Here is a 113,352-nt window from a genome sequence, read left to right as displayed (position 1 = left end):
GCCCCGGCTCCAGCGGGTGCGCCTGCCGGTGCGCGGCCACCAGCCCCGGCACCCGGCGGGCCAGCTCGCCGACCAGCCCCGGCGCCAGCAGCCACGGCCCGGCGCGGACGGCGTCGCCCGGCACCGGCCAGCCCATCGCGGTGAAGTCGTCGGCGCGCACCACCCGGCGGCGGGCGAGGTCGGCGGCGGCCCCGGCCGGCCCGGGCTGCTGGCGGCCCAGCTCGCCGGCCCGCTGCCGGGCCGCGCCGCGGCGGCGCAGCTCCGGCGGGGCGACGTCGCGGACGTCGGCGCCGAGCACCCGCCGGGCGCCGGGGTCGCGCAGCAGCACCCGGTCGCCGACCCGCAGCGGCAGCGGGGCGGCCAGCCGCAGCCGCACCGCCCGCCCGTCCAGCGGGCGCAGCCGCACCGGCACCGCCGCCGACCCGACGTGCAGCACCGCCTCGGCCGGCAGCCGGCCCTCGGGGGCGCGGGCCAGGACGACGTCGGCCTCCGCGGTCGACCGGAACGCGCCGGGGGTGAGCAGCGCATCGCCACGGGCGAGGTCCTCGACGGCGACCCCGCGCAGGTTCAGCGCCACCCGCGCCGTCGCCGTCGCCCGCTCCACCGGACGTCCCAGCGACTGCACCCCGCGCACGCCCACCTCGCGGTCGCCGAGCCGCAGCCGGTCGCCGGGCGCCACGGAGCCCGCGGCCAGGGTGCCGGTGACGACGGTGCCCGCGCCGCGGATGGGGAACGCGCGGTCGATCCACAGCCGCACCGGCGCCTCGGCGTCCGGTGCGGGCAGCCCGGCCAGCAGCGCCTCCAGCGCGGCGGTCAGCTCGGGGACGCCCCGGCCGGCCGTCGCGCTGACCGCCACCCCCGGCACGGCGCCCATCGACGTCGCGGCCAGCCGCTCGGTGGCGTCGGCGAGCACGGGCGCGGGGTCGGCCAGGTCGGCCTTGGTGACGGCGAGCAGCGCGTGCCGCACGCCGAGCGCGTCGAGGACGGCGACGTGCTCGGCGGTCTGCGCCGACCAGCCGTCGTCGGCGGCGACCACGACCAGCGCGGCCGGCACCGACCCGACGCCGGCGAGCATGTTGCCGACGAACCGCTCGTGGCCGGGCACGTCGACGACGGCCAGCACCCGGCCCGAGGGCAGCGTCGTCCACGCGAAGCCGAGGTCGATCGTCAGGCCGCGGCGGCGCTCCTCCTCCCACCGGTCGGGCTCCATGCCGGTGAGCGCGCGGACCAGCGTCGACTTGCCGTGGTCGACGTGCCCGGCGGTGGCGATCACCTGCACGACAGGGCCACCTCCAGCACCGCCGCGGCGAGGTCGTCGTCGGCCGACGGCGGGACGCTGCGCAGGTCGAGCAGGGTGCGACCGTCGGCCACGTACCCGACGACCGGGCGGGCGCCGCGCCGCAGCGGCTCGGCGAACGGCTCGGGCAGCGAGACCGCGGCGCTGGGCAGCGGGTGCTCGGGCGCCCCTCCCCCACCGACCCGGGCGGCGGAGTCCACCGCGTGCGCGTCGACCCCGGCGCCGGCCAGCCGCCCGGCCAGCGCCCGCGCCCGGGCCCGCAGCCCGGCGACGTCGGCGGCGAGCATCTGCTGCACCGGCGGCTGCGGACCGCGGAGCGTGGCCTCCAGCGCGGCCAGTGTCGTCTTGTCGACCCGCAGCGCCCGGTACAGCGGGTGCCGGCGCAGCCGCTGCACCAGGTCGGCGCGGCCGAGCACCAGGCCGGCCTGCGGGCCGCCGAGCAGCTTGTCGCCGCTGGCGAGCACCAGGTCGGCGCCGTCGGCCAGCGTCGTCTGCAGGTCCGGCTCGTCGGGCAGCGCCGGGTGCGGCCGCAGCAGCCCCGACCCGACGTCGGCCACCAGCGGCACGCCGCTGTTCGCCAGCGCCTCGGCCAGCTCGTGCACCGGCACGGCCCGCGTGAAGCCGCGGACGACGAAGTTCGACGGGTGCACCTTGAGCACCGCGCCGGTGTCCTCGTGCAGGGCGTCGCGGTAGTCGTCGAGGGTCACCCGGTTCGTCGTCCCCACCTCGCGCAGCCGGGCGCCGGTGGACTCGAGCAGGGCGGGGATGCGGAAGCCGTCGCCGATCTCGACCAGCTCGCCGCGGGCGATCACCAGCTCGCCGCCCAGCGCCGTGGCCACCAGCGCCAGCGCGGCCGCGCAGTTGTTCACCACGAGCGCGGCCTGCGCTGCGGGGACGGCGGTCAGCAGCGCGGCGATCGCCGCCTCGCCGCGCGGCCCGCGGCGGCCGGTGGTCAGGTCCAGCTCGACGTCGGTGGTGCCGCTGGCCGCGACCACCGCCTCGACGGCCGCGGCCGACAGCGGCGCCCGGCCGAGGTTGGTGTGCACGAGGACGCCGGTGGCGTTGAGCACCGGGCGCAGGGCGGCCGCGGTCGAGGGCAGGCCGGCGAGGACGGCGGCGACCGCGTCCTCGGGCGCGAGCTCGCCCGCGCGGATGCGGGACTGCACGGCGCGGACGGCGTCCTTCACCAGCTCCCGGCCCAGCCGCGACGCGGCGTCGGCCAGCGCCGGGTCGGCCAGCAGCGTGTCGGTGCGGGGCACTGCCCGCCGCGGGTCGGCGCTCATCGCTGCGGAGCGTATGCGCGCCGGCCCGCGGAGAGGCTGGCGGAGGCGGACGGGAATCGAACCCGCCTGACCGAGCTGCTCGGCCACGTCGGCTTTAGAGGCCGCGGGGGCCACCAGGCGCCCTGACGCCTCCGCCGGCCAGCCTACGGTGGGGCCGTGACCAGCGCGCCCGCACGGATCCGGCTCACCACGTACGCGCACGGCGGGGGCTGCGCCTGCAAGATCCCGCCCGGCGAGCTCGAGGCCGTCGTCGCGGGGCTCACGCACACCGGCCCGGCCGATGCGGCCGCCGAGCTGGTCGTCGGCCTCGACGACGGCGACGACGCGGCCGTCGTCCGGATCGCCGGCGGGCAGGGGCTGGTGCTCACCACCGACTTCTTCACCCCGGTCGTCGACGACGCGTACACCTTCGGCCGGATCGCCGCGGCCAACGCGCTGTCCGACGTCTACGCGATGGGCGGCACCCCGGTGGTCGCGGTCAACCTGCTCGGCTGGCCGCGCGACGTGCTGCCCGCCGAGCTCGCCGCCGAGGTGCTGCGCGGCGGGCTCGAGGCGGCGCAGGAGGCCGGCTGCCACGTCGGCGGCGGGCACTCGATCGACGACCCCGAGCCCAAGTACGGCATGGCCGTCACCGGCGTCCTCGACCTCGACCGGGTCATCCGCAACGACGCCGCCGTCGCCGGGACGCCGCTGTCGCTGACCAAGCCGCTCGGCGTCGGCGTGCTCAACAACCGGATGAAGGCCACCGGCGAGGTCAGCGAGGAGGCGGTGGCGTCGATGACCGCGCTCAACCGGGACGCCTCGCGCGCCGCGCTGGCCGCCGGCATCCGCGCGGGCACCGACGTCACCGGCTTCGGCCTGCTCGGCCACCTCTACAAGATGGCCCGCGCCAGCGGGGTGACCGCGGTCGTCGACGCCGCCGCCGTCCCCTACCTGGCCGGGGCGCGCGAGGCGCTGGCCGCCGGGTTCGTCTCCGGCGGCACCCGGCGCAACCTCGACTGGGTGCGCCCGCACACCGACCTGTCCGCCGGCGGTGAGGACGAGGCGCTGCTGCTGGCCGACGCGCAGACCTCCGGCGGGCTGCTGCTGGCCGGCGAGGTGCCCGGCGCCCCGGTGATCGGCGAGTTCGTCCCGCGCGGCGAGCACGTCGTCGTCGTCCGCTAGGCCCTTCCGCCGCCCGGCGGCGGCTGCCATCCTCCGCGCCCGGCAGCGGCGGAGGAGGACGGCGTGCGGTGGATCGCGGGCGGGGTGGCGCTGCTGCTGGCCGGGTGCGGCGGGCAGGCGACGGCGGTCCCGCGGGCCGCCCCGACGACCCCGGCCGCGCCGGACGACGGCGGCACCGGGTACGCCAGCGCGTTCCTCGGCGCCGGCGGCGACAGCGGCAGCGACGACCTCTTCGTGCACGTCACCGTCTTCGACCCGCCGGACGCGGACGCCTTCGGCAACGGCGAGTTCTTCGTCCTCGGCTGGGACTGCCTGACCGAGCAGCGGGTCCCCGCCACCGTCGCCGGGCTGGACTCGGCCACCGCCCGCGGCGAGCTGGCGCTGACCTGCGGGTCGCACACCCAGCCGGGCGAGGTCACCGGAACGGCCGTGGTGGACCTGACCTGGACCGCGGAGGGCCCCGGCCACGAGTACACCCTCGACAGCCCCGACGGCGCCTGCCGCGAGCTGCTCACCGACCGGCACGCCGTGGTGACCGGGCAGGTGCGCGTCGTCGTGCCGGAGCTCGGCTACGACGGCGTGGCGCTCAGCCTGGCCGACGACGACGACTCGCTCGCCCGGGGCGTCCCGGCCTGCCCGTGACCGGCGTCGCCGCAGGCCCGCGCCTCGGCTAGCGTCGCGGCCGTGCGCGCCGTCTTCGTCTCCACGCCCTCGCCCGACGACCCGCTCTCCGTCCTGGAGGTCGGCGACCGGCCGGAGCCGGAGGCGCCCGACGGCTGGACGACGGTGCAGGTCAAGGCCGTCTCGCTCAACCACCACGACCTGTTCAGCCTGCGCGGCATCGGCCTGCCGCAGGAGCGGATGCCGATGATCCTGGGCACCGACGCGGCCGGGCTCGACGAGGACGGCAACGAGGTCGTCGTGCACGGCGTCGTCGCCAGCCCCGGCTGGACCGGCGACGAGACGCTCGACCCCAAGCGCACGCTCTTCTCCGAGCTGCACCAGGGCACGATGGCCGAGCGGGTCGCCGTCCCCCGGCGCAACGTGCTGCCCAAGCCCGCCGAGCTGTCCTTCGCCGAGGCCGCCTGCCTGCCCACCGCCTGGCTCACCGCCTACCGGATGCTGTTCGTCCGCTCCGGCCTGCGGCCCGGGCAGACCGTCCTGGTCCAGGGCGCGAGCGGCGGCGTCGCCACCGCGCTGGTCGTGCTGGGGCGGGCGGCCGGCTACCGAATGTGGGTGACCGGCCGCAGCGAGGAGAAGCGGGCCGCCGCGCTCGAGCTCGGTGCCGACCAGGCGTTCGAGACCGGCGCCCGGCTGCCCGAGCGGGTCGACGGCGTCATGGAGACCGTCGGCAAGGCGACCTGGAGCCACAGCGTCAAGTCGCTCAGGCCCGGCGGCGTCATCGTCACCTCCGGCGCCACCACCGGCTTCGACCCGAGTGCCGAGCTCAACCGGGTGTACTTCACCCAGCTGTCGGTGGTCGGCTCCACCATGGGCACCCGCGAGGAGCTGGAGTCGCTGGTCCGGATGTGCGCGGTGACCGGGGTCCGCCCGGTGATCGACGTCGAGCTGCCGCTGGAGGAGGCCCGCGAGGGCTTCGGCCGCATGCTCGAGGGGCGCACCGCCGGGAAGATCGTCTTCACGCTCTGACGAGGAGGCCGGCCGTGGCCAGGACAGCGCGGGTGTGGCGGGGCTGGGTCCGCAGCGGGGACGCCGACGCCTACGCCGCCTACGTCGAGGAGACCGGGGTCGGCGAGTACCGGCGGACGCCGGGCAACGAGGGCGCCTGGGTGCTGACCCGGGACCTCGGCGACGGCCGCACCGAGGTCGTCGCGCTGAGCCTGTGGGAGTCGCTGGAGGCGGTCCGCGGGTTCGCCGGCGACGACCTCGAGGCCGCCGTCTACTACCCCGAGGACGACCGGTACCTCGTGCAGCGCGAGGACACCGTCACGCACTACGAGGTGCGCGAGCCCGGCTGACGTCCCGCAGCAGCACGAGCGCCGCGACCGCCGCCAGCGCGGCCGCGACCGCGGCGCCGGCGAAGACGGTGTGCAGCTGGGTGAGGACGGCCTGGTCGACGGCCGCCTCGTAGGCGGGGCAGTCGGCCGGGGTGTCCGGGCAGACGGTCAGCGGCGAGCCGATCGCCGCCACCTCGGCGGTGAACCGGCGCAGCGCCACCGCGGTGAGCAGCGACAGCCCGACCAGCATGCCCACGGTCCGGGCGACGACGGCGAGCGCGCTGGCGCTGCCGTGCACGGCCGGCCCGGTGACCGCCAGCAGCACCGCGTTGACCGGCGCGATCGCCAGGCCGAACCCGAGCCCGGCGGCCAGCAGCACGACCGTGGACCACCACCGGTCCAGCGACGTCTCGCCCCAGCCGGTCATCGCCCACAGCGCCAGCGCGGCCGGCACCATGCCGCCGGCCGCGACCACCCGCGGGGGCACCACCCGGCACAGCCAGCCCCCGGCGACCGCGCCCACCGGGACCGCGACCAGCAGCCGCACCAGCACGAGCGCGGCGCCGAGCTGGTCACCCGGCGTCGTCGTCGCGCGGGCGAACAGCGGGACGTCGACCAGCGCGGCCACCAGCGCCACCCCGACCAGCAGGTTGACCAGCAGCGCCCCCCACGCGCCGGGCGGCCGCAGCGCGCCCAGCGGCAGCACCGGGTCGGGCGCGCGGCGCTCGTGCAGCCAGAAGCCGACGGCGGCCAGCGCGGCGACCGGCAGCAGCACCGGGCCGTACGCGACGACCTCGGTGGCCGGGTCGGCCGCGGCGAAGGACCAGACCAGCGCCCCGAGCGCGACGACGGCGAGCAGCGAGCCCACGACGTCGACCTCGCGGACCAGCCGCGGCACCCCGCGCAGCGGCAGCACCGCGCCGGCCGGGTGCGCGAGGCTGCGCGCCACCAGCGCCAGCCCGGCGGCGACCGCGACGAGGACCAGCGGCGTCGAGGCGGCCGCGCCGTCGGCGAGCGGCACCCAGGCCAGCCCGAGCGTCACGTCCTCGGCCAGCGCGGCCGGCTCGGCCAGCTGCAGGCCCGCGGCGGCGCCGGTGAGCAGCAGCAGGACCAGCCCGACGGGGTCTGGCCGCCGGCCGCCGCCGGTGAGCACGACCCCCGCGGCGAGCACCAGCCCGAGCAGCAGGTTGAGCCAGAAGACCGCCCGCCAGTCGCTGACCGCGAGCACCGCGGCGCCGGCCAGCGGGCCGAGCACCGCGCCGGCCTCCTGCACCGCGCCGACCACGCCCAGCGGCACCGCCCGCCGCTCGGGCGGCCACCGGTCGGCGACCAGCGCCAGCGTGGCGGGGACCAGCCCGCCGGCGCCCACGCCCTGCAGGCCGCGGCCGGCGACGGCCAGGCCCAGGTCGGTCGCCGTCGCGGTCAGCAGCGAGCCCAGCGCGAACAGCAGCAGGCAGCCGGCCAGCACCGGCACCCGGCCGCGCAGGTCGGCCAGCCGGCCCAGCAGCGGCAGCGTGGCGGTGTAGCCGAGCAGGAAGCCGCCGACGATCGGCGTCGCCCGCTGCAGCTCGTCGATGCCGACGCCGACCCCGGAGAGGATGTCCGGCAGCGCCAGGACGACGACGTAGGTGTCGGCCGCGGTGACCAGCACCGCCAGGGTGGCGAGGACGACCAGCGGCAGCCCCGGGACCGCGGGCGCCCGGGACTCAGCCGACAGGCGGTGCGGTGATCTCGACATCGTCGCCGGGGTCGGAGAGCTCGAGGGTGAAGGTGGCGTCCTGGTCGGCGGCGTAGAACGGGCCGGTCAGCTCGGCGCGGCGCAGCTCACCCGACTCCGGGGCCACGGAGAAGCGGGCCTCCACCGGCTGGCTCGGGTCCTCGCTGGTGAGCACCTGCTCGACCAGGTCGCCCGGGATCTCCGCGGTCACCTCGCGCACCACCTCGCCGTCGACGCGGCGCTCCTCCCCCAGCTCGGCGGCGTCGGCCTGGGCGAGCAGCTGCGAGATGCCGGTGTCGGGGTCCAGCAGCGCGCCGGGGTCGCCGAAGCCGAACTGCGCGGGGTCGACGACGCTGTAGCCGCTGGTGAACGGCAGCTGTGCGTAGACGGTGCCGTCGACCGAGACGACGGCGAGGTCGAGCGCCGAGCCGACGGCCAGCACCTGCAGCGTGCCCTCGAACGAGGCCGGGCGGAGGACGTCGCCCTCGCCGCCGACCAGGGCGGTGCCAGTGGTGGGCGCGCCCTCGCTGGTCAGCACGAAGTGCAGGGACTCCGTCTCGTCGAGCGTGGTCTTCGCGCGGGCGAGCAGGTCGAACGCGGACTCCTCCGGCTCGCTCCCGCCGCAGCCGGCCAGCGCGGACACCGCGACCACCAGCCCGGCCGCCGTCGCGGCAGCACGGCGCAGCACCATCGTCGTCCTCCCCGTCCGTGCCGGTCGGCTCCCGGCGCGGGCACGGTAGCGCGCGCCGCGGGTCAGACCGCGGCGCCGGTCCGGGCGGCGATCCGCGCGGCCAGCTTCGGCCGGTCCTTGACCGGGAACGACGCCAGCGCGGGCTCGAGCTGCGCGATCCGGTACCGCTGGGTGGTGAGCGCGCGGAAGGCCAGGCCGGCGGTGACCCCGTGGTCCGGCCGGTCGACGACGGTGACCTCGTCCCCCGCGCCGACGTCGCCGGTCTCGAGCACCCGCAGGTAGGCGCCGGTGGCGCCGTGCGCGGTGAACCCCTTGACCAGGTCCGGGACGTCCCAGAAGCGGGCGAAGTTGGCGCACGGGATGCGCGGCGCGGTCACCTCGAGCAGCGCCGTCCCCACCCGCCAGCGCTCGCCGATGACCGCCTCGGTGAGGTCCACACCCGCGGTCCGCAGGTTCTCGCCGAAGCGGCCCGGCGGCAGGTCGCGGCCGAGGCCGGCGGCCCACCGGTCGGCGTCCTCCTGGGCGTAGGCGTAGACCGCCTGCCCCTCCCCGCCGTGGTACTTCCGGTTGACCTGCACGTCGCCGTCCAGGCCCAGCTCGCCGACGGCGACGCGGCCGGGCCGCGGCCGCTTGTCGATGCCGCTGCGGTCGGGCCGGCGCCCGGGGAGCGGGAGCAGGTCGGAGCCGGAGACGCAGACGGCGAGGAGCCGGCCGCTCACTTCTTCGCGGCCGAGGGCTCGTTGGTGGAGAGCGCGGCGACGAACGCCTCCTGGGGGACCTCGACGCGGCCGACCATCTTCATCCGCTTCTTGCCCTCCTTCTGCTTCTCCAGCAGCTTCCGCTTGCGGGTGATGTCACCGCCGTAGCACTTGGCGAGGACGTCCTTGCGGATGGCGCGGACGGTCTCGCGGGCGATCACCCGGGAGCCGACGGCGGCCTGGATGGGCACCTCGAACTGCTGCCGCGGGATGAGCTCGCGCAGCTTGCCGGCCATCATCACGCCGTAGCCGTACGCCTTGTCCTTGTGCACGATCGCGCTGAACGCGTCGACGGCCTCGCCCTGCAGCAGGATGTCCACCTTGACCAGCGAGGACTCCTGCTCGCCGGCCTCGGAGTAGTCGAGGCTGGCGTAGCCGCGGGTGCGCGACTTCAGCGCGTCGAAGAAGTCGAAGATGATCTCGCCGAGCGGCAGCGTGTAGCGCAGCTCGACGCGGGACTCGCTGAGGTAGTCCATGCCGCCGAGCTGGCCGCGCCGGCTCTGGCACAGCTCCATGATCGCGCCGGTGTAGTCGCTGGGCGCGATGATCGTGGCGTTGACGACCGGCTCGTAGACGCGGTCGATCTTGCCCTCGGGCCAGTCGCTGGGGTTGGTGACGGTGTGCTCGGTGCCGTCCTCCATGACCACCCGGTAGACGACGTTGGGCGCGGTGGAGATGAGGCTGATGCCGGCCTCGCGCTCGAGCCGCTCGCGGACGATCTCCAGGTGCAGCAGGCCGAGGAAGCCGACGCGGAAGCCGAACCCGAGTGCCGCGGAGGTCTCCGGCTCGTAGGTCAGCGCCGCGTCGTTGAGCAGCAGCTTGTCCAGCGCCTCGCGCAGCAGCGGGTACTCGCTGCCGTCGATCGGGTACAGGCCGGAGTAGACCATCGGCTTGGGGTCGCTGTAGCCGCCGATCGGCTCGGCGGCCGGGCGGTGCTGCAGCGTGACGGTGTCGCCGACGCGGGACTGGCGGACGTCCTTCACCCCGGTGATGAAGTAGCCGACCTCGCCGACGCCGAGGCCGTCGACCGGCTTGGGCTCGGGCGAGATGACGCCGATCTCGAGCAGCTCGTGGGTGGCGCCGGTCGACATCATCCGGATGCGCTCGCGGCTGGAGATCCGCCCGTCGACGACGCGGACGTAGGTGATGACGCCGCGGTAGATGTCGTAGACCGAGTCGAAGATCATCGCGCGGGCCGGGGCCTCGGCGTCGCCCTCCGGCGCGGGGATCTGCGCGACGATCGCGTCCAGCAGCTCGGGCACGCCCTCGCCGGTCTTGCCGCTGACCTTGAGCACGTCCTCGGGCTCGCAGCCGATGATGTGCGCGATCTCGGCGGCGTACCGCTCCGGCTGCGCGGCCGGCAGGTCGATCTTGTTGAGGACCGGGATGATCGTGAGGTCGTTCTCCAGGGCCAGGTAGAGGTTGGCCAGGGTCTGCGCCTCGATGCCCTGCGCGGCGTCGACCAGCAGGACCGCGCCCTCACAGGCGGCCAGCGACCGGGACACCTCGTAGGTGAAGTCGACGTGGCCCGGGGTGTCGATCATGTCGAGGACGTACTCGGTGTCCCCCACCTTCCAGGGCAGGCGCACGTTCTGCGCCTTGATGGTGATGCCGCGCTCGCGCTCGATGTCCATCCGGTCGAGGTACTGCGCGCGCATCTGCCGCGCCTCGATGATCCCGGTCACCTCGAGCATCCGGTCGGCCAGCGTCGACTTGCCGTGGTCGATGTGGGCGATGATGCAGAAGTTCCGGATCCGGGTGGGATCGGTGGCAGCGGGAGTCGTCACAGTGCCGCCATCGTCCCACGACCGGGCACCGCGGTGGAGCACCGTGCCGGGGAGGCCCCTCCGCGGCCGGGTTGGGACGGCGCGCCGCACGCTGGTAACCTGGCAGGCCGGTCCGCTGACGCATGCCGTCCGGACGCACCGACAGACCCTTTCCCTCCTGCGAGACACCGAGGCTCACGCGTGGCGAACATCAAGTCCCAGATCAAGCGGAACAAGACGAACGAGAAGGCGCGTCAGCGCAACGTCGCCGTCAAGTCCGCCCTGAAGACGGCCGTCCGCCGCTTCCGCGCGGCCGCCGCCACCGGCGACACCGAGGCCGCGACCACGGCGCTGCAGAAGGCCAGCAAGGCCCTCGACAAGGCCGCCAGCAAGGGCATCATCCACAAGAACCAGGCCGCCAACCGCAAGTCGGGCATGGCCAAGCAGCTGACCAGCCTCTGAGCTGCGTCCCAGCGCTCCCGGGCCCCCGTCCTCCGCACCGGAGGACGGGGGCCCGTCGCTTTCCGGGGCGCGGCCCTGCCGGGACGGGCGCTCAGTAGCCGGCGCGGGCCCGGCCGCGGCCGGTGGTGGCGCGGATGTCGACGATCCGGCGGATGGCCCGCTCGAGCGCGTAGTCGGCGCTCGCGGCCACGCCCTTGACGTCGGCGTTGAGCTCGGCGGCCACCCCGATCGCCTGCTGCAGGCCCTCGATGCTCCAGCCGCGCGCCTGGGTCTGCGCCTTCTTCACCTTCCACGGCGGCAACTTGAGCGCGCGGGCGAGGTCACCGGTGTTGGTGGTGTTCAGCGAGGTGACCCGGGCCGCGGTGCGGATGCCGTCGGCGATCGCGTCGGCGATGAGCACGTGCGCGACGCCGCGGTCCAGCGCCCAGCGGAGCGCCTCCAGCGAGCCCTGGCGGTCCCCCACCAGCACCTTCTCGGCGACGGTGAAGCCGGTGACCTCGGCCTGCCCGCGGTGGAACCGGGCGACGGCGTCGGCGTCGATGGTCCCGCCGAAGTCGGCGACCAGCTGGGTGGCCGCGGACGACAGCGCCCGCAGGTCCGCGCCGACCGCGTCGACCAGAGCGGCCACCGCGTCGGGGGTGATCCGGCCACCGGCCGCGCGCACCTCGTTGCGGACGAACGCCGCCCGGTCGCCGGGCGAGGAGATCTTGGGGCACTCGTCGAGCGCCGCCCCGGCCGCGGTGAACGCCTTCACCAGCGCCTCGTTGCGCTTGCCGCCGTGGTGGACGACGACCAGCGTGAGCTCCGGGTCGGGGTCCTTGCAGTAGCCGGTCAGGGCGTCGACGAGGGCGCTGGCGGCCTCGTGCACGCCGCTGACGACGACGAGGCGGTGCTCGCCGAACAGCGACGGGGCCAGCACGTCGGCGAGCTGGCCGACCGGCAGGCCCGCGGCGACCAGCTCGTGCACCTCCGCGGCGGGGTGGCGCTCGAGGACGGCGGCGCGCACGGCGGCCACGGCACGGGACCGCAGCAGCTCCTCCTCCCCGACGACTGCCCGCAGGCGGGAGGTCGGTGCCGGGGGTGCCGCTGCCACGCCCCGATGGTGTCACGGCCCGCCGACGGTCCCGCCGCACCGCGGGTCCGCCCGGCACGCCCTCGTCGCCGGGGTGCACCGCCCCGGCCTGTGCTCCCGGGGCGCCGCGGGCGGCGACGCCCCACTCCCCCGCTGAGCCGACGACGGCCAGGTCCCCCTCCCGGTCGGTGCGGTACACCCGCATGCCGTCCCGGGCCAGCAGCGACAGCAGCCGCGGGGCCGGGTGCCCGTAGGTGTTGTCCGCGCCGACGCTGACCAGCGCCACCCGGGCGCCGGTCGCGGCGAGGAAGGCCGGGTCGGCGTCGGCGCTGCCGTGGTGCGGGACCTTGAGCACGTCGGCGCGCAGGTCCACGCCCCGGTGGAGGACCCGCGCCTCGGCGGCGGCGCTCAGGTCGCCGGTGAGCAGCACCCGCACGCCGCGCACGGTGACCCGCACGACCAGGGAGAGGTCGTTGGGCTCGGCCGCGGCGGTGGCGATCTCCGGCGGCGGCGCCAGCACCTCGACCCGGGCGCCGCCGACGTCACGGCGGTCGCCGGGGACGAGGACCTCGCGGCGCGCGCCGGCCCGGGCGGCGGCGCGGGCCAGGTCGCCGGCCCGCTCGTCGGCCGGGGACAGCGTGCCGGTGGCGAGGACGCCGACCTCCCGCCCGTCCAGCGCGCCGGCCAGCCCGCCGACGTGGTCGGCGTCGAGGTGCGACAGCAGCACCAGGGGCAGCCGGTCGACGCCCAGCCGGTCCAGGCAGCGGTCGACCGGGCCCACCTCCGGGCCGGCGTCGACGAGCACGGCCTCGCCCGGGCCGGTCGGGAGGACCAGCGCGTCGCCCTGCCCGACGTCGCAGGCCACCAGCACGCTCTCCGGCGGCGGCCAGCCGTCGGCGGCCTGGCGCAGCGGCCAGCCGAGCAGCACCAGCCCGAGCAGCGCGGCCAGCCCCAGCGGGCGCAGCCGCCGGTACCGCCACAGCGCCAGCCCGGCGGCGAGCAGCAGGACGGTCAGCAGCAGCGCGCCGCCGGTGCCGGCCGGCCAGCCGGTCGCGCCGTCGGGCAGGGCGGCCGCGGTGCGCGCCACGGCGACCAGCCACCGCACCGGCCAGCCCGCCAGCCACACGAGGCCGTCCCCGGCGACCGGCACGACCGGACCCACGACGGCCGCCAGCAGGCCGAGCACCGTCGCCGGTGCCACCGCGGGCGCGGCGAGCAGGTTGGCCGGCAGCGACACCGGGCTGACCAGCCCGGACAGGCCCGCCACCAACGGCGCGGTGGCCAGCCCGGCGGCCGCCGCGACCGCCACCGCGTCGGCGGGGGTGCGCGGCCAGCCCCGCCGCTGCAGCCGGCGCGACCAGCGGGGCGCCAGCAGCACGATCGCCGCCGTCGCCGCGACCGACAGGGCGAAGCCGGCGTCGCGGGCCAGGCGCGGGTCGAGCAGCAGGAGCACCGACACCGACGCGGCCAGCGCGGGGACCGCCGCCCGCGCCCGGCCGGAGGCCAGCGCCAGGAGGGTGACCGCGCCCATGGCCGCCGCCCGGAGCACGCTGGCGTCGGGCCGGACCAGCACCACGAAGCCGGCGAGGACCACGAGGGCCACGACCGCCTGCACCCGGCGGTCGGCCGCCCGCCGGCGCAGCGGCGCGAGCACCCCGGTGAGGACGATCGCCACGTTGGCGCCGGAGACCGCGGTGAGGTGGGACAGGCCGGCGCGGCGGAAGTCCTCCTCCAGCACCGGGTCCAGACCACGGGTGTCACCGACGACCAGGCCGGGCAGCAGCCCGTCCGCGGGTCCGGGGAGCACGCGCCGGGCGGAGGCGGCCAGCCCGTCGCGGACGGCACCGGCGGCGCGCTGCAGCCGGGAGGGCCCCTCGACCGGTTCCGGCGGGGCGCGGGCCGACAGCCGCGCGACGACGCCGTCGGTGGCGGGCGCGGACGCCACCGCCACCCGGGCGCGCACCACCTGCCCGGGCAGCACGCCGGTCCAGTCCTGCGCCGGCGCGAACAGCATGGCGCCGGCGGTCAGCGACACCGAGGCCGCCCGGTCCGTCACCGCGGTGACCGTGACGTCGAGGACCAGCCGGGGCGGGCCGGCGCCGGTGACGCGCCGCGGGTCGCCGTCGACCTCCAGGACCACGTCGACCGTGCGGCCGGCCGCGACGTCGGCGAGCGGGGAGGCGGCGCGGGCGGCGCCTCGGACGGCGGCGACGGTCGCGGTCGTGGCCACCGCGGCGAGCACGGCGAGGACCACGAGGACGCCGGCCCGTCCCCGGCGCCGGACGAGCAGCACCGCCCCGAGCGAGGCGGCGCCGGCCAGGACGAGCAGGACCGGAGGTGAGAGCAGGCCGGCGGCGAGGGTGACCGCCCACACCGCGGCGGCGGCCGGGACCAGGCGCAGGTCCAGCCACGACCAGCGCCGGTCCGGGAGGGCGCTCACACCCGGACCAGGTCGGCCAGCTCGCCGTAGACGGCCGGGCCGATGCCCGGGACGTCGTCGAGCTGCTCGACGCTGGTGAACCGGCCGTGCTGCCCGCGGTGGTCGACGATGCGCTGGGCGAGCACCGGGCCGATGCCGGGCAGGGCGTCGAGGTCGGCGACCGTGGCGGCGTTGAGGTCCAGCGGCCCGGCCGGGGCGGCTCCCCCGCCGGCCGGCGCGGCGGCTCCGCCGGGGACGCCGACGGCGACCTGCTGCCCGTCGCTCACGACCGCGGCCAGGTTGATCGAGGCGGGGTCGGCCTCGGGCAGGAGGCCGCCGGCCGCGGCCACCGCGTCGGCGACGCGGGCGCCTTCGGGCAGCGTCACCAGGCCGGGCGTGACGACCAGGCCGACGACCGAGACCACGACGGTCGTGCGGGCCTCGGCCGCCTCCGCGGGCGCGGGCTCCGCGTCGACGGCCGGGACGGGCTCGGGCGCCGGCTCCACCTCCGGCCGCTGCAGCCAGGTCCACCCGGCGAGCAGCAGCGCCGCCACCAGGCCGGTGAGCCACAGCGCCGCGCTGCCGCGCCGGCCGGGGTCCACCCGCACCGCCCGCCCGGGTGCCCGGTGCCGGCCGAGCCCGCCCGGCAGCCGCCCGTACGCGGCGTCCGCCGGTTCGTCGCCCGGGTCGTCGTCGAGGCCGTCGTCGCGCTCGTCGAGGTCGTCGTCGAGGTCGTCGGTCCGGTCCCCACGGGGCTCCGGGCGGCGGAGGAGGGCGACGCCGGTGAGCGGCGGGGACTCGAGCGGGTCGTCGTCGGGCAGCCAGCCCGAGCGCCGGCCCTCGTCGAGCAGCACCCGGAGGCGGGCACGGATGACGTCGGCGGTGGGGTCGCGGCGGGAGGTCAGGCGCACGCGGCGGACGCTAGGCAGGCCGCCCGCCCGGGAGGACCGGTCCGCGAGGAGCTGTGGACGGCGGTGCGGGCTGTGGACGGGCGCGGGCCGTCCGGCGGCAGCCGGGTGCAGGCTGCGCCCCGTGTCCGCCCCTCGCTCAGTCCCCGTCCGCCGGGGTCACCACGACGCCGACCGCGCCCGGCCCGACGTGGGCACCGACCGCCGCCCCCAGCTCGCTGAGGTGCAACTCCCGCACGCCGGGCACGGCGCGCTGCAGCTCGGCGGCCAGGCGCTGCGCGCGCTCGGGTGCGGCCAGGTGGTGGACGGCGAGGGAGGCGCCCGGACCTCCGGCGGCCTCCTCCGCGCGCTTCACCAGCCGGGCGAGGGCGCGGGCGGAGGTGCGCACCCGCTCCAGCGGCACGACCCGCCCGTCGGCCACGTGCAGCACCGGCTTGACCGCCAGCGCGGTGCCCAGCAGCGAGGCGGCCGAGCCGATGCGGCCGCCGCGGCGCAGGTGCTCGAGGGTGTCGACGACGAAGAGCGTGCGGGTCCGGGCGGCGGTCCGTGCGGCCACGGCGGCGACCTCCGCAGCTGCGGCGCCGTCGGCTGCGGCGCGGGCGGCGGCGAGGACGGGGAAGCCGGTGCCCATCGCCGTCGACCGCGAGTCGACGACGGTGACCAGGTGCTCCCCGACCTGGGCGGCGGCCATCCGGGCGGCGTCCCAGGTGCTCGACAGCTCGGCGGACAGGTGGACCGACACCACCCGGTCGGCGCCCTCGGCGAGCCGGCGGCGGTAGGCGGCGACGAAGTCACCGGGGGTGGGTCGCGATGTCGAGACGTGCTGGCCGCGGGAGGTCAGTGCCCGGGCGACGTCCTCCGGGGTGATCTCGGTGCCCTCCCGGCCGGAGTGCCCGGCGAGGACGACGTAGAGCGGGACCACCTCGATGCCGTACCGCGCGACGAGGTCGGGCGGCAGGTAGGCCGTGGAGTCGGTGACCACGGCGACGGACACCAGGGGAGGCTAGCCCGACGCCGACCGGGGGCCGACGCGCAGGCGGACGGCCGGTGGCCGGCGGGGATCCTCAGGCGACCGCGTCGGCGTCCTGGGCCGGCGGGGGCGCCGCGCCCTCCGGGGTGGCCGCGGCGTCGGCCGGGACGCCGGTGGCCGGTCCCTCGGCCCGGCCCGGCAGGGCGGCCACGACGGCGTTGTGCCGCATCAGCCGCCACCGGTCCCCCTGGCGGGCCAGCTCGCTCCAGCCGCAGTTGGCCAGCGGCCCGAACACCCGCCGGTGCTGGGGGCCGAGCTCGAGCAGGGCCTCGACGAGCCGGCCGGCGGTCCCGCCGTGGGTGACGACGACGGCCACCTCGGCCGGCGGCAGGTCGCGCAGGGCGGCCAGCGCGCGGCGGGCGACGTCGGCGGCCTCCTCGCCGCCGCGGCCCTGTACCGGCCGACCCGCGAGCCAGTCGGCGTACTGCTCGGGGTGGCGCTCGGCGACCTCGGCGCGGGTGAGCCCCTCCCAGCAGCCCAGCCCGTGCTCGCGCAGCCGCTCGTCCAGTATCAGCGGCACGCCGAGCAGGCCGGTCAGCGCGGTGGCGGTGTCGGAGGCGCGGACCAGGTCGCTGGCGACGACGACGGTCGTCCCCGCCGTCAGTCCGGCGGCCACCAGGTGCGGCGCGGTGCGGGCGGCCTGGGCGCGGCCCTCGGCGTCCAGCGGCGGGTCCAGCTGGCCCTGGAAGCGCCCGGTGGCGTTCCACTCGGTCCGCCCGTGCCGCCAGACGACCAGCTGGGGCACCGGCAGGTCGAGGGCGGCGCGAGCCGTCACCGGCCGGTCGTCCCCGCGTCCCCGTCGGCGGTGCCGCCGACGGCGTCCTCCTGGAGCGGGTCGCCCTCGAGGGCGTCCTCGTCGGTGAGCTGGTCGTCGGTGAGGTCGTCCTCGGTGAGGTCCTCGGTCGGGTCGGGCGCCAGCGGGACCGGGTCGGGGCTGCCCGGCCCGGTGTCACCGGGGGACGGCGTGCCGGCCGCACCGTCGGCGGCCTGCGGGGCCGCGCGGTCGACGAACGGGATCGTCGGGCAGTCCTTCCACAGCCGCTCGAGGGCGTAGTAGGCGCGCTCCTCGGCGTGCTGGACGTGCACCACGACGTCGACGAAGTCCAGCAGCACCCAGCGGGCCTCGGCGACGCCCTCGCGGCGGACCGGCTTCACGCCGTGCCGGCGCAGGCGCTCCTCGACCTCGTCGACGATCGCCTGCACCTGGCGCTCGTTGGGCGCCGCGGCGAGCACGAACGCGTCGGTGATGGCCAGGCGGTCGCTGACGTCGACGATCGAGACGTCGGTGGCGAGCTTGTCCGCGGCGGCCTGGGCGGCGAGCAGCGCGGTCTCCCGGGCCTCGGCGGAGGCGGTCATCGGGGCACCTCCCGGAGGTGGGCAGACGGTGGGTCGGTGGGGTCGGGGTCGGCCGGGTCCGCGTGCGCGGGGGCGGCCGGGGGGCGGTCGTCGGTGGGCCGGTCGCCGCGCAGGCCCGGCGAGCGCCGGCCACCTACCCGGTACAGGCCCCGCTTCTCGATGTACTGCACCACGCCGTCGGGCACGAGGTACCAGACCGGCATGCCGCGGGCCACGCGGTCGCGGCAGTCGGTGGAGCTGATCGCCAGGGCCGGGACCTCGACCAGGCTGACCGCGCCCTCGGGCAGGTGCCCGTCGGCGAGGGCGAACCCGGGACGGGTCACCCCGATGAAGTGGGCCAGCCGGAGGAACCGGTCGCTGTCGCGCCAGCTGAGGATCTGCGCCAGCGCGTCGGCGCCGGTGATGAAGAACAGCTCCGCGTCGGGGCGCTGGGCGTGCAGGTCGGTGAGGGTGTCGATCGTGTAGGTCGGGCCCTCCCGGTCGACGTCGACGCGGCTGACCGAGAACCGCGGGTTGGAGGCCGTGGCGATGACGGTCATGAGGTAGCGGTCCTCGGCGGGGCTGACCTCGCGCTCGGTCTTCTGCCACGGCTGGCCGGTGGGGACGAAGACCACCTCGTCCAGACCGAACAGCCCGGCCACCTCGCTGGCGGCGACCAGGTGACCGTGGTGGATGGGGTCGAACGTCCCACCCATCACGCCGATCCGGGTACCAGCCACCGATCGAGCCTATCCGGGCACCGCACGGGCGGCCCGGCTGCACCCGGCGGATCCGGTCCCGGACGGCCGGGCGCGGGGCGCCTCCGCACCCGGCCGTCGGGACGGGACCGTCCCGGTCGCGACCGGCACCCCCGTGCGGTCGGTCGCGCCGCCTGCGCTCCCGACCGCGACGACGGGAGCACGGACCGGACACCGTGTCGCGTGTCGGTGCCCGCGCTGACCAACGGCCCACGGGGCCACCGGTTACGACGGGTCTCGGAAGGGGGTCCCCCGGGCGTGTCGCCGTGACCGGATGGTGTCAGAGCGTGGTGACGAACTCCGCCAGCTGGGTGGCGTTGCGGCACTCGACCATGTCGATGACATCGCCGTAGCGGTCGGCGGCGGAGTCGCCGCTCCCCCACAGCCGCCGCGGCTCGGGGTTGAGCCAGTGCGCCGAGCGGGCGCGGCGGACCAGGTCGGCGAGCACCGGCAGGCCGGGCTGGCGGTAGTTGGTCCGCCCGTCACCGAGCACGAGCAGCGAGGTCTTCGGCCCGACGGCGGTGGGCCAGCGGTCGGCGAACACCTCGAGGGCGTTGCCGTAGTCGCTGTGCCCGTCGAAGGCGACGACGTCGGCCTCGCGGCCGATCCGCGCGACCGCGCCGGCCACGTCCGCGCCGGGCCGGAAGAACCGGGTCACCTCGTCGGTGGAGTCGACGAAGGCGAACGCGCGGACGCCGGAGAAGTGCTCGCGCAGCGCCTGGGTGAGCATCAGCGTGAAGTGGCTGAACCCGGCCACCGAGCCGCTGACGTCGCAGAGCACGACCAGCTCGGGCTTGTGCACCTTGCGCGGCCGGTGGTGGGTGACCACGGGCACCCCGCCGGTGCCGAGCGAGGCGCGCACCGTCTTGCGGAAGTCCAGCCGGCCCTGGCGGCCCATCCGCCGCCGCGCCGACAGCCGCACCGCGAGCCGGCGGGCCAGCGGCGCCACCGCCCGCCGCAGCTCGGCGAGGTCGGACTGCTGGGCGCGCAGGAAGTCGACCTGCTCGGCCAGCGGCCGCACCGCGCTCTTGGCCACCCGGTCGCGCCCGCGGTCGGCCGCGGCCCGGCGGCGCACCTCGGCGTCGACGGCGGTGCGGAAGGCGGTCAGCCGCTCGCGGACGGTCTGCCGGGCCACCTGCTCGGCCAGCCCGCCGCGGCCGCCGTCGCCGAGCAGCCCGGCCAGCAGCTGCGTGACCAGGGTGTCCGGCGACAGCGCGCGCATCACCCGGTAGCCGAAGTAGGACTGCCCCGACGGCGACGCCGGCGCCCGCCCGAGCTGCTCGACCGCCTGGCGGGCGAACCGGCGCAGCGCCTCGTCGTCGCCCTCGAGCAGCAGCCGGGCCAGCTGCTCGCGCATCCGCTGGGCGAGGTCGCGCTCGTCGCCGTCGCCGTGCCCGTCGGGCAGGTCCAGGGTCGAGCCGTCGCCGGCCTCCGGCTCGCCGTCGGCGGGGTCCGCGTCGTCGCCGGCGGAGCCGGGGGCGGGCCGGTCCGACAGCGGCCACCACAGGTCGAACAGCACGTCGTAGGCCGGGCGCTGCGAGGCGCGCTGCAGCAGCACCGCCGCCAGGCCGTGCCGCAGCTGCTCGCGGTCGAGCAGGTCGACGACGGTGAGGATCTCCGCGGCGTCGACGGCCTGGCTGATCCCGACCGGGATGCCGGCCTCCCGCACCGCCCGCACGAAGCCGTCGAGGTGACCGGCCAGCCCCCCGGGGGACACCGACGGCGCGGACATCAGTTGAGCCGCAGCTCGGCGGCGGCGCGGTCCTGGTCGCTGGCGTGCTTGAGCACCACGCCGAGCGTCGAGCGCACCGTCGTCTCGTCGAGGGTGTCCAGGCCGAGCTCGAGCAGCGTCTGCGCCCAGTCGAGGGTCTCGGAGATCGACGGCGACTTCTTCAGCTCCATCGCCCGCAGCGCCCGGATGGTGCGCACCAGCTGCTCGGCCAGCCCCGGCGCGAGGTCGGGCACCCGGGAGAGCACGATCTCCCGCTCCCGCTCGGCGGAGGGGTAGTCCAGCGAGAGGTACAGGCAGCGCCGCTTGAGCGCCTCGGACAGCTCGCGGGTGGCGTTGGAGGTGAGGACGACGGTCGGCCGGCGGGTCGCGGTCACCGTGCCGAGCTCGGGGATCGTCACCTGGAAGTCGCTGAGCACCTCCAGCAGCAGGCCCTCGACCTCGACGTCGGCCTTGTCGGTCTCGTCGATGAGCAGCACGGTCGGCTCCGTGCGCCGGATCGCGGTCAGCAGCGGCCGGGAGAGCAGGAACTCCTCGCCGAAGATGTCGTCGTGGACGGTGTCCCAGTCCGCGCCGTCCCCGCCCTGCGCCGCCTGGATCCGCAGCAGCTGCTTCTTGTAGTTCCACTCGTACAGCGCCCGCGCCTCGTCCAGGCCCTCGTAGCACTGCAGCCGGATCAGCTCCGAGCCGGTGGCCGCGGCCAGCGCCTTGGCCAGCTCGGTCTTGCCGGTGCCCGCCGGGCCCTCGACCAGCAGCGGCTTGCCCAGCCGGTCGGCGAGGAAGACCGTCGTCGCGATCTGCGCGTCGGGCAGGTACCCGGCGGTGGACAGCCGCTTGCTCACGTCGGCCACCGAGGAGAACTGCGGCGACTGGGTCGGCGGGCGGGGCATGCGGCTCCTCGGGTCCGGGGCCGGGATCAGCGGGTGTGGCCGTTCCCGGTGACGACGTAGGTGGTGCTGGTCAGCTCGGGCAGGCCCAGCGGCCCGCGCGCGTGCAGCTTCTGCGTGGAGATGCCGATCTCGGCGCCGAAGCCGAACTCGCCGCCGTCGGTGAACCGGGTCGAGGCGTTGACCAGGACGGCGGCGGCGTCGACCCCGGCGGTGAACGCGGCGATGGCCGCCGCGGAGTCGGCGACGATCGCCTCGCTGTGCCCGCTCCCCCAGCGCGCGACGTGCTCCAGCGCCTGGGGCAGGTCGTCGACGACGCGCACCGCCATGTCCATCGACAGGTACTCGGTGGCCCAGTCCTCGTCGGTGGCCGGGACGACGGCGTCGTGGGCGGCGCGGGCGGCGTCGTCGCCGTGCAGGGTCACGCCGGCGTCGGCGAGGGCGGCGAGCAGGCGCGGGAGGAACGGCACGTCGCGGTGCACGAGCAGCGTCTCCGCGGAGTTGCAGACGCTCACCCGGTGGGTCTTGGAGTTGAGCACGATCGCCTCGGCCATCGCCGGGTCGGCGGAGGCGTCGACGTAGACGTGGCAGTTGCCGACGCCGGTCTCGATCACCGGGACCTGCGCCTCGCGGACCACCCGCTGGATGAGCGAGGCGCCGCCGCGCGGGATGACGAGGTCGACGTGCCCGCGCGCGGACAGCAGCTCACCCACCGAGGCGCGGTCGGCCGGCAGCAGCTCGACCGAGCCCTCGGGCAGCCCGGCCTTCTGCCCGGCCTCCATGAGCACGGTGACCAGCGCGAGGTTGGTGCGGTACGCCGAGGCCGACCCGCGCAGCAGCGCCGCGTTGCCGCTCTTGAGGCACAGGCCGGCGGCGTCGACGGTCACGTTCGGGCGGGCCTCGTAGACGATGCCGACCACGCCGAAGGGCACCCGGACCTGCCGCAGCTCCAGCCCGTTGGGCAGCCGCGAGCCGCGGACGACGTCGCCGACCGGGTCGGGCAGGGCGACCAGCTCGCGCAGGGCGGCGGCCACGCCGGCCACCCGCCCGGCGTCCAGCCGCAGCCGGTCGAGCACCGACGCCGGCGTGCCGTCGGCCTCGGCGGCCGCGACGTCCTGGGCGTTGGCGGCCAGCACCTCGTCGGTCCGCTCGACCAGCGCCTCGGCCATCGCGGTGAGCGCGGCGTCCTTGACGTCGGTCGGGAGGATGCGCAGGTCGCGGGACGCGGTGCGGGCGCGCAGCGCGGCGGCCCCGATCAACGGCAGGTCGGCGGCGTCGGACACGCCCCGCAGGGTACGCGCCGCCTCCTCCGGTCAGGCACCTCCGCCGCTGTGTGAGAATGGTTCTCATGACCACGACGACGCGCGTCCTCGCCGCGACCACCGCCGCCGCCACCGCCCTGCTGCTCGCCGCGTGCGGCTCCGCCGGGGACGACGCGGCCGCGGCCGCGGACGGCGTCTCGGTCGAGGCCGCCTTCTACCCCCTGCAGTGGGCGGCCGAGCGGGTCGGCGGCGACCGCGTCGACGTCGAGTCGCTCACCCCGCCGGGCGCCGAGCCGCACGACCTGGAGCTCACCCCGCAGGACGTCGCGTCACTGACGGAGGCCGACCTCGTCGTCTACCTCGCCGGCTTCCAGCCCGGCCTCGACGAGGCCGTCGGCGAGGCCGGGGACGCCGCCTGGGACGCCGGCGAGGCCGCCGACCTGTCGCTGACCGCCGAGGAGCACGACCACGGGGGCGAGAGCGAGGGGGAGCACGCCGAGCACGGAGGCGAGGCCGTCGACCCGCACTTCTGGCTCGACCCCACCCGGCTGGCCGACGTCGGCGACGCCCTGGCCGACCGGCTGGCCGAGGTGGACCCCGACGGCGCGGACACCTACCGCGAGAACGCCGCGGCGCTGCGCACCGACCTGGAGTCGCTCGACGCCGAGATGGAGCAGGGTCTGGCGGACTGCGCGGTGACCACGCTGGTCACCGCGCACGACGCGTTCGGCTACCTCGGCGAGCGGTACGGCCTCGACGTGGTCGGCGTCAGCGGGCTGAGCCCGTCGACCGAGCCCAGCCCGGCGCAGCTGGCCGAGATCTCTACGCTGGTCCGGGAGCGCGGGGTGACGACCGTCTACACCGAGACCCTCGTCGACCCCGCCGTGGCCGAGACCGTCGCCGAGGAGGCCGGTGTGCGAACCGCCGTCCTCGACCCGATCGAGGGCCTCACCGACGAGTCGGCCGGGGACGACTACCTCGCGGTCATGCGCGCGGACCTCGCCACGCTGCAGGAGGGACAGGGCTGCGCATGAACGACGCCGCGCTCCGGCTGGCCGGCGCCACGATCGGCTACGGCGACGTGGCCATCGTCCGCGACGCCGGCCTGACCGTCCGGCGCGGCGAGGCCGTGGCGGTCCTCGGCTCCAACGGCTCGGGCAAGACCACCCTCATGCGGGGCGTGCTGGGCCTGGCCACCGTCCTCGGCGGCACCGTCGAGGTGCTCGGCGCCCCGGTCGGCCGGCTGCGCGAGCGCGGGCGCGTGGGCTACGTCCCGCAGCGGCACACCGTCAGCGGCGCGATGCCGGCCACGGTGCGCGAGGTGGTCGGCGTCGGCCGGCTGCCGCGGCTGGGTCTGTTCCGCCGGCTCGGCCCGCGCGACCGGGCCGCCGTCGCCGAGGCGGTCGACGCCGTGGGCCTCGCCGACCGACTCGAGGACCCGGTCGCCTCCCTCTCCGGCGGGCAGCAGCGCCGGGTGCTGGTGGCCCGGGCCCTGGCCGCCGAGCCGGAGCTGCTGGTCATGGACGAGCCGACCGCCGGCGTCGACGCCGCCAGCCAGGCCGCGCTGGCCGCGGTGCTGGCCCGCGTCGCGGCCGCCGGGACGACCCTCGTCGTCGTGACCCACGAGACCGGCCCGCTCGCGGGCGTGCTCTCGCGCGCGGTCGTCGTCGACTCCGGCCGGCTCACCTACGACGGGCCGCTGGCCGGCGCCGGGCCCGCCGGTCCGGACTGCCACCACCCCGAGGAGGCCGCCGAGCCGGCGGCGCGCGGCTACCGCCTGGACCAGCCGCGGCCGGCGCCGGACGCCGTCCGCGTGCGCGACGGGAGCCGCTGACGTGGAGCTGCTCGAGTACGGGTTCATGCAGCGGGCGCTGCTGGCCTCGCTGATGGTCGGCCTGGTCGCGCCCGCCGTCGGCGTCTTCCTGGTGCAGCGCCGGCTGTCGCTGCTCGGCGACGGCCTGGGGCACGTCGCGCTGACCGGCGTCGGCATCGGGGTGCTCACCTCCACCGCGCCGGTGGGGACGGCGCTGGTCGCCGCCGTGCTGGGCGCGGTGCTCATCGAGCTGGTCCGCGCGCGCGGGCGGACCAGCGGCGACGTCGCCCTCGCGGTGCTGTTCTACGGCGGCATCGCCGGCGGCGTGGTGCTGCTGTCGCTGGCGCCGCGCGGGCAGGCCACCAACCTCGACGCCTACCTGTTCGGCGCGATCACCACGACGACCGTCGCCGACGTCGCCGTCTTCGCCGTCATCACCGTCGTCGTCCTCGCGGTCGTGTGGCTGCTCGGCCAGCGGCTGTACGCGGTCAGCGACGACGAGGAGTACGCCCGCGCGGTCGGCCTCCCGGTGCTGCCGCTCAACGTGGCGCTGGCCGTGCTGGTCGCCTCGACCGTCGTGCTGTCGATGCGCGTGGTCGGCCTGCTGCTGATCAGCGCGCTGATGATCCTGCCCAGCGCGGTCGCCCAGCTGGTCGGGCGCAGCTTCCGCGCCACCCTGTACCTGGCCTGCGCGATCGGCGTCGTGGTCAGCGTCGCGGGGACGGCGGCGTCGTACTGGACCGGCACCCCCTCCGGCGGCACGATCGTGCTGCTGGCCATCGCCCTGTTCCTGCTGGTCACGGTGGTCGTGGCGCTGCGCGAGGCGACGGCGCGGCGCCGGCACGGGCGGCGGGTGCAGGTGCACGCCGCGCACCCGCACGAGCACGGCGACGGCTGCGGGCACCGCCCCGTGCCGCACGGCGACCACGTCGACTACGACCACGACGGGCACCTGCACGCGCCGCACCGCACCGGCACGGGCGTGCACTACGACGAGCACACCGAGCACGCCGCCCCGCCGCCGGTCGGGACGGAGCGGCCGTGAGCGCACCCGAGGTCCCGGTCCGCCGCCAGACGCGCCAGCGGACCGCGGTCATGGCCCTGCTCGAGGAGCTCGACGGGTTCCGCACCGCCCAGGACCTGCACGCCCTGCTGCGCGAGCGCGGCGACGCGGTCGGCCTGGCCACCGTGTACCGGGCCCTGCAGGCGCTGGTCGACGACGGCCTGGTCGACGTGCTGCGCGGTGAGGACGGCGAGGCCGCCTACCGGCGCTGCTCGCCGGTGCACCACCACCACCTGGTCTGCCGCTCGTGCGGGACCACCGTGGAGGTCGCCGACCCGCCGGTGGAGCGCTGGGCCGCGAGGGTCGCCGCCGAGCACGGCTTCGCCGACGTGCAGCACCAGCTGGAGGTCTTCGGGACCTGCGGCAGCTGCACCGCCGCTCAGCGGTAGGGGTCGGTCACCTCGCGCAGCCGGGTGAGCGCCGCCCGCAGCTGGGCCGTGGTCTCCTCCCCCAGGTACGCCGTCCACTCGGCCTCGACCTCGGCCTCGACCCGGCGAGCGAGCGCCACCAGCTCCTGACCCCGCTCGGCGATCTGCACCAGCCGGGCGCGGGCGTCGGTGGGGTCCGGCACGCGGCGCACGTAGCCGGCCCGCTCGAGCTGGTCGACCAGGTGGCCGGCGGTCTGCTTGGTCACCAGCGCCTGCGCGGCGAGATCGGTCAGCCGGGTGCCGGCGGGGCCGATCCGGGCGGCGATGCGGCCCTGGGCGAGCGTGATGTCGTCGTGCCCCTCGGCCGCCAGCGTCGCGAGCAGCCGGGCCTCCATCGCCCGGTGCGGGTAGAAGCACAGCAGGGCCAGGTTCTGGTGCCCCTGCTCCTCGTGGTCCCGGCGCTCCCCGCCCTGCCGGACCTCGTCGCGAACGCTCACGCCGCCCCTTGACATTGGTCAGATGATCTGACTGAATGGTCAGACCATCTTACCAACACCGGGGGAGGTCGTCGTGGACCTCGACGACGTGTGGCGCTGGACCGACTCCCAGCGGGCGAGCCTGGCCGACCTGCTCGACGACCTGTCGCCGGCCGAGTGGGAGACCCCGTCCCTGTGCGACGCGTGGCGGGTGCGCGACGTCGCGGCGCACCTGACGCTGGCGCAGATGGGCCCCTGGCCCATGACGGTCGCCGCGGTCCGGGCGGGCTTCGGCTTCAACAGGATCATCCGCGACACCGCCCTGCGCGTCGGCCCGCTGCCCGACGACGAGTACGGCCGGCGGATCCGGGCGATGGTCGGCTCGCGGCGGCGGGCGCCGTTCATCTCCCCGATCGAGCCGCTCCTCGACGTCCTCGTGCACGGGCAGGACATCGCCGTCCCGCTGGGCCGTGAGCGGCCGATCCCGCCGGTCCCCGCGGCGGTGGCGGCGCAGCGGGGCTGGGACCTGTACTTCCCGTTCCGGGCGCGGAAGCGGCTGGCCGGCCTGCAGCTTCGGGCCACCGACAGCGACCTCGTGCTGGGCGAGGGCGCCCCCGTCGAGGGCACGACCGGTGACCTCCTGCTTCTGGTCACCGGGCGCACCGCCACGGTGGACCGGCTCTCCGGCGAGGGCGTGCAACGGCTGCCGGCGGCGGACGGCCGCCGGGAGGACGCGAGGAGGACGACATGACCCTGGGTGTGATCACGGACGTGTCCGCACCGGTCGAGCTCTACGACGCGGTGCACGCGGCGATGCTCGAGCGGATCGAGCAGATCGGCCCGGCCCTCGACGGGCTCCTGCTGCACCTGGCCCGTCCCACCGCGGACGGGTTCCAGGTGATCGGGGTGTGGGAGTCGCGCGAGGACTACGAGCGCGGCAACCGGGAGGTGGTCGGGCCGGTGTTCGCCGAGGTCCTGCGGGGCCAGGCGCCCCCTGCCTCGGTGGACACGGAGTTCGAGGTCCGCGGCCTGGTGCTGCCGCGGGCCGGCGTCGCGGTCTGACGTCGCTCTCGTCGGAGAGGGGGACGAGGTGATGTGGGCGGTGTTCGAGGACGTGTCCGCACCGGTGGAGCAGCCGTACGACCTGGTGGAGCTCTACGACACCGTGCACCGGCTGGTGCTGGAGCGCACCGGCGGGGCCTTCGCGGGCCGGCTGGTGCACCTGACCTGGCCGACCGCCGACGGGTTGCGGGTGGTCGAGGTGTGGGACTCCCGCGAGCAGTACGACCGCTACGGCCGGGAGGTCATCGGACCGCTGGTCGACGAGGTCCTGGCCGGGCGGCCGCACCCGCCCGAGCTCGTGACCCGCTTCGACGTCCGCGGCCTGGTGGTCCCGGCCGGCAGGGCGGTCGTCCCCGCCGGCGTGGCAGCCCGGTGACGCGCCGGTTCAGTTGAGGGCGCGGGTGCCGGGCGGCAGGACGCCGCCGCCGACCATGTCGACGACGGCGTCCTGCAGCGCGGTCAGCGCGACCCGCTGCGTGAACGGGCCGGTGGAGACGCGGGCGACGCCGAGCTCCTGCATCTCGCGGGCCGGCAGCGAGCGGCCGGGCACGCTGATCAGCGTCAGCTTGTCGCGGCCCAGACCCTCGACGACCGTCTCGATCTCCTCGCGCCTGATCAGCCCGGGCACGAACACGACCGGGGCGCCGGCCTCGAGGTAGGCCTTCCCGCGGCGGATCGCCTCGGCGACGAGCTCGCCGCGGTCGGCACCCCTGGCGGCGCGGACGAAGGTGTCGGTGCGGGCGTTGAGCACGAACTCGATGCCGGCGTCGCGCCCGGCGCGCACCACCGCCTCGACAGCGGCCACGGCCTCGTCGAGCGGCTTCATCTGGTCCTCGAGGTTGCCGCCGACGACGCCCTTCTCGATGGCGCGGCGGGCGGTCTCCCCGGCGTCGCCGTAGCCGGCCTCCATGTCCATGCTCACCGGCAGGTCCACGGCGGCGACGATCCGCCCGACCATGTCCAGGTGCAGGTCGAGCGGGATGTTCTCGCCGTCCTCGTAGCCGAAGGTCGAGGCGATGCCGTGGCTGGCGGTGGCGAGGGCGCGCACACCCTCGGTGGCGGCCACCACCTGCGCGGAGACGACGTCCCACACGTTGGTGAGGACGAGGATCTCCGGGGCGGTGTGCAGGTCGAGCAGGGTCCGGGCGCGGGTGGCGAGGTCGGTCACGGGACCCGACCGTACGGCCTCCCTCAGCGGTCGCGCAGCGCGCGCAGGGCGGCCTTGCGGGCCTCGCCGGCGAGCCGGTCGAGGAACACCTTGCCGTCGAGGTGGTCCACCTCGTGCTGCAGGCAGCGGGCCATGAGCCCAATGCCCGACAGCCGCAGCGGCTCCCCGTGCACGTCGAAGCCCTCGACGACGGCGGACATCGCCCGCACCGTGGGCGCCCAGAGCCCCGGGATGGACAGGCAGCCCTCGTCGCCGTCCTGGGTGTCCTCCGACAGCTCCACGACCCGCGGGTTGACCAGGTGGCCGATCTCGCCGTCGACGTTGTAGCTGAACACCCGGGCGCTCACCCCGATCTGCGGGGCGGCCAGCCCGGCGCGGCCGGGGTGGTCGACGGTCTCCTCGAGGTCGCGGACCAGGGCGGCCAGTTCCCTGTCGAAGGCCCGCACCTCGTCGGCGGGCGTACGGAGCACGGGGTCACCGAGCTCGCGGATGGGGCGGATCGTCACCCGGGCAGTCTCGCAGCCGTCCGCGGCCGCCCGACCAGCACCATCTCGTCGCGGTGCACCACCTCGCGCCGGTACTCCGGGTCGAGGTCGGTCGTGCGGCGGCCGAGCAGCGCGGGCAGCTCCCGGGCGTCGTAGGCGACCAGCCCGCGGGCGACGACGGTGCCGTCGGGTCCCACGAGCTCGACCGGGTCGTCGGCCAGGAAGTCGCCGTCGACGCCGGTGACCCCGGCGGCCAGCAGCGAGGCGTGCCGCTCGCGGACCGCGCGCACCGCGCCGTCGTCGAGCACCAGCCGCCCGCGGGGCCGGCTGGCGTAGCGCAGCCAGAACTGCCGGCCGGAGGGACGGCGGCCGGAGGGCTCGAACAGCGTGCCGACCCGCTCGCCGGCCAGCGCGGCCGCGGCCTGCGGCGTCGAGGTGACCACGACCGGCACGCCCGCGCCCGAGGCGATGAGCGCCGCCTCCACCTTGGTGGCCATGCCGCCGGTGCCGACGCCGTTGCGCCGGGCGGTGCCGAGGGTGACCGCGGCCAGGTCGCCGGGGCCGCGGACGGTGTCCAGCAGCTGCGCGGGGCCGGTGCGCGGGTCACCGTCGTAGACGCCGTCGACGTCGGACAGCAGCACCAGCGCGTCGGCGGCGGCCACGTGCGCCACCAGGGCGGCGAGCCGGTCGTTGTCACCGAAGCGGATCTCGTCGGTGGCGACGGTGTCGTTCTCGTTGACGATCGGGATCACGCCGAGGGTGAGCAGCCGCTCCAGCGTCTGCCGGGCGTTGCGGTAGTGCCCGCGGCGGGTGAGGTCGTCGGCGGTCAGCAGCACCTGCCCGACGGTGACGCCGTGCCGGTCGAAGGCGTCGGCGTAGGTCTGCACCAGCCGCAGCTGGCCGACGCTGGCCGCCGCCTGCGCCGTCGCCAGGTCCCGCGGCCGGCCCTCGACGCCGAGCGGCGCCAGGCCCGCGGCGATCGCGCCGGAGGACACCAGCACCACCTCGCGGCCCTGCGCCCGCACCGCGGCGAGGACGTCGACCAGCGCGGCGAGCCGGTCGGCGTCCAGCCCGCCGGGCAGCGTGGTCAGCGACGAGGACCCGACCTTGACGACGACCCGGGGCGCGCCGGCGACCTGCGGACGGGCGGTCACTCGTCCCCCTCGGGCAGGTCGGCGTCGGTCCAGGTCTCGGTGAGCTCGTAGGGCACCCGGCGGGCCTTCTTCGCCGCCAGCCGCTCGGCCGCGCGCACGCGGTGCGGCGCGTCGATGCGGTTGTCGGTGCCGCGGCCGCCGAGGCCCGCGGTCTCCTCGGCCAGCGGCGTGCCGGCGGGCAGGCTGGGCGCGAAGTCGAACGCGACGTCGCCGATGACGACGGTGTCGCCCTCCTGCGCGCCCGTCTTCACCAGCTCGTCCTCGACACCGAGGCGGTTGAGCCGGTCGGCGAGGTAGCCGACCGCCTCGTCGTTGGTGAAGTCGGTCTGCCGCACCCAGCGCTCGGGCTTCACGCCGCGGACGACGTAGGCCTCGTCCTCGGCGTCGAAGGCGACGGTGAACCCGGAGTCGTCGACGGCGCGCGGGGTGAGCGTGACCCGGGTGGGCTCGGGCGCCGGCAGCGCGGCGCGGTGCTCCTCGACGGCGGCCGCCAGCGCGTAGCCGAGCTCGGGCAGCCCCTCCCCCGTCGCGGCGCTGACCGGGAACACCCGCAGCCCGCGCTCCTCCAGCGCCGGGCGGACCAGGTCGACCAGCTCACGGCCGTCCGGCACGTCGATCTTGTTGAGGACGGCGAACCGCAGCCGACCGACCAGGTCCAGCTCGTCGCCGCCGTACTCGGCGAGCTCCGCGGTGAGGGCGTCGATGTCGCTCTCCGGGTCGCGGCCGGGCTCGAGCGTCGCCATGTCGATCACGTGCACGAGCACCGCGCAGCGCTCGACGTGGCGGAGGAACTGCAGGCCCAGGCCCTTGCCGGTGGCCGCGCCCGGGATCAGCCCGGGCACGTCGGCCATCGTGAAGACCGTGTCGCCGGCGCGGACGACGCCGAGGTTGGGCACCAGCGTGGTGAACGGGTAGTCGGCGATCTTGGGCCGGGCCGCGGACATCGCCGCGATCAGCGAGGACTTGCCCGCCGAGGGGAACCCGACCAGCCCGACGTCGGCGACGCTCTTCAGCTCGAGGACGGCGTCGAAGCCCTCCCCCGGCTCCCCGAGCAGCGCGAAGCCGGGGGCCTTGCGCCGCGGGTTGGCCAGCGCGGCGTTGCCCAACCCGCCCCTGCCGCCGTGCGCGAGCACGACACGGGTGCCGGCACCCATGAGGTCGGCGACCACCTCGCCGCCGACGCTGACGACGGTGCCCTCGGGCACGCGCAGCACGCGGTCCTCGCCGCGCGCGCCGTGCCGGTGGCTGCCGGCGCCGGGCCGGCCGTTGCCGGCCTTCTGGTGGGGGCGGTGGTGGAAGTCGAGGAGCGTGTGGACCTGGGGGTCCACCTCGAGGACGACGTCGCCGCCGTCCCCTCCGTTGCCGCCGTCGGGGCCACCGAGGGGCTTGTACTTCTCGCGGTGCACGGACGCGACGCCGTGACCGCCGTTGCCCGCGGCGACGTGCACGACGACGCGGTCGACGAACGCGGCCATCTCTGCTCTACCTGCTCACTGCCTGCTCAACGCCGACGAGCGCACGGGCCGGCCGGCCCGTGCGCTCGTGGCGGTACGTGTCTGGTGCGTCCGAGCCCGAGGCTCAGGCGTCGACCGTCGTGATCGAGACGGTCTTGCGGCCCCGGCTGGTGCCGAAGGTGACCGCACCGGGGGTCAGCGCGAACAGCGTGTCGTCGCCGCCGCGGCCGACGCCCAGGCCCGGGTGGAAGTGGGTGCCGCGCTGGCGCACGATGATCTCGCCGGCCTTGACGACCTGGCCGCCGAAGCGCTTGACGCCGAGGCGCTGGGCGTTCGAGTCGCGGCCGTTGCGGGAGGACGAGGCGCCCTTCTTGTGTGCCATGTCGTCGTCAGCCCTTCGTGATGTCGCGGACGACCACGTCGGTCAGCGGCTGACGGTGGCCCTGACGCTTGTGGTAGCCCGTCTTGTTCTTGAACTTGTGGATGCGGATCTTCGGGCCCTTGCCGTGGCCGACGATCTCGCCGGTCACGGTCACCCCGGCCAGCGCCTGCGCGTCACTGGTGACGGTCTCGCCGTCGACCAGGAGCAGGGCCGGGAGGGTGACGGTGTCGCCCGCCTCACCCGCGAGACGGTTGACCGTGAACCGGTCGCCCACGGCCACCTTGTGCTGCCGGCCCCCGGCCTTCACGACTGCGTACACCACTGAACTCCTCGATCGCTGCTGTCTGTCCCGCGCTGCGTCCTGCGCGCACCCCGGCGCGGGCGCCGGGTGCTGGACGGGCCGCTCCGCCTGCGCGGGACCGGGAGACCCGGTCCGGGGCGGTGCAACCCGACCAGCGTACCCGAGCAGCCGGGACCGGGTCGAACGCGGCCCCGGCTGCCCGGAGGGTCTAACTGGCCGGCGGCCCGGCCGGGCGGCTGGCGGCGCGACGCCGGCGCGGCCGGGCCCCGCCCACCGCGGCACCGGTGCCGTCGTCGGCCACCGGCGGCTGGGCCTCGGCCGCGGGGGTCTCCGCGGCCGGTGCCTGCTCGTCGGGCGCCTGCGGGTCCGCGCCTGGGGCCGGGTCGTCGGGGCCGGCGCCCGCGGGGACCGCCTCCTCCTCCTCGCCCGGGCCCTGTGGCTCCGCGGAGGCGGCGTCCGCCGGGACGGCGGCGTCGGTGACCAGCAGGCCCGGGTCGGCCTGCGGGGGCTCCCCCGCGTCCTCCGGCTCCGCGTCCTCCGGCTCCGCATCCTCCGGCTCCGCATCCTCGGGCTCGGTGGCCCCGGGCTCGGCGGCCCCGGGCTCGGCGGTCTCCTCCGGCCCGGTCACCTCTGCGCCCGGCACCTCGGCGCCGACGGCGGCCGTGACCTCGACCTCGGGGGCCTCCTCCACGACGGCCTCCCCGGAGGTCTCCGCGTCGGCGGTCCCGGCGTCGGACTGGTCCTCGCCGGAGGCGGCGGCGAGCACCGCGGCGTCCTCGGCGGCGCGCTCCTCACCGGCCTGGCCGCGGTTGCGCCGTCCCCGGTTGCGTCGCCCGCCGCCGGACCGCTGACCCTCGCCGTTCCCGGCGGTGTCGGGCCCGGTCTCGGGCGCCGCGGCCTCGGCCTCGGTCCGCTCGGCGTCCTTGCGCTCGGCGTCCCTGCGCTCGGCGTCCTTCCGCTCGGTGCGCTCGGCGTCCTTGCGGCCGCCCTGGTCGCGCCGGCCGCCGTTGCCGGAGCCCTGGCCGTGCCCGCCGGAGCCGTTGCCACCGCGACGGCGGTCGTCGACCGGGTCGGTGTGCACGAGGACGCCGCGGCCGCGGCAGTGCTCGCACGGCTCGGAGAACACCTCGAGCAGGCCCTGACCCACGCGCTTGCGGGTCATCTGCACCAGGCCCAGCGAGGTCACCTCGGCGACCTGGTGCTTGGTGCGGTCGCGGCCGAGGCACTCGGTCAGCCGCCGCAGCACCAGGTCGCGGTTGCTCTCCAGCACCATGTCGATGAAGTCGATGACGATGATGCCGCCGACGTCGCGCAGCCGGAGCTGGCGGACGATCTCCTCGGCCGCCTCCATGTTGTTGCGCGTGACGGTCTGCTCGAGGTTGCCGCCGGACCCGGTGAACTTGCCGGTGTTGACGTCGATGACCGTCATCGCCTCCGTGCGGTCGATGACCAGCGAGCCGCCCGAGGGCAGCCACACCTTGCGGTCCAGTGCCTTGGCCAGCTGCTCGTCGATGCGCAGGTCGCGGAAGACGTCGCCCTCGCCGGTGTGCCGGGTCAGCCGCCCGGTGAGCTCCGGGGAGACGTGCGCGACGTAGGCCTCGACGGTGTCCCACGCCTCGTCGCCCTGGACGACGAGCTCGCTGAAGTCCTCGTTGAAGACGTCGCGGATGACCCGGATGGCCAGGTCGGGCTCGCCGTAGAGCAGCGTCGGGGCGTTGTTCGAGGACTCCGACTTCTGCCTGATGACCTCCCACTGCGCCTGCAGCCGGGCGACGTCGCGGGTGAGTTCCTCCTCCGAGGCGCCCTCCGCGGCCGTCCGGATGATCACGCCGGCGTCGTCGGGGACGATCTTCTTGAGGACGTCCTTCAGGCGCTGCCGCTCGGTGTCGGGCAGCTTGCGGCTGATGCCGGTCATCGACCCGCCGGGCACGTAGACCAGGAACCGGCCGGGCAGGTTGACCTGCTGGGTCAGCCGGGCGCCCTTGTGGCCGATCGGGTCCTTGGTGACCTGCACCAGCACCTTGTCGCCGGACTTGAGCGCCTGCTCGATCGAGCGCTGCTTGCCGCTGAGCCCGGCCGCGTCCCAGTTGACCTCACCGGCGTACAGGACGGCGTTGCGGCCCTTGCCGATGTCGACGAACGCCGCCTCCATGCTGGGCAGCACGTTCTGCACCCGGCCGAGGTAGACGTTCCCGGCGAACGACGTCGCCTGCGCCTGGGTGACGTAGTGCTCGACCAGCACGCCGTCCTCGAGGACGGCGATCTGGGTGCGCTCGCCGCGCTGGCGGATGACCATCCGGCGCTCCACCGCCTCGCGGCGGGCGAGGAACTCGGCCTCGGTGAGGATCGGCGCGCGGCGGCGGCCGCTGTCCCGGCCCTCGCGGCGGCGCTGGCGCTTGGCCTCCAGCCGGGTGGAGCCGGTGACGCCGCGGACGTCGTCGTCGCTGGTGCTGCGGCCGTTGCGGCCGGCGCGCTCGGGGCGGTCGTCGTCGTCCTCGGCCGCGGACGCCTCGCCGTCCCCGCCGCGGCGGCGGCGACGCCGGCGGCGGCGCGTGGTCGACGTGCCCTCGGCGCCCTCGCCCTCGTCCTCGGCGTCCTCGGCGGCCTCGGCGTCGGTGTCCTCGTCCTCGGCGTCCTCGTCCTCGGAGGCGCGCTCGGCGGTGTCCTCGTCGGCGTCGGCGTCGGCGTCCGCGGAGTCGTCCCCGCTGCGGCCCCGGCCGCGGCCGCGGCGGCCCCGGCGGCGCCGCCGGCTGCCGGCGGCGGTCTCGTCACGGTCGCCGTCCTCGCGGTCGGCCTCGTCGCGGTCGGCCTCGTCGCGGTCGGCCTCGTCGGTGTCGGCCTCGTCGGTGTCCTCGTCGGTGTCCTCGGCGGTCCCGACGACGGCCCGCTCGTCGGCGGGCTGCTCCTCGGCGGCCCCGCCGCGGCGGCGCGAGCGGCTGCGGCGCGAGCGCGGCGCCGGGGTCTCCTCGTCGTCCTCGGCCGGCGCCGCGACGTCCTCGACGTCGGGCGACTCGGGCAGCGGCCGGCGGCTGCGCCGGCGCGGGGCCGGGGCCGCCTCGGCCTCGGGGGCCACGAAGCTGACGAAGGCCGGCGCCACCGGGGCGGCGGCCGGCGGGGGCGGCGTCCACGCGGCGGGCTCGGGGGCGGCCGCCGGGCGGGTGGCGCGGCGGCGGGGCCGGGCGATGACCGCGGTCGGCTCGGGCGAGCTGAACTGGGCGCCGAACGGCGACCGGTCCGGCTCGTCCTCCGGGTCCTCCTCGGGCTCCGGGGCGGGCCCGGGCTCCGTCGGCGGCTCGGCCGCGGCGGTCCCGGCCGGCTCCTCGTCCGGGGTCTCCCCGGTCGCCGCCTCCCCGCTGAGCACCTCCGCGACCGGCGCGTCGCCGGGCGGGAGGGCGGGCGCGGACCCGCTGGTGTCGGTGGTCGGGGTGTCGCTGTCCTGGTCGGCCACGAGGGCTCGCCTCCTGTGTGGTGCTCCCGGGCGCCGGTCCCCCCACCGGGGACGGGCGGCCGCGCAGGAGCACGGGTTGGGCGGGCCGGGTGGCCGCTCGGGTGCGGCGGCGAGCCCGGCTCGCGAAGTCTGTGGTCGGTCCCGCGCGGCGGTCGCCGCGGCCGGGGCCGGACTGCTGGTGGAGCGGTGGTACCGATGGTCTCGGGTGGTGCCGGTCCGGGGCGGCACGTCTGGCAGCCGTGTCGCGCGACGTCGCGGTGGCTCCCGGGTCGCCCGGTCAGACGGCGGCGTGCTCCCCCTGGCAGCGGGTGCGCGCCGCTCGGTCGGGACCGAGCGGATCGGCCACGGTCCCGCTGTCGTCGAGCCGGCCCTGCGCCTCACGCACGGCCCGGGGGGGCGACGGCGGGCGCAGGTCGGCGACGGCGGCGAGAGCGGCCACCACGTCGTCGGGTCGAACGGCGGGCGTCACCTGCCGGACAACCAGGTGCAGTATGGCACAACCTGCCTCCCCGCCCGCGGACGCGGAGGCCACGGGGCCTCGCGCATCGACGTCGCGGAGGCCGTTCTTGGTGCGCTTGGCGACGAGCACCTCCTCCCGGGCGAGGAAGGCGTCGACGGCCGCGGCGAGGGTCCCGGGCTCGACGCCGGACAGCTCGATCCGCCACCGCGCGGCGTCGATCCGGTCGGCCAGCGAGCCGCCGCCCTCGGCGGCCTCCACGCACTCGAGGACGTCGATGCCCGGGGGCAGCGACGCGTCCAGCGCGGCCCGGACCTCCTCGGGGTCGCGCCGCTCGGCCAGGCCGATCTCCAGGTACTCGGCCTCGCTGGCCGCCCCGGTCGGCGCCGCGCCCACGTAGCTGATCTTCGGGTGCGGGGTGAAGCCGGCGGAGTAGGCCATCGGCACCCGCGCGCGGCGCAGCGCCCGCTCCAGCGCGCGGGCGAGGTCGCGGTGGGAGGCGAAGCGCAGCGGGCCGCGCTTGGCGTAGCGCAGCCGCAGGCGCTGGACGGTCGGCGGCGGGGGCGGGCCCTCCGGGGTGCGGGCCACGGTCAGCGGCCGACGACGGTGAGCGGCAGCAGGCTGCGCCCGGTGGGACCGATCTGGATCTCGGTGCCGTTGGTCGGGCAGACGCCGCAGTCGTAGCAGGGGGTCCACCGGCAGTCGGCGACCTCCTCCTCCGACAGCGCGTCCTGCCAGTCGTCCCAGAGCCACTCCTTGTCCAGCCCGGAGTCCAGGTGGTCCCAGGGCAGGACCTCGTCCTGGGTGCGCTCGCGGGTGGTGAACCAGTCCAGGTCCACGCCGAGCGGAGGGAGCTCCGCGGCGGCCGCGGCGGTCCAGCGCTCGAAGGAGAAGTGCTCGCTCCAGCCGTCGAACCGGCCGCCGTCGCGCCACACCCGCTCGATCACCCGGCCGACCCGGCGGTCGCCGCGGGACAGCAGGCCCTCGATCACGCCGGGCTTGCCGTCGTGGTAGCGCAGGCCGATGGAGCGGCCGATCCGGCGGTCGGCGTTGATGGCCTGCCGCAGGACCCGCAGGCGGTGGTCGATGGTCTCCGCGCTCGCCTGCCCGGCCCACTGGAACGGCGTGTGCGGCTTGGGCACGAACCCGCCGATGGACACCGTGCAGCGGATGTCCTTGCGGCCGCTGGCCTCCCGGCCGGCGCGGATGACCTCCACGGCCAGCTCGGCGATCTCCAGGACGTCCTCGTCGGTCTCCGTGGGGAGCCCGCACATGAAGTAGAGCTTCACCTGCTGCCAGCCGTTGGCGTAGGCGGTGGTGACCGTGGCGACCAGGTCCTCCTTGGACACGGTCTTGTTGATCACCCGGCGGATGCGCTCGCTGCCGCCCTCGGGCGCGAACGTCAGCCCCGACCGGCGGCCGTTGCGGGACAGCTCGTTGGCGAGGGTGACGTTGAAGGCGTCCACGCGCGTGCTCGGCAGCGACAGCCCGGTGTTGGTGCCCTCGTAGCGGTCGGCGAGCTCCTTGGCGACCTGGCCGATCTCGGAGTGGTCGGCGCTGGACAGCGACAGCAGCCCGACCTCCTCGTAGCCGGTCGCGCGCAGCCCCTGGTCGACCATCGAGCCGATGCCGGTGATCGTCCGCTCGCGCACCGGGCGGGTGATCATCCCGGCCTGGCAGAACCGGCAGCCGCGGGTGCAGCCGCGGAAGATCTCGACGCTCATCCGCTCGTGCACGCTCTCGGCCAACGGCACCAGCGGCGTCTTCGGGTAGGGCCACTCGTCGAGGTCCATGACGGTGCGCTTGCCGACCCGGGCCGGGACGTCGTCGCGGGTGCGGGTCACCGCGGCGATGGCGCCGTCGGGGCGGTAGGAGACGGCGTAGAAGCGCGGCACGTAGACGCCGTCGACACGGGCCAGCCGGGCCAGCAGCTCCTCGCGCCCGCCCGGGCGGCCCTGCTCCTTCCACGCCTTGACGACATCGGTGACGTCGCCGACGACCTGCTCGCCGTCGCCGAGGACGGCGCAGTCGACGAAGTCGGCGATCGGCTCGGGGTTGAACGCGGCGTGCCCGCCGGCGACGACGACCGGGTGCGTCTCGTCGCGGTCGACGGCGTGCAGCGGGACCCCGGCGAGGTCGAGGGCCTCGAGCAGGTTCGTGTAGCCGAGCTCGGTGGCGAAGCTGACCCCGAGGACGTCGAAGTCGCGCACCGGGCGGTGCGCGTCGACGGTGAACTGGCCGACGCCGTGCTCGCGCATGAGGGCAGCCAGGTCGGGCCAGACGGCATAGGTGCGCTCGGCGAGGGCGTCGGGGCGCTCGTTGAGCACCTCGTACAGGATCATGAGGCCCTGGTTGGGCAGCCCCACCTCGTAGGCGTCCGGGTACATCAGCGCCCAGTGCACGGCGACGTCGTCCCAGGCCTTGACCTGGGCGTTCAGCTCACCGCCCACGTACTGGATGGGCTTCTGCACCTGGGCCAGCAGGGGCTCGAGACGGGGGTAGAGGCTCTCTCCGCTCATGACCCGTCCAGGGTAGACGGCTCCCCCGGCGCTCCCGTCCCGGTTCTCGACCGGCGGCGTAGCGTGATCGCGACTAAACTGACGGTGACCAGCAGGACGGCCTCCGAGGAGGAGCATGGTCCCGCCGGCCGGGAGCACCGGTGCACTGCGCGACGCCGACGGCGTCTCCCCCACCCGACCCTCCGGCCGGTTCGTGGCGCCGCTGCCGAGGGGCCGCGCGATGCCCGCCGAGCAGTGGGCCGCCCACCACCTGCTCGTGCTCCGGACGCTGCTGGCCCTGCTCGCCGCGGTCCCGGTGTACGCGCTGGTCCGCGGGAGCGGCGTCGTCTCCGCGGTCCTGCACGCCGCGCCGCTGGCCCTGCTGACCGCGCTGGCCTGGGCGCCGGCGCTGGGCCGCAACACCCGCGCCGCGGCCGCCGCCCTCGGGCTGATGACCGCCGCGGCCCTGGGCGTGTGGCTGTCCGGCGGCGCCACCGAGGCGCACTTCCTGTTCTTCGCGCTGCTCCCGCTCGCCGCGCTCTACGCCGCGCGGGCGCCGTTCCTGCTCGCGGTCGGGTTCGTCGCCGTCCACCACCTGGTGGTGGGCACGCTGTGGCCGCACGCGGTGTTCGGGCACTCCGTGTCGGCGCTGCCGATGGCCGCCCTGCACGCGGCGCTGGTGCTGCTGGAGAGCTGGGCGTGCCTGGTGGCCTGGCGGCGGTTCGACGACCGGCGCGAGCGCGTCGAGCAGCTGGTCGCCGAGCGCACCGCCGAGCTGCGCGCCCAGCGCGACGAGCTGGCCCGGCTGGCCGCCGTCGTCCAGACCACCGACGACGCCGTCGTGACGACGACCCCCGACGGCCGGATCACCAGCTGGAACCCGGGCGCGGAGCGGCTCTACGGCTGGACCGCCGCGGAGGCGCTGGGCCGGCACGCGTCGATGCTGTCCGCCGGCGCCCCGCTCCCGACGGACCTCACGCGGCTGCCGCCCGGCAGCCACGAGCGGCGCCACCGCCGGAAGGACGGCTCGGCCTTCGACGCCCTGGTCACCTTCTCCCTCATCCGCGACGAGGACGGCACCCCCACCGGCATCGCCGGGATCACCCGGGACATCACCGGCCGCAAGCGCGACGAGGCCGAGGCCCGCGCCGCCGCCCGCCAGCTCGAGCGGCAGGCCGGCGAGCTGGCCCGGATGGCGCTGCACGACCCGCTCACGGGCCTGGCCAACCGGGCGCTCATGCAGGACCGGCTCGAGCACGCCCTCGCCGACCGCCGCGCCCGCCGGCACGCGGTCCTGCTGCTGGACCTCGACGACTTCAAGGCGGTCAACGACGTCGCCGGGCACGAGGCGGGGGACGCCGTGCTCGTCGCCGTCGCCCGCCGGCTGGAGGCCTCCGTGCGGCCGGCCGACACCGTGGCCCGCCTCGGCGGCGACGAGTTCGTGGTGCTCATGGAGGACGTCGAGGGCCGCCGCGACGTCGTCACCGTGGCCGAGCGGCTGCTGGGCGCGCTGCGCCGGCCGGTCGGCTGGGGCGGCGAGGAGTTCACCGTCGGCGGCAGCGTCGGCGTGACGTTCACCGACGCCGCCGACCGGCGCGGCATGGACGACCTGCTCCGCGACGCCGACCTCGCCATGTACGTGGCCAAGTCCGGCGGCAAGAACCGGGTGCGCGTGTTCGAGCGCGGCATGCGCGAGGAGGTCGCCGCGCAGGACGAGCTGGTCCGCGACCTGCGGGCCGCCGTCGGCTCCGGCGAGCTGCGGGTGCTCTACCAGCCGCAGGTGGACCTGCGCAGCGGCGCGGTCACCGGCGTGGAGGCGCTGGCCCGCTGGCAGTCGCACACCCGCGGGCTGGTGGAGCCGGCCGGCTTCATCCCGGTCGCCGAGGCCAGCGGCGTCATCGACGCGATCGACGACTGGGTGATCGGCCAGGCCTGCGCCCAGCTGCGCGCGTGGGACGACGCCGGCCTGCCGCCGCTGCGGGTGGCGGTCAACGTCTCCCCGCGCCGGCTGGCCACCGGCGACCTCGCCGTCAGCATCGCCGCGGCCGCCCGGGACGCCGGCGTCGACCCCGGCCGGCTGGAGATCGAGGTCCCCGAGGCCGTCGCCGCCGGTCCCGACGCCGCGGCCGGGATCCGCGAGGTGCGGGCGCTGGGCGTGCACGTGGCCATCGACGACTTCGGCACCGGCGCGTCGTCGCTGTCCCGGCTGCAGGACCTGCCGCTGGACCGGCTGAAGATCGACCCGTCGTCGGTGGCGCTGCTGGCCGCCGGCGCCGCGGCCGGGTCGGTCGCGGACGCGGTCATCGCGCTGGGCAACAGCCTGGGCCTGCAGGTGGTGGCCGAGGGCGTCGAGCAGCCCGCGCAGCTGGCCGCGCTGCGGTCGCTGGGCTGCGACGCCGCGCAGGGCCACCTGTTCGGCTCCCCGGTGCCGGCCGACACCGTCGAGCGGCTGGTCCGCGCCGGCCGCCCCCTGCTCGGCGTGGCCTGACCCTCAGCGCAGCAGCAGGCCCTCCAGCCGGCGGGCGCCCACCGCGAGACCCGCCACGCCCAGCACGGCGAGGTAGGCGACCGAGACCAGCAGCCCCCACCGGACGTCGCCGGTCACCAGCCCGCGGACCAGCTCGATGCCGTGGTAGAGCGGCGTGCACTCGACGACGACCTGCAGCGGCCGCGGGTAGGTCGACAGGGGGTAGAAGGTCGTGGAGAACAGGAACAGCGGCAGGATCACGACCTGCACGAACTCGAAGTCCTGCCAGCCACGCAGGAAGGTGCTCGCGGCCAGCCCGACGGCGGCGAAGGCGAAGCCGATGAGCACCGCCGCGGGCAGGGCGAGCAGCGCCCACCACGAGCCGACCAGGCCCATCGCGAGCATGACCAGCAGGAACGCGGTGGAGTAGACGGCGCCGCGCAGCAGCGCCCACACCGTCTCCCCCACCGCGGCGTCGGCGGCCGAGACCGGGGTGGCGAGGACGGCGTCGTAGAGCTTGGCGTAGCGCAGCTTGAAGAACAGGTTGAAGACGGCGTCGTAGACGGCGCCGTTCATCGCGGCCGAGGCGAGCAGCGCCGGGGCGACGAACTCCTGGTAGGTCAGCGCGGTGCCGGTGTCGGTGACGACGTCGCCGACCAGCCCGCCGATGCCGACGCCGATCGAGAACAGGTAGAAGAACGGCTCGGCGAACCCGGAGACGAACACCAGCCAGCTGCGCCGGGCCACCAGCAGGTTCCGGTACACCAGCTGCCCGGCCCGCCGCGCGGACAGCGGGTACAGCGGCACGACCCGCAGCAGCAGCGACGCCGGGCGCACCGGCGCGGGGACGCCGGTCACCGGACCAGCCGCCGCTGCAGCGCCCGGGCGGCCAGCCACGTGCCGGCGGCGACCCACAGCGCCAGGTAGCCGAGGTGCAGCAGCGCGGACCCCGCCTCCGCCGTCCCGAGGGCGAGGTCGCGGGCCAGCGCGACGCCGTGCCACAGCGGGGTGGCGTACGCGAACCACTCCAGCACCGCCGGCAGCTGCGTCACCGGGAAGAACGTCCCGCTGAACAGGAACATCGGCACGATGAGGAACCGCTGCAGCGCGGCGAAGGCGGCGTCCTCCTCCAGCCGGGCGGCCATGGCCGTCACCGGCGCGGCGAAGGCCAGGCCGGTGAGCAGCGCGACCGGCAGCGCGAGCACCACCAGCGGGCTCTCCGCGGCGCCGAAGGCCACGAGCACGACCAGGAACGCCGCGGCCGACGTCGTCACGCGGAAGGCGACGTAGAGCAGGTGGCCGGTGAGGACGTCGGCCGGGCGGGCGGGGGTGGCGAGCACCGCCTCGTAGAGCCGGTCCCACTTGAGCGCCCCGAGCACCGGGTAGGTCGACTCGCCGGTCGCCGTCTGCATCGCCGCGGCCACCAGCAGCCCCGGCGCGAGGAAGGCCAGGTAGCCCACCCCGCCGGGGACGCCGGGCCCGCGGTCGACGAGGGTGCCGAGCGTCAGGCCCATCGCGGCGAGGAAGAGCACCGGCTCCAGCACGCTGCCGATCGCGCTGCTGCGCCAGAAGTGCCGGTGGGCGGTGAGCCGCTGGGCGAGGAAGGAGCGGGCGGCCGGGGACGGCACCACGTCAGTCGACCAGCGTCCGGCCGGTGAGCCGCAGGAAGACGTCCTCCAGCGAGCTGCGCCGGACCAGTGACGACAGCGGCCGCAGCCCGAGCGCGAGCACCTCGGTCAGCGCGGCGTCGCCGTCGGCGGTGTAGAGCAGCAGCCGGTCGGGCAGCACCTCGACCCGCTCGACGGCGCCGCGGTGGACCAGCGGCGCCAGCGCGTCGGCGTGCGCGGCCGGCCCGCCGCCGCCCTCGGTGAGGGAGAACCGGAGCTCGCACACCTCGCGGGTGGACCAGGTGGCGATCAGCTGCGCCGGGGAGCCCTCGGCGGCGATCCGGCCGCGGTCCATGACCACCAGCCGGTCGCACAGCTGCTCGGCCTCGTCCATGTAGTGGGTGGTGAGCACGAGGGTGACCCCGCGCTGCTTGAGCCGGTACAGCCGCTCCCAGAGCACGTGCCGGGCCTGCGGGTCCAGCCCGGTGGTGGGCTCGTCGAGCAGCACGACGTCGGGGTCGTTGACCAGCGCGCGGGCGATGGTGACCCGCCGCTTCATCCCGCCCGACAGCGGCTCGACCCGGTCCCGCGCCCGGTCGGTGAGCTGCACGAAGTCCAGCAGCTCGGCGGCCCGCTCCCGCACGAGCGCCCGCGGCAGCCCGAAGTACCGGCCGTAGACCAGCAGGTTCTCCTCGACGGTGAGCTCGAGGTCGAGGTTGTCGGTCTGCGGGACGACGCCGAGGCGCGCGCGGATCGCCGGGCCGTCGACGGCGGGGTCCATGCCGAGGATCCGCAGCTCCCCCGCCGTCGGCGGCGACACGGCGCCGACCATCCGCATGGTGGTGCTCTTGCCGGCGCCGTTGGGCCCGAGGAAGCCGAAGGCCTCCCCGGGCGCGATGTCGACGTCGATGCCGTCGACGGCGGTGTGCTCCCCGAAGCGCTTCACCAGGCCCCGCGCCCGGACCAGCGACTCCACCACGTCCCCCATGCTGCCCCCGGCCCCCGGGGCCGGGTCGAGCCGATTACGCCTTCAGGTCCGGGAAGAACAGCCCGATCTCGCGGGCGGCGGACTCGTCGGAGTCCGAGCCGTGGACGATGTTCGACTGCACTTCGAGGGCGAAGTCGCCGCGGATGGTGCCGGGCGCGGCCTTCACCGGGTCGGTGGCGCCAGCCAGCGCGCGGAACGCCTCGACCGCGCGCGGACCCTCGACGACGAGGGCGAGCAGCGGGCCGCCGGTGATGAACTCGACCAGCGAGCCGAAGAACGGCTTCTCGCGGTGCTCGCCGTAGTGCTCCTCGGCGACCTCGCGGGTCAGGGTGCGCAGCTCGGCGGCGACCAGGCGCAGGCCCTTGGCCTCCAGCCGCGAGACGACCTCTCCGACCAGGCCGCGGGCGACGCCGTCGGGCTTGACGAGGACCAGGGTGCGATCAGTCACGGGACGGCAGCCTACGGGTCGCCGTCTGTCAACCGGGGTTGACATCCCCGGTCCCGTCAACCACAGTTGACACCATGACCGGCCGGGCCGCGGACGAGACGCTCACCGCCGCCACCAGCGACGACCCCGCCGTCGGCCTGCGCGGGGTCCGCGCGCTGCGGGACCTGGCCGACCGGCTGGAGGCCCTGCAGGTCTCCGCCGCCCGCCGGCGCGGCTGGTCGTGGCAGCAGGTCGCCGACGCGCTCGGCGTCACGCGGCAGGCGGTGCACAAGAAGCACGCCCGGTCCGCCGGGACGACGTGGAAGGAGTCCTGAGGTGTTCGAACGGTTCGCCGCCGAGGCACGCACGGTCGTGGTCCTGGCGCAGGAGGAGGCCCGCACCGCCGGGTCGGACAGCGTCGACCCGGTGCACCTGCTGGTCGCCCTCGCCGCCGCGCCCGGCCCCGCCGCCCCGCTGCTGGCCGCCGCGGGCGTGCACGTGACCGACCTCCGCGCGGGCCTGCCCTCCGCCGGGGCCGGCGCGCTCGACGCGGAGGCGCTGGCCGCGCTCGGCATCGACCTGGACCGGGTGCGGGCGGCCGCCGAGGCGGCGTTCGGCCCGGGTGCGCTCGACCGCGGGTCCCGGGGCCGCCGGCGGGGGCACCTGCGCTTCGCCCGCGGCAGCCGCACGGCGCTGCAGGAGGCGCTGCGCGCGGCGGTCGCGCGCGGCGACCGGGTCATCGACGGACGGCACCTGCTCGCCGGGGTGCTCGGGGTCGGCGACCCCGCGGTGTCCGCGGCGCTGACCCGCGCCGGCGCCGACGTCGCCGAGCTGCGGCGGCGGCTGGACGGGCGGGCCGACGCGGCCTGATCAGGCGGGCGGGGCGTCGTCCCCGGAGGGAGCTGCCGGCTCGCGGAACGGCGAGCCGAGCAGCTCCTTGCGGATCTGCAGCAGGTACAGCCAGATCAGCAGGAACACGCCGCCGACGAACCACATCGACGAGTCGATGAGCCCGGTGAGCAGCAGCGGGACCTGCAGCGCGGTGCCGATCTCCAGCCCGCGCGGCCGCCGCTGGACGCCGCTGGCCAGCACGAGGACGACGGCGAGCACGAGCAGGATCGTCAGCCGGGTGGCGCCGAGGCCGGCCTCGGTCTGCGCGATCGCCCGCGGGACGAACAGCACCGCGATGCCCTCGAGCAGCAGCACGGCGGCGGCCGCCCCGCGCAGCGCCCTCGCGGCCCGGACCGGGTCGGGCGCGGTCACGGCCGGCCACCCAGGACCGTGCGGGCCTCGCCGGCGGTGATCACGCTGCCGGTGACCAGCACGCCCGAGCCGCCGAGGGCGTCGTCGGGACCGGCCTCGGCCAGCTCGATCGCCTCGGTGAGCGCCTCGGGCAGCCGCGGGGAGACGCTCACCCGGTCGGCGCCGAACACGTCGACGGCGAGCGCGCCGAGCTCGTCGGCGGGGATCGCCCGCGGCGAGCTGTTCTGCGTCACCACCAGCTCGGCGCAGACGGTCTCCAACTCGCGCAGCATCCCCTCGACGTCCTTGCCGTGCACCGCGCCGACCACCCCGACCAGCCGGGTGAAGTCGAAGGACTCCCGGATCGCCTCGACGGTCGCGGCCATCCCGGCGGGGTTGTGCGCGGCGTCGACCAGCACCGTCGGGCTGCTGCGCACCCGCTCGAGCCGGCCGGGCGAGCGGACGGCGGCGAAGGCCGCGCGCACCGTCTCGACGTCGACGGTCCCGGTGGCCGCGCCGGCGCCGAGGAACGCCTCGACGGCGGCCAGCGCGGTGGCCGCGTTCTGCGCCTGGTGCGCGCCGAACAGCGGGAGGTAGACGTCGTCGTACTCCCCGCCCAGGCCCTGCAGCCGCAGCTGCTGCCCGCCGACGGCGACCCGCCGGTCCAGCACGCCGAACTCGGTGCCCTCGCGCGCCACCACGGCCTCCACCTCGACCGCGCGGCGGACCAGCGCGTCCAGCGCGCCGGGCTGCTGGTGGGCGAGGACGGCGATCGCGTCGGCCTTGATGATCCCGGCCTTCTCGCCGGCGATCGTGGCGACGTCGGGACCGAGGTACTCGGCGTGGTCCAGCGCCACCGGCGTGACGACGGCGACCCGCGCGTCGGCGACGTTGGTGGCGTCCCACGTGCCGCCCATGCCGACCTCGATCACCGCGACGTCGACCGGCGCCTCGGCGAACAGCGCGTACGCCATGCCGACCATCACCTCGAAGAAGCTCATCCGGTGCTCGCCGGCGGCGTCGACCATCTGCACGTAGGGCGCGATGTCGTCGTGGGTCTCCACGAACCGCTCGGCGCTCACCGGCTCGCCGTCCAGCACGATCCGCTCGCGCACCGACTGCAGGTGCGGGCTGGTGAACCGGCCCACCCGCAGGCCGAAGCCGCGCAGCAGCTCGTCGACCATCCGCGACGTCGTCGTCTTGCCGTTGGTGCCGGCGACCTGCACGACCGGGTAGGCCCGGTGCGGGCTGCCCAGCAGGTCGACCAGGGCGGCGATGCGGCCCAGCGAGGGCTCCAGCCGGGTCTCCGGCCAGCGCGCCAGCAGCTCCTTCTCGACGCGGGCCAGCTCGGCCTCGGGACTGCTGCTCATCCTCCCCAGGATGCCAGCCGCGCACTTCCTAGGATGGGGGCATGGTCGCCGATCCCCTTCCCCCGGTCAGCACCACCCCGGGAGCCGGGGCCGGGGTACCCGAGAAGCCGAGCCTCGACGGACTCGAGGACACCTGGGTCGCCCGCTGGGGCGAGCAGGACACCTACGCCTTCGACCGCGCCGCCGCCCTCGCCGCGCCGCGCGAGCAGGTGTACTCGATCGACACCCCGCCGCCGACCGCCAGCGGGTCGCTGCACGTGGGGCACGTGTTCAGCTACACCCACACCGACATCGTCGCCCGCTACCAGCGGATGCGCGGCAAGCACGTCTTCTACCCGATGGGCTGGGACGACAACGGGCTGCCGACCGAGCGGCGGGTGCAGAACTACTACGGCGTCCGCTGCGACCCCTCGCTCCCCTACGACCCGGGCTTCACCCCGCCGGCCGAGCCCGGCAAGGACCAGGTGCCGATCAGCCGGCGCAACTTCGTCGAGCTGTGCATGCAGCTGACGGAGGAGGACGAGCACGCCTACGAGCAGCTGTGGCGCCGGGTCGGGCTGTCGGTGGACTGGTCGAACGTCTACCGGACCATCTCGGAGACCTCGCGGGCCACCGCGCAGCGGATGTTCCTGCACAACCTGGCCCGCGGTGAGGCCTACGCGCAGGAGGCGCCGACCCTCTGGGACGTCAGCTTCCGCACCGCCGTCGCCCAGGCCGAGCTCGAGGACCGCGAGCGCCCCGGCGCCTACCACCGGGTCTCGTTCCACTCCGCCGACGGCCCGGTCTTCATCGAGACCACCCGGCCGGAGCTGCTGCCCGCGTGCGTCGCGCTGGTCGCCCACCCCGACGACGAGCGCTACCGGTCGCTGTTCGGGCGGACGGTGCGCACGCCGCTGTTCGACGTCGAGGTGCCGGTGGTCGCCCACCGCCTGGCCGAGCCGGACAAGGGCTCGGGCATCGCGATGATCTGCACCTTCGGCGACCTCAACGACGTCACCTGGTGGCGCGAGCTGCAGCTGCCCACCCGCGCGGTGGTCGGCTGGGACGGCCGCTTCGTCGCCGACGCCCCGGACGGCGTGCCCGCCGACGTCTACGCCGAGCTGGCCGGCAAGACGCCGTTCAGTGCCCAGCAGCGGATCGTGGAGATGCTGCGCGAGTCCGGCGACCTGCACGGCGAGCCGAAGGCGATCACGCACCCGGTCAAGTTCTTCGAGAAGGGCGACCGGCCGCTGGAGATCGTCACCACGCGGCAGTGGTACATCCGCAACGGCGGGCGCTCGCCCGAGCTGCGGGACGCCCTGATCGCCCGCGGCCGGGAGATCACCTGGGTGCCCGAGCACATGCGGCACCGCTACGAGAACTGGGTCGAGGGCCTCAACGGCGACTGGCTGATCAGCCGGCAGCGGTTCTTCGGCGTCCCGTTCCCGGTCTGGTACCGGCTCGACCCCTCCGGCGACCCCGTGTACGACGAGCCGATCCTGGCCGACGAGGCGTCGCTGCCGGTCGACCCGTCCTCGGACGTGCCGCCGGGCTTCGACGAGTCGCAGCGCGGCGTCCCCGGCGGGTTCATGGCCGACCCCGACGTCATGGACACCTGGGCGACGTCGTCGCTGTCGCCGCAGGTGGCCTCGGGCTGGGACACCGACCCGGAGCTGTTCGCGCACGTCTTCCCGATGGACCAGCGGCCGCAGGCGCACGACATCATCCGCACCTGGCTGTTCTCCACCGTCGTGCGCTCGCACTTCGAGTTCGGCGCGGTGCCGTGGACGCACGCCACCATCTCCGGGTTCGTCGTCGACCCCGACCGCAAGAAGATGTCGAAGTCCAAGGGCAACGTCGTCACGCCGATCGACGTGCTCGAGCGCTACGGCACCGACGCCGTCCGCTGGCGCGCCGCCGGCGCCCGGCCGGGCGCGGACTCGCCGTTCGACGAGGCGCAGATGAAGGTCGGCCGCCGGCTGGCCATGAAGATCCTCAACGTCGGCAAGTTCGTGCTGGGGCTCGGCGTCACCGCGGACCTCTCCGCCGGGCAGGTCACCGAGCCGATCGACCTCGGGCTGCTGCGGCGGCTGGCCGACGTCGTCGACGAGGCGACCGCGGCGATGGAGGCCTACAACTACACCCGGGCGCTCGAGGTGTCCGAGGCGTTCTTCTGGTCGTTCTGCGACGACTACGTGGAGCTGGTGAAGTCCCGCGCCTACGGCTCGGACGACGCCGCCCGCTCCGCCCAGGCCACGCTGGCCCTCGCGCTGTCGGTGCAGCTTCGGCTGTTCGCGCCGGTGCTGCCGTTCGTCACCGAGGAGGTCTGGTCCTGGTGGCAGGCCGGCTCGGTGCACCGCGCCTCCTGGCCGGCCGCCGGCGAGCTGCCCGGCGGCGGGGACCCGGCGGTCGTGGAGGTGGCCGCCGAGGCGCTGGCCGCGGTCCGCAAGGCCAAGTCGGAGGCCAAGCAGTCGATGCGGGCCGACGTCGAGTCCGCGACCGTGACGGCTCCGGAGGCGCAGGTGCCGCAGGTGGAGGCCGCGCGGGACGACCTGGTGTCGGCCGGGCGGATCGCCTCGCTGACCGTCGTCGCCGGTGAGGGCCCGCTCACCGTCGACGTCGTCCTCGCCGCCCCCGCGGAGGGGTGAGCGTGTGCGCTGACGCCGCGTTCCGGTCGCCCGGATGCGGCGTCAGCGCACACGGTCGGCGCCGACCAGCCGCCCGCGTGCCCCGTGGACGGCGAGGATCTCCCGGCGGCACTGCCCCAGCTCGGTCGTGAGCCGCCGGAAGCCGAACCGCAGCGTCTGCCAGCCCACGGTGGCGAGCAGGGCGTCCCGCCGGATGTCCCGCTCGCGCTGCGCCCGGGAGCCGTGCCAGGCGGCACCGTCCATCTCCACCGCCAGCTGCACCTCCTCGTAGGCCGCGTCGAGGACGAACACCTCCCCCGCCACCTCGATCCGCCGCTGCTGGGTGAACGGTGGCATGCCGGGCCCGCGCAGCACGGCGAGACAGCCCCAGATCTCCAGCTCGCTGCGGCAGCCCTCGGCCAGCAGGCGCACGAGGTCCACCAGCGCGGCCCGGCCGGGCAGGCACGGACGGCGCTCGATCTCGGCCAGCAGGTCCCGGGGCCGGCACAGCCGGCGGCGGACGGCGTCGATCGCCGCGGCCCGGACCTCCGCCCGGGAGAGGCCGGCCGGACTCCCCCACGCGTCGACGACCGCCCGCTCGGGACAGGACACCGGCAACCCCTCGACCCTGCGGATGCTGTCGTCGAGGGCGCGGGTGCGGTGCAGGACGACGCCCGACGTCCCCCGCCCGCTGCGGGTGTGGCCCACGCTGAGGTGCACCGGCCCGCCGGGCGGGGCGAGCTCCCACAGCGCCAGCGCGGACCGGTGGCTGACCACCCCGCGGCAGCTGCGGACAGCGGCCTCCACCCGCAGCCGCCACTCGCCGGCCGCCCCGGGTAGGGCGTAGACGCCGGGCAGCAGCCGCGAGAGCCGCCCGGCGGCCACCCAGCGGGCGACGGTCCCGCGGTCCACCCGGGCCGTCAACGCCTCCCAGGTCGTCCAGCCGTCGGGACCGACGAGCGCGGCGGGGTCGTGGGTCACCCGGCGACGGTGACCGACCGGGGACCGCCTGCGTCCGTCGATGGGGGGATCTGTGGACGGCGGCCCGGCGGGTGTGTGCGCCCACGCCGCGTCCCGGGCCCCGGAACGCGGCGCCGGCGCACACGCTCGGGGCCACCGACGCGGACGAGCCCGCCCCCGGAGGTCGGGAACGGGCTCGTCGGGGGTGTCTCGGTGCTACGCGCTCTTCTCGCGGCGCTCGCGCGTGGGCTTGCGCGGCACGATCGTCGGGTTGACGTGCTCCAGCACGACCTCCTTGGTGATCACCACGGAGGCGACGTCCTCGCGGCTGGGCACCTCGTACATCACCGACTGGAGCACCTCCTCCATGATCGCCCGGAGCCCGCGGGCGCCGGTGCCGCGGAGGATGGCCTGGTCGGCGATCGCCTCGAGGGCGTCGTCGGTGAACTCCAGTTCCACGCCGTCGAGCTCGAACAGCCGCCGGTACTGGCGCACCAGGGCGTTCTTCGGCTCGGTGAGGATCTGGATCAGCGCGTCCCGGTCGAGGGCCTGCACGCTGGTGATCACCGGGAGCCGGCCGATGAACTCGGGGATCATGCCGAACTTCAACAGGTCCTCGGGCATGACCTCGGCGAAGGCGTTGGCCTCCTCGATCTCCTTCTTGCCGCGGATCTCCGCGCCGAAGCCGATCCCCTGCTTGCCGACCCGCTGCTCGATGACCTTCTCCAGGCCGGCGAACGCGCCGCCCACGATGAACAGCACGTTCGTCGTGTCGATCTGGATGAACTCCTGGTGCGGGTGCTTGCGGCCGCCCTGCGGGGGCACCGACGCCGTCGTGCCCTCGAGGATCTTCAGCAGCGCCTGCTGCACGCCCTCGCCGGAGACGTCGCGGGTGATCGACGGGTTCTCGCTCTTGCGGGCGATCTTGTCGACCTCGTCGATGTAGATGATCCCGGTCTCGGCGCGCTTGACGTCGTAGTCCGCGGCCTGGATCAGCTTGAGCAGGATGTTCTCGACGTCCTCGCCGACGTAGCCGGCCTCGGTCAGCGCAGTGGCGTCGGCGATCGCGAACGGGACGTTGAGCATCCGGGCCAGCGTCTGCGCGAGGTGCGTCTTGCCGCACCCGGTCGGGCCCATCAGCAGGATGTTGGACTTGGCGAGCTCGACCGAGTCGTCCCGGCTGGACCGCTCACCGCCGGCCTGCACCCGCTTGTAGTGGTTGTAGACCGCGACGGCGAGAGTGCGCTTGGCCTTCTCCTGGCCGATGACGTACTGCTCGAGGAAGTCGTGGATCTCCCGGGGCTTCGGCAGCTCGTCGAACTTCAGGTCCGACGACTCCGAGAGCTCCTCCTCGATGATCTCGTTGCAGAGGTCGATGCACTCGTCGCAGATGTAGACGCCGGGGCCCGCGATGAGCTTCTTGACCTGCTTCTGGCTCTTCCCGCAGAACGAGCACTTGAGCAGGTCACCGCTCTCACCGATTCGTGCCACCTGCTGACCTCCACCTCAGGGGGTTTGCAGGTCCCGGGGGTGCGGACCTGCGGATCGTGTGTCGCTTGCTGCCCGTGCTCGGCCCCGCGGGAGCGGGTGCCGCGAGGGCGTCCTCCCGGCGCTGCCGGCCGGGGATCGGGCGCTCGCCGACGGTACCTGTCGCCGCCGACGCCGCGGGGGTTCGACGCCCCGGTGCGCCGGGGACGTCCGACTCGCGCGTCACTCCCGGCACTGCACCCCGAACGGTACGGGCCGAGAGCGCGACACGCGCGGACTCGACCCGTACCGATCGGGCGATCACGGGATCAGACCGGCAGCGCGTTGAGCTTGCGGCTCTGGATGACCTGGTCGACGATCCCGTACTCCTTGGCCTCGGGGGCCGTCAGGATCTTGTCGCGGTCGATGTCGGCGCGGACCTGCTCGACCGAGCGGCCGGTGTGGCGGGCCAGGATCTCCTCCATCTGGGCCCGCACCCGGGCGATCTCGGCGGCGTGGATCTCGAGGTCCGAGACCTGGCCGCCGGCCTCGCCGGAGGGCTGGTGGATCAGCACGCGCGAGTACGGCAGCGCCAGCCGCTTGCCCGGGGTGCCGGCCGCGAGCAGGACGGCGGCGGCCGAGGCGGCCTGGCCCATGCACACCGTCTGGATGTCCGGGCGGACGAACATCATCGTGTCGTAGATGGCCATCAGCGACGTGAACGAGCCACCGGGCGAGTTGATGTAGATCGTGATGTCGCGGTCGGGGTCGGCCGACTCCAGCGTGATCAGCTGGGCCATCACGTCGTTGGCCGACGCGTCGTCGATCTGCACCCCGAGGAAGATGATCCGCTCCTCGAAGAGCTTGTTGTACGGGTTGCTCTCCTTCATGCCGTAGCTGGTCCGCTCCACGAAGGAGGGCAGCACGTACCGGCTGGAGGGCAGCTGGAAGTCGCTCATCGTCTGTCAGTCCTCGCTGCTCAGTTGTCGGAGACCGGGTTGGCGCTGTCGGTCATCGCGGCGCGGCTGACGACGTGGTCGACGAAGCCGTACTCGAGGGCCTCCTGCGCGGTGAACCAGCGGTCGCGGTCGGAGTCCCGCTCGATCTGCTCGATGGACTGGCCGGTGTGGAACGACTGCAGCTCGTTGAGCTCGCGCTTCGTGCGGCGGAACAGGTCGGCCTGGATGGCGATGTCCGCGGCGGTGCCGCCGACGCCGGCCGAGGGCTGGTGCATCATGATCCGCGCGTGCGGCAGGGCGTAGCGCTTGCCCTTGGTGCCCGCGGTCAGCAGGAACTGGCCCATCGAGGCGGCCAGGCCCATGCCGTAGGTGGCGACGTCGCAGTCGATGAACTGCATCGTGTCGTAGATGGCCATGCCGGCGCTGACCGAGCCGCCCGGCGAGTTGATGTACAGGTGGATGTCCTGCTTGGGGTCCTCGGCGGACAGCAGCAGCATCTGCGCGGCCAGCTGGTTGGCGATGACGTCGTCGACCTGGGTGCCCAGGAAGATGATGCGCTCGCGCAGCAGGCGCTCGTAGACCGAGTCGTTGAGGTTCATCCCCCCGGCGCCACCCCGCATGAGCGGGCTGGTCGCCGGGTTCGGGTGGGTGCTCACGGGTGGTGTGACCTCCGTTGGCGGTGGATCGAGTCGGTCTCGGTGGGCGGGAGGCGGGGCCGGCGGCCCTGGCGGGCCGTACCCCCGGCGTCCGCCCCGAGTCACGTCGACCCTAACGCGCACCCCCGGGCCCGGAGTCCCGGCGCGGGGGCCTGTTCGCCGACGGCGCAGCGCGCCCCCGGGAAGACGACGGACGCCGCCCTCCCCCGCGTGCGCGGGGCAGGACGGCGTCCGGAGGAAGCGGTCGGGCGTCAGCCCTTGGCGACGTCCTCGCTGTCCTCGGTGGCACCCTCGGTCGCCTCGACGGCGGCCGCGTCGGCGACCTCGGCGTCGGGGGCCTCGCCGGCCTCCCCGGCGGCGGTGTCGTCAGCGGCGGTGTCGGCCGCGGGGGCGGCCTCGGCGGCGCGCACCGTCTGCGGGCGGGCGGCCTCGAGGTCGACGACGTTGCCCGAGGCGTCGGTGATCGTCGTCTGCTCGAGCAGCTGCGCCAGCGCCTTGGTGCGGCGCACGTCGGCGACGAACTCGGCGATGTTGCCGCTCTGCTGGAGCTGCTGGGCGTACTGCTCCGGGCTCATCCGGTTGCGCGAGGCCTGCGCCATGATCTGCGCCGACAGGTCGTCGTTGTCGACGGTGATCTCGCGGGCGTCGGCGATCGCGTCGAGGACGAACTGGGTGCGGACCGCCTCCGCGATGTTCTTCCGCTGCTCGGCGTCGTAGGCCTCGCGGCTCTCGGTGCCCGACATGGACAGGAAGGTGTCCCAGTCCATGCCGGCGCCGTTGAGCTCGGTGGTCAGTGCGTTGTTGCGGAACTCGAGCTCGCGGTCGACCAGGCCCTCGGGGATCGGCACCTCGGTGACCTCGAGCAGGTGCTCGACCAGCTTGTCGCGGGCCTGCGCGCCCTGCTGCATGACCTTCACCCGCGACAGCCGGGTGCGCACGTCGCCGCGCAGCTCCTCGAGGGTGTCGAACTCGCTGGCGGTGGAGGCGAACTCGTCGTCGAGCTCGGGCAGCTCCTTGGCCTTCACCGAGCGGACGGTGACGGTGACCTGCGCCTGCTCGCCGGCGTGCGGGCCCTGCTGCAGCGGGGTCTCGAAGGTGGCCGACTCGTCGGCGGACAGCCCGCGGACGGCGTCGTCGAGGCCCTCCATGAGCGAGCCGGAGCCGACCTCGTAGGACATGCCGCTGGTGGTGCCGTCCTCGAGCACCTCGTCGCCGACGCGGGCCTCGAGGTCGATGGAGACGTAGTCGCCGTCCTGGGCGGCGCGCTCGACGCCGGTCAGCATGGCGAAGCGCTCGCGCATGACCGAGACCTGCTGGTCGATCTCCTCGTCGGTGACCTCGACGTCGTCGACGGTGACGTCCAGGTCGTCGAGGGCCGGCAGCTCGATCTTCGGCGCGACGTCGACCTCGGCGGTGAACGCCAGGGTGTCGTTGTCGTCGAGGCGGGTGACCTCGATGTCGGGCTGGCCGATGACGCGGACCTGGTTGTCGCGGACGACCTCGGAGTAGACCTCCGGGATGGCATGCTGGACGACCTGCTCGAGGACGACCGGGCGGCCGATGCGCTGGTCGAGGATGCGGTTGGGCACCTTGCCCGGGCGGAACCCGGGGACGCGCACCTGCCGCTTGAGCTCCTTGTAGACCTCGCCGAAGGCGTGGTCCAGGTCTCCCCACGGCACCTCGATCGCCATCCGGACCCGCGTGGGGCCCAGTTCCTCGATGGTGCTCTTCACAGCGGCAGTGCTCCTCGGTACGACGGAAGGGGACGCCGGGACCGGCGCCGGGTCGACCCCCGAGTCTAGAGACGCCGGGGGCGGGGTCGGGGTGGCGGGATTCGAACCCACGGCCCCCCGCTCCCAAAGCGGGTGCGCTACCAAGCTGCGCCACACCCCGTGGCGGCTGCGAGTCTAGGCGGCCGCCGACGGGCGACGTGCCGCCCACGGGGCCGCCTCCTCCAGCGCGGCGGCGACGCGCACGAGCAGGTCCTCCCGCCCGGCGCCCGCGACCAGCTGCACGCCGACCGGCAGGCCGGCGTCGGTGGTGTGCAGCGGCAGGCTGACCGCCGGCTGGCCGGTGACGTTGGCCTGGGCGGTGTAGGGGATGAACGCGCCGATGCGGCGGCCCTCCTCGCGCGGGCCCGCGGCGGTGAACCAGCCGAGCTCCGGCGGGGGTGCGCCCACGGTCGGGGTGACCAGCAGGTCGAAGCCGTGCCCGCCGTCCTCCCTCGGGGTCCAGAAGGCGGCCATGCGGCGGGACCAGGAGCCCAGCCAGGCGCGGGCGCCGAGGTACTCGGCCGCGGTCGTGCGGTGGCCGGCGGCGCGGTAGTGGGCGTTGCGCGGCTCGAGCTCGTCGTCGCCGATCTCCCGGCCGAGGACCTGCTCGAGGTCGGCGAGCATGCGGGCGGTGTCGGCGGCGATGGTGGCGTTGAAGTTCCGGGAGAAGCCGTCGTCGAAGAAGGCGGCGGGCGCGGCGGGCTCGACGTCGCACCCGAGGTCCTCGAGCAACCGGCCGGCGCGGGCGACGGCGGCCCGGCACTCGGGGCTGTCCAGCCAGCGCTCGTGCGGCGGGACGTCGAGCAGGCCGACCCGCAGCCGGCCGACCGGGGCGCCGACCTCCTCGGCCAGCGGGCGGGGCAACGGCGGGGCGGCGTAGGGGTCGCCGGGCATCGGGCCGGCGATCGCGTCGAGGACGGCGGCGGTGTCGCGGACGCTGCGGGTGACGACGCCGTCGATGGTGGCGCCGGCCCAGCCCTCGCCGACGGCGGGCCCCTGGCTGACCCGCGCCCGGCTGGGCTTGAGCCCGACCAGCCCGCACTCGCTCGCGGGGATGCGGATCGACCCGCCACCGTCGCTGGCGTGCGCGACCGGGACGTACCCCGCCGCCACGGCCGCGGCCGACCCGCCGCTGGAGCCGCCGGTGGAGCGGGTGGGGTCCCAGGGGTTGCGGGCCGGGGCGTTGGCGGCGGGCTCGGTGGTGACGGTCGTCCCCAGCTCGGGGACGTTGGTGCGGCCGAGGACGACGAACCCGGCGGCGCGGAAGGCCTCGGCCAGGTGGCTGTCGCGCCGCCAGCGCACCTGCGCGTCGCGCAGCGGGGCCAGGCCGTAGCAGGTCTCCTCCCCCGCCATGTGCGCGCCCATGTCCTTGAGCAGCAGCGGCACACCGCGGAACGGCCCGTCGGGCAGTGTGCCGGCGGCCTCGGTGCGGGCGGCGTCGAACCGCTCCCGGATGACGGCGTCGAGCTGCGCGTTCGTCGCCTCGACGCGGGCGATCGCGGCGTCGACGAGCTCGGCGGGGCTCACCTCCCCCCGGCGCACCAGGTCGGCCTGCGCGGTGGCGTCCAGCTCTGTGGGCTCGGTCACGCCCGGACGCTATCGGCCGGGCCCGCTACGCTGGGCAGGCACCTCGCGGGTGTAGCTCAATGGCAGAGCCCCAGCCTTCCAAGCTGGCCATGCGGGTTCGATTCCCGTCACCCGCTCCACGCGGTTCCGCAGGTCAACCGGCCTGTAAGGCCCTCTGGAGAAGCTCCGGAGGACCCGTTCGAACCCTTTCAGGACCCCTGTTCTCTGCTGCGTGGCTCATGAACGGGGCCCGCCGTCGGCTTGGACCGCCTGGTGGGACGGTCGTCACTCATGCGGACATCCCTCGGACCACGTCACGGACTGACCGCCCCAGATGGCGCACGCCTCAGGCGAGTCGGTCAGGTGTCCCCGGGCGGTCCACTCGGGGCGGCGGCTCAGAGGGACCCCACACCGACCCGTCCCAGCGGAACGTCCGACCGCCGGGCCCTTCCCACAGGTCGCCGATCCCGGGCGGGTCCCGGTCCGGCACGATCGGGATCACCACGCCCTCGTCCTCGGCAGGGTCCAGCACGTGCAGGTCCTCCCCCGGGGTGTACGTCCGGCGGCCGTGGCGCAGGTCGTCCACGAGGTCGGCCAGTCGGTCCCAGGCGCCGTCGGTCACCAGGTCGTTGATCTCGCACCGGATGCACATCAGGGCTCCTCCTGGACTCCGGCGGGCAGCACCAGCATCGGCCGCAACCCTGGCGCAGTCCGGTCAGCCGCGGGTCGGCCCTGTTCCCTGGGTCGTGATCGAGCTGCGCGGTCGCGACGGTGCCGCGATCGGCCCCTCTGTCCCTGAGCGGCCCGCCACACGGGACAGCCCATGGGCCAGATGCGCGAACGGGCGCGGAGGTGGCGACTACGCCTGCGGCTCGTTCTCGTGCTGCCGGGAACCGGTCGCGCGCAGCGATCCGGGGTGGGCCTTCGCGGTGGGGTCGCGGCGGGTCCTGGCCAGGCTGGCGACGGTGACGACGGCGAGCACGACCACGATGACGCCCAGGCTGAGCGGGGTGGGTATCTCCGGCACGCGCGGGTCGATGTCGACGTGGGCCCAGTGCAGGATCAGCTTGACGCCGATGAACGCGAGGATGAACGCCAGCCCGGCCGACAGGTAGACGAGCCGGTCGAGCAGGCCCTTGACGAGGAAGAACAGCGCCCGCAGGCCCAGCAGCGCGAAGGCGTTGGCGGTGAAGACGATGTAGGGCTCCTCGGTCACCCCGAAGACAGCGGGGATGGAGTCCAGGGCGAACAGCAGGTCGACGCTGCCGATCGCGATGAGCACGATGAACAGCGGCGTGACCATCCGCCGGCCCTCGAGGCGGGCGGTGAGCCGACCACCGACGTAGTCGGGAGTGACCGGCAGGAGGCGGCGGGCGGCCTTCACCATCGCGTTGCCCTCGATGTCGGGGTCCTCGTCGCGGTGCCGGAACAACTGCACGGCCGTGTAGATCAGCAGCAGGCCGAAGAGCAGGAACATGAAGGAGAACAGCGACAGCAGCGTCGCGCCCAGCGCGATGAAGATCGCCCGCATGATCAGGGCGAGGACGATCCCGAAGGTGAGCACCTTGTGCTGGTGCTCCTCGGGCACCGCGAACGTCGTCATGATGATGACGAAGACGAACAGGTTGTCGACCGACAGGCTCTTCTCCACCACGTAGCCGGCGAAGTACTCGGTGCCGGGGCCGCCGCCGTAGGCGAGGGTGAACCACACACCGAACCCGACGGCCACCGCGATGTAAAACACCGACCACGCGGTGGCCTCGCGGAAGCGGACGCGGTGCGGCCGGACCGCGGCCAGCACGAGGTCCACGGCGAGCAGGGCCAGCACGACGGCGATGGTGAGCGCCCAGGTCAGTCCGCTGATCTCGAGCACGCCGGTCTCCGTCCTGTCGGCGGGTGACCTCACGCCAGTGCCAAGCGTGCCCTCCGGTGGGATGCCCGCCGGATCGACGGCCCAACCCGGCGGCACGGTGGTCAGGGAGCGAGATCCGGTGGACGTGGCGTCCGAAGCGTTCCGTCGAGTCGAGGTGCGCGGCAGCGACCCGGGCCTACGGGACGCAGAGCGGCCCGCATGACCAGCCGGGTTCGACAACTCGCCCGGGCCCCACCCGGCTGATGCCCCGCTCCACCCGGCTCGTGAGCGCGGCCGAGAGGTCGACACCGATCTCGACGGCGTCCCCGACGCCTTCGAGCCCACCGACGCCCCGACACCGCGCACCTGGTCGCCCGTCCCGGCGCACCGGGTGTCCCTGAAGCCGCCTCCAGGGACACTTCGTCGTCGCACATGACCGACATGAGGGCACCGGCGCGGCGCCCTGTCGAGCTACCAGGCAGCGCTCGTCAGAGCCGGATCCCTCGGCACCGGAGATCGCCGAGATCAAGTGCCACACACCTGGTGCGTTCGGCGTTCCGGAAGTCGTTGTGACGGGTCATCGGAGACCGCGCAGACGGTGAGGGCCTGCCGAGACGGGACAGAGTCGACGACCGGGCGCGCCTCCGAGAGCACGAGTGTCAGCGCCGCGAGCGCCAGAGCCAGGCAGACCCTGAGGAGGTCCCTCGTCGACTGAGGAGGTTCGCCGGCAGTCCGGGACGCGACCCATCTATTCACTGAGTACCTACTCATGGTGTAGACATCCTGCATGTCGTTGACCGAGCTCCACCTGGCCTTGCTGGCGGGCTCGCCGCGGCACGGCTACGACATCAAGCAGGAGCACGATTCGTGGTTCCCGGACACCCGGCCGCTGCCGTACGGCCAGGTGTACGCGACGTTGGCGCGACTGCAGCGCGACGGGCTGGCCGAAGTCGTGGAGACCCGTGTGGAGGGCGGCCCCGAGCGGACCGTGTACGCGCTGACCGCCGAGGGGACCGCGCGACTGCGGGCCTGGCTGGCCGAGCCTGCAGCGCCCACCGGAGTCGGCGCGGAGGAGATCGTCCGAAAGACCGTGGCCGCGTTGCACACCGGCATCGACGTCGCCGGGTTCGTCGCCCGCCAGCGAGCGGCGCACCTGCGGCGCATCCGAGAGCTGCAGGCCACTCCACCGGGCGCCGGCGCGGCCGAGCGACTGGTCCGGGAACACCTCATCGCCCACCTCGACGCCGACCTGCGCTGGCTCGAGCTGGCCACCGACCTGCTGCCGGCCCCTCACGGCCGGCAGACCGTCCACCCCGATCAGGAGGAGAACCGCGCATGAGCACGGTGGAGCTGTCCGGTGTCAGCCATGCCTACGGCCGCACGCAGGCGCTGAGCGACGTGTCGCTCAGCGTGGAACCCGGGGAGGTCGTCGCCGTGACCGGGCCCAGCGGCTGCGGGAAGTCGACCCTGCTCCTGCTGACCGCGGGAGTGCTGCGCACCCAGTCCGGCCGCGTCGTGGTCGCCGGCACCGAGCTGTCCGGGGCGGACGACGCCGCGCGCGCACGGTTCCGGCGCCGGCACATCGGCCTGGTACTGCAGTTCGGGCAGCTGGTCGCGGATCTGTCGGTGCGGGACAACGTCGCGCTGCCGTTGCTGCTAGAGGGCCACCGGCCGGCCGAGGCCCGCGCCGCGGCCGACGGCTGGCTCGACCGGGTCGGGTTGGACGTCGGGCCCGACACGATGCCGGCGGACCTGTCCGGCGGCCAGGCGCAGCTGGCCGCCGGCGCCCGCGCCCTGGTCACCGGGCCGCAGCTGCTGCTGGCCGACGAGCCGACCGCCAGCCTGGACACCCCCGCCGGGCGGGCGCTGCTGGACCTGCTGGTGGGCACCACGGTGCAGGCCGGCGGGTCGGTGGTCCTGGTCAGCCACGACAACGCGGTCGCAGCCCGCGCCGACCGCGAGATCCGGCTGCGCCGCGGCGCCATCGCCCACCAGGTGGCCCTGTCATGAGCCCTGCCACGAGGTCTGTCGTGAGGCCTGCCGCCCTGTGGCAGCTGGCGGCCCCGAGCGTGCGGACCTCCCGCACCCGGGCAGCGTTGGTGGCCGGCGGCACCGGCGCGGCCGGCGCGCTGGTCCTGGCCACCGGAGCGCTGTTCCGGGTGCCGGCCTCCGCCCTCCCACCTCCCGGCACCACCGAGGTCTACGAGGTCTCCTACGACCCCCGCTTCGCCAGCATCGTCACCAGCGCCGAGACCCGCATCGGCGTGGCCACCGCGGTGCTGCTGGTCGCCGCCACCGCCGTGGTCCTGGCGTGGCAGGCCGTGTCCGCCGGCAGCGCGCGCCGGCACCGCCGCGACCGGGCGCTGGCGACCGCGGGGGCCACGCCGGGCGACCTGCGGCGGCTGGGCGCACTCGAGACCGCCGTCGCCGGCGCGGCGGGGGGACTGCTGGCCGGGCCGGCCTACCTGCTGCTGTGGCTGGTCCTCGGACCCGCGCAGCCGGCGGCCAGCCGGCTGTTGCCCGCGCTGGCACCGGCCGACCTCCTCACCTGGGCCTGCCTGGTGCCGGTGTCCGCGGGGCTGGCCGCCGCCGCCGGCGCCCGCTCGAGCACCGGACGCCGCCGGCGTCCGCTTCGCGGCTGGTGGTGGGTGGCGCTCGCGGCCGTGGCGCTCACCGGCATGCTCGCCGTTCCGCGACTGAGCCAGATCGCCGACCGGCAGGTGCAGGTGGCGCTGATGTCGGCCGCGGTGACGCTGCTGCTGCTGGCCGCGCTGGGCAGCGGCAAGCCCTGGGTCGGGGGCAAGGCCGCCAGGATGAGCCGCCGCAACAGCACCGCGGACGTGCTGGCCGCCGGCGGACTGCGCACCCTCGCGGGACCCGCGGGACGGGCCGCCGGGGTGCTGCTGGGTGCCGGCCTGACCATCGGTGTCGCCACCGTGCTGCTGGGCGTCACCCTGCGCGAGGGCACCGCCCTCGGCTCCGGCGGTTCCCTCCCCGGGCTCGTGCTGGCCGCCGTCGCCGCCGGCTTGGCAGGACTGGCCGGACTGGCGACCCTCACCCTGGCCGCGGTCGACGACCTGCTCACCACCCGCCGGGCCCTGGCCGCGATGGCCGCCGTCGGCGCCGACGTGGCCACGCTGCAGGTGGTTCAGCGGCGGCGGCTGCGGGCAGCGACGGTCGCACCTCTGGTCTGCGGCCTGCTCATCGGCGGGCTCGGCTACGGGGCCCTGAGCGCGACCCCAGGATCGGCTCCCGCCGTCGACGCGTGGCCGCTGCTCATCGTCGGCCCGATCGCCGTCGCCCTCCTGGTGCTCGCGAACGCGGGGATCGTGCGGCTCCTGAGCAGCCGCACCCGTGCGGCCATCGACCCGGCCAACCTCCGCGTCGCATGACCACCGACGAACCCGCCAGCGTCATCGCCGCCCGCCAACTCGCCGCAGACGCCCGCGCACGACGCGACCGCACCGATCCGGGCAGGACGGCCAGCCCTTCTCTGGCCCATCGACGCCCTAGACAGCTCCGGCGGCGCACGGTCGATGGCGGCCCGCCGCCGACCGCACCTCCGGCAGCAGGCGAGCCACCGCGGGGGTGAACAGCGCAGCACCGGTCAACCAGGGCCGGCGACCGGCGCGCACCGGATCGTCACACCGGACATCGCGGCGCCGGACTACTGCCCGGCCGGAGCGGGACGACCGGAGGCGTTCTGGAGGACGCCGGCGAAGCTCCGAGGCATGACGAGGCGAGCGGCGCAGGGGCAGGCTCTCGATCGCGGCCCGCTGCTGACCGTCGGGCGGGCCGGCGAGTACCTCGGCACCGGCGAGCGGTTCATCCGCCGGCTGATCACCGAGCGCCGGATCAGTTGCGTCGAAGTCGGCACGCATGTGCGCCTCGAGCGCTCGGCGCTAGACGCCCTTGTGGACGCCGGCCGCGTCCACAGCCAGCGCTGAGCGGCGAGGACGCCCGCTGAACAGCCCGCCATGGTCGCGACGTGGCCAAGCGGACGTTCGGCACCGTCGACGCGCTTCCGAGCGGTCGCTTCCGCGCCCGGTATCGCGGCCCCGACGGTCGGCGCCACGCCAAGGTCTTCAGCACCCCGGCGGACGCCTGGGCCTGGCTCGCCACCCAGCAGACGGACCTCCTCCGGAAGACCTGGCGGGCTCCGACCGCCAGCCGCAGGACGGTGGGCGACTACGCCGAGGACTACCTCGCCCGCAACGACCCCCGGGAGGGCACCCGCGCCCTCTACGCGGGCCCGTGGCGCCACCACCTCGCCGAGCCGTGGGCCCACGTCCCCCTCGACGAGTCACCCCCGCCGCCGTCCGTTCCTGGCACACCAGGGCCGGCCGCACCACGGGCCCGACGGCGCTGTCCCAGTGGTACCGGCTCCTGGGCGCCGTCCTCAACGTCGCGGTGGCCGACGAAGCCATGCGTCCGACCCGTGCCGGCTGCGCGGGGCCGGCACGCCCAAGGCCACCCGGCCGTCCCTGGCACACACTCCGGCCGAGGCCCTGCAGCTCGCCGAGCAACTGGGGCGGGACCGGAGAACCGAGCGCTGTCCCGCGCTGCTGCAGGCCCTCGTCTTCGGCGGGCTCCGCTTCGGAGAGGCCACCGCGCTGCGCCGGTCCGAGGTCCTGCCCGGCGGCCGGCTGCGCGTCGAGCGATCGGTCCGGCGCGTCGGCGGCCGATGGGTGGTCGGCGAACCCAAGACCGATGCCGGACAGCGCACCGTGACCCTGCCCGCCGCCATCGCGGCGGTGCTGGAGGACCACCTGGGGAAGCTCCGGGAGGAGCCTCCGACGCCCGGTCGACCCCCTCCAGGGCCCCACGCCTCTTCCCCCGCCAGACGGCTGGATGCGGACTGCGGTGCCCCACCCCTCCGAGACCCCGGGGAGCTCGCTCCACGACCGGTGCGCCAGGTCCCGACCCGCTCGGAGGACGTCCCGGCACGTGCCTCCCGGATCAGCTCCCGGGGCGCCGGAAGGCGTCGCGCCCCCGCCTGGCCTTGTCGAGGACGGACCGCAGCTGCTCCTGGTCCAGCAACTGGTGGGTGCCGAGGCTCCGGACGTCGCCGGAACTCACCGACGAGACCACCGACGCGGTGGCGGTCTCCGCGTCCGGCGCCTCGAGGATCACCATCCCGTCCTGCTCACCGAGCATCCAGTACAGCGCCTCCAGCCGGGCGCCGACCGCCTCGGCCGACGCACTCGCGGCAGCGGTGCGATCGCCCGGTTGGTCGATCATCCGGCTCCACGCCTCCGGCGTGTACGAGAAGAAGACGACGAACCTGGGCATCCCGACCACCTCGTCCCGAGCCGTTGCGCCGCCCGATTGCACCAGCAGTCCGGCGGCGCACCGCGCCTTGGCGACGCGGCGCCGCCCGAGGCGGTGCGCCCGGACCGGGTGCAGTCCCCGCGGCACCGTCCGCTGCTCCGCACGGGAGCGCCGTGTCGTACCCCCGGGAGCGGGACCGAGTGGCCGGTGACGGAGCCGTCAGGGTCGGCGCTGCCTGCACGTGCGCCGCACCCGGCACGGGACCGCGGCGAACCGGAACAGGCCGTCCGTTCGGCGGGCGTTTCGTGCCGGACACGTCCGGTTACGGTCGTCGCACAGAGGGGCCCTGGATCGAACAGCGTGCCCAGGTCCTCTCCCGTTTCCCGGGCAGGTCTCCGGGACCGGGAGGCGACACCGTGGAAGCCAGCGAGCGGGTCACGTGGGAGGACTGCCCGATCTGCCGGCGGCCGGCGGCCGTCGGGTGGGTCGACGGGCGGGTCGTGGAGTTCGACTGCCCGGGCGGCTGCCGCCCGAGCGAGACGCAACTGGAGGCCTTCGCCGCGCGGCGCGCCCGCCCGCCGGTGGTCTGGCTGACCCGCATCTAGCCCGCCGGACGCCGCTCAGTCGGTGAACCCGCGGGTGAGCAGCACGACGGTCACGAACATCCGGTAGAGGGCGACCGGGTCCTCGTCGGCCATCCGGACGTCGAGGGTCCCGGCGCGCTCGACCCCGACGACCCGGGTGGCCAGCTCGGCCAGGTCCGCGTTGCGGAAGGTGACCTCCAGCGCCGCCGGCAGCTCGATCGCCGGCGGCCGGGCGGCGGGCAGGCCCCGCACGGCGGCGGCCGCCCGCTCGCGGATGAGCGCGCACGCATCGGCCGGGTGCAGGCTCTCGGCCGCGAACCGGGTCACCGACCGCTTGACGACGGCGGCCTCGATCCCCGGGCACACCGCGCGCGCCTCCTCGGCCGTCGTCTCGTCGCCGGTGACCAGCACGACCGGCACGCCGTGGCCGAGGGCGACCAGCGCGTTGATGCCCGACTCCCCCACCTCGACGCCGTTCAGTCGCACGCGAGCGACCGCCGCCGGGTTGTAGGTGTGCGACAGCACCGACGCCGGGCCGGACATCGAGCCGTGGTAGCTGACGAGGAAGACGGCGTCGAAGGAGCCGTCCAGCCCCTCCATCATGTACATCGGCTTGTGCCGGCCGGCGAGGTAGCGGGCGTTGCCGAGCAGCTCACCGGGGCGCAGGTTCTGCATCGTCGAGTGCGAGTCGTTGACGACGAACTCGGTGGCGCCGGCGTCCATCGCGCCCGCGATCGCGGCGTTCACCTCGTCCTGCAGCAGCCGCCGGTAGTGCTCGTACTCGCCGCCCGGGCCGCGGCACTGCGCCCAGTCGACGACACCCGCGGTGCCCTCCATGTCCGACGAGAGGTAGACCTTCACGCGCCCATCCTCGGCGGTCGCTCCCGGCCCCCCGCGCGGCGGTCCGGAGCGCCCGCTCATGCGGGCGGGACGATGCGCCGGCGTCGCCGCTGCGGTCAGCGTCGCACCGTGACGAGCTGGAGGCCGATCGTGGTCCTGGGGGCCGCGCAGTTCCTCGCCGTCCTCGACACCGCGGTGATGAACGTGTCGATCAGCCAGCTGGTCGAGGACTTCGACACGACCGTCACCACCATCCAGGCGGTCATCACCGTCTACACGCTCGTCATGGCCGCGTTCATGGTCACCGGGGGGAAGATCGGCGACCGGATCGGCCGGCGGCGCGCCTTCGCCGTCGGGCTCGTCGTCTACGCGGTCGGTTCCCTGATCACCGCGCTGGCGCCCACCGTGCTGGTCCTCGCCCTGGGGTGGTCGGTCATCGAGGGACTGGGGGCGGCTCTCGTGCTGCCCGCGCTCGCCGCCCTGGTGGGCGGCAACTACCGGGGCCGGGACCGGGCGATGGCCTACGGGGTGATCGGTGGGCTGGCCGGGGCCGGGATCGCCGTCGGCCCGTTGCTCGGCGGCTGGGTGACGACCTACCTCAGCTGGCGGCTCGTCTTCGCCGGCGAGGTCGTCGTGGTGCTGGCCGTCCTCGCCGGGCTCCGCTGGGTCGGGGACGCGCCGACGCCGGGCCCGCGTCCCCGGGTCGACGCGGTCGGGGCGGCGCTCTCCGCGCTCGGGTTGGCGCTCGTCGTCCTCGGGGTGCTGCAGAGCACCACGTGGGGCTGGCTGCAGCCGCGCGAGTCGCCGGTCACCGTCCTGGGTTTCGCCCTGACGCCGTTCGTCATCGGCGCCGGCCTGGCCCTGCTGGCGCTGCTGCGGTCGTGGCTGCGCCACCGGGAGGCCCGCGGCGAGGAGCCGCTGCTGCACTGGCGGCTGTTCTCGGTCCCGCCGCTGCGCGCGGCCGTGCAGACGCTCGTCGCGCAGAACCTCGTCCTGCTCGGGGTCTTCTTCACCGTGCCGCTGTACCTGCAGGTCGTGCAGGGGCTCGACGCCTTCGAGACCGGGCTGCGGCTGCTCCCGGTCTCGGTGCTCATGCTGGTCACGGCGATGAGTGCACCGCTGCTGAACCGGGTCGCCGGCCCGCGCACCGTGGTGCGGGTCGGCTTCGCAGCCCTGGTCGCGGCGTCCCTGTGGCTGCTCGCGACGGTCCGGCCGGAGCTCGACGACCTCTCCTTCGGGCTGGCGATGGCGCTGCTGGGGATCGGGATGGGCCTGCTGGCCGCCCAGCTCGGCAACGTCGCCCAGTCCAGCGCCGGGGAGGCCGACCGCAGCGAGGTCGGTGGCCTGCAGTACACGGCGCAGAACCTGGGGTCCTCGCTCGGGACGGCGTTCGTCGGCTCGGTGCTCATCGGCACGCTGACCGCCGCCGCCGTACGCGGGATCTCCGGCGACCCGCAGGTCAGCGACGACATCGCCGAGGAGGTGGGCGTGGCGATCGGCGGGGGCGCCAGCTTCGTCCCGGTCGACCAGGCGCGGGCCGCGCTCGACCAGGCGGGGATCCCCGCCGCGGAGGTCGACGCCCTGGTGGCGACCTACGCGGACGCGCAGCTGCTCGGCCTGAGGACGGCGCTCCTCGCGGTCGCCGCCGTCGCCCTGCTAAGCCTCTTCCTGACCCGCGCCCTCCCCGCCGCGCGCCTGGCCCCGCCACCGACGCCGGCGGAGCCGGCGCCGGCCGCCGTCCGGGGGTGAGGGCGGCATGGTCGTCCGCGGGTCCGGGGTGGTCCTCCGGCGGCTGGAGTCCACGTTCACCGGCCGGTGCGTCGCGGCGTTCCTGGACCAGCGCGGCGTCGACCGGGCCATGGCCGTCTCCGCCCAGGCGTTCACCGCGCTGATCCCGCTGCTCCTGCTGCTGTCGCTGCTGGCCCCCGGGGACGACGCGCCCCTGGTCGCCGAGATCGTGATCGACCGGTTCCGGCTGACCGGCGCGGCCGCCGCGGACGTGCAGCAGCTGTTCGCGGCGACCGGGGACGCCGGCGTCGGCGTGCTCAGCGTCGTCCTGCTGGTGTTCTCCGGCGTCTCGCTGGCCCGCCGGCTGCAGCGGATGTACGAGCAGGCCTGGCGGCTCCCGCAGCGCGCCGGCCTCCGCGGGTCGGTCGACGCGCTGCTGGGCATCGCCGCCCTGCTGCTGGAGATCGTGCTGCTGTCGTTCCTGCACGGGCTGGCGGCCCCCGGCGCCGTCCCCTGGGTGCTGCGCTGGACCGGCCACGTGCTGGCGGGCTGCCTGCTGTGGACCTCGATCCCCTGGCTGCTGCTCGGGGGCCGCCTCGCCTGGCGGCGGCTGCTGCCCACGGGCGCGCTGGCGGCCGTCGCCTCGGCGCTCTACGCCCTGGCCACGGCGGTCTACATGCCGCTGCTCATGGAGTCCTACAGCCGCAGGTACGGGCTGTTCGGCGTGACGCTCGCCCTGGTGGGCTGGCTGCTCGCCGTCGCGGTCATCGCCGTGGTCACCACGGTCGTCGGCGCCGAGCTCGACCGCGCGCCGGAGGCGTGGGCCGTGCGGCTCCGGGGCAGGCTCGGCCTGGCGACGGACCCGGCGACCGCGGCGCCGTCCGGCGCGGTCGACGGCGAGCGACCTCCCCCGCGGCGGTGAGCGGCGGTCAGTGGTGGGCGTGGACGACGGCGTGGCCGAGGCCGCGCCCCATCAGCCAGCGGTTGACCGGCAGGGTGACGACGAACGCCACCGCGAGGGCGCCGGCCAGCGACAGCCAGAAGAACGCCGAGTCCAGGCCGGCCTCCATCGCACCCGGGACGCCGACCAGGACGGCGTTGTCGACCAGCTCCATCACCGCGATCGAGACGGTGTCGGCCGCCAGCGCCACCCGCAGCGCCCGGCGGAACGTCAGGCCCGCGCGGAGGACGCCGCGCATCGTGAGCGCGTAGCCGAAGACGAAGGCCAGCGCGACGGCCAGGGCGACCGTGGCCCAGGTGGACAGGCCCAGGGTGGTCCCGATGACCATCCCGAGCACCTCGCCGATGGCGCAGCCGGTGAGGCAGTGCAGCGTGGCCTGCACGGCCGCGGCCCAGGGGACGGCGGTCCTCCCGGGGGTCGCCTGCCGGTCCGTGGTGGACGCCTGGTGGACGTGGTCACCGTGCATGTCCCCTCCTCCGTCGACGCCGACCTGTATACCCCTGGGGGGTACGTGGGACAACCCCTGGACGCGCCACCGCCTCCCGACCCCGGCGGGGTGGGAGGCGGTGGCGGGGAGGTGCGGGACCGGCCGGCGGGGATCAGCCGACGGCGGGCGCCGCGTCCGGGGTCAGCGGCAGGCCGAGCCGGGCGAACAGGTCGTTGTCCAGGTCGAGGAAGCTCGTGATGTGCCGGATCCGGCCGTCCTCGACCTCCAGCACGTGCAGCGCCCACGGCGTGTGACGGCCGTCGTCCGTGGGGCGCCACTGCGCGACCGCCGGGCTGCCGTTGGCCTCGGTGAGCAGCAGCCGGGAGTTCCGGCAGCCGCTGCCCGGGCCGAGCATCCAGGTGCCGATGTCGGCGGCGCTGCCCAGCCACATCTCGAACGGCGGCATGTGCTGGGTGGCGTCCTCGTGCAGCAGGGCGACGAAGGCGTCGATGTCGTAGCGCTCGAAGGCGTCGAGGTAGCGGTCCAGCAGCTCGCGGTGGTCGGCGTCCAGCGGCCGCTCCTCCGGGGTGCCGCCCATCGCCGCCAGCGTGGCGCGGGCCCGCTGCAGCGCGCTGTTGACCGAGGCGACGGTGGTCTCGAGCAGCGCGGCGACCTCGTCGGCGTGCCAGCGCAGCACGTCGCGCAGCAGGAGGACGGCGCGCTGCCGCGGGGGCAGGTGCTGCAGCGCCGCCACGAAGGCCAGCCGCACCGACTCGCGGGCCACCGCGCGCTCGGCCGGGTCGCCGTCCTCGGGCAGGACCGCGCGGTCGAGGACCGGCTCGACCCAGGCCTCGGTCGGCCGCCGGGCGGCCAGGGACGCCTCCACCGGCGACCACGGCGAACCGGAGAGGTCCATGGGCAGCGCCCGGCGCTGCCGCCCGGAGAGCTGGTCGAGGCAGACGTTGGTGGCGATCCGGTAGAGCCAGGACCGCAGCGAGGAGCGGCCCTCGAAGGAGCCGAAGCTCTTCCACGCCCGGACCAGCGTCTCCTGCACGGCGTCGTCGGCGTCGAAGGACGACCCCAGCATCCGGTAGCAGTAGCCGGTCAGCTCCCGCCGGTGCTCGAGCAGCCGCGGGTCGAGCTCGTCGGACACCCCGCTCAGCACGCTGGTCACGCGGACCACCTCTCCTCGGTCGCCATCCCCGTCGACGGGCGGTAGTCCACCACGGGGGACCGACGGAACGGGAGTCCCCGACCGCCTGACCCCCGGACGCCGACCGCCCCGCCGGAGGGCTCCGGCGGGGCGGTCGGGTGTGCGGGGGGCAGGTGCGTCAGGGCAGCAGCGGCTCGCCGTCGCGGACCAGCTGCCAGTTCGGGTCGTAGAAGTCCGCCGGGTCGATCACCTGGCGCTCCTGGGCCCAGTCGATGAGCAGCTGGCGGATCTCCTGCTGCTCGTCGTAGACGACGGGTGCGGTCGAGATGCCGGGGAAGTTGCCGCCGCCGGAGCGCCGGTAGTTGTTCACCGCGACCACGAACCGGTCGCCGTCGGCCACCGGCTCGCCGTCGAACTCCAGCCGGGTGACCCGCTGGCCTTCCGGCCTGGACACGTCGAGGTCGTAGTCGACCCCGGAGAGGACGTCGTAGTTGTAGTCCGGCGTGCCCTCCGCGTTGGTGAGTGTCTCCAGGTCGACGTCCCCGGTGGCCGGCACCTGGGCGAAGTAGCCCGCCGACTTCTCCAGGTAGGCCCGGACCTGGGCGCCGGTGAGCTCGACCGCCTCCAGCGTGTTGTCGTAGACGTAGAGCCCGGCGATGTCGCGGACGGTGACGTCGCCCTCGGCGAAGACCGCCGTCCGGCTGAACGGCGCGGCGATCGACAGCACCGGCAGGTCGGCCCGCGGCGTGCCCTCCATCGCGGCCTCGACGGTCCCGGTCTGCACCTGCTGGATGAAGTCGAGGATCGGCGTGTCCTCGTAGCGACTGGTCTCCGTGGTCAGCTGCTCGGTGGAGGTGGCGACCACCTGGTTGACGTAGTCGACCGTCGTCCGGTGCGCCTCGTCGGTCGCGGCGAGCACCGCCGGGTCCTGCGGGTAGGCGTCGGTGCGCAGCGCGGTGGCCGCGGTGCTGGCGACGTCCCACCGGCCGCGGACCTCCTCCAGCCCGATGTCCACCTGGGACACCGTGGCGCCCCAGCGGTAGGGCTGGGTCAGCAGCACGTCGTCGCCGGTGACCTCGTTGCGGACGACCTGGCTGGGCGCGTTGCGGTGGGTGTGGCCCACCACCATGGCGTCGATGCCGGGCACCGTCCGCGCGATGACGTCGGTCGGGTTCTCCGCCGGGGCCTGCGACGGGTCGTAGGACGACGTCCCGCCCACGCCGGCGTGCGACAGCACCACGACGACGTCGGCCCGCGCGGCGACGCGGGGGACCCACTTCCGCGCGGCCGCGACCATGTCCTGGAACTCGACCCGGCCCTCGACGTTGCCGCGGTCCCAGATCGCCGAGCCCGGCGTGGTCAGGCCGAGGATGCCCACGGTGACCGGCTCGTGCCCGGGGACGTCCATCCGGTGCAGCGTGTAGGGCTCCAGCACGGGCTGCTTGGTGCGGGCGTCGACGACGTTGGCGCCGAGCACCCGGTGGTCGACGTCGTCGGTGTAGGCCTGCAGCAGGTCCAGGCCGTAGTTGAACTCGTGGTTGCCGACCACCTGGGCGTCGTAGCCGATGGCGTCGTAGGCGGCGGCCATCGGGTGCTCGGCGCCGGTCCCGGGAACCGGCTCCTGCCGCGCGTAGTAGTAGCTCAGCGGCGTGCCCTGCAGGAAGTCGCCGTTGTCGACGACCAGCACGCTCTCCTCGCCGCGCGCGGCGCGCACGCTGTCGACGACCGACCCGACCCGGGCCAGGCCCGTGGCGAAGCCGTCCCTCTCGCTGTAGGGCGCGTCCTTGAAGTAGTCCCAGTCCTGCACCCGGCCGTGCAGGTCGGTGGTGGCCAGCAGGGTGATGTCGAGCTCGTCGGTGGCCGCTGCCGCGGGCGCGGCCGCCGCGGGCGTCGCCGCCCCGGCGGTCACCGCGAGTGCGGCCGCGACCGCGGCCCAGTACCTGCGTCGCTGCATGTGTGCGTCTTCCCCTCGGTGTGCCGCCCGTGCGTCCCGGGCGCGGGGCGACGCTAACTCCCGAGGGTGACTACTCGGTCACACAGGGGCGACTACTGGTAGCTGATCAGCTGGGGCCGCGGGGACACCTGGGCGATCGTCTCCTCGGGCGTGAGCATCGGGGAGTCCTCGTCGTAGAAGTTCTTCCAGCCCCAGGCCAGCCCCTCGGGACCGATGCCGTGCAGCACCCGCCAGGTGTCCTGCTTGCTCCCCTGCGGGCCCTGCCCGTCGGCGTGCACCATCACGGCGACCTCGTCGCGGGACAGGTCGACCTGCTCGCGGCCGGGGATCATGTCCACCCGGAACTGGTGCAGCACGAGCAGCTTCTGCGGCAGCCGGTTCTCGCGGGTGAGGTCGGCCAGCCAGGTCACCACCCGGTTCACCTCGTCGACGCCGACCGAGCCGATCTGGGTGAGGTGCACCTGGTCCGGTGCCAGCCGCCACTCGGGGTCCAGCGCCAGGCCGACGTGCGGCAGCTCCAGCAGCGGCCGGTACAGCTCGGCCTGGGTGACGAAGTCGGTGCGCCCGGGCTGCAGGTCCAGGACGACGTAGAGGCCGGCCTCCCCCGCGGCCTCCACCCACGGGCGGATCTGCTCCAGCGGCGCCTCGTAGGAGTAGTCGTTGCCGTCTGTCGGGAACTCCGAGGCCACCGTGGCGATGATCTCGAAGGCCGGGACGACGGTGGCGTCGGGGACCAGCGACTCGTAGGGCGCGGCGTGGTCGCGGGCCCGCTGGACCGCCGCGTCGACGTCCTGCTCGCCGAGCACGCCCAGCGCGCCGGTGCCCGGGTGCCCGTAGAGCGCCACCATGAAGTGCTGCGGGAACAGCGTCTGACCGCCGCCGGGCAGCTGGGTGCCGGTGGCCGCGGTCTCCAGCTTCCAGTCCAGGCCGTCCTCCGCGCCGAAGCCCGCGCCCAGGGCGACGACGGTCTCCGCGCCCGACACCGCCTCGACCGCGTCGGCCGACGCCCGCGGGTCGGTCTGCCCGCCGGTCACCTGCACGCGCGCGCCGGCGGCCCGGGCGGTGGCGACGCCGGCCAGCGACTCCGGCGCGCCGTCGGCCAGGACGACGGTGCCCTCGAGCGGCTCGGCGCGGGTGACCGCGGGCAGCTCGCCGTCGGCCTCGCCCTCGGCCGCGGCCCCGTCCTCCTCGGGGCGCAGCGCGGCCGGCGCCCCGGCCTCGAGCGCCGCGACGGCGGCCGCCTCGCCGTCGGCGGGCACCGGGTCGGCGGCGGCGAGGTCGAGGCCGGTGGCGGCGGCGACCGCCTCGGCACTCGCCGGCGCGGTGACGACGTCGGCGTCGCCGGGCGCGCCGTCGGCGCCCACGGCGAGGACCGTCCGCGCGCCCAGCCGGCCGATCTCCTCGGCGACGGCGCCGTCGCCCTCCCCGCCCTCGGGGTCCAGCAGCAGCGGCACACCCAGGCCCACCGCGGCCGAGGCGCCGAGCAGGGTGGCCGCCCGGTCGCCCTCGGGGGCGACGACGACCACGCCGGCCTCGTCGAACAGCGCGCGGCTGGCGCTGACGGCGGATGCCGCGGGCTCGGCGTCGGCGACGACGGTCAGCCGCTGGTCGGGCGCGGAGGTCGCGACGGGGGCGGCGCCGTCCCCGTCCCCCTCCGCCGCTGTCGACGCCGTGCACCCGGCAGCCAGCAGGAGCGCGCTGAGCGCGACGGGCACCGACCTCGGGCGCACGGGCAGACCTCCGTCCCGCCGGGCACGCGGCCGCGCGGGAGCGCGGCGCCGTCGGGCGTGCACGGGATCGCGCCCGACACTAGCCAGGGCGCTGGACACCGGCCCGGCGCGACCGGGAGCATCGCCGGCGACATGAGGAGCGCAGCGGGTGTCGGGCCAGCCCGACAGCGGATCGACCGGCTGACGGGATCGGCCGGCCGGCCCCGCGCCAGCAGGCTCGCCGCATGACCACCGACACCCTCGTGATGCCCTCCACGACCGCCCCGCCGCACGCCGGCCTGCTGCGCCGGCTGCTCGTCGACTCCGGCTACGCGCTGCTGTCGCTGCCGGTCGGGATCACCGCCTTCGTCGTCGCCGTGACCGGTGTGGCCGTCGGCGTCGGCACCCTGGTGATCTGGGTCGGCCTCGCCGTCCTGGCGCTCACCCTGCTCGCCGCCCGCGGGTTCGCCGCGCTCGAGCGGGCGCAGCTGCCCGCGGTGCTCGGCCACCCGGTCCCCCGCCCGGCCTACCTGACCGCCGACGGCGGCCGGGTGCGCCGGCTGCTGACCCCGCTGCGCGACCCGCAGTCCTGGCTCGACGTGCTGCACGCCGTCGTCCGGTTCCCGGTGGCGATCCTGGCCTTCGTCGTCACGGTCACGTTCTGGGCCGGGGCGCTCGGCGGGCTCACCTACGGGCTGTGGGACTGGGCGCTGCCCGACGCCTCCGGGGACCCGGAGAACACCGACCTGCTGGAGCTGCTCGGCCTCGAGAGCACCGCCGGCCGGCGCGTCCTGCTCTACACGCTGATCGGCGCCGTCTTCGCGGTGCTGCTGCCGTTCGCCGTCCGGGCGGTCGCGCTGCTGCAGGCCCAGCTCGGCCGGGTGCTGCTGACCTCCCGCGCCGCCACCCAGGCCGAGATCGGCCGGCTCTCCCGCGGCCGCGACGCCGCCGTCGCCGCCGAGGCGGTGGCGCTGCGCCGGCTGGAGCGCGACATCCACGACGGCCCGCAGCAGCACCTGGTCCGCCTGGGCATGGACCTCTCCCGCGCCCAGCGCCAGCTCGAGCGCGACCCCGCCGCCGCCCGCACCACGCTCGCCGAGGCCGGCGTCCTCGCCCGGGAGGCGCTGGAGGAGCTGCGCGCGCTGTCCCGCGGCATCGCCCCGCCGGTGCTCGCCGACCGCGGCCTGCCGGCCGCGCTGGCCGCGCTGGCCGCCCGCTCGCCGGTGCCGGTGGAGCTCGCCGTCGACCTGCCCGCCGAGCGGCCGGCGCCGGTCACGGAGAACACCGCGTACTTCGTCGTCAGCGAGGCGCTGGCCAACGTGGCCAAGCACAGCGGGGCGACCGTGTGCCGGGTCGAGGTGGCCCGGGCCGGCGACGTGCTGCGGGTCGTCGTCGAGGACGACGGCGAGGGCGGGGCGCTGCTGGTGCCCGGGCACGGCCTGGCCGGGCTCGCCGACCGGCTGCACGCCGTCGACGGCGTCCTGGCGGTCGACAGCCCGCGGGGCGGCCCGACCCGGACGACGGCGGAGCTGCCGTGGGGGTGAGCCCCGGCGACCGGCCGCTGCGCGTGGTGCTCGGCGAGGACTCGGTCCTGCTCCGCGAGGGGCTGGTCCGGCTCCTCGAGGAGGCGGGCACCACCGTGGCGGCCGCCGTCGGCGACGGCCCGTCGCTGGTCCGCGCGGTGCGTGCCGAGCGGCCCGACGTGGCCGTCGTCGACGTGCGGATGCCGCCCACGCACACCGACGAGGGGCTGCGCGCCGCCGTCGAGGTGCGGCGGGTGGTGCCCGGGACGGCGGTGCTGGTGCTGTCGCAGTACGTCGAGGTCACCTACGCCGACGAGCTCCTGGCCGACGGCCGCGGCGGCGTCGGCTACCTGCTCAAGGACCGGGTGACCGACCTCGACCAGCTGCTGGCCGCGCTCGCCGAGGTCGTCGCCGGCGGCACCGTGCTCGACCCGCAGGTGGTCGCCCAGCTGTTCGCCCGCCGTCGCGCCGACGACCCGGTGCGCCGGCTCACCCCGCGCGAGCGGGAGGTGCTCGGGCTGATCGCCGAGGGCCACTCCAACACCGCGATCGCCCGGCAGCTGGTGGTCACCCCGGGCGCGGTGGAGAAGCACACCCAGCGGATCTTCGCCAAGCTCGGCCTCGCGCCCGACGAGGACCGCAACAGCCGGGTGATGGCGACGCTGGCCTACCTGCGCGGCTGACCGCGGTCGCGGGCCGTCGTCCCCGCCCGGTAGACACCAGGGGTGACCGATCCCGCTGACCTCCGCCCCGTCACCGCCGAGGAGTGGCCCGCGTTCAGCCGGGCGATGCTCGAGGTCTTCGGCGACGAGCCGATCGGCGACTTCACCGAGCGGGTCCCGCCGACGGCGGAGCTGGACCGGTCGCTGTCGCTGTGGGCCGGCGACGGGCGGGTGGCCGCCACGGGCGGCATCTACAGCCGGCAGGTGACGGTGCCCGGCGCCGTCGTCCCGTGCGCGGGCGTCACCTGGGTGACCGTCTCCCCCACCCACCGCCGCCGGGGCGTGCTGACCGCGATGATGCGCCGCCAGCTCACCGAGCTGCACGAGCGGCAGGGCGAGCCGCTGGCCGCGCTGTGGGCCTCCGAGGGCTCGATCTACGGCCGCTTCGGCTACGCGCCGGCGACGCAGCGAGGGAACCTGCGCGGCGCCACCCGGGACACGGCCTTCCGCCCCGGCGTCGACCTGGGCACCGGCACGGTGGCCCCGGCCGGCCCCGAGGCGTGGCGGGCCGGCGCCGCGCGGGTGCACGAGGCGCTGCGCCGCTGGGTGCCCGGCACGTTCGAGCGCGACGAGCGCTGGTGGGAGCGCGCGCTGCGCGACCCGGCGGAGCGCCGCGGCGGCGCCAGCGCCCGCCGGTACGTGCTGCACACCGAGGCCGACGGCGAGGTCACCGGCTTCGCCGCGTTCCGGGTGCGCGCCCGGTGGACCGACGACGGCCTGCCCGACGGCACGGTCGTCGTCGACGACGTGCGGGCGCGCAGCACCCCCGCGTACGCGGCGCTGTGGCGGTACCTGCTCGACCTGGACCTGGTGCGGACGGTGGAGGCCGGCTACGCCCCGGCCGACGACCCGCTGCGCCACCTGCTGGCCGACCCTCGCGCGCTACAGGTGCGCCCGCTGGACGGGCTGTGGCTGCGGCTGGTCGACGTCGGCCGGGCGCTGGCCGCGCGCCGCTACCCGGCGCCGATCGACATGGTCCTCGAGGTGCGCGACCGGTTCTGCCCGTGGAACGACGGGCGCTGGTGGCTGCGCGGGCACCCGGCCGGGGCCTTCTGCGCCCCCACCGACGGCGACCCCGACCTGGTCGTCGACGTCGAGGCGCTGGCCGCGGCCTACCTCGGCGGCGTCTCGCTGGGCACCCTGCAGGCGGCCGGCCGGGTCACCGAGGTGAGCCCGGGCGCGGTCACCCAGGCCGCGACGGCGTTCTCCTGGCCGGTCAGCCCCCACTGCCCCGACCAGTTCTAGGAGGACCCCCTCGCCCCCCACGCCTCGCTCCGCCCGGCGCGGGCCCCTGCGAGGGGGCCGTTCCAGCACGTCACCTGCTCGGCGCGGGCCCCTGCAGCGGGGCCGTTCCAGCAACTACGCCGCGTCGCCGCGGGTGGGCAGGCCGCCGGCGGGGCGGTGCCGGTTCTGCTCGTAGTCGCTGACCAGCCCGATCCGGCGGACGTGCCGCTCGTCGTGGCTGAACGGCGTCCGGAGGAACTCGAGCACGAGCCCGGTGGCCTCCTCGATCGAGTGCTGGCGGGCGCCGATCGAGACGACGTTGGCGTCGTTGTGCTGCCGGGCCAGCTGGGCGGTCTCGGTGTTCCACACCAGCGCCGCGCGCACGCCGGGCACCTTGTTGGCCGCGATCTGCTCGCCGTTGCCCGACCCGCCGATGACCACGCCGAGGCTGCCCGGCTCGGTGACCACGCGCTCGCCGACCTCGAAGCAGAACGGCGGGTAGTCGTCCTGCGGGTCGTAGTCGAAGGCGCCGCAGTCGACCGGCTCGTGCCCGGCCTCGGTGAGCGCCCGCTTGAGGTGCTCCTTGAAGTCCAGCCCGGCGTGGTCGGTGCCGACGAAGACGCGCATGCGCCGAGTCTGTCAGGGTCGGGTGGTGGCGGTGCTCGGGGTGGACGGCTGGCGCGGGGCCTGGGTCGGCGCGCTCCTCGAGGGCCGCACGGTGCGGTTGCTCCACCTGCCTGACGCGACCGCCGTCCTCGCTGTCCCGGACGTCGAGGTGGTCGGCATCGACATGCCGATCGGCCTGTCCGGCGACGGCCCCCGCGCCTGTGACGGGGCCGCCCGCCGCCTGCTCGGCCGGGCCGGCAGCTCGGTCTTCCCCGCCCCGGTCCGCGCGGTCCTCGGCGCCCGCGACTACGCGCAGGCCCGGGAGCTGTCGATCGCGGCCACCGGCGGGCGCTCGCTCTCGGCGCAGGCCTTCCGGCTGACGGCGTCCATCCGGGCGCTGGACGACGCGCTGGGCGACCCGCCGCCCGACCACGTCGTCGAGGTGCACCCGGAGCTCGCCTTCCGGGCCCTGGACCCGGCCGTCACCGACCCGAAGGTCACCGCCCGGGGACTGGCCCAGCGGCTGGCGGCACTCCGATCCGTCATGGACGTCGAGGCCGCGCTGGCCGCCGCGCCGCCGCGGGTGCCGGCGGTCGACGCGCTCGACGCCTGCGCCGCCGCGTGGTCGGCCCGCCGGGTCGCCGACGGCGCCGCGGAGTGCGTCGGCGACGGCTCGCTCGACGCCCGCGGCCGGCCGATGCGGATCTGCTGGTGACGTTCACCGAGGTCGCGGCGGGCGTCTTCGTCCGGCGGCACGGGTCGCTGGACCTGAACTGCGGGCTGGTGGTCGGCGACGGCGCCTGCCTCGTCGTCGACACCCGCTCCTCCCCCGCCGAGGCCGCCGACCTCGCCGCCGCCGTGCGCCGGGTGACCCCGCACCCGTGGACGGTCGTCAACACGCACGCGCACTACGACCACTGCTTCGGCAACGCCGCGTTCCGCCCGGCGACGGTGTGGGGCACGCACGGCTGCGCCGCGGACCTGCTGGCCACCGGCGAGGCCCAGCGCGCGGCCCGGGTCGGCGAGCTGCTCGCCGCCGGGGACGACGCGGCCGCGGGGCAGGTGCGGCGCGCGCCGCTGGACCCGCCCGACGCGCTGGTCGACGACGTCGCGGTGCTCGACGTGGGCGGCGTCGAGGTGGTGCTGCGCTTCCTCGGCCGCGGGCACACCGGGCACGACCTGGTCGTCGAGGTGGAGGACGGCACCGTCTTCGCCGGGGACCTGGTCGAGGAGGGCGCCCCGCCGGCGTTCGAGGACGCCTTCCCGGCCGAGTGGCCGGCGACGCTGGGCCGGCTGCACGCGCTGGCCCGCGGGCCGGTCGTCCCCGGCCACGGCGCGGTGGTGGACGCGGACTTCGTGGGCGCGCAGCGGGAGGAGCTGCTGGCGGTGCTGGCCGCCGTCCTGGCCGGCCGGCTCGACCGCGGCCCCTACGACGAGGCGACCATGCGCGTGGCCGCGTCCCGCCTCGGGTGAGGCGGCGAACCACGACCGCCGAGATCGGCGACGTCGTGGCGATCCGGCGCTGATCGCCACGAGATCGCCGATCTCGCCGCGCGGCCGGCGGTGGACCCGCCCGCGCTCAGGTGAGGCGGCGGACCACCGGCAGCGGCAGCACGCGCAGCAGCGCCGACACCGGCCGCCACGGCCACTCGGGCACGTAGGCGCGCACCGGCTCCCGCTCGATCGCGGCGACCAGCGCGTCGACGCCCGTGTGGAGGTCGACGGTGAACGGGCCGCGCCGGCCGACGTTGATGTCGGTCTCGACGTAGCCGGGCAGCACCGTGGTGACCCGGATGCCGGTGCCGAGCAGGTCCGACCGGATGCCCTCGGCGAGCGCGTTGAGCGCGGCCTTGCTGGCGCCGTAGGCGGTGCGGGTGCCGCGCATCCCGCGGACCGAGGCGACCGAGCTGATGACGACGAGGTGGCCCGAGCCCTGGGCGCGGAACAGCTCGACGGCGGCCTCGCACTGCGCGTGGGTGCCGAGGACGTTGGTGAACAGCGTGGCGCGGTTGGCCCAGCCGGCGCCGGTGCCCACCGACGCGCCCTTGCCGATGCCGGCGTTGGCGACGAACCGGTCGACGCCGCCGAGCTCCGCGGCCAGCGCCGGGACGCCCTCGGCCACGGCCGTCGCGTCGTCGACGTCGAGGGCCGCGGTGACCACCCGGATGCCGGGGTGGGCGGCGAGCAGCTCGCCGCGCAGCTCCTCCAGCAGGTGCTCGCGGCGGGCGACCAGCGCCAGGTCGCGGCCGCGGGCGGCGAAGCGGCGGGCCATGCCCATGCCCAGCCCGGAGCTGGCGCCGGTGATCAGGATGCGCTGGCGGGTCGGTCGCGGCACGCCCGCGAGCATGCCAGCCGGGCACCTCCGCGGATGCACACCCAGGGGCCCTCGGCCCCTCGCACCCCGCCCCAGCTCGAGGTGATCGCCCAGCCGGGGCTGGCCGAGGCGCCGGCCGCCGTCCCCGCGCCCCGGGCCGCCGCCGGGATCGAGCAGGCGGCGGAGGCGCCACCTGACCCGTCCCCGGGCGCCCGCCGCCGGTCGCGCTCCCGCGGCCGGCGGCGGGCGGCGGGCTCAGTTGTTCGTCAGCTCCAGGGCGTCGGCCGGCACCGAGTCCATGTCCGGGCCGGCGGTGCGGGTCCGCTTGAGCTCCCAGAAGTCGGGCAGGTTGGCCAGCAGGACGGCGCCGTCGAAGGCCCGGCCGGCGTCCTCGCCGGTGGGCACCTTGCTGATGACGGGGCCGAAGAACGCGACGCCGTCGATGTGCATGACCGGGGTGCCGACGTCGTCGCCGACCGGGTCCATGCCCGCGTGGTGGCTCTTCTCCAGCGCCTCGTCGTAGTCGGTGGAGGTCGCCGCCTCGGCCAGCTCGGCCGGCAGGCCGACGCGCTCGAGCGCCGGGGCGATGATCTCGTCGAGCTCCCGGCCCTCGTGGTGGCGCAGCGCGCCCATGGCCGTGTAGAGGTCCCCGAGGACCTCGTCGCCGTGCTTCTCGGCGGCGGCGATCGCGACCCGCACCGGGCCCCACGCCTGCTCCATCATCCGCTGGTACTCCTCCGGCAGGTCGCGCCCGCGGTTGAGCACCGCCAGCGACATGACGTGCCAGTGCAGGTCGATGTCGCGCACCTTCGCCGCCTCCAGCACCCAGCGGCTGGTCAGCCAGGCCCAGGGACACAGCGGGTCGAACCAGAAGTCCACCCGGGCCTTCGTCGGGGCGCTCTGCACTGCCTCGGTCATCGATCGCTCTCCTCTGATCCGTCGTCCTCGGGGCCGGGGGCGCACCTCCGGCCACTGCCCGCTGCCAAGCGCCCCCTCCGGCCGGTTGTTCCCGGTGCCCCGCGGGCGTGTCGGCCGTCCGTGGCAGGCTGCCGGGCGTGGCCGTACCCAACCTGACCCGCGACGACGCCGCCGCGCGCGCCCGCCTGCTCGACGTCGACAGCTACGACCTCCGCTTCGACCTCACCGACGGTGAGGGGCGCCCGGGCAGCGGGACCTTCCGCTCGACGACGACGGTGCGGTTCACCTGCCGCGAGCCCGGCGCCGCCTCGTTCGTCGACCTGGTCGCCGAGACCGTCCGGTCCGCCACGCTCAACGGGGTCGAGCTCGACGTCTCCACCTACACCGAGGAGGGCGGCCTGCCGCTGCCCGACCTCGCCGCCGACAACACCCTCGTCGTCGACGCCGACTGCCGGTACTCCAACACCGGCGAGGGCCTGCACCGCTTCGAGGACCCCGAGGACGGGGCGGTCTACCTCTACACGCACTTCGAGCCGGCCGAGGCCAAGCGCGTGTTCGCCTGCTTCGACCAGCCCGACCTCAAGGGCACCTACGAGGTGCACGTCGTCGCGCCGTTCGACTGGCAGGTCGTCTCCAACACCGGCGGCCGCACCATCGAGGCCGGGCCCGCGGGCTCGCAGCTGGTGCACTTCGAGCCGACCAAGCGGCTGTCGACCTACCTGGTCGCGCTGATCGCCGGGCCCTACGCGCGGGTCACCGACTGCTACGAGGACATCCCGCTGGGGCTGTACTGCCGCGCCTCGCTGGCCGAGCACCTGGACCCGGAGGAGCTGTTCCGGGTCACCAAGCAGGGCTTCGAGTTCTTCCAGCGGGTCTTCGACTACCCGTACCCGTTCGACAAGTACGACCAGCTGTTCGTGCCGGAGTTCAACGCCGGCGCCATGGAGAACGCCGGCGCGGTCACCGTGCTGGAGGACTACGTCTTCCGGTCGCGGACCAGCCGGGCGCGCTACGAGCGCCGCGCCGAGACGGTGCTGCACGAGCTGGCGCACATGTGGTTCGGCGACCTCGTGACCATGCGCTGGTGGGACGACCTGTGGCTGAACGAGTCCTTCGCCACCTACATCTCCACGCTGTGCCAGGCCGAGGCCACCGAGTACACGACCGCGTGGACGACGTTCGCCAACGCCGAGAAGGCCTGGGCCTACGCGCAGGACCAGCTGCCCTCGACCCACCCGATCGCCGCGGACATGGTGGACGTGGCCGCTGTCGAGGTGAACTTCGACGGGATCACCTACGCCAAGGGCGCCTCGGTGCTCAAGCAGCTGGTGGCCTACGTCGGCCGCGAGGAGTTCCTCGCCGGGATCCGCCGGTACTTCCGCACCCACGAGTACGGCAACACCACGCTGGCCGACCTGCTCGACCCGCTGTCGGAGGCCACCGGCCGCGACCTCACCGAGTGGTCGGCGCAATGGCTGGAGACCAGCCAGGTCAACACCCTGCGGCCGGTGTACGAGCTCACCGACGACGGCCGGTACGCCTCGTTCGCCATCGAGCAGACCGCCGTCCCCGAGCACCCCGTGCTGCGCCGGCACCGGCTGGCCGTGGGCCTCTACGACCGCGGTCCGGACGGGCTGACCCGCACCACCCGGGTGGAGCTGGACGTCGACGGCGAGCGCACCGAGGTCGCCGAGCTGGCCGGGCACCCGGTGGCCGACCTGGTGCTGGTCAACGACGACGACCTCACCTACGCCAAGCTCCGCCTGGACGACCGCTCGCTGGCCACGCTGCGCGAGGCGATCGGCACGGTCCCCGACTCCCTCGCCCGCGCGCTGTGCTGGGCCGCCGCCTGGGACATGACCCGCGACGCCGAGCTGCCCGCCCGCGAGTGGGTGCAGCTGGTGCTGGCCGGCATCGACGCCGAGACCGAGACCAGCGTGGTGCAGTCGCTGCTGGCGCGGGTGCAGTCGGCGCTCACCTCCTACGCCGACCCGGCGTGGGCCGAGACCGGCTGGGCGGCGCTGGCGGACAAAGCGCTGCAGGCGCTGGAGTCGGCCGAGCCGGGCAGCGACGAGCAGCTGCAGTGGTCGCGCACGCTGGCCGCCGCCGCCCGCACGGAGGAGCACGCCGCGGTGCTGCGCGGGCTGCTCGACGGCTCCCGCACCGTCGAGGGGCTGGCCGTCGACGCCGACGCCCGCTGGGCCTTCCTCCACGGTCTGGTGGCCATCGGCGCGGCCGGCGACGCCGAGATCGACGCCGAGGCCGAGCGGGACGCCACCGCCACCGGGATCCGGCGCGCGGCGACCGCGCGGGCGCTGCGCCCGACCGCGGAGGCCAAGGCCGAGGCGTGGCACCGGGCGTTCCACGACCCGGAGATCCCCAACGCCGTGCACGAGGCGCTGGTGGCCGGCTTCTGGCACCCGGCGCAGCGGGAGCTGACCGCGGACTACGTGGACCGGTACTTCACCGAGTGCGGCCCCATGTGGGCGCGCCGGCCCGGCGAGATCGCGAAGAACGCCGTGCAGTACCTGTTCCCGTCGGTGGTCGAGGAGCGGACGCTGCAGGCCGCCGACGCGTGGCTCGGCCAGGAGGGGCACCCGGCGCCGCTGCGCCGGCTGGTCTCCGAGGGCCGCGACGGCATCGCCCGCGCCCTGCGCAACCGGGCGCGGGACGCCGCCGAGAGCGCCTGACGCCCGGCCCCTCTGCAGGGTCCCGCCGCGAGCTTGCGAGCGGTGGGGGGCAGGGGGCCCTCACTGCGAGGGGCCCAGGACCCGCCGGGTCCTGGGCCCCTCGACTTCAGCCGTCGTGTCGGCCCCCTGCAGGGCCCCGCCGCGAGCCTGCGAGTGGTGGGGGGCAGGGGGTCCTTCGTCAGTGGGTGCGGGCGCTCCGCGGGTGGCCGGCCTGGTCGGACAGCTGCCGCAGGCCGTTGACGATCCCGCCGACGAGGTCGCCGGAGGCGAAGGAGTTCGTCATCGACAGCACCGCGAGCGCGCACGCCCGGTCGGGCAGCCGGCGGGCGGCCGAGGCGCCGGTGACGACCTCGATGACCCGCTGCCCGGGCGAGACGGCCAGCAGCACCGACTCGGCCGGGTCGCCGCCGCGGGCGTGCAGCTCCTCGGCGCGGATGCGGGTCCGGGGCCCGAGGTCGCCGATCCACAGCGTGAAGCGCAGGCCGGTCTCGCGCGAGGACATGGTCAGCGCCTCGTCGAGCCGGGCCAGCTCGCGGTAGCTGAAGATCGTGTCGTAGCCCTCGTCGGCCCGGTTGGGCGCGGTGTCGACCGTCCCGGTGTCGTGGGCGTCGGCATCGAGCACGCGGGTCATCGCCGGCCTCCTGAGGCGGTCGCGAGGTGGGTGGGGGTCACGGGGGCGGTCACCAGGTGCCGCGGGCGCCGCCGAGCGGGCCGCCGGCGGACGGGGCCGGCGCACCGGCGGAGACGGCGGTCGCGCCGTGCGAGCCGGCGATCACGCGCGAGCCGGTGGTGGTCCCGTGCCCGCCGTGGCCGCCCCCGAGCGCCGCGGGCTCGCCGTACAGCGAGGACCCGACGGCCTGGGTGTCGCCGTGGCCGGCGGCGTGCGTGGGGGCGTCCTTCGGCTGCGGCTCGTACCAGACCGGCTCGTGCTCCCACGGCTGCCCCGGCTTGTACCGGACGCCCTGGCGCTTGCGCCCGCCCGGCAGGTAGGTCAGCGCCCACAGGAGCACGAACACCGCCAGCGGGGCCACGAGGAAGACGAGCAGGGTCTCGACGACGGTCACGCCCGGAATCTACCGCCCACGGTGATCAGCTATGCGTACGCGTCCCAGCCCGGCGGGTGCCGGTGCGCCCACGGCCGGGCCTGCTCCAGCTGGGCGGCGAGGGCGATCAGCGTGGCCTCGTCCGCCGGCCGCCCGACGAGCATCGTCCCGACCGGCAGGCCGTCACCGGTCCAGTGCAGCGGCACGCTGACGGCGGGCTGGCCGGTGACGTTGTAGAGCGCGGTGAACGCGGCGTACCGCTTGTTGCGCTCGAAGTCCTCGGCGCCGTCGCCGTCGGCGTCGAACCAGCCCAGCGGGCGCGGCGTCATCGTCGTCACCGGGGCGACGAGGACGTCGAACCCGTCGGTGGCCTCGACGTAGCGGCGGGCGAACAGCCGCAGCGCGTTGAGCGCCTCCATCGCCGCCTGCGCCGACAGCGCCAGCCCGCGGGCGCGCAGCTCCCGGGTGAGCGGCCGCAGCTCCCCCACCCGGCCCGGCGGCACCGGCAGCGTCGTCCCCGACAGCGACCACACCCGCTCGAAGGCGCCGAGCAGCTCCGGGGCGAGCAGGCCGGGCGGGACGTCGACCACCTCGTGCCCGAGCTCGGTGAGCAGCGCGGTGGCGTCGTCGAGGGCCGCGGCCACCTCGGGCTGCAGCACCGCGCCGGGCATCGGCGACTCCAGCGCCCGGCCGATCCGCAGCCGCTCGGGCGGCCGGTCCGCGGCCGCGAGGAACGTCTCCCCCGGCGGCAGCGGCGGCGCCCAGGCGAAGTCGCCGGTGACCGGGCCGGCCATGGCGTCGAGCATCGCGGCGGCGTCGTGCACGGTGCGGGCCAGCGGCCCGTTGGTGCCCAGCCCCGTGACGTCGCTGCCCAGCGGCCCGTTGCTGATCCGGCCGCGGGTCGGCTTGATGCCGAACAGCCCGTTGATGCTGGCCGGGATGCGGATCGAGCCGCCGCCGTCGCTGCCCTGGGCGAAGGGCACCATCCCGGCGGCGACCGCCACCGCCGCGCCGCCGCTGGACCCGCCGGCCAGCCGGGCGGGGTCCCACGGGCAGCGGGCGGGGCCGGCGACGTCGTTGTCGGTGTAGCAGGGGTAGCCGAACTCCGGGGTGTTGGTCTTGCCCAGGCTGATCGTCCCGGCGGCGGCGAGCTTGGTGACGACGGCGTCGTCGACCGCGGGCACGAAGTCGGCGAACACCGCGGAGCCGAAGGTGGTGCGCACGCCGGCGGTGTTGTTGAGGTCCTTGATCGCCGTCGGCACGCCGAGCAGCGGCGGCAGGTCGCCGCCGCGCAGCACCCGGGCCTCGGCCTCGGCCGCCGCGGCCAGCGCCCGCTCGGGCGTGACGGTGACGAAGGCGCCCAGGCCGGCGTCGAGGACCTCGATGCGGGCGAGGGCGGCCTCCACCAGCTCGACCGGGCTGACCGTCCGGTCCCGGACGGCGGCCGCCTGCTCCAGCGCGGTGAGCTCGTGCACCTGCGTACCGGTCACGGGCGGCGACGCTAGCCCCGCCCGGTAGACACGTCGCCGTGCACCTCTCCCGCGCGCACGCCGAGGCCCTCGACGACGCCGACCCGCTGGCCCGGTTCCGCGCCCGCTTCGCCGGCGTCGACGACGGCCTGCTCTACCTGGACGGCAACTCGCTGGGCCGGATGCCCGTGGACACCCCGGCGGCGCTGGCGCGGGTGGCAGAGCAGGAGTGGGCCCGCGGGCTGGTCGGCTCGTGGACGTCGTGGATCGACGTCGGCACGCGGGTCGGCGACGTGATCGGCACCGGCGTCCTCGGCGCCCGGCCCGGCGAGGTGCTGCTCAGCGACTCGACCACCGTCGACCTCTACAAGCTCCTCGTCGCCGCCGCCGACGCCCGCCCCGGCCGGGACGTGCTGGTCTGCTGCGCCGACGACTTCCCCACCGACCGGTACGTCGTCGCCGGGGTCGCCGCCGCGCGCGGGATGACCGTGCGCGAGGTGCCCGCCGACGTCGACGAGGGCCTGGACCCGGCGGTGCTCGCGGCCGCGCTGGACGGGCGGGTCGCCGTCGTCGTGCTGTCCGCGGTCGCCTACCGCTCGGGCGCGCTGGCCGACGTCGCGGCGGTGACGGCGGCGGCCCGCGACGCCGGGGCGCTGGTCGTCTGGGACCTCTCGCACGCGGCAGGCGCGGTGGAGCTGGACCTGACCGCGAGCGGCGTCGACCTCGCCGTCGCGTGCACGTACAAGCACCTCAACGGCGGGCCCGGCGCGCCGGCGTTCCTCTTCGTGCGGCGGGAGCTGCAGGAGACGCTGCGCCAGCCGATCTGGGGCTGGTTCGGCCAGCGCGACCAGTTCGCGATGGGGCCGGCCTACGACCCGGTGCCCGACGTCGGGCGGTTCGCCACCGGGACGCCGCCGGTGCTCGCCGCCGCGGCGGTCGAGGTGGGCGCGCGGCTGGTGGCCGAGGCCGGCATCGGCCGGCTGGCGGCGAAGGGGCGGGCGCTGACCGGCCTGCTGGTGGACCTCGCCGACGCGCACCTGGCACCGCACGGCGTGGCGCTGGCCAGCCCGCGCAACCCGGCCCGGCGCGGGTCGCACGTCACCCTCGCCCACCCGCACGCCTGGCAGCTGACCCGGGCGCTGGTCGACCGCGGGGTGGTACCGGACTTCCGCACGCCCGACCGCGTGCGCCTGGGCGTCGCGCCGCTGTACACGCGGTTCGTCGACGTCTGGGACGCCGTCGACCGGTTCCGCGCCCTGCTCGAGGACGGCGCCTGGGCCGCCTACCCCGAGGAGCGCGCCCGCGTCACCTGAGCGGCAGAAATGGCCATCTCTGCCGCTCAGTCCGGGTCGGGCGGGACGCCGATCGGGTTGCGGTCGGGGAAGAGCCCGGCGGTGACGACGGCGCGGCGCAGCGGCACCAGGAGCTCGCCGAGCCGGTCGCAGCGCGTGTCGCCGAGCGCCCGCCACGGGCCGAGCGCGAGGCGGTCGGTGTCGGCCTCGATCGCGGTGACCATCGCCAGGCCCTCCGCGGACAGCTCGTCCCCGTCCAGCCAGCCGCGCCGGGCGAGCTCCTCGGCGGCGGCCGCCCACGCCTCGTCGTCCCAGCCGCGGGCCTTCTGCAGCCACGCGCGGTCGACCCGGCCGGCCGCGGCCACCAGCACGTGCGCGCCGGCGCCGGACACCTCGCGGCCGAGCAGCGCCGCGTTGTGCCCGTCGCCGCGGTGCTCCCGCAGCGTGGTGAGCGCCTGCCACAGCGCCAGGTGCGGCTCGTCCGGCTCGGCCAGCGCCGCGTTCGCCGCCGCCAGCGGCCGGCCCGGCAGGTCGACCGCCTGGGCGGCGATGCGCGCCAGCTCCGCGGCCTCCGCGGCCTCGGCCGAGGACGCCCACTCCCCCAGCACCCGGCGCACGACGGCGTCGACGGCGGCCAGCCGGACCCGCAGCGCCTGTTCCGGCGTCACCGCCGACCAGACGCCGGGCACCCGGCGGGCGACGAACGCCGGCGCGAAGTTGTAGAAGGCCGCCGTCACCACCTCCGGCCCCACGGGCCCCAGCGGCGCGGCGCGCAGGGCGAAGTAGCCGGCCCAGAAGCCGGACAGCCCGGCCTCCTCGGCCGCGGACCGCGCCTCGTCGGCGAAGTAGGTGACCGCGTGGTACGGCTCGCCCAGCGCCCACAGCCGCCGGGCCGTCCCGGGTGAGCTCACGCGCTCACGCTCTCCGGCACCCCCAGCCACTCCCGCCAGCGGGGGTCCACGGCGCGCGCGCCCAGCAGCCGCCAGGCCGCGCCGCTCGGGGTCCGCGGCGGGTGCGGCAGCTGCCAGCCCATCTCGGCCAGCGACCGGTCGGCCTTGGTGTGGTTGCACTTCCGGCAGGCGGCCACCACGTTGTCCCACGTGTGCGTGCCGCCGCGGCTGCGCGGGACGACGTGGTCGATGCTCGTGGCCGACCCGCCGCAGTAGACGCAGGTCTGCCCGTCGCGGGTGAACACCGCCCGCCGGGACAGGGGCACCTGCGCGGGGTAGGGCACCCGCACGAAGCGCGTGAGCCGCACGACCACCGGGACGGCGAGGGCCACCCGCTCGGCGTGGACCACCTCCGCGGAGTCGTCCACCGGGACCGCCTTCTCGGCCAGGACCAGGACGATCGCGCGGCGGCTGGAGACCACGCACAGGGGTTCGTAGGTGGCGTTGAGCAGCAGCGTGGCCGACGTCGTGCCGGACGAGGGCACGGGCAGCCGGGGTACGGGGACGGGGTCGCGCCGCGGACCTGGGTGGCCCGCCGGCGACGACCCGGACGCGGAACGCGACACGGATCACCTCCGACGCCCCGGACCGCCGTACCGGGGCGGCCGCACAGGGCTGTGCACATCCTGCCCTGACCTGGGCCTCCAGCGCGCGGGGGAACCGGCCCTGGCACGTGCCGGGCTCCTGTCGGCGCCGCCGTTACGGTGGTGCGGGTGCGCTACCCCGACGCCGAGAGACTCGACCTGGTCGAGGACCTGCACGGCCACCGCGTGGCCGACCCCTACCGCTGGCTCGAGGACCCCGACGACCCGCGGACGCAGGAGTGGACCGCCGCCCAGGACGGCCTCACCGCCGACGTCCTCGGCGCCCTCCCCCTGCGGGCCGGCCTCGCCGCCCGGCTCGAGCGGCTGGTGCACGCCGGCGCCGTCGGCGTCCCGGTGCACCGCGGCGGGCGCGCCTTCTCCACCCGCCGCGACCCCGGCCAGGAGCACGCCGTCCTGCGGGTGCGCGAGGCCGACGGCAGCGTCCGCGTGCTGGTCGACCCCATGGCGGTCGACCCGTCCGGGACGACGACGCTCGACGCCTGGGCGCCGTCGTGGGAGGGCGACCGGCTGGCCTACCAGCTGTCCACCGGCGGCGACGAGGAGTCGCGGCTGTACGTCCTCGACGTCGCCACCGGGGAGCAGCTGGACGGGCCGGTCGACCGGTGCCGCTACTCCCCCGTCGCCTGGCTGCCCGGCGGCGAGGAGCTCTTCTACGTCCGCCGGCTCGCCCCCGGCCAGGTGCCCGCCGGCGAGGAGCAGTTCCACCGGCGCGTGTGGCGCCACCGGGTCGGTGCCGACCCCGACGGCGACGTCCTGGTGCACGGCGAGGGGCTGGACCCCACCAACTACTACGGCGTGCGCACCAGCCGCGACGGCCGCTGGCTGGTCGTCTCCGCCTCGGCCGGCACCGCCCCGCGCGACGACGTCTGGCTGGCCGACCTCGCCGGCGACGGTGCCCTGCGCGAGCTGCAGGTCGGCGTCGACGCGCAGACCGCCGCGTGGGTGGCCCGCGACGGCCGGCTGTGGCTGCTCAGCGACCGCGGCACCCCGCGCTGGCGGCTCGCCGTCGCCGACCCGGCCGACCCGGCGACCTGGGCGGTGGAGGCGTGGGCCGACGTCGTCCCGCAGGCCGACGACGGCGTGCTCTCCGACGTCGCGCTCGTCGACGGCGCCGACGGCTCGCTGCAGGTGCTCGCCGTCCACTCGGTCGACGCCACCGACCGGCTCTCGGTCTGGGCCGGCGACGGGTCCGGGCGACTGGCCGACGTGACCGGCCTCGGGGTCGGCAGCGTCGCGGGGGTGAGCGCCCCGCCAGAGGGCGGGACGACCGCGTGGGTCGGGTACACCGACCACGCGACGCCGCCGTCGGTGCTGCGCTGGGACGCCGCCGCGCCCACGGAGCTCGTCGAGGACGAGCGCGCCCCCGTGGCGGGCGAGGTGCCGGAGGTGACCGTCGTCGAGACGCACGCGACCTCGGCGGACGGCACCCCGGTGCACCTGTTCGTGCTCTCGGCCACCGGGACGCCGGACACCCCGCGGCCGACCGTGCTCTACGGCTACGGCGGGTTCAACGTCGCGCTCACCCCGTCCTACTCGGCGCAGGCGCTGGCCTGGGTGGCCGCCGGCGGGGTGTGGGCGGTGGCCAACCTGCGCGGCGGCTCCGAGCACGGCGAGGAGTGGCACCGCGCCGGCATGCGCGAGCGCAAGCAGAACGTCTTCGACGACTTCGCCGCGGCCGGCGAGCACCTGGTCGCGCAGGGCTGGACGACGCACCGGCAGCTCGCGGTGATGGGCGGCTCGAACGGCGGCCTGCTGGTGGGCGCCACCCTGACCCAGCGGCCGGACCTCGCCGCGGGCGTCGTCTGCAGCGCGCCGCTGCTGGACATGGTCCGGTACGAGCGCTTCGGCCTGGGCCGCACCTGGAACGACGAGTACGGCACCGCCGAGGACCCGGAGGAGCTCGGCTGGCTGCTCGGCTACTCGCCGTACCACGCCGTCCGGGAGGGCGCCGCCTACCCGGCGACGCTGTTCACGACCTTCGAGTCCGACACCCGCGTGGACCCCCTGCACGCCCGCAAGCTCGCCGCCGCGCTGCAGGCCGCCACGAGCGCCGACGCGCCGGTGCTGCTGCGGCGGGAGACGTCGGTGGGCCACGGCGCCCGGGCGGTCAGCCGCACGGTCGGCCTGGCCGCGGACCAGCTGGCCTTCCTCGCCGCCGCGACCGGCCTATCGGGATGGCGCGCGGATCACTCCTGAACCGTCGCTCCGACCTGACACCATGGAGAGTGATGACTGCTCCACCCTCCGTAGTGACCGCCGCTGCTGACAGCGGGCTCGCCGGCACCATGCCCGACTGCGTCTCCGACCCGACGACGCTGTGCGCCAAGGTCTACGAGCTGTTCGGCATCGACTGGCTCGCGAACAACGCCGAGGCGCTGATCGAGAAGCCGGCGAAGATCCTGCTGGTCGTGGTGCTCGCCGCGGTCGTCCGGCTGCTGCTGCACCGGGCGATCCGGCGGCTGACCGACCGCACCGCCACCGGGTCGATGCCGACGATCCTGCGGCCGCTGCGCAACCGCGCGGCCGCCGGCGGCGGCGACCCGCTCGAACAGGTGGCCGCCCGGCGCACCCAGCGCGCCGAGGCGATCGGGTCGGTGCTGCGCAGCTTCGCCTCGTTCGTGGTCATGGGCATCGCCGTCGTCCTCGTGCTCGGCGAGCTCGGCATCAACCTGGCGCCGATCGTGGCCAGCGCGGGCGTCGTCGGCGTCGCGCTCGGCTTCGGCGCGCAGAACCTGATCAAGGACTTCATCGCCGGGATCGGGATCATCCTCGAGGACCAGTACGGCGTCGGCGACGTCGTCGACCTCGGCGAGGCCAGCGGGACGGTCGAGGCGGTGGGCCTGCGGATCACCCGGCTGCGCGACGTCAACGGCGTCGTCTGGTACGCGCGCAACGGCGAGATCCTGCGCGTGGGCAACAAGAGCCAGGGCTACGCGCAGGTCGTCATCGACATGCCCGTCGCGCACGACACCGACCTCGAGCGCTGCCGCACCGTGATGCAGGAGGTCGCCGACGCGATGTACGCCGAGGACGAGTGGGCCGCGGTGCTGCTGGCCGAGCCCGAGTCCCTCGGCGTCGAGCAGATCCTCTCGGAGGGCGTCTTCATGCGGGTGCAGGTGCGCTCGACCAACGCCGACCAGTGGCGGGTCGGCCGCGAGCTGCGCATGCGGCTCAAGGAGCGGTTCGTCACCGAGGGCATCAAGACCCCGCCCCCGCTGATCGGCGCGTCCGCCGGGGCCGCGGCCGCCGGCGCCCGATGAGCACCGGGGACGGTCGGCGGGCCACCTTCGGCGAGGTCTTCGCCGTCCGCGAGTTCCGGCCGCTGTTCGGCACCTACACGCTGTCGACCATCGGCGACGAGCTCGCGCGGGTCGCCCTGACCGTCCTCGTCTACCAGCGCACCGACTCGCCGCTGCTGTCGGCGTTCACCTTCGCGCTGGGCTTCCTGCCGTGGGCGCTCGGCGGCCCGCTGCTGGCGACCATCGCCGACCGCTTCCCGCGCCACCGGGTGCTCATCGCCAGCGACGTCGTCCGCGCGGTCCTGGTCGCCGGCATGGCGATCCCCGGGACGCCGCTGCCGGTGCTGCTGGCGCTGCTGTTCCTCGTCGCGCTGTGCGCGCCGCCGTTCGAGTCGGCGCGCTCGGCGCTGATGGCCGACGTCCTGGAGGGCGAGCGCTACGCCGTCGCCACCTCGCTGACCAACGTCAGCCTGCAGGTGGCGCAGGTGGTCGGCTTCCTCGCCGCCGGCGGGCTGGTCACCGTGCTCAGCCCCTCGGGGGTGCTGCTGGTCGACGCCGCCACCTTCGCCGTGTCCGCCGTCTGGCTCACCGTCGGGCTGCACCGGCGGCCCGCGCCGACGGCGGAGCTCGCCGAGCCGGCGTCGGTGTGGCGGGAGGCCGCCGAGGGGCTGCGGCTGATCGGCGGCAGCCCGCGGCTGGTGGCGATCATCGCGCTGCTGTGGGTCGGCACCCTGTTCGCCAACGCCGCCGAGGGCATCGCCGCCCCGCTGACCGACGAGCTCGGCGAGGGCGCGGTCCAGGTGGGCGTGCTGCTCGCGGCCAACCCGCTCGGGGTCACCGTCGGCGGCCTGGTGGTCGCCCGCCTGCTGGGGACGGCGCGCAGCGACCGGCTGATGCCGGTGCTCGTCGGCCTGTCGCTGGCGCCGGTGCTGCTGGCCGGCCTGGTCGCCATGACCGCGGGCCCGGGCCGGGGCGCCTTCGCGCTCGTCGTCGGGCTGATGTTCGTCGCGGGGCTCGGCGCGGCCTGGACCATCCCGCTCAACGTCGCCTTCGTGCAGGCGGTGCCGGCGGCCTACCGGGGCCGGGCCTTCGGCGTCGCGGTCAGCGGGCTCTACGGCATCCAGGGCATCGGCGCGCTGGCCGCCGGGCTCGCCGCCGAGGGGCTGCCGCCGAGCGCCGTCGTCGCGCTGGCCGGCGGGATCGGGCTGGTCGCGGTCGTGCCGCCGCTGCTCGCCTACGGCCGCACCCGGGCCCTCGTGGCGGAGGACCGCCCGACTGCGGGACCATCGGTGTCATGAGCGAGGCGAGCCGGTCCCTGCCGTCGGCGCGGACCTTCTACGACGAGGTCGGCGGAGAGCCGACCTTCCGGCGGCTCGTCGCCCGCTTCTACGCCGGCGTCAAGGCCGACCCGGTGCTCGCGCGGCTCTATCCCCAGGACGACTGGGAGGGCGCCGAGACCCGCCTGCGCGGCTTCCTCGAGCAGTACTGGGGCGGCCCCACCACCTACTCGCAGGAGCGCGGGCACCCGCGCCTGCGGATGCGGCACGCCCCGTTCGCGATCGGCCCGGCCGAGCGCGACGCGTGGCTGCGGCACATGCGGGACGCCGTCGACACCCTCGACCTGACCGAGGAGCAGGACGCCACCCTGTGGGGCTACCTGCAGATGGCCGCCCGCAGCATGCAGAACCGCTGGCCCGACGACGCGCCCGGCGACCTCTCCCCCGCCTGACCGAGGCCCCCGCCCCCGCGAGGGGGCCCTTCCCCCACGTCACCTAGGAGCCCGGTGAGTTCCCTCACCCCTGCCCGCACGTTCCGCCGCACCGACGCCGACTGGTGGCGCGACGCGGTCTTCTACCAGGTCTACATCCGCAGCTTCGCCGACGGCAGCGGCGACGGCGTCGGCGACCTCGCCGGCATCCGCGCCCGGCTGCCGCACCTGGTCGACCTCGGCGTCGACGCGCTGTGGATCACGCCCTTCTACCCCTCGCCGATGGCCGACCACGGCTACGACGTCGCCGACCCGCGCGACGTCGAACCGGTGTTCGGCGACCTCGCCGAGTTCGACGCGCTGCTGGCCGAGGCGCACGCGGCCGGCATCCGGGTGACCGTCGACCTCGTGCCCAACCACAGCTCGCACCAGCACGAGTGGTTCCAGGCGGCGCTGGCCGCCGGCCCCGGCTCGCCCGAGCGGGCGCGGTACCTGTTCCGGGACGGCCGCGGGCCCGACGGCGCCGAGCCGCCGAACAACTGGCCGTCGGTCTTCGGCGGGCCGGCGTGGTCGCGGGTGCCCGACGGCCAGTGGTACCTGCACATCTTCGCGCCCGAGCAGCCCGACCTGGACTTCACCAACCCCGAGGTGCTCGCCGACCTCGAGGAGACCATGCGGTTCTGGCTCGACCGCGGCGTCGACGGCTTCCGCATCGACGTCGCCCACGGCATGGCCAAGCCCGACGGCCTGCCCGACATGGAGCCCATGGAGGACACCGGGCTGCTCGACGACCACGGCCCGGGCGACCACCGGTTCGACAACGACGGGGTGCACGAGGTGCACCGCCGCATCCGCGCCGTCCTCGACGGCTACCCGGGCACCATGGCCGTCGGCGAGGTGTGGGTCTCCGACGACGACCGGCTGGCCGACTACCTGCGCGCCGACGAGCTGCAGCTGGCGTTCAACTTCAAGCTGCTCACCGCCGACTGGACGCCCGAGGACCTGCGCGACGCCGTCGTCCACTCGCTGGCCACCGTCGACGGGACCCCGGCGCCGGCCTGCTGGGTGCTGTCCAACCACGACCGGCCCCGGCACGTGACCCGCTACGGCGGCGGCGAGACCGGCACCCGGCGGGCGCGGGCCGCGGCGCTGCTGCAGCTCGCGCTGCCCGGCGCGGCCTACGTCTACAACGGCGACGAGCTCGGCATGCCCGACGTGGACCTGCCCGACGAGGTGCTGCAGGACCCGATCTGGGAGCGGTCCGGGCACACCGAGCGCGGCCGCGACGCCTGCCGCGTCCCGGTGCCGTGGTCGGGCACCGAGCCCTCCTACGGCTTCTCGGCGCAGCGGGAGACCTGGCTGCCGATGCCCGAGGGCTGGGGGCCGCTGACCGCCGGGGCGCAGGCCGCGGACCCGTCGTCGGTGCTGTCGCTGTACCGGGCCGCGTTGGCGCTGCGGGCCTCGTCGCCGGCCTTCGCCGGTGAGTCGCTGGACTGGCTGCCCGCGCCGGAGGGGTGCCTCGCCTTCCGCCGTCCCGGCGGCCTGGTGTGCCTGGTGAACCTCTCCGGGCAGGCGGTGCCGCTGCCCGAGGGCCGGGTCCTGCTGGCCAGCGCCGACGTCGCCGACGGCGCGCTCCCGACCGACGCCGCCGTCTGGCTGCACGCCTGAGGAAGGACCTCCCTGCCCCCCACCGCTCGCACGCTCGCGGCGGGCCCCTGCAGGGAGGCCGCGCGGCTGCCGCCACGGTTGCGGCGCCTTCCGCCTCGGGAGGCGCCGTCCCCGCACGCGGGTAGCATCGGAACCGGAACAGAGCGTCACGGGGGGACGCTGACGCCGCGGTCGACCGACCCGTGTCGGCGGCCCTGTGCCGGGGGAGGCGCGCCCACCCATGACGTTGTTGCAGGTCCAGGGCCTGACCAAGTCCTTCGGGGCCCGTCGTGTCCTGCGGGACGTCTCCTTCGCCCTCGCCGAGGGCGAGATCGTCGGGCTCGTCGGCACCAACGGGGCGGGCAAGTCGACCCTCGGCGACGTCCTCGCCGGCATCACCCCCGCCGACGCCGGCTCCATGACGCTGCAGGGCCACCCCTACGCGCCGCTGTCCGCCGACGACGCCCGCCACCTCGGCGTCGGCGTCGTGCAGCAGCTGGTGCACATCGACCCGGCGCTGACCGTCGCGCAGGCGGTCTTCCGCGGCACCACCCAGGCCGGGCTGCCGCCGCGGGAGCTGCGCCGGCAGGCGCAGGTGCTGCTCGCCGAGGTCGCCCTCGACGTCGACCCGGACACCCCCGTCGGGGACCTGCCGCACTTCGTGCACGGCCTGCTCGAGATCGCCCGCGTGCTCGCCGAGGACACCCGGCTGGTGGTGCTCGACGAGGTGTCGGCACCGCTGCTGCCCTCGGAGGTGGGCCGGCTGCACGCCGTCGCGGGCCGGCTGAGCCGGCAGGGTCGCGGCGTCCTCTACATCAGCCACCGGCTGCCCGAGATGCTCGAGGTGGTCGACCGGGTGCTCGTCCTGCGCGACGGGCGGATCGCCCTCGACGCGCCGGCCGACCGGCTGGACCCCGTCCGGCTGGCGGCGGAGACCGTCGGCGAGCCGGTCACGCCCCCGGAGCCCCGGGTGGCCTCGGTGCCGGAGCCCGCGCCGGCCGAGGAGGCCCCCGTCCGCCTCTCACCGCGGCTGGTGCCCTCCGACGAGGTGGTGCTGCGGGTCCGCAACCTGCGGGTGCCCGGCGCGGTCGAGGGCGTGGACCTGCTGCTGCGCCGCGGCGAGGTGATCGGCCTGACCGGGCACCGGTCCTCCGGTGTCCGCGAGATCGCCGGCGCGCTGTCCGGGGAGCTGCCGGCGGTCACCGACGAGCTGCAGCTGTTCGGCGAGGAGCGCTCGCTCGGGACCTCCGCGGACGCCCCCGGGCTGGAGCTGCCGGTGTACCGCCCGGACGAGGACGCCTACGGCGTGGACCCCGGCGAGACGATCGCGCGGACGATGACCCAGGAGGCCTGGGGCTCGCTGTCGGACCTGCGCAAGGAGATCGCCCAGCTGCGCGGGGTCATCCGGACCGTGCACCGGATGGACGTGAAGACGCTGAGCATCCGCACGGTGTTCGGCGCGCTGTCCGGCGGCGACCAGCACAAGCTCGCGCTCGCCCGGTGGATGTCGGAGTGCGCGCGCGACGTCGTCGTCCTCCACGAGCCCACCCGCGGCCTGGACGTGCGGGCCCGGCGGCAGGTCCGCCAGCTGCTGGACGAGGCGACCGCGCACGGGACCTCGGTCGTCGTCGTGTCGGTGGACCCCGACGAGCTGGCCGAGTGCTGCGACCGGGTCGGCATCGTCGCCGGCGGCCGGGTCGCCCGGTGGATCGACACCGGCGAGCTCGCCGTCGACGCGGTGCGCGACCGCATCGTCGAGGCCGCCACCGCCGCCGCCTGAACCCGGGAGCGGCTGCGCCGGCACCCTCCCCGCCCCCGCGGGTCGGGTGCCGGCGCCGCCGGCTCAGACGCTGACGGTCGCCGCGACCGCGCGCAGCTTGTGCCGCGCCAGCGCCAGGTTGGCGGTCACGCGGTTGAGCACGAGGTAGATGAACAGGCCGGCGTTGCCCTGCCCCTTGAGCACGTTGATCAGGTGGTACTGGCTCTGCAGCGTGATGAGGATGTCCTCGACCTCGTCCTTGAGCTCGAGGTCGTTGATCGTGCGCAGCTTGGCGCGCACGACGTTGGAGTTGCCGGCGGCGGCCACGTTGAGGTCGAAGCCGGGCGTGCCCCCGGACGCGAGGGCCATGCCGCTGTCGATGTCCACGATCGCGGCGCCGTTGGCGCCCTCGATCGCGAGCAGGTCCGCGATGACGGTGTCGAGTGAGGCCATGGGAAGGGCTCCTGTCGTCTCGAGAGGGGGACGCAGCGACGGGCTGCGCACCGGGCCGGGAGGCGACCCGGGTCGACCGGTCGGACCGGGCGTCTGGGGAGGCACGGCGTCCCGCGGCGGCTCGGCCGCCGGGGCGTCGTGTGCCGCACCCGGCGGGGCCGGGGGCGGCGTGGGCCGGGGCGCGGGCCGGGTGACCGGCTCCTCGACGGCGGGGCGCGGGGGCTGCGGCGGAGGTGCTGCCGCGGCGGACCGGGCGGCGGCGGCGCGCCCGGGCCACGGGTCCTGGTGCGCCTCCCGGGTGGCTCCCGGGGTGGCACCGCGCGGCTCGTGACGCCCCCGCGACCACAGTGCCGCCCACCACCCGGTTGCCATGCAGTTCCGCCTGTTCCTCGCCTCCGCCGAAGGCCTCAGCGACCCCAGAAAACACGTCGCGGGCGGCCCGGGCAAACCGGCGGACGTATCTGCAGGTGAGCGCGCGGACACCGACGGCGACGGGATCGGCGGGGCACCGGGACGCCCGCCGGACGGGTCCCGCCCGCCCCTCGGGTACCTTCCGCGAGGACCGCGCGGGCCCGTCCCGCTGCCTGTGGAGGAGACGCCGTGAAGACCCGGGACCTCGCCTACGTCGCCCTCTTCGCCGCGATCATCGCCGCGCTGGGGACCCTGCCGGCGATCAACGTCGGGACCGTGCCGATCACCGCGCAGACCCTCGGCGTCATGCTGGCCGGCAGCGTCCTGGGCGCCCGCCGCGGCTTCCTCGCGGTCCTGCTGTTCCTGGTCCTGGTGGCGGTCGGTCTGCCGCTGCTGGCCAGCGGCGCCGGCGGCCTGGCGCCCTTCGCCGGCCCCACGGCCGGGTACCTCTACAGCTGGCCGCTCGCCGCGTTCGTCGTCGGCTGGCTGACCGAGCGGGTCTGGGACCGCTACAACGTCGGCTGGGGCCTGGTGGCCAACGTCGTCGGCGGCATCGTGGTCGTCTACGCCGTCGGCGTCCCGGTGCTCAAGGCCGTCTCCGGCCTGCCGTGGGACACCGCGCTGTGGACCGGCGCCGCCGTCTTCATCCCGGGCGACCTGTTCAAGGCCTTCGTCGCCGCGGCCGTCGCCGACGTCGTCCGGCGCAGCTACCCCGTCATCGACCGTCCCCGCCGGGCGGCCGGCGCCCGGTGAGGCTCCGCCGTCCCGGTCCGGCGCCCGCCGCGGACGAGCTCGCGGAGCCGGGGCGCGGCATCGAGCTGCGCGGCGTCGGGCACCGGTACGGCGAGCGGGTGGTGCTCGAGGACCTCGACCTCACCCTGACCGAGCCGCGGGTCGGCGTCATCGGCGCCAACGGCTCGGGCAAGAGCACCTTCGCCCGGCTGCTCAACGGCCTCGTCATCCCGACCGAGGGGCGGGTGCTGGTCGACGGGCTGGACACCCGCACCCAGGTGCGCGCGGTGCGGCGCCGCGTCGGGTTCGTCTTCCAGGACCCCGACGCGCAGATCGTGCACCCCACCGTCGCCGAGGACGTCGCCTACGGGCTGGAGAACCAGGGCGTGCCGCCCGACGAGCGGGCCGCCCGCGTCGCCGAGGTGCTGGCCCGCTACGGCCTGGCCGGGCACGCCGACCACCCCGCGCACCTGCTGTCGGGCGGGCAGAAGCAGCTGCTGGCGATCGCCGGCGTCCTGGTCATGCGCCCGGCCCGGATCGTGTTCGACGAGCCGACGACGCTGCTGGACCTGGTCAACGCCCGCCGGGTGGCCGAGCTGGTCGCCGGGCTGGAGCAGCAGGTCGTCGTCGTCACCCACCAGCTGGACCTGCTCGACGGCTTCGACCGGGTGCTGGTCGTCGACCGCGGCCGGGTGGTGGAGGACGCCGCCCCCGGCCCGGCCGTGGCCGCCTACCGCACGCTGATGGCCGCCCGGTGACCCTCGCGCTGTACGTCCCGAGGGCCAGCGCCGTCCACCGGCTGCCGGCCGGGGTGAAGCTGCTCGCGCTCGCCGCCCTCGCCGTCGGCCTGTTCTGGCTGCCCACGCTGACGGCGGCCGCCGCGGCGCTGGCGGGCGTGCTGGCCGTCGGGCTGCTGGTGGCCCGGCTGCCGGTCGCGGCGCTGGCCCGGCAGGCGCGGGCGGTGGTGTGGTGGGTGCTGGCGCTGCTGGTCGTGCACTCGCTGACCACGGACGTGCGCACCGGCGCGCACGTCGCGCTGCGCCTGCTCACGCTGGTGCTGGCCGCGGCCGTGGTGACGGCGACGACGCGGGTGAGCGCGATGGTGGCAGTGGTCGAGCGGCTGGCCGCCCCGCTGCGGCTGGTCGGCGTGCGGCCGGCGCGGGTCGGGTTGGTGGTCACCATGGCGCTGCGGTTCATCCCGGTGCTCGTCGAGCGGGCCGACCGCATCCGCGAGGCGCAGGCCGCCCGCGGCGGCTCCCCCCGCGGCCTGCGCGGGCTGCGGACGACGGTGGCCCCGCTGCTGGTGCAGGTCCTGCAGATGGCACACGACGTGAGCGAGGCGCTCGACGCCCGCGGCGCCGACGACGTCCCGCCCGCGCGCCGCCGCCGGCGCTCCCCCGCCCCGGAGGTCCCGCGATGACCGTCCTCGAGATCTGGACGACCCCGGCCGCCGCCGCGCCCATGCGGCGGGTCCCGGCCGGCCGGCTGGTGGCCGGGCGCGGGCTGGAGGGCGACCGCTACGCCCTCGGCGGCGGCACCTGGGCGCGCTACCCGGACCTGGAGAAGCAGCTCACCCTGGTCGACGCCGGCGACGTCGCGGCGGTCGCGGCCGAGGCGGGCGTGCCGCTGACGCCCGGGGACACCCGCCGCAACCTGGTCACCACCGGGGTCGACCTGCCCGCGCTGGTGGGCCGCTGGTTCGCCGTCGGCGACGCGCTGCTGTTCGGGGTGAAGCGCTGCCCGCCGTGCGCGCACCTCGAGCGGCTCACCGGCGCCCGGCTGGTGAAGGCGATGGTGCACCGCGGCGGGATCAACGCGGCGGTGTTCGCGGGGGCGGGGATCACCGAGGGCGCCGTCGTCCGGCCGGTGTCCGAGGAGGAGGCCGCCCGCCGCGGGGCGCCGACGGGCGCGGCCCGGCCGGTGCCGCGGATCGTGGCCGGCTGAGGGCTCAGACCAGCCGGTAGAAGCGGAAGACCTCGTCCCGGACGTCGAGCACCTCGACGCCGGCGAAGCCCGCCTCGCGCGCGTACCGGCGCAGCGTGGCCGGCCGCATGACCGTGCCGGTCGCGGCCGAGGGCCGGGTGGAGAGCCCGTCGGGCAGGCAGCACACCAGGCTGTAGCCGTACATCAGCCGCTCGACCTCGTCGCCGGGGGCGGTGAACTCCTCGGCCACCCTCTCGTCCACCACCAGGACCGCGCCGCCGTCCCCGGCCAGCCGCCGCATGGCCGCGAGCACCGCCACGGGGTCGGGCAGGTCGTGCACGCACTCGAAGGCGGTGACGACGTCGTAGGTGCCCGACACCGTCGCGGCGTCGGTGACCTCGAACCGGACCCGGTCGGCGACCCCGGCCTCGGCGGCGTTGCGACGGGCCGCCTCCACCGACGGCGCGTCGACGTCGAAGCCGTCGACGGTCGCCGCGGGATAGGCCAGCGCGATGCCGATCGAGGACCAGCCGTGCCCGCAGCCGACGTCGGCGACCCGGCCGCCGCGCCGCAGTGCCGCGTCGACGTCGGGGATCGACGGGAGGTGCTCGCGCCCCAGCGGGCCGAGGAACAGCGGCCGGTTCGCGGCGGCCTGCGCCTCCCGGACGTCGGCGCCCTGCTGCGCCCAGGAGATGCCGCCGCCGGTGCGGTGCGCCTCGGCCAGCGCGTCGGCGTGCCGGCCGGTGGCGACGGCGAAGCGGACCAGCGGCAGGAGGTGCTCGCCGCTCAGCACGTCGAGCAGCGGGGCGCGGTGGCCGGGCGGGAGGGTGAAGCGGCGGGACTGCGCGTCGCCGGGGCGGTCGGGGTCGTCGGCGGCGGTGAGGATGCCGGTGACCGCCTGCTGCTCCAGCCACTCGCGCGTGTAGCGCTCCGCCGTCCCGGTGCGCCCGGCCAGCTCGGCGGGGGTCAGCGCGTCGCCGTCGGCGAGGGCACGGTAGTAGCCGAGCCGGTCGCCCAGCGCGATCGCCTGGGCGTCCAGGCAGGCCAGGACGGTGTCGAGCAGGCGCCCGGCGAGCGCGCCGGTGGCCGTGTCGGTGTCCGTGCCGGTGGCGGCGGGTGCGCGGGTGTCGGTGGTCATCGCGGACCGGCTCCTCTCGGGTGGCCCCGGCCGGTCGGCCGACCGCGCCGGCGGTCGCGATCCTGCCGTGGGTGGGCGCCCACCGTCCGCCCGCGGGACGTCCCGCCGGCGCGGAACCCGGCGCGCCCGCGGTCCGTCGTCTGTGTGTGGACACCCTCCGCACGCTGCTGAACCTGGTCTGGCTGGTCCTGCAGGGCTGGCTGCTCGCGCTGGCCTACGCCTTCGCCGGCGTGCTGGCCTGCCTGCTGGTGGTGACCATCCCGTTCGGCATCGCCTCGTTCCGGCTCGCCGGGTTCGTGGTGTGGCCGTTCGGCCGGACGACGGTGCGGGCACCGGGCGCCGGCGTCGCCTCGGCGATCGGGAACCTGCTGTGGTTCGTGATCGCCGGGTGGTGGCTGGCGCTGCTGCACGTGCTCGCCGGGATCGCCTTCTGCGTGACGATCATCGGGATCCCGTTCGGGATCGCGTCGTTCAAGCTGGCCGCCGTCGGGCTGTTCCCGCTGGGCAAGCGGGTGGTGGACACCGCTCCCCCGCGCGACTGGATGCACGCCGGCAGCGGCGTGGTGCAGGGCGCACCCGCCCGCTGACGACACCGGCGCCCAGGACTCCGGGGCTCAGGCCTCCGGATCGTCGGCCCAGCGGGCGAGGAAGTCCTTCTCGTCCGGGGTCAGCCGGCGCGGCCGGTCGATGGAGAAGTCGAAGGGCACCAGCAGGGTGCTGCCGGTGACGGCGAGCCGCTCGTGGTCGAAGACCTCGTAGTGGCAGGTGAAGGCGGCCGCGCGCACGTCCGACACCCAGATCTGCACGTCCAGCGGCCGGGCGGAGTAGACCACCGGCCGCTTGTAGGCGATCTCGTGGGCGGCGACGACGGTGCCGCGGCGCAGCCCGGTGCGCTCCTCCAGCGACGCCCGCTCGAAGAACAGCGCGACCCGCGCCATCTCGAAGTACTGCAGGTAGACGACGTTGTTGACGTGGCCGTAGGCGTCCATGTCCGACCAGCGCATCGGGACCTGCACCGTGAACCGCACGGTCCGACACCCTGCCGCACGCCGCCCGCACCCGTCGACCGCGGCCCGTCGCGCCGGGTGCGGGAACCGCGCCGTGTGCACGAACCGCGCCGGGGAGGTCCGCGGGAGCGCGCTGTGTGCACACACCGCGCCCGCAGACGGCGACGGCCGGCCGGAGCACGTGCTCCGACCGGCCGGTAAGGACCCCCTCCCCCTCAGCCCTCGCAAGCTCGGGCCGAGCCTCCGGAGGGGGCCGCTAGTCGCGGGTGAGCTTGCGGTAGGTCGCGCGGTGCGGGCGGGCGGCCTCGGGGCCGAGCCGCTCGACCTTGTTCTTCTCGTAGTCGGCGAAGTTGCCCTCGAACCAGAACCACTTGGACTCGCCCTCGTAGGCGAGGATGTGGGTGGCCACGCGGTCGAGGAACCACCGGTCGTGGCTGACCACCACGGCGCAGCCGGGGAACTCCAGCAGCGCCGACTCCAGGCTGGTCAGCGTCTCGACGTCGAGGTCGTTGGTCGGCTCGTCGAGCAGCAGCAGGTTGCCGCCCTGCTTGAGGGTCAGCGCCAGGTTCAGCCGGTTGCGCTCACCGCCGGAGAGCACGCCGGCCGGCTTCTGCTGGTCCGGGCCCTTGAACCCGAACGCCGCGACGTAGGCCCGCGAGGGCATCTCCACGTTGCCGACCTTGATGTGGTCCAGGCCGTCGGAGACGACCTCCCACAGCGTCTTCTTGGGGTCGATGCCGCTGCGGGTCTGCTCGACGTAGGAGATCTTCACCGTCTCGCCGACCTTGATGTCGCCGTCGTCCGGCTTCTCCTCGCCGACCAGCATCTTGAACAGCGTGGTCTTGCCGGCGCCGTTGGGGCCCACGACGCCGACGATGCCGTTGCGCGGCAGCGTGAAGGTCAGGTCGTCGATGAGGATGCGGTCGCCGAAGCCCTTGGTGAGGTCGTGGCTCTCGACGACCACGTTGCCCAGCCGCGGGCCCGGCGGGATCTGGATCTCCTCGAAGTCGAGCTTGCGGTACTTGTCGGCCTCGGCCGCCATCTCCTCGTAGCGCTGGAGGCGGGCCCTGCTCTTGGCCTGGCGGGCCTTCGCGCCCGACCGCACCCACTCCAGCTCCTCGGCCAGCCGCTTCTGCCGCTTGGCGTCCTTGGCGCCCTCGACCTTGAGGCGGGCGGCCTTGGTCTCCAGGTAGGTGGAGTAGTTGCCCTCGTAGGGGTAGGCCCGGCCGCGGTCGAGCTCGAGGATCCACTGGGCGACGTTGTCGAGGAAGTACCGGTCGTGGGTGACGGCGACGACGGTGCCGGCGTACTTCTCGAGGTGCTGCTCCAGCCACGCGACGCTCTCGGCGTCGAGGTGGTTGGTGGGCTCGTCGAGCAGCAGCAGGTCCGGCGCCTCGAGCAGCAGGCGGCACAGCGCGACGCGGCGGCGCTCACCACCGGACAGCACGCCGACGTCGGCGTCGCCGGGCGGGCAGCGCAGCGCGTCCATCGCCTGCTCGATGCGGGCGTCGAGCTCCCAGCCGTCGTGCTGCTCGATGACCTCCATGAGCTCGCCCTGCTCGGCCAGCAGCGCGTCGAAGTCGGCGTCGGGCTCCCCCATCGCCGCGCTGACCTCCTCGAAGCGGGTCAGCGCGTCGCGCAGCGGCTTGACCGCCTCCTCGACGTTGCCGCGCACGTCGAGCTCCTCGTTGAGCGGCGGCTCCTGCAGCAGGATGCCGACGGTCGCATCGGCGGCCAGCATCACGTCGCCGTTGGAGGGCTGGTCCAGCCCGGCCATGATCTTGAGGACGGTCGACTTGCCCGCACCGTTGGGGCCGACGACGCCGATCTTGGCGCCGGGCAGGAACGACAGGGTGACGTCGTCGAGGATGACCTTGTCGCCGTGCGCCTTGCGCGCACGGGCCATGGTGTAGATGTACTGAGCCACTGGGCGTTCGAGCCTTCCGTCGGTGCGCGAGGAGGGGCGGGCCGGTTGGGTGCTCCGGCCCGGCCCCCGTGCGTTCTCGTCCCCGATCCTCCCAGTCCGGGGCGGCTAGCGGAGAGCCGGTTCCGGCAGGGCGTCGAGCGCCGCACCGGCCGCGGACGAGTCGGGGTCCAGCTCGTACAACGGCTCGACGGGCTCCGGATAGTCCCGCTCGCCGGCGGCCTCGTCGACCGGCTCGGCCGGCGCCGGTGCGGCCGCCGCCCGCAGCGTCTTGCGGAACTCCGCGGTGCCCTTGCTGAGGTCGAAGCCCACGGTCCGGGCCTTGACCCGCGGCCGGCTGTGGCGGCCGGTGTCGTTCTCCCACTCGTCGGTGCGCAGCGTGCCCCGGACGACGACCGGGTCGCCCTTGCTGACGCTGTGCGACACGTTGCCGCCCAGCTCGCCCCAGCACTCCACGTCGACGAAGAACGACGCGCCGTCGACGAAGCCCTGCGCGGTGCTGTCCCAGCGCCGCTCGGTGGAGGCGACGCGGAAGTTGGTGACGCTGCCGCTCTGCGTGCGGTTGCGGGTGGGGGCGACGACGACGTTGCCGACGACGGTGATCTCGGTGGTGCTCACGGTGCTCCTCGGGGTCCCAGGACCCGGCACGGTGCCGGTCCGGGCCCGACCCTCGCCCTGCTCAGGGGCCCGCGGCGGCGCCGGGAGCGACCTGTGGAGGGCCCGGCGCCTGTGGACGGCGGCCGGCCCGACCGTCACCGGCTGACGCCCGGCGCCGCGGAGGTGTCATCATCGCGGCCGAGCGCCCGTAGCTCAGCGGATAGAGCAGGTGCCTTCTAAGCACTTGGTCGCAGGTTCGATCCCTGCCGGGCGCGCCGGTCACCCGCACTTGCCGCGGGCCGCAAGTCGTCCCGAAGGACCCTGCAAGCGGGCGGCGGGACGGTGCTCCCGAGCACCCGGGGACGGCCCCGGGACCGCACCGAGGAGCGCCCCGTGACCCAGGTCCACGACCCCCGCAACGCCCAGCCCCACGCCCCGCAGGGCCCCTACGCCCCGGCGCCGTTCCCCGCTCCCAACGGCTGGGACGGCCCCGGCTTCGCCCCGGGTGCCCCCTACGGCCAGCAGCCGCCGAGGAAGCGCACCGGCGCGATCGTCGGCAGCATCCTCGCGGTGCTCGTCGTCGCCGGGCTCGGCGTCGGCGCCTTCTTCCTCTTCGGCAGCAAGGTGCTCGACACCGCCGAGGCCGAGCGGCAGATCGCCGCCATCGCGCAGGAGCAGGCCGGCGTCACCGTCACCGACGTCAGCTGCCCCGAGGACGTCGAGCTCGCCGCCGGCACGGTCACCACCTGCACCGCGCAGCTGGAGGGCCAGGAGGTCACCTTCACCGTCGAGCAGACCGACGACGAGGGCAACGTGACCATCGACAGCGACCAGGTCTACGTGCACGTGGCCGACGTCGAGTCCGCGCTGGTCAGCCAGTTCGCCCTCGACGGCGGCTTCGAGATCACCGCCAGCTGCGACGGCGGCGACCGCTCGGTGCTCGTCGCCGAGGACGGCCTGCAGCTGGTCTGCACCGTCGCGCTGGTCGACGACCCGAGCCAGAACGGCGAGGTCGTCGCCGAGATCGACGCCGAGGGCAACGTCACCTTCCTGGAGAACTGAGCCCCTCCGGCACGCGAGAGGCCCGGGACCGCACCGCGGTCCCGGGCCTCTCGCACGGGTGCGCGTCAGCGCCCGCCGGCGGGCGTCCAGCCCAGCGCCGGCGCGACGTGGCGCGCGACGTTCTCCAGCAGCCGGGCGTTGTACTCGACGCCGAGCATGTTCGGCACCGTGAGCAGCAGGGTGTCGGCCTCGCGGACGGCGGCGTCCTTGGCCAGCTCCTCGGCCACCTGGTCGGGCTCGCCGGCGTAGCTGCGGCCGAAGCGGGCGCGCACGCCCTCCAGCAGGCCGACCTGGTCCGCGGAGCGGCGCTCGTCGCCGAAGTAGGCGCGGTCGAGGTCGGACACGATCGGGATCACGCTGCGGCTCACCGACACCCGCGGCTCACGGTCCCACCCGGCCTCGGCCCAGGCGGCGCGGTAGCGGGCGATCTGCTCGGCCTGCAGCTCGTCGAAGGGCACGCCGGTGTCCTCGGACAGCAGCGTCGAGCTCATGAGGTTCAGCCCCAGGCGGGCGGCCCACTCCCCCGTCGCCCGGGTGCCGGCGCCCCACCAGATCCGGTCGGCCAGGCCCGGCGACTGCGGCTGGACCGCCAGCCGGCCGCGCGCGCCGCCGGTCATCCCGGGGTCGGCGTCGACGACGGTCGCGCCCCGGGTCGCGGCGAGGAACAGCGCCGTCTTCTCCCGCGCCAGGTCGGCGTCCGAGGACCCCTCCGGCGGGACGTAGCCGAACGCCTCCGAGCCGCGCAGCGCCGTCTCCGGTGACCCCCGGCTCACGCCGAGCTGCAGCCGGCCACCGGCGAGCAGGTCGGTGGCCGCGGCCTCCTCGGCCATGTACAGCGGGTTCTCGTAGCGCATGTCGATGACGCCGGTGCCGAGCTCGATCCGCGAGGTCCGCGCGGCCATCGCGGCCAGCAGCGGGAACGGCGAGGCCAGCTGCCGCGCGAAGTGGTGCACCCGGACGAACGCGCCGTCCAGGCCGAGCTCCTCGGCGGCGACGGCGAGCTCGACGGTCTGCACCAGCGCGTCCCGCGCCGTGCGCACCTCCGAGCCGGGCAGCGGCTGCCAGTGACCGAACGACAGGAACCCGATGCGCTTGCCGACGTCCATGCCCGGCACAGCGCACGGGCCGGGCGCGGGATTCCCCGGCGGTCAGCGCGGTGGCAGCTGCTGGACCGCCCAGCCGTTCCCGTCCGGGTCGCTGAAGAACACGAACGACCCCCAGGGGAGGTGCTGGACCTCGCTGACCTCCACGCCCCGCCCGGTCAGCTCCTTGTGGGCCAGCTCGACGTCGGCGACGACGAGCTGCAGCCCCTGCGCCGCTCCGGGCGGCACGTCGAGCAGGCCGGTGCCGATCGCGATCGAGCACGCCGACCCGGGCGGGGTGAGCTGCACGAACCGGACGTCGTCGCTCACCCGGTGGTCGTGGTCGAGGTGGAACCCGGCGCCCTCGGTGTAGAAGGTGATCGCCCGGTCGACGTCGCTGACCGGCACGGCCACCAGCTCGAGCTTCCAGTCCATGACGCGCTCCTCCGCTCGGGGCGCCCACCCTGCTCCCCGGAGCGGTGTGCGGGCACCCTCCCGGGCGCGAGCGGCGGGGACCCGGCGGTCCGGACGCCGCGGATCCGCGTGGAGGCGCTGCTCACGGCGACGTCCCACGCGCACCGGACGACACGGCAGCCTCCAGGTGTGACGCACCGTGAGCGACCGACCACGACTCTCCGTGTGCGGGTTCCGCTGCTCCGGCCGTCCGGTCGGCCACCCTGTGCAGGTGACTCTCAGCGCCCCCCACGTGCCCCGGCCCCGGGCCGACCAGCCCGGCGAGCCGAGCGGTGCACCGGCGGGGACGAGGCTGCGGGCCATCGACACGCTGCTGGCCGACCGCGGCCAGGTGTTCCGCGCCCTGTTCCTCAACTCGCCGGTCCCCAAGGCCCTGGTCGGCCTCGACGGCCACCTGCTCGTCGTCAACGACGCGCTGTGCGCGCTGTCCGGCCGCGGCATCGACGACGTGGTGGGCCGCCACGTCGACCTGCTCGCCCACCCCGACGAGGCCCCGATCCCCGACGGCGACGGCGCCACGGGTGAGGCGGCTGCCCTGGACCCGTGGCTGCGCCGGGACGGCGAGCGCCGCCTGCGCCGCGCCGACGGCACCGAGCTGTGGGTGCAGCAGTCGCACACCGTCGTCCACCGGACCACCGGCGAGCCGCACTTCGTCGTCCTGTCGCTGGTCGACGTCACCGACCGCCGGCGCGCCGAGGAGGACCTGGTCCGCCGGGCCTTCACCGACCAGCTCACCGGGCTGCCCAACCGCCGGGCGCTCACCGAGCGGCTCGCCCACGCCCTTGCGCTGTCCCGCCGCCGCGGGCTGCAGGTGGGCCTGGTGCACCTGGACCTCGACCGGTTCCAGGCGGTCAACGACACCCTCGGCACCGAGGCCGGCGACCAGCTGCTCAGCCAGGTCGCCGACCGGCTGCGCTGGAGCACCCGGGTCGAGGACACCGCCGTCCGGCTCGGCGCCGACGAGTTCCTCATCCTCGCCGAGGACGTCGAGGACCTCGACGGGCTGCGGGCGCTGGCCGACCGGCTGCTGTCGGTGCTCGACGACCCGTTCCAGCTCGGCAACCGGGAGATCGTGCTGTCGGCGAGCGTCGGGCTGACCATGGGCTCCGACGTCGCCCCCGACGACCTGCTGCGCCAGGCGCACAGCGCGCTCACCCGTGCCAAGCGGGACGGCAGCCGGGCGCGGATCGAGGTGCACGACGGCGGCCTGACCGAGGACGAGGTCGACCTGCTGCAGCTGGAGACCGACCTGCGCCGCGCGCTGGACGGCGACGAGCTGCGGCTGTTCTACCAGCCGATCGTCTCCCTGGCCGACGAGACGCTGCTCGGCTACGAGGCGCTCATCCGCTGGCAGCACCCCACCCGCGGGCTGCTGCCGCCCGGCGCGTTCCTCGACGCCGCGGAGAACAACCGGCTCACCTCCCGCCTGGGCGCCTGGGTGCTGCGGCAGGCGTGCACCGACGCCGCCGGCTGGCCGGCCGGGCTGCGGGTGCACGTCAACGTCTCCGCGCGGCACCTGGCCGAGGAGGGCTTCAGCGACCTGGTCGCCGCCGCGCTGGAGGAGTCCGGCCTGCCGCCCGAGCGGCTGGAGCTGGAGATCACCGAGTCGACGGCGCTGTTCGCCGCCGAGGCCACGCTGCAGGCGGTGTCGGAGGTGACCGCGCGCGGCGTGACGCTGGCGCTCGACGACTTCGGCACCGGCTACTCGGCCATCACCGCGCTGCACCGGCTGCCGATCCACACCGTGAAGATCGACCGGTCGTTCGTCGCCGACGTCGTCACCCGGCCCTCCACCGCCGCGCTGGTCCAGGGCCTGCTGCAACTCGGGCAGGGCATGGGCCTGCAGGTGATCGCCGAGGGCATCGAGGACCTCGAGCAGGCCGAGTGGCTGCGCCGGCACGGCTGCGCGATGGCGCAGGGCTACGCATTCGGCCGGCCCGCGCCGCTGCCCAGCCGCGCCGAGGCGCTCATGGCCGAGGTGCTCGTCGAGCAGGCCGCCGAGGAGGCCGCCGCCGTCCTCGAGGCGGTGACCGGCGAGCTGGAGGCGGTCACCGGCGAGCTGCCCCCGGTGCCGGACCCGGCCGGCGGCGACGGCGTCGACCTGTTCCCGCTGGAGGACGCCGGGGAGCCCCCGGCCTCCCGGCCGTTCCTCGTGGTCGTCGAGGACACGACCGCCGACGACGAGCCCGAGGACGACGCTGAGCGGGCGGACGACGAGGAGCAGCCCCCCGCCTGAGCCCCGCGTGGACGTCCGCGGAGGTGCGCGGCGCACCTCCGCGGACGTGCACGGCTCAGCCGCGGGGCAGCGCCAGCGGCACCGGCCGCTTGGGGGCCCGGCCGTCGCCGGAGGACCGGCCGCGCAGGCGGCGGGCGATCCACGGCGCGACGAACCCGCGCACCCACGCGGCCTCCTCGGCCAGCGCCGCGCGCAGCGCCCGCGGCGGGGCCGGCGGCAGCGGGGTGCGCCACTCGCCGTCGCCGGGGACCGGGACGCCGAGCGCGTCGGCCGCGGCCAGCGCCATCCGCCGGTGCCCCTCGGCGGTGAGGTGGATCCGGTCGCTGTCCCACAGCCGCCAGTCCAGCAGCCAGTCCGCGCCCCACTGGTCGAGGACGACGGCGCCGTGCCGCGCGGCGATCGACCACAGCGAGGCGTTGAACACCGCGACCCGGCCGCGGGTGCGCCGGATGATCGGCGTCAGCCGCGGGTCGACGCCGGTGGCCAGCAGCACGTCGGCGCCGTCGGCGCGGAAGCCGGCCACCGCCTCCTCCAGCGCGGCGGCCAGCACGTCGGGGTCGGCGCCGGGGCGGAGCAGGTCGTTGCCGCCGGCCACCAGGCTCACCAGGTCCGGCTGCGCGGCGCGGGCCACCGGCACCTGCTCGGCGAGCACCTGCGGCAGCAACCGGCCGCGGATCGCGAGGTTGGCGTACTCGACGTCGGCGCCGGGCGAGGCGGCGGCGAGGTGCTCGGCGAGCCGGTCGGCCCAGCCGCGGTACTCGCCGGGGCGGGTGGGGTCGGCGTCGCTGAGGCCCTCGGTGAAGGAGTCGCCGAGGGCGACGTAGCGGCGCCAGGAGCTGCGGGACGGTGCGGGCACGGACTCCACTGCAGCACGGTGAGCGGGCACACAGCGCGCCGGGACCCCGGCCGCGGCGACGACCCCACCGCCCTGGGCGCTCAGCCCCCTCCGGCATCCCGCGCAGCCGCTCCCGCAGGTCGCGCGGGAGCAGCTCGACCACGCGCGGGAGCAGCTCGACCATCTCGGCGGGCAGGGACGGCAGGTCCAGCAGCGAGAGCTCGGCCCGCCCGAGGCGCACCGGGGCGCTCAGCCGCGCCAGGTCTCGAGCAGCCGCAGCCAGATCTCGCTGACCGTCGGGTAGGCCGGGACCGCGTGCCACAGCCGCGCGATCGGCACCTCCCCGACGACGGCGATCGTCGCCGCGTGCAGCAGCTCGGCCACCGCCGGGCCGACGAAGGTCACCCCGAGCAGCACCTCGCGCTCGGTGTCGACGACGGCGATCGCGGTCCCCTCGTAGCCGTCGGCGAACAGCGCCGCGCCCGAGACCGAGCCGATCGGGTACTCGACGACGCGGTGCGGCAGGCCCCGCTCCTGCGCCTGGGCGCCGGTCAGGCCGACGCCGGCCACCTGCGGGTCGGTGAACACGACCGAGGGCGTGGCGGCGCGGTCGGCGGTGGCGGTGTGCGGCGACCAGTCCTCCCCGCGCACCTCCTCGCCGCGGGCGCGCGCGACGATCGCCGCCCCGGCCTGGCGGGCCTGGTACTTGCCCATGTGGGTGAGCTGCCGGCGGCCGTTGACGTCGCCGACGCCGTAGAGCCAGGGCAGCCCGCGCACCTGCAGCGTGTCGTCGACGTCGAGGTACTCCCCCGGCTCCAGGCCGACGCTGTCCACGCCGATCGCGGTCGTCCGCGCCCGCCGCCCGACGGCCACGAGCACCTCGTCGCCGCGGACCTCGCCCCCGGTGGTCGTGAGGACCACCTCGTCGTGCTCGCGGCGGGCCGCGCGGACCTCGGCGCCGAGCCGGACGTCGACGCCGCGGTCGCGCAGCGAGGCGAGCACGGCGTCCCCGGCCTGCGGCTCGGCGCCGGGCAGCAGCCGGTCGCCCTGCTGGAGGAGCGTCACCTGCGAGCCGAGGGCGTTCCAGGCGGAGGACATCTCGCAGCCGACGTAGCCGCCGCCGACCACCAGCAGCCGGCGCGGGGGCTCCTTCGCGCCCGTGGCCTCGCGCGGGGTCCACGGCTCGACGTCGGCCAGGCCCTCGACCGGCGGCACCGCCGGCTCCGACCCGGTGCAGACGGCCACGGCGTGCCGCGCGGTCAGCCGGGTCTCCCCGCCGTCGGGCCGGGTGACGACGACGGTGCGCTCGCCCTCGAGCCGGGCGGTGCCGCGGACCAGGTCGATGCCGGCGCCCTCCACCCAGCGCACCTGGCCGGCGTCGTCCCAGTGGCTCGCGAAGGAGTCGCGGCGCTCGAGGGTGGCGGCGACGTCCTGCTCGCCGGTGACCGCGGCCGCGGCGCCCGGGACCGCGCGCGCCTCCTCGATCGCCTCGGTGCCGCGCAGCAGCGCCTTGCTCGGCATGCACGCGTAGTAGGAGCACTCCCCGCCGACGAGGTGCTCCTCGACGAGCACCGCGGACAGCCCGCCCCGCACGACGACGTCGGCGACGTTCTCCCCGGTCGAGCCGGCTCCCATCACGACGACGTCGTAGGTCGTCCCGTCTGCGCTGCTCACCGGGCCATCCTGTCGGTGTGGTCGACTGGCCGCCATGCCGGTGTCACCCTCCGAGTTCAGCGCCGCCCTGCGGCAGTACGCCGCGGGGGTGGCGCTGCTGACCGTCCGGGACGACATCGACGACGTCGGGACGACGGTCACCTCGGTGATGAGCGTGTCGGCCGACCCGCCGCTGGTCGCCGTCGGGCTGACCGCCGACGGGTACCCGGCCGAGGTGCTGGAGGCCGTGGGCACCTGCGGGCTCACCGTGCTCGCCGCCGGGCAGGCGATCCTCGCCAGCCGGTTCTCCTCCGCCGGGCGGCCCTCGGCGCGGCACCTGCTGGAGTCGGTGCCGTGGTCGCGGGCGGCCGGCAGCGGCGCGATCGTGCTCGACGGCGGCGTGGTCGCGCTGGACTGCCGGCTCGACCGGCTGGTGCCGGCCGGGGACCACGTGCTGGCGCTGCTCGCCGTCGAGGACGTGCCGGTGCTGCGCGACGGCGCCGCGCCCCTGCTGCGGCTGCGCGGCCGCTACGTCGACGCCCCCTGACGGGCGGATCGGCGCCCCGCGCGGGGTCCGGGTCTAGCGTCTCCGGTGATGACCGAGCCGCAGACCCCCGTGCCGTCCGCGCTGCGCCGGGCCCTCGCCCGCGCCGAGCGGGGCGTGACCCTCGACGCCGGTGAGGCCGAGACCCTGCTGTCGGCCCGCGGGCTGGCCGAGGGCGAGCCGCTGGACCGGCTGCTCACCGCCGCCTCGCGGGTGCGCGACGCCGGCCTGGCCTCGGCCGGCCGCCCCGGCGTGGTCACCTACAGCCGCAAGGTGTTCATCCCGCTCACCCACCTGTGCCGCGACCGCTGCCACTACTGCACCTTCGTGACCACCCCCGGGCAGCTGCGGGCCCAGGGGAAGGCGCCGTTCCTCTCCCCC

107 protein-coding genes, 4 tRNA genes and 1 pseudogene (2 of these 112 cut by a window edge) are annotated in these 113,352 nt (G+C 75.7%); 47 read left to right on the top strand and 65 right to left on the bottom strand.

Annotated elements, in window-relative coordinates; genetic code table 11:
* The 3 genes from selB to ACI8AA_RS00820 form a co-directional block, all read right to left on the bottom strand.
* Positions 1–1,279 carry the 5' portion of a selenocysteine-specific translation elongation factor gene (gene selB, locus ACI8AA_RS00830; RefSeq protein ID WP_457042617.1) on the bottom strand. The gene continues 467 nt to the left of window position 1, outside the view, so the window shows 1,279 of its 1,746 coding nt (coding positions 1–1,279); the start codon lies at positions 1,277–1,279; its stop codon lies off the left edge, out of view.
* Entirely contained in the window at positions 1,270–2,580 is a 1,311-nt protein-coding gene (gene selA, locus ACI8AA_RS00825; protein ID WP_457042616.1) for an L-seryl-tRNA(Sec) selenium transferase, read from the bottom strand. Before selA ends, selB begins: the two co-directional genes overlap by 10 nt.
* 37 nt (positions 2,581–2,617) lie before the next feature.
* Positions 2,618–2,713, bottom strand: a tRNA-OTHER gene (locus ACI8AA_RS00820).
* A gap of 23 nt (positions 2,714–2,736) precedes the next feature.
* On the opposite strand from ACI8AA_RS00820, the gene selD reads away from it, so the two are divergent.
* The 4 genes from selD (at position 2,737) to ACI8AA_RS00800 (ending at position 5,723) form a co-directional block, all read left to right on the top strand.
* Positions 2,737–3,744, top strand: coding sequence for a selenide, water dikinase SelD (gene selD, locus ACI8AA_RS00815; protein ID WP_457042615.1), 1,008 nt, complete (start codon positions 2,737–2,739; stop codon positions 3,742–3,744).
* Positions 3,745–3,807: 63 nt separating this feature from the next.
* Positions 3,808–4,386: a hypothetical protein gene (locus tag ACI8AA_RS00810; RefSeq protein WP_457042614.1), complete on the top strand. Its 579-nt coding sequence runs from the start codon at positions 3,808–3,810 to the stop codon at positions 4,384–4,386.
* Between the two features lie 42 nt (positions 4,387–4,428).
* Complete coding sequence (locus ACI8AA_RS00805; RefSeq protein ID WP_457042613.1) at positions 4,429–5,394, top strand: zinc-binding dehydrogenase; 966 nt, start codon at positions 4,429–4,431, stop codon at positions 5,392–5,394.
* 14 nt (positions 5,395–5,408) lie between these two features.
* The gene (locus ACI8AA_RS00800; protein ID WP_456927058.1) at positions 5,409–5,723 is read left to right on the top strand and encodes a hypothetical protein; all 315 of its coding nucleotides are present in this window, start codon (positions 5,409–5,411) and stop codon (positions 5,721–5,723) included.
* Here ACI8AA_RS00800 and ACI8AA_RS00795 read toward each other — a convergent pair.
* The 4 genes from ACI8AA_RS00795 to lepA form a co-directional block, all read right to left on the bottom strand.
* On the bottom strand, positions 5,692–7,440 hold the full coding sequence (locus ACI8AA_RS00795; RefSeq protein WP_457042612.1) for an MFS transporter: 1,749 nt from the start codon (positions 7,438–7,440) through the stop codon (positions 5,692–5,694). The two genes, ACI8AA_RS00800 and ACI8AA_RS00795, sit on opposite strands and share 32 nt — an antisense overlap.
* Positions 7,409–8,107, bottom strand: a complete 699-nt coding sequence (locus ACI8AA_RS00790; RefSeq protein WP_457042611.1) for an LppX_LprAFG lipoprotein — start codon at positions 8,105–8,107, stop codon at positions 7,409–7,411. The genes ACI8AA_RS00795 and ACI8AA_RS00790 overlap by 32 nt, the downstream gene beginning before the upstream one ends.
* Before the next feature lie 65 nt (positions 8,108–8,172).
* Positions 8,173–8,829: an MOSC domain-containing protein gene (locus ACI8AA_RS00785; protein ID WP_457042610.1), complete on the bottom strand. Its 657-nt coding sequence runs from the start codon at positions 8,827–8,829 to the stop codon at positions 8,173–8,175.
* Entirely contained in the window at positions 8,826–10,655 is a 1,830-nt protein-coding gene (gene lepA, locus ACI8AA_RS00780; RefSeq protein WP_457042609.1) for a translation elongation factor 4, read from the bottom strand. Before lepA ends, ACI8AA_RS00785 begins: the two co-directional genes overlap by 4 nt.
* 180 nt (positions 10,656–10,835) lie before the next feature.
* Between lepA and rpsT the strand changes: the two genes are divergently transcribed.
* Positions 10,836–11,096 carry a 30S ribosomal protein S20 gene (gene rpsT, locus ACI8AA_RS00775; RefSeq protein ID WP_457042608.1) on the top strand — a complete coding sequence of 87 codons (261 nt, stop codon included), beginning with the start codon at positions 10,836–10,838 and terminating at the stop codon, positions 11,094–11,096.
* Positions 11,097–11,187: 91 nt separating this feature from the next.
* On the opposite strand, the gene holA is transcribed toward rpsT, so the two are convergent.
* The 10 genes and pseudogenes from holA to ACI8AA_RS00725 all read right to left on the bottom strand — a co-directional run bounded on the left by holA (position 11,188) and on the right by ACI8AA_RS00725 (position 22,517).
* On the bottom strand, positions 11,188–12,102 hold the full coding sequence (gene holA / locus ACI8AA_RS00770) for a DNA polymerase III subunit delta (protein WP_457042607.1): 915 nt from the start codon (positions 12,100–12,102) through the stop codon (positions 11,188–11,190).
* A 400-nt stretch (positions 12,103–12,502) separates the two neighbouring features.
* Positions 12,503–14,182, bottom strand: a pseudogene (locus ACI8AA_RS00765) (ComEC/Rec2 family competence protein); the annotation flags it as partial.
* Positions 14,183–14,604: 422 nt separating this feature from the next.
* Positions 14,605–15,498, bottom strand: a complete 894-nt coding sequence (locus ACI8AA_RS00760; RefSeq protein ID WP_457042606.1) for a ComEA family DNA-binding protein — start codon at positions 15,496–15,498, stop codon at positions 14,605–14,607.
* A gap of 136 nt (positions 15,499–15,634) precedes the next feature.
* Positions 15,635–16,489 (bottom strand): DegV family protein, encoded by an 855-nt coding sequence (locus ACI8AA_RS00755; RefSeq protein ID WP_457042605.1) that lies wholly within the window; start codon positions 16,487–16,489, stop codon positions 15,635–15,637.
* A 70-nt stretch (positions 16,490–16,559) separates the two neighbouring features.
* A complete protein-coding gene (locus tag ACI8AA_RS00750; protein WP_457042604.1) occupies positions 16,560–17,300 on the bottom strand; it encodes a histidine phosphatase family protein in 741 nt (246 codons plus the stop codon).
* Positions 17,297–17,881, bottom strand: coding sequence for a ribosome silencing factor (rsfS, locus tag ACI8AA_RS00745; RefSeq protein WP_457042603.1), 585 nt, complete (start codon positions 17,879–17,881; stop codon positions 17,297–17,299). The genes ACI8AA_RS00750 and rsfS overlap by 4 nt, the downstream gene beginning before the upstream one ends.
* Positions 17,878–18,600: a nicotinate-nucleotide adenylyltransferase gene (gene nadD / locus ACI8AA_RS00740; protein ID WP_457042602.1), complete on the bottom strand. Its 723-nt coding sequence runs from the start codon at positions 18,598–18,600 to the stop codon at positions 17,878–17,880. Before nadD ends, rsfS begins: the two co-directional genes overlap by 4 nt.
* 298 nt (positions 18,601–18,898) lie before the next feature.
* Complete coding sequence (locus ACI8AA_RS00735; RefSeq protein WP_457042601.1) at positions 18,899–20,350, bottom strand: vWA domain-containing protein; 1,452 nt, start codon at positions 20,348–20,350, stop codon at positions 18,899–18,901.
* Positions 20,350–21,237 (bottom strand): AAA family ATPase, encoded by an 888-nt coding sequence (locus tag ACI8AA_RS00730; RefSeq protein ID WP_457042600.1) that lies wholly within the window; start codon positions 21,235–21,237, stop codon positions 20,350–20,352. Before ACI8AA_RS00730 ends, ACI8AA_RS00735 begins: the two co-directional genes overlap by 1 nt.
* Before the next feature lie 26 nt (positions 21,238–21,263).
* Positions 21,264–22,517 carry a glutamate-5-semialdehyde dehydrogenase gene (locus ACI8AA_RS00725; protein ID WP_457042599.1) on the bottom strand — a complete coding sequence of 418 codons (1,254 nt, stop codon included), beginning with the start codon at positions 22,515–22,517 and terminating at the stop codon, positions 21,264–21,266.
* A gap of 65 nt (positions 22,518–22,582) precedes the next feature.
* On the opposite strand from ACI8AA_RS00725, the gene ACI8AA_RS00720 reads away from it, so the two are divergent.
* The 4 genes from ACI8AA_RS00720 to ACI8AA_RS00705 are packed head-to-tail and all read left to right on the top strand — an operon-like array spanning position 22,583 to position 25,761.
* Complete coding sequence (locus tag ACI8AA_RS00720; RefSeq protein ID WP_457042598.1) at positions 22,583–23,530, top strand: metal ABC transporter substrate-binding protein; 948 nt, start codon at positions 22,583–22,585, stop codon at positions 23,528–23,530.
* Positions 23,527–24,330: a metal ABC transporter ATP-binding protein gene (locus ACI8AA_RS00715; RefSeq protein WP_456927074.1), complete on the top strand. Its 804-nt coding sequence runs from the start codon at positions 23,527–23,529 to the stop codon at positions 24,328–24,330. Before ACI8AA_RS00720 ends, ACI8AA_RS00715 begins: the two co-directional genes overlap by 4 nt.
* A gap of 1 nt (position 24,331) precedes the next feature.
* The gene (locus tag ACI8AA_RS00710; RefSeq protein ID WP_457042597.1) at positions 24,332–25,354 is read left to right on the top strand and encodes an iron chelate uptake ABC transporter family permease subunit; all 1,023 of its coding nucleotides are present in this window, start codon (positions 24,332–24,334) and stop codon (positions 25,352–25,354) included.
* Positions 25,351–25,761, top strand: coding sequence for a Fur family transcriptional regulator (locus ACI8AA_RS00705; protein ID WP_387985374.1), 411 nt, complete (start codon positions 25,351–25,353; stop codon positions 25,759–25,761). Before ACI8AA_RS00710 ends, ACI8AA_RS00705 begins: the two co-directional genes overlap by 4 nt.
* Here the strand turns inward: ACI8AA_RS00705 and ACI8AA_RS00700 are convergent.
* On the bottom strand, positions 25,752–26,237 hold the full coding sequence (locus ACI8AA_RS00700) for a MarR family winged helix-turn-helix transcriptional regulator (RefSeq protein ID WP_457042596.1): 486 nt from the start codon (positions 26,235–26,237) through the stop codon (positions 25,752–25,754). The genes ACI8AA_RS00705 and ACI8AA_RS00700 overlap by 10 nt on opposite strands.
* A gap of 73 nt (positions 26,238–26,310) precedes the next feature.
* Between ACI8AA_RS00700 and ACI8AA_RS00695 the strand changes: the two genes are divergently transcribed.
* From ACI8AA_RS00695 to ACI8AA_RS00685, 3 genes are read left to right on the top strand one after another with little or no spacing between them, the layout of a single operon-like run.
* Positions 26,311–26,967, top strand: coding sequence for a maleylpyruvate isomerase family mycothiol-dependent enzyme (locus ACI8AA_RS00695; protein ID WP_457042595.1), 657 nt, complete (start codon positions 26,311–26,313; stop codon positions 26,965–26,967).
* Positions 26,964–27,278 (top strand): hypothetical protein, encoded by a 315-nt coding sequence (locus ACI8AA_RS00690; RefSeq protein ID WP_110007157.1) that lies wholly within the window; start codon positions 26,964–26,966, stop codon positions 27,276–27,278. The genes ACI8AA_RS00695 and ACI8AA_RS00690 overlap by 4 nt, the downstream gene beginning before the upstream one ends.
* 40 nt (positions 27,279–27,318) lie before the next feature.
* Positions 27,319–27,654: a hypothetical protein gene (locus tag ACI8AA_RS00685; RefSeq protein ID WP_457042594.1), complete on the top strand. Its 336-nt coding sequence runs from the start codon at positions 27,319–27,321 to the stop codon at positions 27,652–27,654.
* Positions 27,655–27,663: 9 nt separating this feature from the next.
* Here ACI8AA_RS00685 and ACI8AA_RS00680 read toward each other — a convergent pair whose 3' ends face one another.
* The 9 genes from ACI8AA_RS00680 to ACI8AA_RS00640 form a co-directional block, all read right to left on the bottom strand.
* Positions 27,664–28,446, bottom strand: coding sequence for an isocitrate lyase/PEP mutase family protein (locus ACI8AA_RS00680; RefSeq protein WP_457042593.1), 783 nt, complete (start codon positions 28,444–28,446; stop codon positions 27,664–27,666).
* A 23-nt stretch (positions 28,447–28,469) separates the two neighbouring features.
* Positions 28,470–28,952: a peptide deformylase gene (gene def / locus ACI8AA_RS00675; RefSeq protein WP_457042592.1), complete on the bottom strand. Its 483-nt coding sequence runs from the start codon at positions 28,950–28,952 to the stop codon at positions 28,470–28,472.
* The gene (gene proB, locus ACI8AA_RS00670) at positions 28,949–30,085 is read right to left on the bottom strand and encodes a glutamate 5-kinase (protein WP_456948495.1); all 1,137 of its coding nucleotides are present in this window, start codon (positions 30,083–30,085) and stop codon (positions 28,949–28,951) included. Before proB ends, def begins: the two co-directional genes overlap by 4 nt.
* Entirely contained in the window at positions 30,082–31,560 is a 1,479-nt protein-coding gene (gene obgE / locus ACI8AA_RS00665; protein WP_457042591.1) for a GTPase ObgE, read from the bottom strand. Before obgE ends, proB begins: the two co-directional genes overlap by 4 nt.
* 103 nt (positions 31,561–31,663) lie before the next feature.
* Positions 31,664–31,921: a 50S ribosomal protein L27 gene (gene rpmA / locus ACI8AA_RS00660; protein ID WP_073419148.1), complete on the bottom strand. Its 258-nt coding sequence runs from the start codon at positions 31,919–31,921 to the stop codon at positions 31,664–31,666.
* A gap of 7 nt (positions 31,922–31,928) precedes the next feature.
* On the bottom strand, positions 31,929–32,240 hold the full coding sequence (gene rplU, locus ACI8AA_RS00655; RefSeq protein ID WP_110007164.1) for a 50S ribosomal protein L21: 312 nt from the start codon (positions 32,238–32,240) through the stop codon (positions 31,929–31,931).
* 190 nt (positions 32,241–32,430) lie between these two features.
* Positions 32,431–35,670, bottom strand: coding sequence for an Rne/Rng family ribonuclease (locus tag ACI8AA_RS00650; RefSeq protein WP_457042590.1), 3,240 nt, complete (start codon positions 35,668–35,670; stop codon positions 32,431–32,433).
* 277 nt (positions 35,671–35,947) lie between these two features.
* Positions 35,948–36,715: a TIGR03936 family radical SAM-associated protein gene (locus ACI8AA_RS00645; RefSeq protein ID WP_457042589.1), complete on the bottom strand. Its 768-nt coding sequence runs from the start codon at positions 36,713–36,715 to the stop codon at positions 35,948–35,950.
* 2 nt (positions 36,716–36,717) lie between these two features.
* Positions 36,718–38,646, bottom strand: coding sequence for a TIGR03960 family B12-binding radical SAM protein (locus ACI8AA_RS00640; protein ID WP_457042588.1), 1,929 nt, complete (start codon positions 38,644–38,646; stop codon positions 36,718–36,720).
* 115 nt (positions 38,647–38,761) lie between these two features.
* On the opposite strand from ACI8AA_RS00640, the gene ACI8AA_RS00635 reads away from it, so the two are divergent.
* On the top strand, positions 38,762–41,113 hold the full coding sequence (locus tag ACI8AA_RS00635) for a putative bifunctional diguanylate cyclase/phosphodiesterase (protein WP_457042587.1): 2,352 nt from the start codon (positions 38,762–38,764) through the stop codon (positions 41,111–41,113).
* Positions 41,114–41,116: 3 nt separating this feature from the next.
* Here ACI8AA_RS00635 and ACI8AA_RS00630 read toward each other — a convergent pair whose 3' ends face one another.
* Genes ACI8AA_RS00630 through ndk form a run of 4 tightly spaced genes read right to left on the bottom strand, consistent with a single transcriptional unit; the run spans position 41,117 to position 44,135 of the window.
* On the bottom strand, positions 41,117–41,950 hold the full coding sequence (locus ACI8AA_RS00630) for an ABC transporter permease (RefSeq protein ID WP_457042586.1): 834 nt from the start codon (positions 41,948–41,950) through the stop codon (positions 41,117–41,119).
* The gene (locus ACI8AA_RS00625) at positions 41,947–42,720 is read right to left on the bottom strand and encodes an ABC transporter permease (protein WP_457042585.1); all 774 of its coding nucleotides are present in this window, start codon (positions 42,718–42,720) and stop codon (positions 41,947–41,949) included. The genes ACI8AA_RS00630 and ACI8AA_RS00625 overlap by 4 nt, the downstream gene beginning before the upstream one ends.
* Positions 42,721–42,724: 4 nt before the next feature.
* On the bottom strand, positions 42,725–43,678 hold the full coding sequence (locus tag ACI8AA_RS00620) for an ABC transporter ATP-binding protein (protein WP_457042584.1): 954 nt from the start codon (positions 43,676–43,678) through the stop codon (positions 42,725–42,727).
* 43 nt (positions 43,679–43,721) lie between these two features.
* Positions 43,722–44,135 carry a nucleoside-diphosphate kinase gene (gene ndk / locus ACI8AA_RS00615; protein WP_457042583.1) on the bottom strand — a complete coding sequence of 138 codons (414 nt, stop codon included), beginning with the start codon at positions 44,133–44,135 and terminating at the stop codon, positions 43,722–43,724.
* Positions 44,136–44,209: 74 nt separating this feature from the next.
* On the opposite strand from ndk, the gene ACI8AA_RS00610 reads away from it, so the two are divergent.
* Complete coding sequence (locus tag ACI8AA_RS00610) at positions 44,210–44,449, top strand: helix-turn-helix domain-containing protein (RefSeq protein WP_457042582.1); 240 nt, start codon at positions 44,210–44,212, stop codon at positions 44,447–44,449.
* A gap of 1 nt (position 44,450) precedes the next feature.
* A complete protein-coding gene (locus ACI8AA_RS00605) occupies positions 44,451–44,984 on the top strand; it encodes a Clp protease N-terminal domain-containing protein (protein ID WP_457042581.1) in 534 nt (177 codons plus the stop codon).
* Here the strand turns inward: ACI8AA_RS00605 and ACI8AA_RS00600 are convergent, their stop codons facing one another.
* Both ACI8AA_RS00600 and folC read right to left on the bottom strand, forming a co-directional pair.
* Positions 44,985–45,377: a DUF4233 domain-containing protein gene (locus tag ACI8AA_RS00600; protein WP_457042580.1), complete on the bottom strand. Its 393-nt coding sequence runs from the start codon at positions 45,375–45,377 to the stop codon at positions 44,985–44,987.
* Positions 45,374–46,726 (bottom strand): bifunctional tetrahydrofolate synthase/dihydrofolate synthase, encoded by a 1,353-nt coding sequence (gene folC / locus ACI8AA_RS00595; RefSeq protein WP_457042579.1) that lies wholly within the window; start codon positions 46,724–46,726, stop codon positions 45,374–45,376. Before folC ends, ACI8AA_RS00600 begins: the two co-directional genes overlap by 4 nt.
* A 41-nt stretch (positions 46,727–46,767) precedes the next feature.
* Here folC and valS point away from each other — a divergent pair, with 41 nt between their 5' ends.
* The gene (valS, locus tag ACI8AA_RS00590) at positions 46,768–49,353 is read left to right on the top strand and encodes a valine--tRNA ligase (RefSeq protein WP_457042578.1); all 2,586 of its coding nucleotides are present in this window, start codon (positions 46,768–46,770) and stop codon (positions 49,351–49,353) included.
* A gap of 42 nt (positions 49,354–49,395) precedes the next feature.
* Here the strand turns inward: valS and ACI8AA_RS00585 are convergent, their stop codons facing one another.
* The 7 genes from ACI8AA_RS00585 to ACI8AA_RS00555 form a co-directional block, all read right to left on the bottom strand.
* Complete coding sequence (locus ACI8AA_RS00585; RefSeq protein WP_457042577.1) at positions 49,396–50,313, bottom strand: DUF559 domain-containing protein; 918 nt, start codon at positions 50,311–50,313, stop codon at positions 49,396–49,398.
* A 195-nt stretch (positions 50,314–50,508) separates the two neighbouring features.
* The gene (clpX, locus tag ACI8AA_RS00580) at positions 50,509–51,783 is read right to left on the bottom strand and encodes an ATP-dependent Clp protease ATP-binding subunit ClpX (protein WP_456935065.1); all 1,275 of its coding nucleotides are present in this window, start codon (positions 51,781–51,783) and stop codon (positions 50,509–50,511) included.
* 305 nt (positions 51,784–52,088) lie between these two features.
* A complete protein-coding gene (locus ACI8AA_RS00575; protein ID WP_387985431.1) occupies positions 52,089–52,718 on the bottom strand; it encodes an ATP-dependent Clp protease proteolytic subunit in 630 nt (209 codons plus the stop codon).
* A 20-nt stretch (positions 52,719–52,738) separates the two neighbouring features.
* Positions 52,739–53,374 carry an ATP-dependent Clp protease proteolytic subunit gene (locus tag ACI8AA_RS00570; RefSeq protein ID WP_457042576.1) on the bottom strand — a complete coding sequence of 212 codons (636 nt, stop codon included), beginning with the start codon at positions 53,372–53,374 and terminating at the stop codon, positions 52,739–52,741.
* Between the two features lie 251 nt (positions 53,375–53,625).
* A complete protein-coding gene (gene tig, locus ACI8AA_RS00565) occupies positions 53,626–55,107 on the bottom strand; it encodes a trigger factor (RefSeq protein ID WP_457042575.1) in 1,482 nt (493 codons plus the stop codon).
* A gap of 86 nt (positions 55,108–55,193) precedes the next feature.
* Positions 55,194–55,267: transfer RNA gene (locus ACI8AA_RS00560), tRNA-Pro, on the bottom strand.
* A 14-nt stretch (positions 55,268–55,281) separates the two neighbouring features.
* Entirely contained in the window at positions 55,282–56,733 is a 1,452-nt protein-coding gene (locus ACI8AA_RS00555; RefSeq protein ID WP_457042574.1) for an amidase, read from the bottom strand.
* A 45-nt stretch (positions 56,734–56,778) separates the two neighbouring features.
* Here ACI8AA_RS00555 and ACI8AA_RS00550 point away from each other — a divergent pair.
* Positions 56,779–56,852, top strand: a tRNA-Gly gene (locus tag ACI8AA_RS00550).
* Between the two features lie 206 nt (positions 56,853–57,058).
* On the opposite strand, the gene ACI8AA_RS00545 is transcribed toward ACI8AA_RS00550, so the two are convergent.
* Both ACI8AA_RS00545 and ACI8AA_RS00540 read right to left on the bottom strand, forming a co-directional pair.
* Positions 57,059–57,364, bottom strand: coding sequence for a hypothetical protein (locus ACI8AA_RS00545; RefSeq protein WP_457042573.1), 306 nt, complete (start codon positions 57,362–57,364; stop codon positions 57,059–57,061).
* Between the two features lie 207 nt (positions 57,365–57,571).
* Positions 57,572–58,618: a TerC/Alx family metal homeostasis membrane protein gene (locus ACI8AA_RS00540; RefSeq protein WP_457042572.1), complete on the bottom strand. Its 1,047-nt coding sequence runs from the start codon at positions 58,616–58,618 to the stop codon at positions 57,572–57,574.
* A 733-nt stretch (positions 58,619–59,351) separates the two neighbouring features.
* On the opposite strand from ACI8AA_RS00540, the gene ACI8AA_RS00535 reads away from it, so the two are divergent.
* The 4 genes from ACI8AA_RS00535 to ACI8AA_RS00520 all read left to right on the top strand — a co-directional run bounded on the left by ACI8AA_RS00535 (position 59,352) and on the right by ACI8AA_RS00520 (position 62,511).
* The gene (locus ACI8AA_RS00535; protein WP_457042571.1) at positions 59,352–59,903 is read left to right on the top strand and encodes a PadR family transcriptional regulator; all 552 of its coding nucleotides are present in this window, start codon (positions 59,352–59,354) and stop codon (positions 59,901–59,903) included.
* Positions 59,900–60,574, top strand: a complete 675-nt coding sequence (locus ACI8AA_RS00530) for an ABC transporter ATP-binding protein (RefSeq protein WP_457042570.1) — start codon at positions 59,900–59,902, stop codon at positions 60,572–60,574. The genes ACI8AA_RS00535 and ACI8AA_RS00530 overlap by 4 nt, the downstream gene beginning before the upstream one ends.
* A 20-nt stretch (positions 60,575–60,594) precedes the next feature.
* The gene (locus tag ACI8AA_RS00525) at positions 60,595–61,956 is read left to right on the top strand and encodes a hypothetical protein (RefSeq protein WP_457042569.1); all 1,362 of its coding nucleotides are present in this window, start codon (positions 60,595–60,597) and stop codon (positions 61,954–61,956) included.
* A 339-nt stretch (positions 61,957–62,295) separates the two neighbouring features.
* Positions 62,296–62,511 (top strand): excisionase family DNA-binding protein, encoded by a 216-nt coding sequence (locus ACI8AA_RS00520; RefSeq protein WP_457042568.1) that lies wholly within the window; start codon positions 62,296–62,298, stop codon positions 62,509–62,511.
* Between the two features lie 1,012 nt (positions 62,512–63,523).
* On the opposite strand, the gene ACI8AA_RS00515 is transcribed toward ACI8AA_RS00520, so the two are convergent.
* A complete protein-coding gene (locus ACI8AA_RS00515; protein WP_457042567.1) occupies positions 63,524–63,856 on the bottom strand; it encodes a GYD domain-containing protein in 333 nt (110 codons plus the stop codon).
* 395 nt (positions 63,857–64,251) lie between these two features.
* On the opposite strand from ACI8AA_RS00515, the gene ACI8AA_RS00510 reads away from it, so the two are divergent.
* Complete coding sequence (locus ACI8AA_RS00510; RefSeq protein ID WP_457042566.1) at positions 64,252–64,440, top strand: hypothetical protein; 189 nt, start codon at positions 64,252–64,254, stop codon at positions 64,438–64,440.
* Positions 64,441–64,455: 15 nt separating this feature from the next.
* Here the strand turns inward: ACI8AA_RS00510 and ACI8AA_RS00505 are convergent, their stop codons facing one another.
* Entirely contained in the window at positions 64,456–65,280 is an 825-nt protein-coding gene (locus ACI8AA_RS00505) for a M55 family metallopeptidase (RefSeq protein ID WP_457042565.1), read from the bottom strand.
* Positions 65,281–65,388: 108 nt separating this feature from the next.
* On the opposite strand from ACI8AA_RS00505, the gene ACI8AA_RS00500 reads away from it, so the two are divergent.
* On the top strand, positions 65,389–67,008 hold the full coding sequence (locus ACI8AA_RS00500; RefSeq protein ID WP_457042564.1) for an MFS transporter: 1,620 nt from the start codon (positions 65,389–65,391) through the stop codon (positions 67,006–67,008).
* A 7-nt stretch (positions 67,009–67,015) separates the two neighbouring features.
* On the top strand, positions 67,016–67,909 hold the full coding sequence (locus tag ACI8AA_RS00495) for a YhjD/YihY/BrkB family envelope integrity protein (RefSeq protein ID WP_457042563.1): 894 nt from the start codon (positions 67,016–67,018) through the stop codon (positions 67,907–67,909).
* Between the two features lie 7 nt (positions 67,910–67,916).
* On the opposite strand, the gene ACI8AA_RS00490 is transcribed toward ACI8AA_RS00495, so the two are convergent.
* From ACI8AA_RS00490 to ACI8AA_RS00475, 4 genes are all read right to left on the bottom strand, one after another.
* Positions 67,917–68,414, bottom strand: a complete 498-nt coding sequence (locus tag ACI8AA_RS00490) for a DUF4396 domain-containing protein (protein WP_457042562.1) — start codon at positions 68,412–68,414, stop codon at positions 67,917–67,919.
* Between the two features lie 133 nt (positions 68,415–68,547).
* Positions 68,548–69,549, bottom strand: coding sequence for a sigma-70 family RNA polymerase sigma factor (locus ACI8AA_RS00485; protein WP_457042561.1), 1,002 nt, complete (start codon positions 69,547–69,549; stop codon positions 68,548–68,550).
* Between the two features lie 157 nt (positions 69,550–69,706).
* Positions 69,707–71,482: a bifunctional metallophosphatase/5'-nucleotidase gene (locus ACI8AA_RS00480; RefSeq protein WP_457042560.1), complete on the bottom strand. Its 1,776-nt coding sequence runs from the start codon at positions 71,480–71,482 to the stop codon at positions 69,707–69,709.
* 92 nt (positions 71,483–71,574) lie between these two features.
* Positions 71,575–73,212: a hypothetical protein gene (locus ACI8AA_RS00475; RefSeq protein ID WP_457042559.1), complete on the bottom strand. Its 1,638-nt coding sequence runs from the start codon at positions 73,210–73,212 to the stop codon at positions 71,575–71,577.
* 224 nt (positions 73,213–73,436) lie between these two features.
* Between ACI8AA_RS00475 and ACI8AA_RS00470 the strand changes: the two genes are divergently transcribed.
* The 3 genes from ACI8AA_RS00470 to ACI8AA_RS00460 are packed head-to-tail and all read left to right on the top strand — an operon-like array spanning position 73,437 to position 76,681.
* Positions 73,437–74,735 carry a sensor histidine kinase gene (locus ACI8AA_RS00470; protein WP_457042558.1) on the top strand — a complete coding sequence of 433 codons (1,299 nt, stop codon included), beginning with the start codon at positions 73,437–73,439 and terminating at the stop codon, positions 74,733–74,735.
* On the top strand, positions 74,726–75,397 hold the full coding sequence (locus ACI8AA_RS00465; protein WP_457042557.1) for a response regulator: 672 nt from the start codon (positions 74,726–74,728) through the stop codon (positions 75,395–75,397). The genes ACI8AA_RS00470 and ACI8AA_RS00465 overlap by 10 nt, the downstream gene beginning before the upstream one ends.
* Before the next feature lie 42 nt (positions 75,398–75,439).
* Positions 75,440–76,681, top strand: a complete 1,242-nt coding sequence (locus tag ACI8AA_RS00460; RefSeq protein WP_457042556.1) for a GNAT family N-acetyltransferase — start codon at positions 75,440–75,442, stop codon at positions 76,679–76,681.
* Positions 76,682–76,795: 114 nt separating this feature from the next.
* On the opposite strand, the gene ACI8AA_RS00455 is transcribed toward ACI8AA_RS00460, so the two are convergent.
* The gene (locus tag ACI8AA_RS00455; protein WP_457042555.1) at positions 76,796–77,287 is read right to left on the bottom strand and encodes a ribose-5-phosphate isomerase; all 492 of its coding nucleotides are present in this window, start codon (positions 77,285–77,287) and stop codon (positions 76,796–76,798) included.
* Between the two features lie 25 nt (positions 77,288–77,312).
* Between ACI8AA_RS00455 and ACI8AA_RS00450 the strand changes: the two genes are divergently transcribed.
* Both ACI8AA_RS00450 and ACI8AA_RS00445 read left to right on the top strand, forming a co-directional pair.
* On the top strand, positions 77,313–77,981 hold the full coding sequence (locus tag ACI8AA_RS00450; protein ID WP_457042554.1) for a DUF429 domain-containing protein: 669 nt from the start codon (positions 77,313–77,315) through the stop codon (positions 77,979–77,981).
* Entirely contained in the window at positions 77,978–78,739 is a 762-nt protein-coding gene (locus ACI8AA_RS00445) for an MBL fold metallo-hydrolase (RefSeq protein ID WP_457042553.1), read from the top strand. The genes ACI8AA_RS00450 and ACI8AA_RS00445 overlap by 4 nt, the downstream gene beginning before the upstream one ends.
* Before the next feature lie 106 nt (positions 78,740–78,845).
* Here ACI8AA_RS00445 and ACI8AA_RS00440 read toward each other — a convergent pair whose 3' ends face one another.
* Positions 78,846–79,601 carry an SDR family oxidoreductase gene (locus tag ACI8AA_RS00440; protein WP_457042552.1) on the bottom strand — a complete coding sequence of 252 codons (756 nt, stop codon included), beginning with the start codon at positions 79,599–79,601 and terminating at the stop codon, positions 78,846–78,848.
* 234 nt (positions 79,602–79,835) lie between these two features.
* Positions 79,836–80,498: a mycothiol-dependent nitroreductase Rv2466c family protein gene (locus tag ACI8AA_RS00435; RefSeq protein ID WP_457042551.1), complete on the bottom strand. Its 663-nt coding sequence runs from the start codon at positions 80,496–80,498 to the stop codon at positions 79,836–79,838.
* A 137-nt stretch (positions 80,499–80,635) separates the two neighbouring features.
* On the opposite strand from ACI8AA_RS00435, the gene pepN reads away from it, so the two are divergent.
* Positions 80,636–83,188 (top strand): aminopeptidase N, encoded by a 2,553-nt coding sequence (pepN, locus tag ACI8AA_RS00430; RefSeq protein WP_457042550.1) that lies wholly within the window; start codon positions 80,636–80,638, stop codon positions 83,186–83,188.
* Between the two features lie 178 nt (positions 83,189–83,366).
* Here pepN and ACI8AA_RS00425 read toward each other — a convergent pair whose 3' ends face one another.
* The 3 genes from ACI8AA_RS00425 to ACI8AA_RS00415 are packed head-to-tail and all read right to left on the bottom strand — an operon-like array spanning position 83,367 to position 85,721.
* Complete coding sequence (locus ACI8AA_RS00425; protein WP_456926983.1) at positions 83,367–83,819, bottom strand: DUF5130 family protein; 453 nt, start codon at positions 83,817–83,819, stop codon at positions 83,367–83,369.
* A 49-nt stretch (positions 83,820–83,868) separates the two neighbouring features.
* A complete protein-coding gene (ctaJ, locus tag ACI8AA_RS00420) occupies positions 83,869–84,252 on the bottom strand; it encodes an aa3-type cytochrome oxidase subunit CtaJ (protein WP_457042549.1) in 384 nt (127 codons plus the stop codon).
* A 29-nt stretch (positions 84,253–84,281) separates the two neighbouring features.
* Positions 84,282–85,721 (bottom strand): amidase, encoded by a 1,440-nt coding sequence (locus ACI8AA_RS00415; protein ID WP_457042548.1) that lies wholly within the window; start codon positions 85,719–85,721, stop codon positions 84,282–84,284.
* A gap of 38 nt (positions 85,722–85,759) precedes the next feature.
* Between ACI8AA_RS00415 and kynU the strand changes: the two genes are divergently transcribed.
* Positions 85,760–87,013, top strand: coding sequence for a kynureninase (gene kynU, locus ACI8AA_RS00410; RefSeq protein WP_457042547.1), 1,254 nt, complete (start codon positions 85,760–85,762; stop codon positions 87,011–87,013).
* Positions 87,014–87,039: 26 nt separating this feature from the next.
* Here kynU and ACI8AA_RS00405 read toward each other — a convergent pair whose 3' ends face one another.
* Together ACI8AA_RS00405 and ACI8AA_RS00400 are read right to left on the bottom strand one after the other, a co-directional pair.
* A complete protein-coding gene (locus ACI8AA_RS00405) occupies positions 87,040–87,903 on the bottom strand; it encodes an SCO6745 family protein (RefSeq protein WP_457042546.1) in 864 nt (287 codons plus the stop codon).
* Positions 87,900–88,427 carry an HNH endonuclease gene (locus ACI8AA_RS00400; RefSeq protein WP_457042545.1) on the bottom strand — a complete coding sequence of 176 codons (528 nt, stop codon included), beginning with the start codon at positions 88,425–88,427 and terminating at the stop codon, positions 87,900–87,902. Before ACI8AA_RS00400 ends, ACI8AA_RS00405 begins: the two co-directional genes overlap by 4 nt.
* 228 nt (positions 88,428–88,655) lie before the next feature.
* On the opposite strand from ACI8AA_RS00400, the gene ACI8AA_RS00395 reads away from it, so the two are divergent.
* From ACI8AA_RS00395 to ACI8AA_RS00370, 6 genes are all read left to right on the top strand, one after another.
* Positions 88,656–90,743: a prolyl oligopeptidase family serine peptidase gene (locus tag ACI8AA_RS00395; RefSeq protein ID WP_457042544.1), complete on the top strand. Its 2,088-nt coding sequence runs from the start codon at positions 88,656–88,658 to the stop codon at positions 90,741–90,743.
* A gap of 53 nt (positions 90,744–90,796) precedes the next feature.
* Positions 90,797–91,807: a mechanosensitive ion channel family protein gene (locus tag ACI8AA_RS00390; protein ID WP_457042543.1), complete on the top strand. Its 1,011-nt coding sequence runs from the start codon at positions 90,797–90,799 to the stop codon at positions 91,805–91,807.
* Entirely contained in the window at positions 91,804–93,084 is a 1,281-nt protein-coding gene (locus ACI8AA_RS00385; RefSeq protein ID WP_457042542.1) for an MFS transporter, read from the top strand. Before ACI8AA_RS00390 ends, ACI8AA_RS00385 begins: the two co-directional genes overlap by 4 nt.
* Complete coding sequence (locus ACI8AA_RS00380) at positions 93,081–93,515, top strand: globin (RefSeq protein ID WP_457042541.1); 435 nt, start codon at positions 93,081–93,083, stop codon at positions 93,513–93,515. The genes ACI8AA_RS00385 and ACI8AA_RS00380 overlap by 4 nt, the downstream gene beginning before the upstream one ends.
* 54 nt (positions 93,516–93,569) lie before the next feature.
* On the top strand, positions 93,570–95,162 hold the full coding sequence (locus ACI8AA_RS00375) for a glycoside hydrolase family 13 protein (RefSeq protein WP_457042540.1): 1,593 nt from the start codon (positions 93,570–93,572) through the stop codon (positions 95,160–95,162).
* Positions 95,163–95,382: 220 nt separating this feature from the next.
* A complete protein-coding gene (locus ACI8AA_RS00370; RefSeq protein ID WP_457042539.1) occupies positions 95,383–96,921 on the top strand; it encodes an ATP-binding cassette domain-containing protein in 1,539 nt (512 codons plus the stop codon).
* A gap of 63 nt (positions 96,922–96,984) precedes the next feature.
* Here the strand turns inward: ACI8AA_RS00370 and ACI8AA_RS00365 are convergent, their stop codons facing one another.
* The gene (locus ACI8AA_RS00365; RefSeq protein ID WP_457042538.1) at positions 96,985–97,353 is read right to left on the bottom strand and encodes a hypothetical protein; all 369 of its coding nucleotides are present in this window, start codon (positions 97,351–97,353) and stop codon (positions 96,985–96,987) included.
* Between the two features lie 600 nt (positions 97,354–97,953).
* Between ACI8AA_RS00365 and ACI8AA_RS00360 the strand changes: the two genes are divergently transcribed.
* From ACI8AA_RS00360 to ACI8AA_RS00345, 4 genes are read left to right on the top strand one after another with little or no spacing between them, the layout of a single operon-like run.
* Positions 97,954–98,517, top strand: coding sequence for a biotin transporter BioY (locus ACI8AA_RS00360; protein WP_457042537.1), 564 nt, complete (start codon positions 97,954–97,956; stop codon positions 98,515–98,517).
* Positions 98,514–99,254 carry an energy-coupling factor ABC transporter ATP-binding protein gene (locus ACI8AA_RS00355; protein ID WP_457042536.1) on the top strand — a complete coding sequence of 247 codons (741 nt, stop codon included), beginning with the start codon at positions 98,514–98,516 and terminating at the stop codon, positions 99,252–99,254. The genes ACI8AA_RS00360 and ACI8AA_RS00355 overlap by 4 nt, the downstream gene beginning before the upstream one ends.
* Positions 99,251–99,916 (top strand): energy-coupling factor transporter transmembrane component T family protein, encoded by a 666-nt coding sequence (locus ACI8AA_RS00350; protein ID WP_457042535.1) that lies wholly within the window; start codon positions 99,251–99,253, stop codon positions 99,914–99,916. The genes ACI8AA_RS00355 and ACI8AA_RS00350 overlap by 4 nt, the downstream gene beginning before the upstream one ends.
* Complete coding sequence (locus ACI8AA_RS00345; RefSeq protein ID WP_457042534.1) at positions 99,913–100,440, top strand: MOSC domain-containing protein; 528 nt, start codon at positions 99,913–99,915, stop codon at positions 100,438–100,440. The genes ACI8AA_RS00350 and ACI8AA_RS00345 overlap by 4 nt, the downstream gene beginning before the upstream one ends.
* 4 nt (positions 100,441–100,444) lie before the next feature.
* On the opposite strand, the gene ACI8AA_RS00340 is transcribed toward ACI8AA_RS00345, so the two are convergent.
* Positions 100,445–101,557: a class I SAM-dependent methyltransferase gene (locus ACI8AA_RS00340; RefSeq protein WP_457042533.1), complete on the bottom strand. Its 1,113-nt coding sequence runs from the start codon at positions 101,555–101,557 to the stop codon at positions 100,445–100,447.
* Positions 101,558–101,703: 146 nt separating this feature from the next.
* On the opposite strand from ACI8AA_RS00340, the gene ACI8AA_RS00335 reads away from it, so the two are divergent.
* Entirely contained in the window at positions 101,704–102,144 is a 441-nt protein-coding gene (locus tag ACI8AA_RS00335) for a YccF domain-containing protein (RefSeq protein ID WP_457042532.1), read from the top strand.
* 27 nt (positions 102,145–102,171) lie between these two features.
* Here the strand turns inward: ACI8AA_RS00335 and ACI8AA_RS00330 are convergent, their stop codons facing one another.
* The 3 genes from ACI8AA_RS00330 to ACI8AA_RS00320 all read right to left on the bottom strand — a co-directional run bounded on the left by ACI8AA_RS00330 (position 102,172) and on the right by ACI8AA_RS00320 (position 105,106).
* Entirely contained in the window at positions 102,172–102,585 is a 414-nt protein-coding gene (locus tag ACI8AA_RS00330; RefSeq protein ID WP_457042531.1) for an acyl-CoA thioesterase, read from the bottom strand.
* Between the two features lie 235 nt (positions 102,586–102,820).
* Entirely contained in the window at positions 102,821–104,491 is a 1,671-nt protein-coding gene (gene ettA / locus ACI8AA_RS00325; RefSeq protein WP_457042530.1) for an energy-dependent translational throttle protein EttA, read from the bottom strand.
* 105 nt (positions 104,492–104,596) lie between these two features.
* Positions 104,597–105,106 carry a single-stranded DNA-binding protein gene (locus tag ACI8AA_RS00320; protein ID WP_457042529.1) on the bottom strand — a complete coding sequence of 170 codons (510 nt, stop codon included), beginning with the start codon at positions 105,104–105,106 and terminating at the stop codon, positions 104,597–104,599.
* 181 nt (positions 105,107–105,287) lie between these two features.
* On the opposite strand from ACI8AA_RS00320, the gene ACI8AA_RS00315 reads away from it, so the two are divergent.
* Both ACI8AA_RS00315 and ACI8AA_RS00310 read left to right on the top strand, forming a co-directional pair.
* Positions 105,288–105,360 (top strand) — tRNA-Arg (locus tag ACI8AA_RS00315).
* A 118-nt stretch (positions 105,361–105,478) separates the two neighbouring features.
* The gene (locus ACI8AA_RS00310) at positions 105,479–106,147 is read left to right on the top strand and encodes a DUF4333 domain-containing protein (protein WP_457042528.1); all 669 of its coding nucleotides are present in this window, start codon (positions 105,479–105,481) and stop codon (positions 106,145–106,147) included.
* Positions 106,148–106,212: 65 nt separating this feature from the next.
* Here ACI8AA_RS00310 and ACI8AA_RS00305 read toward each other — a convergent pair whose 3' ends face one another.
* Both ACI8AA_RS00305 and ACI8AA_RS00300 read right to left on the bottom strand, forming a co-directional pair.
* Positions 106,213–107,253, bottom strand: a complete 1,041-nt coding sequence (locus ACI8AA_RS00305) for an LLM class flavin-dependent oxidoreductase (protein WP_457042527.1) — start codon at positions 107,251–107,253, stop codon at positions 106,213–106,215.
* A 42-nt stretch (positions 107,254–107,295) separates the two neighbouring features.
* On the bottom strand, positions 107,296–107,664 hold the full coding sequence (locus tag ACI8AA_RS00300) for a VOC family protein (RefSeq protein ID WP_457042526.1): 369 nt from the start codon (positions 107,662–107,664) through the stop codon (positions 107,296–107,298).
* Between the two features lie 250 nt (positions 107,665–107,914).
* On the opposite strand from ACI8AA_RS00300, the gene ACI8AA_RS00295 reads away from it, so the two are divergent.
* Positions 107,915–109,939 (top strand): putative bifunctional diguanylate cyclase/phosphodiesterase, encoded by a 2,025-nt coding sequence (locus ACI8AA_RS00295; RefSeq protein WP_457042525.1) that lies wholly within the window; start codon positions 107,915–107,917, stop codon positions 109,937–109,939.
* Positions 109,940–109,994: 55 nt separating this feature from the next.
* Here ACI8AA_RS00295 and ACI8AA_RS00290 read toward each other — a convergent pair whose 3' ends face one another.
* Both ACI8AA_RS00290 and ACI8AA_RS00285 read right to left on the bottom strand, forming a co-directional pair.
* A complete protein-coding gene (locus ACI8AA_RS00290; protein ID WP_457042524.1) occupies positions 109,995–110,795 on the bottom strand; it encodes an SGNH/GDSL hydrolase family protein in 801 nt (266 codons plus the stop codon).
* A 228-nt stretch (positions 110,796–111,023) separates the two neighbouring features.
* Complete coding sequence (locus ACI8AA_RS00285; protein WP_457042523.1) at positions 111,024–112,448, bottom strand: dihydrolipoyl dehydrogenase family protein; 1,425 nt, start codon at positions 112,446–112,448, stop codon at positions 111,024–111,026.
* A 34-nt stretch (positions 112,449–112,482) separates the two neighbouring features.
* On the opposite strand from ACI8AA_RS00285, the gene ACI8AA_RS00280 reads away from it, so the two are divergent.
* Together ACI8AA_RS00280 and ACI8AA_RS00275 are read left to right on the top strand one after the other, a co-directional pair.
* Positions 112,483–112,974: a flavin reductase family protein gene (locus ACI8AA_RS00280; protein ID WP_457042522.1), complete on the top strand. Its 492-nt coding sequence runs from the start codon at positions 112,483–112,485 to the stop codon at positions 112,972–112,974.
* A gap of 48 nt (positions 112,975–113,022) precedes the next feature.
* A protein-coding gene (locus tag ACI8AA_RS00275) for a bifunctional FO biosynthesis protein CofGH (RefSeq protein WP_457042521.1) crosses the window boundary here: on the top strand, positions 113,023–113,352 show its start. It continues 2,274 nt past the right edge of the window; 330 of the gene's 2,604 nt are visible here — the first part of the coding sequence; it begins with the start codon at positions 113,023–113,025; its stop codon lies off the right edge, out of view.

Source organism: Geodermatophilus sp. SYSU D01180 (assembly GCF_054050415.1).
This window is presented reverse-complemented; position numbering and strand designations above follow the sequence as displayed.

Excerpts from the sequence above, each read along its gene's own strand:
- selA (WP_457042616.1), bottom strand. The coding sequence starts at position 2,580 with ATGAGCGCCGACCCGCGGCGGGCAGTGCCCCGCACCGACACGCTGCTG.
- ACI8AA_RS00795 (WP_457042612.1), bottom strand. The coding sequence starts at position 7,440 with ATGTCGAGATCACCGCACCGCCTGTCGGCTGAGTCCCGGGCGCCCGCG.
- rsfS (WP_457042603.1), bottom strand. The coding sequence starts at position 17,881 with ATGACCGCCTCCGCCGAGGCCCGGGAGACCGCGCTGCTCGCCGCCCAG.
- ACI8AA_RS00735 (WP_457042601.1), bottom strand. The coding sequence starts at position 20,350 with ATGTCCGCGCCGTCGGTGTCCCCCGGGGGGCTGGCCGGTCACCTCGAC.
- ACI8AA_RS00730 (WP_457042600.1), bottom strand. The coding sequence starts at position 21,237 with ATGCCCCGCCCGCCGACCCAGTCGCCGCAGTTCTCCTCGGTGGCCGAC.
- ACI8AA_RS00720 (WP_457042598.1), top strand. The coding sequence starts at position 22,583 with ATGACCACGACGACGCGCGTCCTCGCCGCGACCACCGCCGCCGCCACC.
- ACI8AA_RS00715 (WP_456927074.1), top strand. The coding sequence starts at position 23,527 with ATGAACGACGCCGCGCTCCGGCTGGCCGGCGCCACGATCGGCTACGGC.
- ACI8AA_RS00690 (WP_110007157.1), top strand. The coding sequence starts at position 26,964 with ATGACCCTGGGTGTGATCACGGACGTGTCCGCACCGGTCGAGCTCTAC.
- obgE (WP_457042591.1), bottom strand. The coding sequence starts at position 31,560 with ATGGCCGCGTTCGTCGACCGCGTCGTCGTGCACGTCGCCGCGGGCAAC.
- rpmA (WP_073419148.1), bottom strand. The coding sequence starts at position 31,921 with ATGGCACACAAGAAGGGCGCCTCGTCCTCCCGCAACGGCCGCGACTCG.
- ACI8AA_RS00640 (WP_457042588.1), bottom strand. The coding sequence starts at position 38,646 with ATGAGCGGAGAGAGCCTCTACCCCCGTCTCGAGCCCCTGCTGGCCCAG.
- ACI8AA_RS00635 (WP_457042587.1), top strand. The coding sequence starts at position 38,762 with ATGGTCCCGCCGGCCGGGAGCACCGGTGCACTGCGCGACGCCGACGGC.
- ACI8AA_RS00610 (WP_457042582.1), top strand. The coding sequence starts at position 44,210 with ATGACCGGCCGGGCCGCGGACGAGACGCTCACCGCCGCCACCAGCGAC.
- folC (WP_457042579.1), bottom strand. The coding sequence starts at position 46,726 with ATGAGCAGCAGTCCCGAGGCCGAGCTGGCCCGCGTCGAGAAGGAGCTG.
- valS (WP_457042578.1), top strand. The coding sequence starts at position 46,768 with ATGGTCGCCGATCCCCTTCCCCCGGTCAGCACCACCCCGGGAGCCGGG.
- ACI8AA_RS00575 (WP_387985431.1), bottom strand. The coding sequence starts at position 52,718 with ATGAGCGACTTCCAGCTGCCCTCCAGCCGGTACGTGCTGCCCTCCTTC.
- ACI8AA_RS00545 (WP_457042573.1), bottom strand. The coding sequence starts at position 57,364 with ATGTGCATCCGGTGCGAGATCAACGACCTGGTGACCGACGGCGCCTGG.
- ACI8AA_RS00535 (WP_457042571.1), top strand. The coding sequence starts at position 59,352 with ATGTCGTTGACCGAGCTCCACCTGGCCTTGCTGGCGGGCTCGCCGCGG.
- ACI8AA_RS00530 (WP_457042570.1), top strand. The coding sequence starts at position 59,900 with ATGAGCACGGTGGAGCTGTCCGGTGTCAGCCATGCCTACGGCCGCACG.
- ACI8AA_RS00520 (WP_457042568.1), top strand. The coding sequence starts at position 62,296 with ATGACGAGGCGAGCGGCGCAGGGGCAGGCTCTCGATCGCGGCCCGCTG.
- ACI8AA_RS00515 (WP_457042567.1), bottom strand. The coding sequence starts at position 63,856 with ATGCCCAGGTTCGTCGTCTTCTTCTCGTACACGCCGGAGGCGTGGAGC.
- ACI8AA_RS00495 (WP_457042563.1), top strand. The coding sequence starts at position 67,016 with ATGGTCGTCCGCGGGTCCGGGGTGGTCCTCCGGCGGCTGGAGTCCACG.
- ACI8AA_RS00490 (WP_457042562.1), bottom strand. The coding sequence starts at position 68,414 with ATGCACGGTGACCACGTCCACCAGGCGTCCACCACGGACCGGCAGGCG.
- ACI8AA_RS00480 (WP_457042560.1), bottom strand. The coding sequence starts at position 71,482 with ATGCAGCGACGCAGGTACTGGGCCGCGGTCGCGGCCGCACTCGCGGTG.
- ACI8AA_RS00470 (WP_457042558.1), top strand. The coding sequence starts at position 73,437 with ATGACCACCGACACCCTCGTGATGCCCTCCACGACCGCCCCGCCGCAC.
- ACI8AA_RS00455 (WP_457042555.1), bottom strand. The coding sequence starts at position 77,287 with ATGCGCGTCTTCGTCGGCACCGACCACGCCGGGCTGGACTTCAAGGAG.
- ACI8AA_RS00435 (WP_457042551.1), bottom strand. The coding sequence starts at position 80,498 with ATGACCGAGGCAGTGCAGAGCGCCCCGACGAAGGCCCGGGTGGACTTC.
- ACI8AA_RS00425 (WP_456926983.1), bottom strand. The coding sequence starts at position 83,819 with ATGACCCGCGTGCTCGATGCCGACGCCCACGACACCGGGACGGTCGAC.
- ACI8AA_RS00385 (WP_457042542.1), top strand. The coding sequence starts at position 91,804 with ATGAGCACCGGGGACGGTCGGCGGGCCACCTTCGGCGAGGTCTTCGCC.
- ACI8AA_RS00380 (WP_457042541.1), top strand. The coding sequence starts at position 93,081 with ATGAGCGAGGCGAGCCGGTCCCTGCCGTCGGCGCGGACCTTCTACGAC.
- ACI8AA_RS00370 (WP_457042539.1), top strand. The coding sequence starts at position 95,383 with ATGACGTTGTTGCAGGTCCAGGGCCTGACCAAGTCCTTCGGGGCCCGT.
- ACI8AA_RS00365 (WP_457042538.1), bottom strand. The coding sequence starts at position 97,353 with ATGGCCTCACTCGACACCGTCATCGCGGACCTGCTCGCGATCGAGGGC.
- ACI8AA_RS00345 (WP_457042534.1), top strand. The coding sequence starts at position 99,913 with ATGACCGTCCTCGAGATCTGGACGACCCCGGCCGCCGCCGCGCCCATG.
- ACI8AA_RS00340 (WP_457042533.1), bottom strand. The coding sequence starts at position 101,557 with ATGACCACCGACACCCGCGCACCCGCCGCCACCGGCACGGACACCGAC.
- ACI8AA_RS00305 (WP_457042527.1), bottom strand. The coding sequence starts at position 107,253 with ATGGACGTCGGCAAGCGCATCGGGTTCCTGTCGTTCGGTCACTGGCAG.
- ACI8AA_RS00300 (WP_457042526.1), bottom strand. The coding sequence starts at position 107,664 with ATGGACTGGAAGCTCGAGCTGGTGGCCGTGCCGGTCAGCGACGTCGAC.
- ACI8AA_RS00280 (WP_457042522.1), top strand. The coding sequence starts at position 112,483 with ATGCCGGTGTCACCCTCCGAGTTCAGCGCCGCCCTGCGGCAGTACGCC.